The organism is Halomonas sp. A29 (genome assembly GCF_046723295.1).
Taxonomy (GTDB): domain Bacteria; phylum Pseudomonadota; class Gammaproteobacteria; order Pseudomonadales; family Halomonadaceae; genus Halomonas.
Window position 1 is genome coordinate 448,293 of the sequence record NZ_JAXQPR010000001.1, and the last position, 114,052, is coordinate 562,344.

Here is a 114,052-nt window from a genome sequence, read left to right on the forward strand (position 1 = left end):
CGGCCGGCCAGAAAGCCTCGCTGGCACTCGAGAAGACAACCACGTTCCCAGCGTCATCCAGAATCCGATAGGCCGTTTCGCGCTGCGGGCCTTCGTACAGCCAGGCGCGGTCGTCCATGCTCGAGTCGAAGCCGACAGGCCTGCCATTGCTGTCGAATTCGACGTTGTCCGCCAGCTTCTCCGCAGCGTCGGCCAGGTCCATCCGGGCCAGTAAATCGCTCTGGAGCAGCGCGACGGCAGCAATCGCGAGCAGCGTGATGCTGAGCACCATCCCTACCACGTAGGCCAATAGCACCTTCAGCCTCAGGCTATTCAGCGGCATCGGCTTGACGAAGCGCATAGCCCAACCCCCTGACGTTGACGATTCGCTGGCGCGAACCAATGGCGAGCAGCTTGCGGCGCAGACGGTGCAGGGCCACGTCCAGGGCATTCGGTGTGACCGCCTCACTCAGCCCCCAGGCCGCCGCTTCCAGCGCGCTGCGACGCACGACCTCTTTGGGCTTGTGCAAGAGCAGTTGCATGATGTGCCGCTCCGCCGGAGCGAGGGCGACGCTTTCGCCGCCGCAGCACAACGCGCCGCTTTCGGAACGCAGGGTCAGATCTCCATGGCAGGAGTCGAGCGAGCGGAACGCCACGGGGCGACGCAGCAGTGCCCGGACACGCGCCACCATCTCGTCCATGGCGAACGGCTTGGGCAGGTAGTCGTCGGCGCCGGCTTCGAGTCCCTGCACCCGGTCATGCAGCGCATCACGCGCCGTCAGCACCAGGCAAGGCATGCCGAGGCCGGCGCTGCGCAGCTTCTGCAACAGCGTGAGGCCATCCCCGTCCGGCAACCCCCGATCGAGAATCAAGGCCTGGTAGGGCATCTGCTGAATGGCCGCCCATGCGCTGTCGATGCGCTCGGTCACATCGACGGCAATGCCGGCGGCCACCAGCCCCTTGCGCATCAACTGGGCCAGTCGGTCGTGGTCCTCGACCAGGAGTATGCGGCTCATTCAACTGTCACCTGTAACTTCACGAATATTATCGAGGAGTTCGAGGAAATATGGGTTCCAGGTCAGGCGGGCATGGTATTTTTCTGCCGCAATCTGACCCCACGCTCCAAACCACAAGTTTTCGGTATCGTCGGGGAGGGCGATGCCGTCCTGGCCGTTTTCAAAGATGATATGGCTACCCTTTTCTCCGTAATAGAAATTTTCAGGCGCAAACAGCACATTCATATGGGAAAAGGTGCTGATGCGCCGGTGGGGAAGATTACTGGCAAGGACAGTGACGCGTGGATCATCAAGGTCTTGCGGGGGTTCACCGTACCAGACGAAGCGTGACTGTTGATTAGGGAAGCGGGTTTGAAAAGCATCGAGCGTCGCGTCGGGATCGAGAACACTGTCATGCTGGCTCATGGTGATCAGGACGGGTTTGTCAAAACGCGCGGCTTTGAGATTTTTTTGTACGGTGCTGACCGAACGGTAATAAAGCGCGGCCCCACGCGTAGGCAGGGACTGGTAAGTGACAATATTGTCCTCGTCATCGATATCGACCCAATTCCACAAACGGGAAATGATCGGGGCGAGAAACAGATAGTCGTTATCGGGATAAAAACCCGGTGAGAACAGCAGCAGCCCGGCGATGTACTCGTCCTTGAGCGCATGGGAGGTGACCAGATTGCTCCCGGTCGAGAAGCCGCCAAGCCAAAGTTCATCGACCTCGGCTGCCAGCAGGTTTGCGTGGTGGGCAACGGCTTTTTCCCAATCCTCGCTATCGGGCAGCATCAGATCGGCGGGGCGGGTGCCGTGGCCGGGAAGCAGTATGGAGCGAACCAGCCAACCGTCATCCGCCATGGCAGTGGCTATGTCGGAAAAGTACCACGGACTTGCGCCCAGTCCGTGAACGAAAAGGATGCCTCGCTTGGCCGGTTTATCGGGGCGAAGCTCGAACGGCGTGTTGAGCTCTATTTCCAGGTTGTGGTCGTCACTGAGAAATACACGGTTTTCGGCAATCCACGCGCGGGTGTCGCGCACATAGTGATCAAAACTGTCCTGATCATAGGGTGGCAGGCTGTCGGAAGGTTGGAAATGCGGGGAATCCGGCGGCATGGCACAGGATGTCAGAAACACCAATGTGGCAAGCAGTAAGCCAAGACGGGAAAGCATGAGAATGGCCCGACTCATCAGAAGCGGTAAATATAGCCAAGGAACACGCTATTGGTGGTCGAGCGATCCACCAGTGGGCTGTCCTTGATCTCATCCGCCAGGCTCGTGACTTCGGCTCCCAAGAGCACGGAGTGGTGTTTGTCGAACATGTAGACGCCACGCACCCCCGCCTCGATGTTGGTAGCGGACTCCCCAGCATAGGCGGGGCGATCGATACGCGCCTCGCTGTCGCGAACGCCGAAGTAGTAATCGACGGCTTTATCGTCCTGCCAGCTAGCCCCCGCATAGGGAGTGAGCAGCACGCGGTTGCCGAAGCGCCATGTTCTCTCCAGGCCGAGACTGACGACTTGGCCGTTACTGTTACCCGATGCGTCAGCCAGCCATTCGGCGCTGACATCGGCGAAGTCAGTGCTCCACTCCACCTTGCCGCCGGCCCAGAAGCCGCCCTTGCGCTTGTCCATACCGTTGAGAATCGGGGCGTCGTCCTCCTCGTAGCCGCTGCCGTCGTACTTGCCGACGATACCGAAGTTGAGCTGTTGAGAGTCGCTGATGTCGAGGCTCGGCAGCTTGAATTCGACTTGGGGGCCGAATAGATGAATGTACTGGTTCTCGAACAGCAGCAGCGGTACTGGCGAGTTGTCTCGGCCGATACCGGCGTAAGGCTCCTGCTCGCTTACTACGCCGAGACCCAGCCCCCAGGTCGTAGAGGACGACCTGGCATCGGTTGGCTCCTGGGCCATGGCCGTGACTGCGGTGCAGAGCCCAACGGCCAGCGCTGAAGCGGCCGCCATGCGTGAGACAGAAGTATGGGAGCTCGAGACTAACGGGGGTATTAGTGACATGAGCGTTTCTCGCGTGTTGTTAAAAGAAGCCCACTTTCGCAGCCGCGCACTTACGGAAAACTTACCGAAAACACTCGATCGCTCCGAACCATCAGTAAGAGTTCTGAAAGACGCATGGCCGGATAGTCCCGTCCCATGAGAGACGAGGACACCGCATGCTCCCATCCACCCATGACATTCCCGTTGCCTTCCTGCCCCTCCGGCGACTTGCGGCAGGCAGTGAGACGCTTCCAGGCCGTAAGCCGCGGTTGCTTGCGACCTGGCTTGTCATGACAGCGGCCTCGCTCCTCGCGGGCTGCGCGTCGATCATGCCCCAGGCTCTACCCGAAACCCTGCCCGGCAGCGCCGCGGCGCCCGTGGCCGAGCAGTGGCACGCTCCGTTGCCCCACGGCGGGCAGCTGACGGACCTGAGCCAATGGTGGGCCCAGTTCGACGATCCCCTGCTGCTGCATCTCATCGAGGCCGGGCAGCGAGTCAGCCCGACAGTGGCGCAGGCATCCGCACGCATCGCCGATGCCCAGGCCGCGCGCGTGTCGCAGAGCGCCGCCCTGATGCCCGCGCTGGATGCGAGCGTCAGCGCGAGCCGGGGACGATCGGACCTGGATGCGCCGGTCGGCACTTCATCTTCGGCAGGCTTGCAGGTCGGCTGGGAGCTGGACCTGTTCGGCGCAGGACGTGCCGGCGTCAACGCCGCGCAAGCCCGGCTCGAGTCCAGCCAGGCCGGTTGGCACGACGCCCGGGTCTCGATCGCAGCCGAAATCGCAACGACCTACGTCGAGCTACGCGCCTGCGAAGCCTTGGCCCAGCAGGTCGAAATCGATGCCCGATCGCGGGCGCAAACGGCACAGATCACCCGCCTGGTGGCGGATAAGGGCTTCCGGCCCCCGGCAGAGGCAGAGCTGGCGCATGCCAGTGCGGCGCAAGGCAACGTAACTCTGATCGAGCAGCGGACGCAATGCGAACTTCTGGTCAAGGCATTGAGTGCCCTTGCGGCCCAGGACGAAGCGGCGCTGCGCCGAGAACTGGCCACCACAACCGGCCGGCTGCCACGGCCGGCCGAACTCAGTGTCACGGCGATGCCGGCCGAGGTGCTGGCACAGCGCCCCGACATTCACGCGGCAGCGCGTGACGTAGTGGCGGCGAGCGCCGATTCGGATCAGGCGCGGGCGCAGCGCTGGCCTCGCATCACCTTGGCCGGAAACATCGGCACGACACGAATCGCCAGTGGGGGCATCAGCACCAATGGCAGCGTATGGAGTATCGGGCCGGTGACGGTAACGCTACCGCTGTTTGACGGCGGGACGCGACGCGCCAATGCACAAGCGGCACGCGTTCGCTACGAGGCCGCCACCACCGTCTATGCCGCGCGCCTGCGGGAAGCGATCCGCGATGTCGAGGACGCGCTGGTCATGCTGGACAGCACGGCCAAGCGCAGCGAGGACGCGGCCATCGCCGCCGATGGATTCGAACGCTCCTTCGAGGCCACCGAAGCCAGCTACCACGCCGGTATAGCCAGCCTGTTCGAGCTCGAGGACACGCGCCGCAGCATGGTTGCCGCGCAGAGCGCCGTGATCGAACTGCAGCGTGAGCGAATCACCGCCTGGATCCGGCTGTATCGCGCGCTAGGCGGTGGCTGGCCTGCAACCGAAGTGCATGCCGCACGCAGCGAAGCAGCGGTCCGATGAACGAATCAAGGAACACCACGATGAGCAAACCACGTTCATTCGCGGCCGTCGCGGTCGTTGCGATGGGCTTAACCGCAACGCTCGCCTGGGTCATGTATGACGCCAGGGTCGCGGAGGATGAAACCATAACGGTCGCGCAATCCGCACTGACCGTGGCAGTCACCACGCCTCGACCCACCATGCTGCCCACCATACTATCCGCAAACGGGGACATCATGGCCTGGCAGGAAGCCAGCATCGGCACCGAGGCAAACGGCCTGCGCCTGGCCAGCGTCGAGGTCAACGTGGGCGACGTCGTCCAGCGCGGCCAGGTGCTCGCGACGTTCGCGTCCGATACGGTGAACGCCGAACTCGCGCAGAGCCGCGCCGCCGTCGCCGAGGCCGAGGCGACGCTCGCCGAAGCCGCAGACAACGCACAGCGCGCCCGGGAGTTACAGGCGACAGGCGCGATGTCGGCACAGCAGATATTCCAGTACATCACGGCGGAGCGTACAGCGCAGGCCAGGCTGGAATCGACGCGGGCCGTCGAGAACACGCAGCAACTCCGCCTGGCCCAGACTCAGGTACTCGCCCCCGACGATGGCGTGATCTCGTCGCGCAGTGCCACGGTCGGCGCGGTGCTTCCCGCGGGTCAGGAACTGTTTCGCCTGATCCGGCTCGGTCGGCTGGAATGGCGGGCCGAGGTTGCCGCTTCCGATCTGGAGAGGCTGCAGCCCGGCCAGAGCGCCAGGGTCACCCTGCCGGGAGGTGGCGAGCTGGAGGGCCGCGTGCGCATGATCGCGCCGCTGGTGGATTCCGCCACCCGCAATGGCCTGGTCTATGTCGATCTACCGACAAGCGAAGCCGCCCGGGCGGGCATGTTTGCGCGCGGCGAGTTCGCGCTGGGAACACGCCAGGCCCTCACCCTGCCTCGATCCGCAGTGCAGATCCGCGACGGCTTCGGCTATGTGCACCGTGTCGATGAAGACGGCCGGGTGGCGGAATCGAAAGTCGCCCTGGGCCAGCACACGGGGGACCGGATCGAAATTCTCTCCGGGCTTGAGCCCGACACCCCGGTCGTTGCTTCGGGTGGGGCCTTCCTCGGCAACGGCGATCGCGTAGAGGTGGTCGAGGGGCTTGGCGAGGGAATTGCCGAGAGCATGGAAAGACTGGCGACATCGATATCGGCGAGGCAGCCATGACGCTCAATACCTCCTCCTGGGCGATTCGCAACCCCATCCCGGTCGCCCTGCTCTTCGTACTGTTGACCTCGTTGGGGCTGATGTCCTTCAAGGGCATGGTTATCCAGGACTTGCCGGATGTGGATATCCCCCGGGTGGTCGTCTCCGCCTCGCTGCCGGGGGCAACCCCCGCCCTGATGGAAACCGAAGTCGCCCGCAAGATCGAAAACGCCATTGCCACGGTGGACGGCGTCAAGCACATCACCACCACGCTGACCGATGGACACGCCGAGATCGGCATCGAGTTCCTGCTGGAAAAAACCATACAGGAGGCGGTCGATGACGTACGCGACGCCGTCTCTCGCATACGCTCGGACCTGCCCGCCGAGCTGCGAGACCCGATAATTCAGAATCGGGAGTTCTCTAACGATCCGCTTCTGCTCTACACGGTGACCTCATCCCAGTTGGACGAGGAGGCGCTGTCCTGGTTCGTGGATGACCGGGTCACCAGGGCGGTGTTGACCGTTGCCGGTGTGGGCTCGGTAAGGCGGATCGGCGGCGTCGATCGCGAAGTCCGCGTGGAGCTGCACCCGGATCGCCTGCTCGCATTGAACACGACGGCACTCGATATCTCGCGCCAGTTGCGCCAGGCACAGCTGGAAGCCCCCGGTGGACGCGCGAATATCGGCGGCGCCGAACAGGCCGTGCGCATCGTCGCCAACGTCGCCTCGGCGGCCGAACTGGCGGCGATGGAGTTGGCGCTCGGCGATGGCCGCCGCATCCGCCTCGACCAGGTCGCAAGCGTCACCGATACCGTGGCCGAGCGGCGTACGGCGGCGCTTCTCGATGGGGTGCCCGTCGTCGGCTTCGAGATGACGCGAGCCCGAGGCTACGGCGAGGTTGATGTGGCCGAAGGCGTGCAGTCCGCCATCGCGGCATTGCAGGCGCAATACCCCCATGTCGAGATCCACCAAGCCTTCGACTTCGTCGAGCCCGTACGGGAGAATTACCAGGGCTCCATACGCTTGCTGTACGAAGGCATGCTGCTGGCCGTGCTGGTGGTGTTTTTGTTCCTGCGCGACTGGCGCGCGACGCTGATCGCCGCCGTGACACTGCCGCTGTCGATCATTCCCACCTTCGGCCTCATGCACCTGATGGGCTTCTCGCTCAACGTCGTGACGCTGCTGGCACTCTCGCTGGTGATCGGGGTGCTGGTGGACGATGCCATCGTCGAGATCGAGAACATCGAACGGCACCTGCTGATGGGCAAGCCCCCTCGTCGGGCCGCTATGGATGCGGCAGCGGAAATTGGCCTGGCGGTGGTCGCCACCACCTTCACGCTGATTGCCGTTTTCCTGCCCACGGCCTTCATGAGCGGTACGGTGGGACGCTTCTTCTTCCAGTTCGGCTGGACGGCCTCGGTGGCGGTGCTGTTCTCGCTGATAGTGGCACGCCTTCTCACGCCGATGATGGCCGCTTACCTGCTGCGCAAACCCCGCCAAGCTCATCACCAGCCAAAGTGGATTGCCTACTATCTGGTCGGCGCCAGCTGGTGCCTGCGCCACCGCAAGACAACCCTCGTCGCGGCGGCAGCATGCTTCGCCGGCGGCCTATGGTTGGCATCGACCTTGCCGGGCGCCTTCATACCGCCCGACGACAATTCCCAGACCCAGGCGACACTCACCTTGCCGCCCGGAAGCACCCTGCCGGAAGCGATGCTGCTTGCCGAGCAAGCGCGCGCAAGGCTTGAGGAGAATCCCTATGTCACGCGTGTTTTCGCCGCCGTCGGGGGTACATCAAACAGCAGCGATGCCGAGGTGACCAGCCTGGTGCTGACCGTGGGCCTGGCGGACCGTGCCAGCCGCGCGGGCATCAAGCTGCAGGCGATCGAGCAGCAGCTGCGTGGTGCGCTCGCCACGCTTCCCGGTGTACGAACCCGCGTGGGAGCCGACGACTCGGGAGATACCTATGAGCTGGCGCTGGCCGGAGAGGACAGCCGGGTGCTCGCAGAGCATGCCCGGCAGGTCGAACGGGAGCTACGCGCCGTTCCCGGCCTCGGCGCCGTGAGTTCGACGGCCAGCCTGGTCAGGCCCGAACTCATCGTACGCCCCGATTTTGCCCGCGCCGCCGACCTTGGCGTATCGGCCCTGGCCATCGCCGACACGCTGCGCATCGCCACGGTGGGCGACAACGCCGAGGATCTGCCCAAGCTGAACCTCAGCGAGCGGCAGGTGCCGATGATGGTGCGCCTGGCGGATGTCGCCCGGCAGGACATCGCGACCCTCAGGCGTCTACCCGTCCCCGGTGCGAGGGGGATGGTGCCGCTCGAAAACGTGGCGACTCTCGAATGGAGCAGTGGGCCAGCGGAAATCACCCGCTACGACCGCCTGCGCAACGTCAATTTCGAGGTAGTGCTGCAGGGTCGGCCCCTGGGGGAGATAGAGCAGATCGTTCAGGCGCTGCCCAGCGTGCGCCAGCTACCGCCAGGCATTCACCAGGCGGCGGCGGGCGATGCAGAGGAAATGGCCGAAGTGGCAGCCGGTTTCGGTGTTGTCATGCTGACCGGCGTCCTGTGTATCTACATGGTGCTGGTGCTGCTGTTCGGGAGTTTCATGCAGCCAATCACCATCCTCGTGGCATTGGTGCTCTCCGTCCCGGGGGCTTTCCTGGCCCTGTTCCTCACCAATTCGGCCCTGTCGCTTCCCGCAATGATCGGCATGATCATGCTGATGGGCATTGCCACCAAGAACTCGATCCTGCTGATCGACTACATCATCATCGCGCGCCGGGATCACGGCCTGAGTCGCTGGGACGCGATCATCGATGCCTGCCGCAAGCGTGTCCGGCCGATCGTGATGACCACCCTCGCCATGGGAGCGGGTATGACACCGATTGCGCTCGGCTGGGCGGGCGACCCCAGCTTCCGGGCCCCCATGGCCTTCGTCGTGATCGGGGGCTTGATGACCTCCACGCTGCTGAGCCTGCTGGTCATCCCGGTGGTGTACAGCTGTGTGGACGACGCCGTGCAGTGGACCGCCAGGCGCTTCGGGCGGTCGACTCCTACGCCCGAGTCCCCCTATCCAGCGGATTAGAATAGCCGTGCAACCGTGGCCGCCCGGGATTTCTCACATGCTCCGGATATCCTGGGCGGGCAACAACAGCAGGAGCCCCAGGCAGAGTACGGCGGCTACTTGGAAAACGCCTGACATGTCCCAGTGCTTCGCACCTACCCCAGCGAGGGTGGGCGATATCAGTTGTCCAGCGGAAATGAGAAAGAAGGTCAAACCAAAACCTGCGGAAGGTGCCTCAGGAAAACAGCTGGCACTCCAGATACCGTATAGCGCGGTGATGAGAATAAACATGGCACCGAACACCACTGCCGATAGTGTGAGCACCAGCATGTCTCCACTCGCCATGGTAAGCATTGCGATCGAGACCGCAATGGCCAGCGACGCCCATTGCAACACCTTGGCCAGCCCGAAGCGAGTCACCAGCTCGCCGGCCAACCCACCCGCGACACCGGCGATACCGACCACCATCCAGAACATCACGCGCCCTGCATCAGACAGGCCATTCTCCCCCGCTATCAAATCAACGGAAAACGTCCAATAAACGGAAGTTACCAAGCCGAACAACAACGCGCCCAGCAGTAAATGGCGAACCGCCCTGTCTTTCAACTTGCGCCTCAGCAATACCCGCATGGGATCAGCGCGAGCATTATCCGCACATGCTTTGTCAGCACGTTCCTTATCATCGGCTTCGCTCGCATTGCCCGGCATTATCAGCAGGTTCCATAGCGTGGCAAACAGCGCGATAAAGGCAAAACACAACCAAGCCAACTGCCAACGAGGGCCCGCGATAAGTGCCAAGGGGCCAGATACCATCACCCCAAAGCTGGTACCCGTATTGATGATGGCATAGTAGCGACTCCGTTTTTCCGCACGACACAGCTGCTTGATCGCATCGGAAAGCGGTGGATAAGCCAGGCCTGGGCTACAGCCGGCAAGCGTGACACCCAGTGCCAACCACAGCGGATTATTCGCCAGGCCGATCAATGTCATGCCCAGCGTTGCCGTCGCTCCACCCAACAAGATCGGCAGGCGGACACTGAAGCGGCGCACCAGCAACGGACTGACGAGCGTTGCCAGCATATACCCCAGATAGGAAGCACTACCAATGGCACCCACAGTCGCCTGATCCAACGTGAAATCCTGCCTGATGGCAGGTACGAACAGGCCATAGGTATAGCGCGACAGTCCGTAAGTGGAAGCCACTATCAAGAGGCCGGCGCCGACCACATTGAAAGATGAGTTTCGCTTCAGCAGGATGGGTAGGCACCTATTCATAGGCCTAAGAAATTTCGCCACGTTCATGAGGGAGCATGTTGATGGAAGCCTTCAGCGCAGCCTCAATAGGCCAGTCCTGCATGAAATTCTGCGCTTGAACGATGGCGCCGTCGAAAAGCGAGTAGACCGCATCGACCAGCTCATCGTATCCGCCAGGTGTCATCGTATCCCGGTGCTGATCCAGAACATGGTTGGCAACAAACTGCCTGACTCGGTTCTTATGATCGCGCACGCAGGTCCTGACTGGGCTCTCCTCACTGCTGAACTCCCCGGCCATATTAATGAATCCGCAGCCACGGTAGCCTTCCTCGCAGATCTGGTCGTACCACATGGTGTACATGGCGGCGATACGTTTCTCGGCCGATTGGTGCTGGCCAACACGCTCCCCCAGCTGCTGCATCCAGTTCTCTTCGCGCTGCCTCAGCCAAGCAATGGCGAGGTCTTCCTTGCTCGGGAAATGGGCATAAAAACTGGCCTTGGCGACACCGGACTCGCTAATGATCTGGTTGATGCCCGTCGAGCAATAGCCCTGGCGGAAAAACAGCCGGCTGGCGGTCTCAATAATACGTTCGCGAGGCCGGGAAACCGGCGATGAATCCTTCGTCTTCATGAAGCGCCACCGAACAGACAAGTCTGTCTATCAAGGTGGCCACCATCCTCCGATGTGTCAAGGCCGGGCGCGTACTGGAATCAGCGCAAACCTCAAGCCGCAGACCTCTAGCCGTGCTCCGGGTTGCGATAGGCGCTTGGGGTGATACCAACTTGGCGGCGGAATACCTGCGAGAAGTGACCAGGGCTCGAATAGCCGACCTCCATCCCGATGTCGATGATGCTGCGGCCGGTGTCCAGCAGCAGCTGACGGGCTCGGTCCATGCGCAGCCGAATGAAGTATTGCAACGGTGGCAGCCCCGTCGCTCGCTTGAACAGCCGGCTGAAGTGGTACTCGCTCAAATGCGCTGCTTCAGCCAAGTCCGCGAGGGAAAAGGATTCGGCGAGGCGCTGCTCCATCAAGTCGATGACGCGACGCAATTTGTAGGCTTGCAGCGCGTTGCTGCGCCTGCCCAGGACCTCTGGGTCGCGGTAAGTGCGGACCAGATGAACGGTCAATGCCTGAGTCAGGCTGTGGACGAACAGTGAACTTGGCTCAGGCCTTTTGACCAGCTCCAGCCGCATCTGCTCGACCAGTATTCGCACCAGGTCGTCTCGTCCGCCGGAAACGTCGAGGAAGCGGATCGGGCCGGCCTGGCTACCCAGCAGGTTGCGGGCTGCATGATCGATCAGCGTATGAGTGAGATAGAGATGCATCACCTCGAAAGAGTCGCCCCTTCGGGTCTGCCAGCGCATCTCGTAAGGCAGCGCAGTGCTGGTCAGGAAAAAGTCCCCCTCCTGCACCTGCGTTGATTTCCACTCGCCGCCCAGCGCGCGCTCCTCGACCATAGCCGATCCGGACAGCACCATGACGAGCAGCGGTTCGGCCACGGCCGGAACCAATATGGGTTCAGCGATGCTGCGATGCGTGAATAGCTGCAGCACCACATCTTGCACCCCAAAGCGTTGCGGCAGGGCCAGGTGCTCGCTCGGCAAGCTTCGCAACATCGACTCGGCCGGGACTCGCAAGATGTCCTGAGGAGGAACGATAGACTCGTGCTCCTTCACGACGTTCGACCCATCAGCGCTGCTCCTCGGCGCAAAACCACGATAGCCGGCGCAAGCCTCCAAAAGCCGCTCCCGCCCTCCTGCGCGATAGTAAAACCGTCATTAACGACTGCACCCCGATGGGTGCTGGCCGGCGAAGGTTCGCGTGGCCCGTCTCTGGAGGTAAAACATGACTGACATCATAGACGCTGTTCCACAGGAAGTTGCAGGCAAGGTCGCCCTGGTAACGGGCGCTGCCAGCGGCATCGGTAAGGCCATTGCGTTGCTGCTGCATGCACGTGGCGCGAAGGTCGTCGCAGAAGACCTCAACCCTTCCGTCGAAGAGCTGGCCCGGCCGGGGCTGGTGCCCCTTGTGGCAGACATCACCCTGGACGGCGCCGCCGAACATGCGGTTGCCCTGGCGGTCGAGAAGTTCGGCAGGCTCGACATTCTGGTGAACAACGCAGGAATCATCATCAACAAGCTGGTGCAGGACATGACGCGGGAAGACTGGGAGCGCATTCAGGCCGTGAACGCGACTGCGGCGTTTCTGCATTGCCGCGAAGCCGTGAAAGCAATGAAGCCGAACAAGTCCGGCGCGATCGTCAATATCGCCTCTTATGCCTCTTACTTTGCCTTCCCGACCATTGCGGCATACACCGCATCGAAGGGGGCGCTGGCCCAGTTGACCCGCACGCTGGCGCTTGAAGTCATCGAGCACGGTATCCGTGTTAACGCCGTCGGGGTGGGCGATGTGGTTACCAATATCCTCAACGATGTCATGGAAGACGGCCCTGGCTTTCTGGCCCAACACGGTGAGGGCGCACCCATTGGTCGCGCGGCACAACCGGAAGAGATCGCTGAAGTGGTCGCTTTCCTGGCGTCGGAGCGCGCGAGCTTCATGGTCGGCTCTGTCGTGATGACCGACGGAGGCATGACCGTCACAGCGGGCTGAGGGAGGTGCCCCACCTCGTAGCCACTTGAGCCAACACATCATGGCGCGGTGGCGCCCCCCCCTGGATCAGCGAGGCGAACGTCTTTGCCGCGTCTGCCTCGCTGCAGTGGCCGCGTACCATCGCCGCCGTAAGTGCATCGCCCGCGCCGATCAGGCCGACGCAGCGTCATTCGAGCTCGGCATCGGCCAGCTCGCAGTATGGCTAACACCACGGCGAACAGTTAGGCGTAGCCCTGCTGCGATTTCCTTCGATACGTCGGTAATAAAAGGCAGACGCCCGTTTCAGGGCTTGCCGTCCGCGATCAATTCGCGGGTGCGTTTGAGCGTCGATAGCAAGGCGGCCTTGTAGCCCTTGTCGCTGTCGAACTGGGCCTGTTCGGCCTGCTCCTCAGTGCCGCCCGGCTCTTTACCACGCAGGCCGAGGTAGCAGTAAAAGCGAAGCTGGAGCGTCCCCGCCTCGTCCTCGAACAGTTCGTTGATGATCGCGCCTTCGCGGGGGCCCGTGGCTTGGAAGAAGGTGACCTTGCTTTCCGACTCCAGGGTGATGATCTCGCGCAGATCGGTGCCGGCGATGGTGGCCTCGCGCACGAAGTGCGTCGCGCTTTCCTCCACGACATCGCAGCGGGTGCAGAGGCCTTCGGGCAAGAACAGGCGGGCATCGCGGGCCTTAAGAACCAGGCCCTGCCACGCCTGCGCGCGGGTCAGAGTGGTTTCCCCTACCGGGTTCACGGGGAGGGTGGCGGTCGAATAGATCATGATGAGGTCCTTGTCAGGGTGAGTCGGCGTGACGCCGGCCTCAGGTTGAGGCCACGGCGTCGGTGGCGAATTCGCGATAGGAACGAAGCGGGCGACCCAGGAGCGTTGTCAGCCGTTCGACGTCGCCGGCTTCGGGGACCATACCCTCCGTGATGAAACGCTCGCTCATCAGGCGCATGTCGAAGGCCATCCAGCTTGGCATGAACTGCCGCAGGCTCTGCTCGAACGCGGCAGTGTCATCGCCTGGATAGGCGATCTTGCGACCCAGTACGTCGGTCCAGATCGCAGCGACGTCCGAGCCGGTCAGCGTGTCTGGGCCGACCAGGTTGATCCGCTCGAGCGGAAGCGGCACGGCCGACTGCTCGCGGCGCAGGAGCTCGATGGCCGCAACCTCGCCAATGTCGCGAGTGTCGACCATCGCCAGGCCCTTGCTGCCGATCGGCATCGGATAGATGCCGTATTCGGTCACCACGTCCTTGATGGTGAGGTCGTTGCCCATGAAGTAGGCGGGACGCAGGATCGTGGCGTTAAGATCCATCTGCTCGATCATGCGCTCCACGCCGTACTTGCCCGCAAAGTGCGGCACGTTCACGTAGCGGTCGCCGTGGATCACCGACAGGTAGACGATTCGCTTGATACCGGCCTCTTGAGCGATGTTGAGCGCGATCAGCGCCTGGGTGTACTCGTCGGGCACCACCGCGTTGAGCAGAAAGAGCGTCGAGACACCGGAGAAGGCATTGCGCAGCGAGTCCACGTCGAGCAGATCACCCTGGACGACGCCAACACTCGCCGGGAAGTTGGCCTTCGAAGTATCGCGAACGAGCGCGCGGACATCGGCACCGCGCTTGACGAGTTGTTCGACAACTTGGCGGCCGACAGTGCCGGTTGCGCCGGTAACGAGAATGGTCATGATGATTCCCTTGGGTTGCGGGTTGTTTACTGATACTGGTTTGGGCGTGAAAACGTCACGCGGCGTCGAAATGGTCGACAATTTTGTTCAGGCAGACCTTCATGTATCCCTTCCACTGGGTGCCTACGAAAAGCTTGAGTGGAATCGCCACCAGGCCGTTTCTTGCGTGAAACGTATAGGTCCACTTAGCCTGCGTTCCGCCTTCTACGGCCACGAACCACCATTGGCCGCATGCATGCGACATCAGGTGCTTCAGTGAAAAGCTCGGGTCGCTGACGCGGTACGCGAAAAAGGCTGGGCGGTCGTAATGCGTGAGGCCTTCGCGCACGGTACTGCCATCGAGAAGGTGCACGGTGCGTGTCGAGCCGGGCCGGTCCCAGGGACCAGAGACGTCCGAGGTCGACGCCACACCTGGCACGAGCCCGTAACCCGTGAGGATCTTTGGCAGCACGTCCTGTGCAGCAACGAAGTCGAAAACGTCTCCGATGTCGCCAGGGATAAAACGCTCCAGCGTGACTGCGATCCCCGGCCGTGCGGCGCGATGGATAGCAGCGTCGCCACTATCTCCATCCGAATGGTTACCGCGCGGCTCGTCGGCCAGGGAAGTCAGGACCAGTGTCTTAGCGCTTTTCATAAGAACTCCTTTGGTTCGGATTGCGTATGACCGAACAATAGAAGGTTTCATATTCAAAACAAAGACACTAAAATAGAGACGGTTCGTATCAAATTTGAGACGCTATGGATCTAAACGCCCTGAATGATTTCCAACTGGTGGCCGTTCACAGCGGCTTTGGAAGAGCCAGTCGCGCCAGCGGCAGGTCCAAGGCGACCCTGTCGCGCCGCGTCGCCGATCTCGAAGAAGCGCTAGGCGTTCGGCTCATCGAACGCGGTGAGCGCAGCCTGGAACTGACTGAAGCCGGACAATTGCTGCTGGCCAGAATCGAAGGGCCGATGCGCGAGGTTGCCGAAGCCGTAGCGGCGGCACGCGATGGCCTTGTGGCGCCCAGAGGCCGCCTGCGCATCGCGGCACCGCTGCTGTTCTCGCAAGTGGCGCTGGGACGGCTTGCCGCCGCATTCCAGGCGGTCCATCCCCAAGTTCAAATCGAAGTCGTGTCCGAGGACCGACTCGCCAACCTCATCGACGAGCACTTCGACGTCGCCATCCGCATCAATCCCCGTAAGGACAGCGTACTCGTCGGCAGGTGTTTCGCCCGGGACCGGTTGGTCCTCGTCGCTTCCCCCACTGTTCCAATGCCGAAGGGGGGTAGTGAGAAGCCGTTTCAAGTACCGGCCGTCGTGATGCCGACCTATCGCGACGGTGAGGTCTGGTCCGTCTGCGATAGCCAACTCATTGTCGAACCACAGCCCGTGCTACGGCTGTCCTCGCTCCTGACAATCCGCGATGCCGTTACCGCCGGCGCGGGGGTGGCCATGCTGCCGCAGTCCATCATCGGAAGCCTTCTTGAAAAAGGCGAACTGGTGTCCTGGGGCATGGCCGGCGACGAGGTCGAACTATGGGTTCTGCACACGTCTCGACGCTTGCAGAGCCCCAAAGTCCGGGCCTTTGTGGAGTTCATCTGCAACTATTACCCCAATGGATCCTTCGTCGTTCAGGCGTAATCGATGGGACGCGATCATCGATGCCCTAGACCTGGATGTGATCGGACAACGGCAGGCTGCGGACCCGTTGCTGGGTAGCGGCGAACAGCGCGTTGGCCAGTGCAGGCGCGAGCGGGGGAATGCCCGGCTCACCGACCCCACCCAGCGGCGAGCCGATCTCGACGATACTCACCGACACCGATGGCGCCTCCCCGATGCGCAGCAGCGGGTAGTCATGGAAATTCGACTGTTCGGCGCGGCCATCATTGATCGTCACCTTCTGCCTCAGTGCCATGCCGAGCGCATCGATGACAGAGCCCTGCATCTGCGCCTCCACCTGGTCCGGATTGATCGCACGTCCGCAGTCGATAGCCACATGGACTCGCTCCACATCGATGCCATCGTCGTCGACGCGAGCCTCGACCACTTGAGCGACGTAGGAGCCGTAGCTCTCGACCACCGCCAAGCCGCGTGCGATGCCCTCCGCCGCCGGCTCGTCCCATCGCGACATTTCAGCCACTCGGTCGAGAACGGCAAGCATCCTCTCCTGCCCTTCGCTGTGGCTTCGGCGAAACTCGAGCGGATCCCGACCCGCGGCCACCGCGCATTCGTCCATGAAGCTTTCGAAGAAGAAACCGTTGAAGGAGTGAGCGATAGAACGCCAGGGGCAGAGCGGGATCGGCAGATCGACCACCGCGTGGTCCACGACAAAGTTCGGAATGACATAGCGCATGTCCGACAGCCCGCCGAGCGAGAAAGGATCGAAGTTGGCGAGGTTGCCCGTCGCCTGTGCCCGCTGCTCCGGATCGATACCGTATTCGCGGCCCATCTGCGGCCCGGCGACGCGAATGCGCATGCCGGTGATGTTGCCGGCATCGTCCAGGACTGCCTGGAAGCGGCACCTCATCGTCTGGCGGTACTGGCCCTGCCTAACGTCGTCCTCGCGCGCCCAGAGCACCTTTACTGGCCGGCCGCCGACGGCGCGACTGGCCAGCGCTGCCTGGAGGGCGATCTCGCCATGGGTCTTGCGGCCGAAGCCGCCTCCCAGGTAGGTGGTATTGATGAAGAGCTGTTCGGCCTGTACCTGCAGCGCGTTCTCGAGCGTCATGCGGACGACGTCCTGGCCCTGGGTACCGATCCACAGCTCCGTTCGTTCCTCGGTGGATTCAGCGGTGCAGTTGATCGGCTCCATGCACGCATGGGCGAGCAGCGGCACCGAGTACTCGGCCTCGACGACCTGACCATCGGTCGACAGCGTTGCCTCGGCGTCGCCACGCAGCGTCGTGACCGGCACATCGGCTCGCTCCAGGCCGTCGCGAAACATTCCGTCTATCTCGTCCGTGGAGAGCGTATCCGCCGGCGTCGGAGTGAAGGTGATTTCCAGCGCGTCGGCTGCCCGCTTGGCCTGCCACCAGGAGTCGGCAACGACCACCGCGCCGCGCGGCACGCGAACCACTGCCACCACGCCCGGCATTTCCGAGACGCTGCCCTCGTCGATCGACTCCACCTCGGCGGAAAAGACCGGGGCGAGTCGCACGGCGCCATACAGCATGCCTTCGCGCTCGACGTCCACCGCGTACACCGCTTTTCCCGTTACCTTCAGCGGTGTATCGAGGCGCGGCACCCGGCGTCCGGTCAGCGTTCGCTCGTCGTCGGGGCGCAGTGTCGGCTCCTCCGGCACCGGTAACGACGAGGCGTCCTCCACCAGCTCACCGAAAGGGATTCTCTGGCCGCTGTTGGAATGCACGATGAAGCCGTTCTCGGCATGCAGCGCCGCGGGTGCTACATCGAGGCGCTCGGCCGCCGCCTGGGTCAGCATTTCCCGCGCCTGGGCGGCCGCGAGGCGCAACGGATCGTGCCAGTAACGGATGCCGAACGAGCCCACGGAGCGCATCTGGCCGGTGAACGTAACCCTGTAATCGGGCGTCGGCTGCTTCGGCATCTCGACGGCGATGCTCGACCAGTCGGCGCCAAGCTCCTCGGCGAGTATCTGGGCCTGCCCCGTATGGGTTCCCTGGCCCATTTCGCTGGTGGGCAGCACGAAGGTCACCTGACCACTCGTGTCGATGCGGATAAAGGCCTGCGATATGCGTGCATCCTCGCTCTGCTGCGCCCATGCCGGCAGCCGAAGGGGAACGACGAGGACGACGCCAGCCGCGGCAGCGCCTGCCAGGAAGGATCGACGGGTAAGGGAGAAATCTTGCGGTTTCATCGTTCTACCTGCGCCTCGGTAAGCGTAATGGAAATGGATCGATGGAAAACGGATCTCATCAGGCCTCGGAGGCACGGTGAATGGCCGCCCGGATGCGCAAATAGGTGCCGCAGCGGCACAGGTTGCCGCGCATCGCCTCATCGATCTCCTCGTCGGAAGGGCTCGGGTTTTGTGCCAGCAGCGCAGCCGCGCTCATGATCTGCCCCGACTGGCAGTAGCCGCACTGCGGTACGTCCAACTCCACCCAGGCCTGCTGGACGGGATGCGAGCCATCCTCGGACAGCCCCTCGATGGTCGTGACGGACCGGCCTTCGGCGCCAGCTAGCGGGAGAACACAGGAGCGCACCGGCTCACCATCGACATGCACCGTGCAGGCACCGCATTGCGCGACGCCGCAACCGAACTTGGTACCGGTGAGTTTCAGTTGCTCCCGAATCACCCAGAGCAATGGCGTAGACGGCTCGGCGGTGACCTCGACCTCGCGCCCGTTGAGCGTGAATGCAGTCATGAGTGCTTCTCCTTGGCCTGGCTTCTGGTTCGTGGCAGTACGCTTCGCCATTCACTTTTAACCGTTTAGCCAGACGAGAGCTTGCCACTCCCTACGCAAAACTTGCCGGATCCTGTCGGGTCAGTGTTATCTCATGAGAAAAGCTTGGGATATGTGCCGCTGCACGCTTACCGATAGCCTGTGGAGCATTAGTTGCTGGTAGGAGGCCATTTGCGATTGCGGATGTACTCAAGAAAGGCCCGCATGGCCGCACTGGTATGCCGCCGGCTCGGATAGTACAGATACCAACTCGGCAACTGCTTCTTCCAGTCGCCGAGCACTTCCACCACCCTGCCCTGTTCGAGATCATCGCGGACGTAATCCTCGAACAGATGAGCAATTCCCGATCCGGCAATCGCAGCCTGGCGCTCGTGATGCGCTGAACTCAGCGTCAGCCGGCCTTGCGGCGTGATTTCCACTTCGTCGCCATCCTTCTCGAATGTCCACGTCTCCATGGTGCCGCCGGGGAAGCGGCGGCGAATACAGTCATGTTGCAGGAGATCGCCTGGTGAGTCGGGCCGACCGCGCTCGCGAAGATAATCGGGCGAAGCCACGATGGCATATCTCAATTCGGGGCCCAGAGGCATGGCGATCATGTCTTGGGCGAGTTGATTCCCGAAGCGCACGCCAGCGTCGAAACCCTGCTCCACGATATCGATGATCGCCGCATCACTGACGATCTCGACGTTGACGTCGGGATAAATTTTCATGAATTCAAAGGCCAGCGGGCACAGCAGGTGATCGGCAGCCGGCCCCGGTGCATTGATCCGCACGGTGCCAGATGGGCGCTCTCGAAGCTGATTGAGATCGTCGATCGCCGTTCTGATGTCGTGAAGGGCGGGCCCAAGTCGCTCGAGAAGCCGCTCGCCTGCTTCAGTAGGCGCGACGCTGCGTGTGGTTCGATTCAGCAGCCGGATACCCAGCGCTTCCTCGAGCGCGCTGATCGACTGGCTGATGGCTGACGATGATACGCCCCTACCAAGCGCGGCGGCTCTAAAGCCACCGCAGCGCACGACATCCTCAAAGATCTCCAAGCTGTCCAGGCGTAGCGGTCGCATTGCAAAGTCCTGCTTAATAAGCTGATCCGTTTTCGTTAGCTTATCCGCACAGCCAATCTGCGTCATCCTGAGAAACATGTCGCAAGGCTTCGGTTTCGGATAATCGCAGCCTGGCCGACGCTGAAAACAAATACGGCTCCTGCAGCCGGATAAACGGACGGGTGCAAACATGAGCGGAATTACATTGAATCGTAGAAAGATCATTCTGACAGCGGCCTCGGCAGCGGCGGGACTGATCTTGCCGACCGGCGGCATCGCCCTTGCGCAGGCGGCTTCCGCTGCGTCGTCCGCGGCCCAAGATGTGAATGCGGGTGGGAATGTCGGCTATTACCGCTTAAACGTCGGCGACATCTCTGCCACCGTGCTGAGCGACGGGCTGATAGGCGGCCCTCCGCAGATCTACGCCAGCAACGCGCCGGAGGCAGAACTGGAGGAGGTGCTAAGGCAAGCCTTCTTGCCGACCGACCATATGACCCTGAATCTCAATACCCTGCTTATCGAAACGCATGGCCGACGAATCCTTCTCGAAGCCGGAGCCGGGCAGACCATGGGGCCGCTAGGCGGTCGCATCTTCGATAACTTGGCTGCCATCGGTTTACGCCCCGATGACATCGACATAGTGGTTATCTCACACACGCATCCAGATCATGTCGGCAACCTTCGAGCAGCCGATGGAAGCAAGGCATTTCCGCGCGCGACCGTCTTTGCGCCGCGTGCCGACTGGGACTTCTTCATCCGTAACGAGCCGGACCTCTCCTACATGCCGGTATCCGAGGATTTCCGTCGCCACTTCGCCGCCGCCATCCGCCAGAGCCTGGAGCCGGTCACCAACGATATTGAAGTGTACGAAGCCGGTACAGAAATCGTGCCCGGCTTGACCACGCTGCCGGCACTGGGCCACACCCCTGGTATGGCGAACTTCCTTGTCCATTCCGGGAGCGATCAGCTCCTGCTGACGGCCGACCTTGCCTATCACCCCATCGTCAATATCGATCACTCATGGCTGCCCGGGCCGGATCGTGACAAAGAAACGGCACTGGCCTCCCGCCGTCGCATCTTCGACATGGCGGCTGCAGACCGGCTCCCCGTTCTCGGCTTCCACTTTCCCTTCCCGGGCCTTGGCCGAATGCTCAAGACGGACACCGGCTATGCCTGGGTCCCAGCCAATTGGCAGTTTTGACTCGGTGCAACAACAGGCCCCGCAATAACACATCAAGGGGTACGCTATTATTTGGTTTTCTGGCTATGGCGCTCATGCCGGTGGCTGGTGCCCCTCATGCTACGTTCGAGCCTAAATACGGGAGGGAAACCTATGAACTCGCTCAAACAGGCTGTCCGGACTTATACCAGCCGCCACGCCAATAGCCGCGGTATGGCGCTGACGCCGGTGCCGGGATTACGCATGATGTGCCTCGAAGCGCCCACCGGCGACCTGCACACGGTTTACAAGCCGCTGGTATGCCTGGTGCTACAGGGGGCGAAGCACGTGATCGTGGGGAGGGAGGAGCGCGTTCTCTCTGCCGGTGAATCCGCGATGGTGAGTGCCGACATGCCGGTCGTCGGGAGGATCGTGCAAGCGAGCCGCAGCGCGCCCTACCTGGCGATCGCGGTCGAACTGGACATGGCGATCCTGCGCGAGCTCACTGCCCACCTCGGCAGCCCCCGCCCACGGCGCCCCTCCGAGATGCCTACGCTATTCGCCGTAGACACCGAAGCGGCGCTGCTTGATTGTGCTTCACGGCTGATGCAACTGCTGGATCGCCCCGAAGCGGTGCCGCTGCTGAGCCCGGGAATCATGCGGGAGCTGCACTATTGGCTGCTGTCGGGGCCTCACAGTACCGTTTTGCAGACACTGGCGGACCCAGACAGCCACGCGGGCCGCCTTGCCGCCGCCATTGCCATCCTCAGGGCCGAGTACCGCTCGCGCGTGCCGGTGGAGCGACTTGCTGCGGAAGCCGGCATGAGCCTCACCTCGTTTCACAAGCACTTCAAGCACATGACCTCACTGACGCCGGGGCAATACCAGAAGCGGCTGCGCCTGGTCGAAGCGCGCCGCCTGATGCTCGACGAAGGGTTCTCGGCAAGCAACGCCGCCTTCGAGGTGGGCTACGAGAGCGTATCCCAGTTCACGCGTGAATACGGTCGCCTGTTCCAGGCGCCGCCGAAGCGGGACGCTATGCGCTTGCAGGGCAAGTCGTCGATCCTCGTCGAAGAGGTTGCGAAGACTAAGCATTCAATGTCGCGCCCATTGCCTGCGAGCGTGGCCAACCAGGCATAAGGATTCATCTCTGCCGGTCGGCCACACGCTCTCGGATCATCCCCCTAGGCGTTCAGGGTGACGTGCTCGTGCCCAGTTGCTCGAGCAGCAGTTCCGCAGCCGGGGCCGAAGACGCCGGATTCTGGCCGGTGATCAGCAGATCGTCGCTGACGACATAAGGCGCCCAGTCATCGCCACGGGAGAAGTTGCCACCCTTGGCCTTGAGTTCGTCCTCGACCAGGAACGGCACCACGTCGGTGAGTTCGACCGCCGCCTCCTCGCTGTTAGTGAACCCGGTGACTTTCTTGCCTTCGACCAGCGGGCGGCCATCGGCCTTCTTGACGTGACGCAGTACGCCCGGCGCATGACAGACCAGCGCAACCGGCTTGCGCGCGGCGAGGAAGGATTCGATCAGCGCAATCGAATGCTTGTCCTCGGCCAAATCCCAGAGCGGGCCGTGGCCGCCCGGATAGAACACCGCATCGAAGTCGGCCTGGTTCACGCTGTCCAGACGTGCGGTGGCCGCCAGTTGCGCCATTGCCTGTGCATCGGCCTCGAAGCGGCGGGTATCCTCAGTCTGGGAGTCCGGCTCTTTGCTCTTCGGGTCGAGCGGCGGCTGGCCGCCCTTGGGCGAGGCCAATACGATCTCGGCGCCGAAATCCTTGAAGGCATAGTAGGGAGCGGCCAGCTCTTCGAGCCAGAAGCCGGTCTTGCGGCCGGTGTTGCCGAGTTGGTCGTGTGAGGTCAGAACCATCAGAACTTTCATGTTGTATCTCTCCATGTCGGGAACGGTAATTATTAGACCGGTCGTCTACAAAATAGACCTAAAAATGCACTTCCAGAGAAGTGAGCTGCCTCTTCCTTCCGGTCAGGGGGAAAGATGCAGGATCTGTCGAGTGGTCCGCATGGCCATCTCGAAGGGCTGGGCATTGCGCACGACCTTCACCATCACGCTGGCCCCTAGCCATAAATGGTAGAGGCTCTGTGCTGCCGCGTCAGGCGTGTCATCAATGGACAACGAGCCTTCCGCCACACCGACCTCGATAGCTCGCGCAAGGCGGTCGGTAATGCCGGCCGTCCCGCGTTTGAGCGCCAGGCGCATGGCTTCCGACAGGTCGGCGACTTCCGCGGCCAACTTCACCGTCAGGCACTTGCCCTGGCAGTCTAACAAGCACTGGGTATCCTGCCAGTTCTGCCAGTAGCTCATCAGGCGCTGGGCCATATTCAGGCCCGGCGCGCTCAACGTGGCGTCCAGTTCGGCCAGGTAGTCCTTGAAGTAGCTTTCGAGCAGGGCTTCCCCGAAGGCGTCCTTCGAGCCGAAGTAATGGTAGAACGACCCCTTCGGCACGCCGGAGGCGGTCAGAATCTCGTTGATGCCTACGGCGGAAAAGCCCTTGCTGGCCATAATTCGCTGGCCGTTGGCAAGAATGCTCTCGCGGACATCATTGGTTTCGGTGGTGGTCATAGTGTTCACGGGGACAAACATATCTCCGATTAGACCAGTCGTCTAGTACTTCTCGCTTTAGAGCAACCGCCTGTGTGATCGGCTACGATGACGGCCAGGCTAACGCTTTGGAGAGTGAATGATTGCCAAGAAAGAACGCGGCAAGATGGAGCGACGGCTGACCGCTGCGCTGACCCACGCCTGCGAGCAGGCCAAGCCCCTGCTGCCCGGCTTTTGCTGGCTCACCCACGAGGTCGATTACCAGCGCTTTCCCGAGAGCCTGGTGGTCACCTGGGTGTTCGACACCCACCCCAACCTGGCGAATGCCCTCAAGGGCGATGCCCGGCGCCAGATCGTCGACCTGACCGCCGAGGCACTGGCCGAGGCCGGCCTGAATATCGGCGACGCCTCGCGGCATCTCGATTTCGACAGCGAAGAAGCATGCCAGCGCGAGCACGGCGGCGACTGGCAGCGTCGGCTACGCACCAAGGCAACGAGGCATTGAATGGCGAAGAAGATCGAAAGCCCGTGTGTCTCGGTTTGCCAACTGTCAGGAGGCCTGTGTACCGGCTGCGGCCGCACGGTGGAAGAGATACGCCACTGGAAAGCCATGAAGCGGCCGGAGAAGATGAAAACGGTGAAGCGCGCCGAGGAGCGCTTGAAGAAGATTCCGCGCGATTGATGTGCGCTTGGCGGAAGCTTGCTTGCCTGGACCATGGCGGAGGCTTTACTGCTGGAACGGCAAACGAGCGACGAAGCCGGGCAGGCCCGAGGCTAGGCGCAATGCTGAGCATCGGCTTTTCTTATGCCGCAGGATGTTGACGGGCCATCCATGATTCGTGTTCCTTCCCCCATTTGGACATGGCCGTCACGGCATCATTGAGGCTGAGGCCATGAGCCGTGATCCGGTATTCCACATGCGGGGGCACTTCATCATAATCATGCCGACTTATCAGCCCATCGGCTTCCATCTGACGAAGTTGCTGGGTCAACACCTTCTCGCTGATACCAGGCAGCGACCGGCGTAGTTCAGCAAATCGGTGTGGGCCCAGGTGCAGCGTCCACAGTAACGAGGTTTTCCACTTCCCGCCAATGGCTTGTAACGCTGCGCCAAACCCGCACTCATCCGTATGCCCCTGCCTCACTTCAAGCCTCCCAACAATTTGATAGTTACCCCAAGGTACGTACTTACAGCCACCACTCGAATTTAATATTTTGGTGTCTGGCGCGCCAAACGAAAACACAAATCCTCGTAAGAGATCACAATAGCCTTGGAGAGATGCTGTGAAAGCAACCGTTTGTGTGATCGGCACAGGTCGCATGGGCTCGGCTGTTGCCCGTAGCCTTTTGAACAATGGATATCCGGTCTGGGTATGGAATCGTACACCGGATAAGTGCGCCCCCTTGGTCGCGCTTGGGGCCAAGACCGCTGCCGATGTGAAAGACGTCATCCAGTCAGTCGATGTCATCATCATCAACGTCCTCGACTACGCCGCGAGCGAGGCATTGCTGAAGCGGGACCATGTCGCCACAGCCTTGGCCGGTAAAATCGTGGTCCAACTCACCTCGGGCTCGCCAAGTCTCGCGCGAGAGGAGTCCAGTTGGGTAGAAGCCCAGGGCGCCGAGTATCTCGACGGCGCTATCATGGCAACGCCGGATTTCATCGGGCTGCCTGATACGGCGTTACTCTATTCAGGCTCCGAAGCGGCTTTCGCCACACATAAGGAACTTCTTCTCGCCCTAGGCGGCAAGAGCCAATACGTCGGGAAGATTCCGGGGCAAGCCTCTGCCTTGGATACGGCGCTGCTCACGCAAATGTGGGGCGGGCTGTTCGGCGTCTTGCAGGGCATGGCCGTGGCAGAAGCTGAAGACCTGGACTTGGCGCTATACCGTAACCAGTTCTCCGCATTCAAGCCGGTTGTCGATGCCGCCCTTTTCGACCTGATCGACAGGGTTGCGGCACGCCGCTTCGCGGGCGACGAGCAAACGCTGGCCTCCCTGGGCGCACACTACAGTGCGTTCCAGCACCTGCTGGAGGCATGTGATGAACGAACCCTTCACGCGGCGCTGCCTCGGGCCATGGACGCCCTCTTCCGCCAAGCGCTTGCCCTCAATGGCCCTGGGGCCGATTTCGCTTCGCTGATGCCCTTGTTTCGTCAAGGTGGCCCGTCTCCCCTATCCAAGGAAGAAACCCATGCTTAGTAAGGAGAAAAGGCGCAAGGCTAGTTGTTCGTGTCGGCAGATCGAGCTGGTCTTCGCTGGTGAACCGAAAGCCACCTACGCTTGCTCCTGCTTGGAGTGTCAGCGCGGCACCGGCTCTGCCTTTGCATACAGAGCGATCTATGCGGATACGGCTCTCATCGGCCAGAAAGGTGAAACGAGATCCTGGCGCCGGACCGGTGAATCGGGGAAGTGGCTGGAACAGCACTTCTGCGCCACCTGCGGCTCAGTTGTCTTCATGCGGGCGGAGGCACTCGGCGAAGCGCTTTCCGTATCGGTGGGCTGCTTCGAAGACCCGAGTTTTCCAGCCCCGCGGGTGGTCTACTGGCCCAATCGCAAGCATAAATGGCTACAGCTAAATGGTGTGCCAGACCATAGCCCTATCTGATCCAGGAGTGGCTGGCAGCGGAGTTGCCTACGTGAGAAACGCAGGACCGAGAATATCAGGCATCATGTTGGGGAAGACGAAGCGGTGGGAGTTTCCATAGCCAGACCATGGCGGCCCTCAGTGCAGCACCTACACTGATCGGGTAATGGCGCGAGCAGGCCCAAGGATCAGCTGCAAACAAAAATTCTATTCACCCTCACTGTCACGGGTAAATATTCTGCCTAAAATCGAAATTATGGCGTCTTAATCTTAATTTTCAGCAGGTAGCCGATTTTCTGGGAAGTACTGATAAACTCCGCGCATGACAGGCTCTGCCCCGCGGCGGAGCTTTCTATGTACAACGGCAGGAGTCCTTCATGGCCCGCAATATCATCGTTCTTGGTGCCGGCATGGTCGGCGTTTCAGTGGCCTGGCATCTGGTGCGTCGCGGTCATGACGTCACCCTGGTGGACCGCCGCGAGCCGGGGCTCGAGACCTCCTTCGGCAATGCCGGCATCATACAGCGCGAGGCGGTACGCCCCTATGCCTTCCCGCGTGATATCGCCACCCTGCTGCGAGTGGTGCCCAACCGCCAGGTGGACATCCGCTACCGCCCCACCGGCATGCTGAGCGCGGCGGGCCCGCTGTTGGACTACTGGCTGAACTCGAGCGGCAAGCGCTACGAGCGCATCGTAAACGAGTGGGCATCGCTGATCATGCGCTGCCAGGATGCCCACGCGCCGATGATCGAGGCCGCCGGCGCCGAGGCGCTGGTGCGCAAGGGCGGCTGGCTGGAGCTTTACCGCACTCAAAAGGAGTTGGAGGAGCGCCAGAAAGAAGCCCAGGAAAACCACGAGCGCTTCGGGGTCGAGTATGAAGTGCTGGACGCCGAGGCGCTCTACGCCAAGGAGCCGCATCTGGGCAAGGGGCTGATCGGGGCGATCCACTGGACGCAGCCCTGGATGGTATCGGACCCGGGCGGCCTGGTGCAGGCCTATGCCCGCAGCTTTGCCGAACAGGGTGGCCGGGTGATGCAGGCCAGCGTCGAGGACGTAACCCAGGGTGAGGGCGGCTGGCGAGTCAAGACCAGCGAGGGAGCCCTGGAGGCAGAGGAGGTGGTAGTGGCCCTGGGGCCCTGGGCCGGAGAACTGCTGAGGAGGCTGGGCATGAAAGTGCCGCTGTTCGTGAAGCGCGGCTACCACATGCACTACTCCGCCGAAGGGGAAGCCAAGCTCAACCACTGGGTGATGGACGCCGAAAAGGGGTTCCTGCTCGAACCCATGCGCGCCGGGATTCGACTGACCACCGGCGCCGAACTTGCCGACCTGGAATCGCCGCCCCAGTACAAGCAGCTGGCCGCCGCCGAGAAGGTAGCACGCAAGCTCTTCCCGCTGGGCAAGCGTCGCGACAGCCAGCCCTGGAAAGGCGCCCGCCCCTGCCTGCCCGACATGAAGCCGGTGATTGGCCCCGCCCCCGACAAGGAAGGGCTGTGGCTCGCCTTCGGCCACGGCCACCAGGGCTTTACCCTGGGCCCGGCCACCGGTGAGCTGCTTGCCCAGATGATGGATGGCGAAGAACCCGCGGTGGATATGGCACCGTTCCGGGTTGATCGCTTCTGACGGTGAGGTTACTACTCCACTACGAAAACGGGCGCCCTTGAGGCGCCCGCTTTAATATCCCGCCCAACCTCATAGTTACCGAGCGGTAATTTTTACCTTTAATAAAGCCTTATCCACCCTCATAGTTACCGCTCGGTAATTATACCATTGCGAATCGATAAACCCGCGCCTAGAATTACCGAACGGTAATCACACGCAGGTTCCCATGCCTACCAACGACTCCCCTGCCCCCTTGGCCACTCCCGTTCGCCACAGCGAAGACCTCGGCAAGCTGGTGCGCCAGCTACGCACCGAGCAAGGGCTATTGCAAATCGATCTGGCCGGCCTCGCCGGCACCGGTAACCGCTTCATTGTCGATCTCGAGCGCGGCAAGCCGACGCTGCAGCTCCAAAAGGTATTGGACGTGCTGGACCTGATGGGGCTCGAGGTCGTGGTGCAGCGCAAGGGTGGCACCAGGCATTCAGCCTAGGAGCGCCTCACTCCTACTCAATCGTCGCGGGGGGCTTGCTGCTGACGTCGTAGTCACGCGCGATACGCCGCGGATCTTGTTCATGATGCGGTTGGAGACGGTGTCCAGCAGCTCATACAGCAGGTGCGCCCAGCGTGCGGTCATGAAGTCGATGGTTTCCACGGCGCGTAGGGCGATGACCCATTCGTAGCGGCGGCCGTCGCCGACGGATTTGGGCGGCAGGGACACGGCGAAGGCCTGGCAGGCCGTGCGACGCTGGCCAGCCCCTTCGCTTGGCTGATAGTATCCATGGCGCCGTTAGGCCATTCCAGAGAGGCACGCACGCATGGGCGCTAAGAAGTCAGACCGCTAAGCCGCAACAACCTTGTTTCCTCGTTGTTGCGGCAGCCTGCTTGGCCCATCTCATCCATTACATGTAGGCCGCCGCCAAATACCTCGATTTGCGCGGAGATTTCATCGTGCCTGCTCAAAACCCTCGTCTGTGGACGTACAGCCTGCCGGCAGCCCTGCTGCTGCTGGCTCCCTTCAATATTCTCGCGTCCCTCGGCATGGACATTTACCTGCCGATCGTTCCCGCTATGCCGGGCATTCTCGCAACCACGCCCGAGGTGGTTCAGCTAACCCTCACTCTCTACATGATTATGCTTGGCGTGGGGCAGATCCTCTTCGGGCCACTTTCAGACCGCTTCGGCCGGCGCCCGATTCTGTTTGGTGGCGCACTGATCTTTGCTGCGGCTTCCTTCGCCCTCGCGGCCACGACCTCGGCCTGGCTTTTCGTTCTGCTACGGCTGGTGCAAGCAACCGGGGCGGCTGCCATGCTGGTAGCGGTCTTCGCCACGGTGCGCGACGTCTATGCCGAGAGGCCTGAAAGTGCGGTTATCTATAGCCTGCTGAACGCCATGCTCGCCTTCGTGCCCGCGCTTGGCCCTATTGCGGGAGCCTTGATCGCGAGCGCTCTCGGCTGGCGTGCCATCTTCCTGGCGCTCGGAATTCCGGCACTCATCATGCTCGCCTTCGTACTGCCCAAGTGGCATGAGACACGGAAAGTGAGGACACAAACCGGCAGAGCCGGCTTCGGAACGGTGCTGAGAAGTCCTTACTTCTGGACCTATACACTGGCCTTCGGCACGGCGATGGGTTCGTTCTTCGTGTTTTTTTCCACTGCTCCACGTGTCTTGATCGACAGGGCGGGCTTCTCCGAACTGGGCTTTAGCTTCGCCTTTGCCACGGTTGCCCTCGCCATGATCGCCACGACGCGTTTCGCCAAGGCCTTCGTTGCACGCTGGGGTATTCCAGGCAGCGCGTTGCGCGGCATGCTGACGCTGTTTCTCAGTGCCGGCTTGCTGGGGTTGGGCGAGATACTCCTGCCGCCATCATTTTGGTCCTTCGTCTTGCCAATGTGGCTAGCTGCAGTCGGTATCGTGCTCACTACTTCCGTTACTGCCAATGGTGCACTTCAGGAATTCAGTGAAGTGGCGGGCACCGCCGTCGCCCTGCACTTCTGCGTTCAGAGCCTCATCGTCGGTGTGATAGGAACGGGCGTCGTGATAGGGCTGGGTGGCGACACTGCCTGGCCCCTCACCGCCTATACGGCGGGTATGGCGGCGTTCACCTTGGCTTCACTCTTCTGGCTGAATAGTCGTAGCCAGCAGCGGTAGAAAAAAGCGCTGCTCAAAAAAACGATCCGGCCCAGTGGGGCCGGATCGCTCATGGCAGGACTGTGCGGGTCGTAAGGATTGACACAGGGATGGGGGCCCGCCTCCTGCCTGCCCGACATGAAGCCGGCAATCGGCCCGGCCCCCGATAAGGCGGGGCTGTGGCTCGCCTTCGGCCACGGCCATCAGGGCTTTACCCTGGGCCCGGCCACCGGCGAACTGCTCGCTCAGATGATGGATGGCGAAGAACCCGCGGTGATATGGCCCCGTTCCGCGTCGACCGCTTCTGAAACGCGACCTCGCTTGACCCACTAGCCCGATCGCAGTGCCTGCAGCACCAGCCGCCGCTCCAGGTGTTCGTTCCAGCTGGTTGGCCGATCCAGCTCGAGCCGGGCCAGCAGCGACTGTTCAGCGTCGTTGGCCCGGCCCGCGCCCAGTGCGCCGAGCAGCGCTTTCAGCTTGCCGCGCCGGGTGGCGGTGCGCGCCTTGAGCTGCTTGAGGGCCTTGCCCAGGGCCAGCTCGTCGTCGGTGAAGTCGGTGCCGAACGGAAAACGGGGAAAGACCTGCTCGCCCCCCATCCGCTCAAACTGCTGCGCCAATTGCTGCGGGGTATTGTCCTGCCAGTACGCGGGAATCTCGAAGTCGGCGGCCACTTTGCCGGCGTCCTTGGCCTGCGCCAGCAGCTCGGGCTGAAAACGCGCATCGGCAATGGCGATCAACGCCAGGTAAACCTGCTCATCAGTCCGACCGAGCAAATCGGCAATACCGTATTCGGTCACCACGATATCGCGCAGATGGCGGGGTATGGTGCAGTGGCCATAGCTGAACAGAATGTTGGACCGGGTTTCGCCGCCGCTCTCGCGGGTACTGCGCAAGGTAATGATCGAGCGCGCCCCACTCAACTCGTGGGCCATGGCGACAAAATTGTACTGCCCGCCCACCCCACTGATCACCCGGCCATCTTCCAGGCCATCGGAAACCACCGCCCCATCGAGCGTGCACAGCATGGCGGAGTTGATAAACCGCGCGTGCTGGCGCTGGGCCACCTTGAGCCGCTGATCTCCGAAGCGGTGATCGTAGAGATCATTGATGTAGTTGACGCTGGTCATATTGATGCGCGCGCGCTCGGCATCGGACAGCGCGTGCAGCTTGTCGTAGAAACGCCGTGGCCCCAGATAGAAGCCGCCGTGCATCGCTACCCCCTTGGCCGCGCTGGGGTGGTCGCTGCTCTCGGGGTCGATCTCGCCCCGGTTGATCGCTTCCTGAAACTTGGCGTCCGCAAAGACCCGGCGCTTGAGCACCCCGCCTTCCATCAGGTAGATAAACCCGTCCACCATCATCTCGCTGCAGCCATAAAGCCCCTGGCGGAAGGGCTGGGTGTCGCCCCACTGCTCGGCCACTGGAAACCGCTCGGCCACCTGCAGGTCCCGGTAAATCGCTAGCCAACGGGCATTGTCCTGCTGGCGCAACAGGGTGCTGTGCACCAGCGCCGCCCCCAGGGAGCCGATGCCGATTTGCAGCGTGCCGGCATCCTTCAGCAAACAGCTGGCGTAGAAGCCGATCAGGTGATCTGCCAACGAGATGGGCGTCTGGGGTGCGCTGAACAGCGGGTAGTCGGTACCCGGTTTTTCCAACAGCAGGTCAAACTCGCTACGCGCCACAGCCGCGTCATTGCCTAAGTACGGCAGGTGCCGATTGGTTTCCGCAACGCAAACGGTGGCATAGGGCTGCGCGCACAGCCGGGGCAACAGATCCAGGGTCAGGTCCGGGTTGCAGCTCAGGCTCACCGTTTCGCCCCGCTCATCGGGCGCTACCAACTGACCGATCACATTGATGCCCTGGGCCATTAAATCGCGCAGTGCGTGGGTGTAGTTGGTGCAGATATAGCGGCGCTGCTGGTCGGCATTGTCCTTCAGGTTGCCGGCCTGGAAAAAGAATTCCGACACCGTGACGTTGTCCGGCAGGCGGTTGGCCTGGGCATCCCGGGCATAGGCCAGCTCGGGGATATTGCCGTACAGGCGCTCGACAAAAGGCTCCAGGAAACGCCGCTCCAGGGAGGAGCCGCCCGCCGGTGTCAGCAAGGAGAGTGCGGTGACGATATGCAGCTTGATCGTCGGGTCGCGCTGGGCACGGGCATACAGGGCGTTCACGAAACGTAGGGGTTTGCCCAACCCCAGCGGCAGTGCCAACACGATGTTCTTGCCCACGCGATCGATGACCTGATCCACGCACGCCTCAGCGTCCTGATAACTCACCGGCTCGCCCATAGGCTGAACCCCATCCTTGGCTTCGTTACGCTTCAAGCTAGCACATGGTGACACGACTCCCCTTCCCACCGGGCTCGAGAGGCATCCGAGACCGAGGGTTATCTGGCATCATGAGGGAGAAGGTGAAGCTGAGGGAGTTACCTGAATGGACGACATAGCCGAACGGGCTGCGCTGTTCAGCAGGGCCGCACATCAAGCCGTTGGGCAACGACGCAAGTACAGCGGCGAGCCCTACTGGCACCACCCGGTGGCCGTCGCGGAGATCGTGTCGGCAGTCGAGACGGCGACACCGGAGATGATCGCCGCCGCCTTACTGCACGACGTGCTAGAGGATACCGGCGTTACGCCGATGGACATCGAGGAGTGCTTTGGCCAGCGGGTCGCCACCCTGGTGCAGGAGCTGACGGATCAATTCGTTGATCCGGAAATCGGCAACCGTGCCCACCGCAAGGCGCTGGAGCGTGACAGGCTGGCTCAGGTTTCCCCCGAGGCGCAGACCATCAAGTACGCCGACCTGATCGACAACACCGGAAGCATCGTCGCTCGAGACCGCGGCTTCGCCCGGGTCTATCTGGCCGAGAAGCGCCGACTCCTGGAAGTGATGGCAGGGGGAGACCAAGAACTAAGACGCAAGGCATGGAGCGTATTGATGGAAGGTGAGGTGAAGATTCTTGGAGCAGCATCGAGCGCTCGCACTTCAAATCGCTAGCTAGATCAGCTAGCGGGCATGACGCACCATCGCATAAGAAAGGAACGTTGTTGGAGGTCGCTTTAGCTCGCGAACGCGGCGTCCACCGAAACCGCGCTCAAGGGAATTCCGCTCCAGCTTCATGACAACGTCCGTTGAACAGGGCGGCCGCTATCGTTGCATTTTTCCTAAAGCCCTTTGGTAAAATTCATCCAGGCGCATTTCATCAGCGAATGATGCCAAGCTGACCTTGCTCACTATCAGCGATGTGGAATCATATTACTCAGAATCGCTCATTCGAGCAGCCGAGCATACTATTCAGGGAACCCTATGCAATCTCTTACCCGCAATATCGCAGTGATGACGCTGGCTTCGATCCAGCTTCTCGGCCCAGCCCAGGCTGACGCACAGAGTGAACCCTATCAATGGGCCGATCAGTTCGTGTCCAATTTCGAACAATACTGCTTCAGCACCGACGCTGACTACCAGAGCGCCGTGTCAATTGCGGATGAGCGAGGCTTGGAACCAATTCCCGACTACCGGCTACCGGACCACATGCCGACTACACCCCCCAAGGAGGGAAGAGGCTACCAACTGGCTCTCGACGAGGAGGCTGAGGTCGACATGATATTGCTGACCGTGGCTGGTACCGATGCATGCACCATCAGCTCTTCAGGTATTGATCAAGGTCAAGTAATTGCCCTTATGAAGGAAAACTATAATCTCATGGAAGTAGAGCGTGCTGACTATCCTAGAGAGATTACTACGGTTTACGTTCCAGAAGGCACGACGGGTGAAATCAGAGAAGGTGAAGAGAAGGGTGTCGTGAACATTGTCATAAACATAGACCCTTTTTTCGAGGCCATAACCGTAACTTACTTGCCACCAAGGTCACTGAGAGAGCTATGGTCACAGCTACCAACCTCGGATGAATAGCTTGTCGATGCCTTTCAGGTTAAGTTCATGCCATTGGTTGATGGATGGAAACCAACAGTAAAAAAGGGCCCACTTTAGGGCCCTTGCGCCAACTCTAACAGTTTAACACTTGCTAAAATCAGTCCGATGTTGGCTTTATAAAGGAGGGAATACCTGTTTGCTTAACCTCGGTAGCTGCTAGCTCCATAAACACATCCGCTTCGTCTTCTACCTGCTCCGCTGGATCGCGCCGGTGAAGCTTCGGCGGCGGTGCCACCCAAGCCCTGAGCCGCTGGCCAACCTGCTGATAGAAATGCGGTACGGCTTTCTCCAGCTCTTCGATGAATATCTTGTTCCCGGCGAATCGGTGGCCAAGGTCCGCCATATAGAAGATTTCGAAAGCGCTAGGCACAACATCGGTCGCGGGTGACTCCAAGGAGGTTGCGTCTTCCAGCACACGCGCTAGCGGCTCTTGGGTTTCTTCAGCGCGCCCTGGCCGCAGCGCCTTGACGAACATGTTCTCCGTTTCCGCACGAGTGAGCTGCTTCGCCAACCAGTTCACCCTAGCTGAGCTGCGCTTCTTATCCTGAGGGGCGACTAGTCGCATGGAACAGACGATGGTTCGCTTGGTGAGATCTGCGGTTACGTTGAGATCCGCGGCGGCATCGGGTACTTCAAGGCAGCAACAAAGCACCTTTTGCTTGGCAAGCAGCTCACAGTCCTCCTTGAGCCGTACTACCGGATCGGTGCGATGCGTTCTAGGGAGCTTCAGCTTCACTGCCCTGCCTAACTGGCGGCTCATCACCAGACACAGATCGCGCTGTTCCTGGTGCCAACTCGATACTGTGTTCTCCACTTCCTCAGTATTCTTGCCCAGCACTGCGCCGCTCTTGACCTTGCCGACGACCTCTTTCCATTCCCTATTCATGCTGTCGAAGCGCGTAATTCCACTGGAATCGTGGCTCAAGTAGCGCAGCACTTCCTCCAGCAGAAAGCGTTGGTCAGGTGAGGCTATCTCGCCAGACTCCAGCAAGAGTGTCGCCTGGGTAACAGCGTACATCCAGGACCAGTGGTACAGCTCGATGCCCTTCAGCATCGACTTGGGCACCTTCACTGGGTGATGGGAAGGCATGGCCACGAATTGGTTGGTGATAGTGATGACGGCATCGACCTTGTGCCGTTTGGCCTGCAGCAGGTATTGCTTCAGCTGCTCTTCCCCCACCTCCGCGTTGCCGATCTTGGCCTCAATCAGAGCCGTCCAAGTCTTGCGGCCCGAACTCAGCACGATCAGACCATCCGGCCGGTCATTCTTGGCAGCGTCCGGCTCAGCTTCCAACACAATCTCCGTCCAGGCCCCCAATGCCGCGCGGCTGCCCACCCGCACACCCAGAGACGCCAGCATCTGCTGACGAAACTCATGCACTCCCCTCAGGGCGGCCAGCAAGACTGAAGCAGCGCGCTGCTCACGACTGGTATCAGCAACGACGGGTATAAGCCGGGCCACATCAGCCCGGTTGACGAAATCGGGACGCTCCATGATCTATCTCCTGCGTATTGTCATTGTTCTTTGGCGCCGCTGCGGCACAGCGTCTCTCTAGGAACTAGCTGTCATACCATATCCTCAAGCAGCTCAGCTCTTAGTGTGCCATCCCTCCTCCTACATTCAGCGTAGCCGCACTCATCTAGATTCACCATTTGGGCTCAACGATCGAAGAGACACAGGACCTTAGCGCGGCCCATCGAACGCCTTCTTCAAAACGAAACAGCCGTGTCAGAACCGCAGCATGAAGGGAGCGACGTCCTAAGCCGTCTTCAAGAAAGGACTTCCCCAAAGCGACAAAGAAGGAGCCTAGGAAAACGGCAGAAATAATGCTTAACTATAAGAAGCCCACGGAGGCATGTGTCAGGCGAATACCATCACTGTACACACCATCACTGTATACGCAGAAGGTGTGTTCACCGGACGGCTACCACTATCACTGCACACACCTTTTAAGGCGTAATGCCATTTTAACCAACCAGGCGAAACTATCGCTTAAGATATTGCCTATCTCAGGCTAGCCATTCAGTATTTTTTGCATTTCATTTTGATAAAATTCGTAATGCGGATGACCATCATCAAAAGTATTTTGAAAAGCCAAGACCAAGCCACTAAAAAAACCATCCTTTGATATTTTCTTTTTTGTATACTGCCCAAGCTTGTAATTGGCGAACTTTAAGCATCCCGAGAATAAAAAATGCCCTCTCATATAATCAAAACTCTTTCTCCCAAGCTCTTTTATTCTATTTTCAACATCCTCAAGAATATCATCCAATTCTTCGGAAGCACCACATCCTCTCAAATGGGCCTTGATTTTTTTTGAACATGGACTGTGAGAATCTTGCGCCTCCATGAATCTTGAGCAATTATCACCCATAATTAAAATACCACAACCTTTTCGCTCTTTTGCAGCCTCATATATCACCATCAACTCAAAAACCTCATTAAATCCATCCAACCATTCCCAAAACTCTCCATCTCTAACTTGACGAGCACCTAAACGACCATAGGTTTTAAGGACACGCATAATAGAAGATTCATACAAAAGAGTATTCTCTATCGAGTGACCATAAGTGTATAACACAGAACCAAGAGCTTCCGCTCCTTTAAAGTCCGTATAATCTCTATCTCTAGCAGCCAATGAGTTTATCTCACCTAATGACATTTTCTCAATCAGCTTTTCAAGCTCAGGAAGCCCACTTACCGCTTTGACCTTAACTTTTTCCATTTCAAACTTTTCCAGCATGGACTCCCAAAAAACCACATCATCCTCACCTTCCACATACAAAATTTTTTCTGCGCCATAAAACTGGCTAAGCACATTCAAAGCATCATTAGAATAATTCAAATTAGCCACGAGCAACATCCTTCATATCTGACAAGTTGTTCCCGTACTTTGACGCTACTTCTGGCGAGTGAGTGGCTGCTATTATTTGAGCATGTGGATTAATACGTTTTACGGCCGGCAAGATTTTGCTTTGCCACTCAATATGAAGAGAAAGCTCAGGCTCATCAGTTAAGTAAACATATGGCTCGCCTCGCTGCAACAACGTTTCAATCAATAAAATTAACAGCTGTTTCTCACCGGATGAAAGTTTATCGACAGGTATCTCTTCTTCTCTATTATTAGTTACTGCTATCTCCCCTGACTCAAGAGAAAAAGTTTTCTCCGGCATAAATTCTTTCAATATTGCAACAAAAAGATTAATTTGACTATAAATTCCATTAATTTCTTCTTCTGCTTTCAGAGAAAGATCCATAATTCTCTGTGTTCTTATATATGCTTCCAGTGCAGCAAAATTTATCTCGGCTATCTCATTATCTTTTTCGCTATTGAATTTATCGACGGCCTCGTCGATATTTGATATATGGAAGACTATTTTCTTACGAATATCTGAATCCATAACGCCAAGCCTAGTGTAAGCGCTAGTTAGCTTTGTTCTCTCGGCAGTCTTGTCAAAATTCTTTGGAATTAAAAAACTTTCTTCTTTAGACCCCGAGTACAATATTGACGCAAGCACTTCTTTTTGGAGCTTAGATGATATGGATCTTGCTTTTTGAGACAACTCAAACTGGTAATGTGTTAGCTCAGACGTCAGTTGTCCTAAACGAAAATCTACCGGGGAAATTATCCTTTTCCCAGACTTATCTTTTATCTCAAAGTCTTCGCCCCCTCTTAACCTGTATACAGATAGTGACGAAAGAGAAACGAGCCGAGCAAGTTCAGCCTTTACTTCCATGGCCTCTTCATAAGCCCTTTTCCGATAGTGGCTAAAAATTCTCCTATCGTCGTTAGGAAAGGCTCTGATTCTATATTTTTTTTGTGATATCTGATACTCCATTACGCTAAAAGGAAGACCAATATCGTCTATTTTTCTTACTTTTATTGTCTTGCTTCTGTTCTCAAATCCAAGCTTGATAACCACATCGTTAAAATCATTTTCAACCAACCCATCAAGATCTACAGAAAGTGACGAATGCAAAATGTTCATAAATGTTGTCTTGCCCGTGCCATTCCGCCCTATTATTATATTCACATTATCATTAAATTTACAGGCTGCACGCATTCTACCCCAAAACCCTTTTATCTCGACCTCTCTAATTTTATACACAACTTAGCTCCAACACTACTGTGATGTTTTTTCAGTTTTGAACAATACTGATTACACTAGAAGAAATAACGCTACCGCCCCGGGATGACATCGTTTCCCTGCGACAGCCCTGTCTGCGTTGTACTACCTGTTCTATCGGCAGTCGTCTCTGCGACCTTAACCTGAGTTAACCCAACCTTGTAACGAATTGCAAAGAAAAAGGGCCTACCTTTTGGTAGACCCTTGATCCCGGTCAGCTTAGCCGTGTCAGGCGTTCTGCCTAGGCGTGCCTCACTCCCACTCAATCGTCGCGGGCGGCTTGCTGCTCACGTCGTACGTCACGCGGGAGACGCCGCGGATCTCGTTGATGATGCGGTTGGAGACTTTCTCCAGCAGCTCATACGGCAGGTGGGCCCAGCGTGCGGTCATGAAGTCGATGGTTTCCACGGCGCGCAGGGCGATGACCCACTCGTAGCGTCGGCCGTCGCCGACCACGCCGACGGATTTGACCGGCAGGAATACGGCGAAGGCCTGGCTGGTCTTGTGGTACCAGTCGGCGTTGTGCAGTTCCTCGATGAAGATGGCGTCGGCTTCGCGCAGGATGTCGGCATACTCCTTCTTCACTTCGCCGAGAATGCGCACGCCCAGGCCCGGCCCCGGGAAGGGGTGGCGGTACACCATGTCGTAGGGCAGGCCGAGTTCCAGGCCGAGCTTGCGCACTTCGTCCTTGAACAGTTCGCGCAGCGGTTCGACCAGCTGCAGCTTCATGGTCTCGGGCAGGCCGCCGACGTTGTGGTGCGACTTGATCACGTGGGCCTTGCCGGTCTTGCTGGCGGCGGATTCGATCACGTCGGGGTAGATGGTGCCCTGGGCCAGGAAGTCGACGCCCTCGATCTTGCTGGCTTCTTCATCGAACACGTCGATGAAGGTGTTGCCGATGATCTTGCGCTTGGCTTCCGGGTCGTTCTCGCCTTCCAGCTTGCCGAGGAACAGCTCTTCGGCGTCCACGCGGATCACCTTCACGCCCATATGGCGGGCGAAGGTTTCCATCACCTGGTCGCCTTCGTTCTTGCGCAGCAGGCCGTTGTCGACGAATACGCAGGTGAGCTGGTCGCCGATGGCCTTGTGCAGCAGCGCCGCGACTACCGAAGAATCCACGCCGCCGGAGAGGCCGAGCAGCACGTGGCGGTCGCCCACCTGGTCGCGCACGCGGGCGATCTGGTCTTCGATGATGCGCGCCGGGGTCCACAGCTTTTCGGAGCCGCACACACCGACGACGAAGTGCTCGAGAATACGCTGGCCTTGCAGGGTGTGAGTCACCTCGGGGTGGAACTGCACGGCGTAGAAGCGCTTCTCCGGCCAGCTCATGGCGGCGATGGGGCAGCTGGGGGTGGATGCGGTGACGGTGAAGGCTTCCGGCGCGCGGGCCACCTTGTCGCCGTGGCTCATCCACACGTCGAGCAGCGCCTTGCCGTCGTGGTCCACGTGGTCCTTGATGTCGCGGAACAGCTCGTCGTCGCCGTCGATCTTGACCTGGGCGTAGCCGAACTCCTGCTTGTCGGAGCCCTCCACGGCGCCGCCGAGCTGTGCCGCCATGGTCTGCATGCCGTAGCAGATGCCCAGTACCGGCAGGCCCATCTCGAACACGCACTCGGGCGCACGGGGCGAGCCGGAGGCAACGGTGGATTCCGGGCCGCCGGAAAGAATGATGCCGTTGGGCGCGTACTCGCGGATCTCTTCCTCGGTGATGTCGAAGGCGCGCACTTCGGAGTACACACCGATCTCGCGCACGCGGCGGGCGATCAGCTGGGTGTACTGGGAGCCGAAGTCGAGGATGAGGATCTTGTGGGCGTGAATGTCGGTCATCTGGGCGTCTCTACTGGCAACGTATGGCGGCGGGGCAACATAAATAAGAACGAGCGGCGTTGCTGGCTGAGCGTCAGGCTAGGCGAAAACGGCCGAAGCAGCGGAGTTGACGTGGTTGTCAATGAGCATGCTGAGGCCGTTTTCAACAACGCATGGCGCCAGATCAGCGGCGCCGCTAGCCCGCCCGGTAGTTGGGCGCTTCTTTCGTGATCTGCACGTCATGCACATGGGATTCGGCGAAGCCGGCGCCGGTGATCTGCACGAACTCCGGCTTGGTGCGCATCTCCTGGATGTTGCTGCAGCCGGTGTAGCCCATGGAGGCGCGCAGGCCGCCCATCAGCTGGTGGACGATGGCGCTCATCACACCCTTGTAGGGCACGCGGCCTTCAATGCCTTCCGGTACCAGCTTCTCGGCGCCGGCGTCCTTGTCCTGGAAGTAGCGGTCGGCGCTGCCCTGGCTCTGGGCCATGGCGCCCATGGAACCCATGCCGCGGTAGGCCTTGTAGGTACGGCCCTGGAACAGCTCGACCTCGCCCGGGGCTTCCTCGGTGCCGGCCAGCAGGCCACCCACCATGATCGCGCTGGCGCCGGCGGCAATGGCCTTGGCCAGGTCGCCGGAGTAGCGCACGCCGCCATCGGCGATCAGCGGGATGTCGAACTCCTTGAGCGCTTCGGCGACGTTGGAAACCGCAGTGATCTGCGGCACGCCGACGCCTGCCACCACTCGAGTGGTGCAGATGGAGCCGGGGCCGATGCCGACCTTGACGCCATCGGCCCCGGCTTCGGCCAGCGCACGAGCGGCAGCGGCGGTGGCGATGTTGCCACCCACCACCTGGATCTGCGGGAAGTGCTCCTTGACCCAGGCCACGCGGTCGATCACGCCCTTGGAGTGGCCATGGGCGGTATCGACGATGATCACGTCGACCCCGGCTTCCACCAGCGCGGCCACGCGGTCCGGCGTTTCCGGCCCGGTGCCCACCGCGGCGCCAACCAACAGGCGGCCGTCGGCATCCTTGGCGGCGTTGGGGAAGGTGCGCGCCTTCTCGATGTCCTTGAAGGTGACCAGGCCGCGCAGGTGGAAATCGTTATCCACCACCAGCATCTTCTCGACCCGGTGTTCCTGCATCTTGCTCTTGATCAGGTCGAGCTCGGTGCCCTCGGGCACGGTGACCAGGCGCTCGCGCGGGGTCATGATGTCGGAAACGCTATCGCCCTGGTTGGGCTGGAAGCGCATGTCGCGCTCGGTCACGATCCCCACCAGGGTCTCGCCCTCCACCACCGGGAAGCCGGAGAAACCGTACTCCTCGGCCATGGAGAGCAGGTCCTCGAGCTTGGCCTTGGGCCCGACGGTCACCGGGTCCTTGACGATCACGCTCTCGTGCTTCTTGACCTTGCGCACCTCGGCCGCCTGGGCGGAGATGGCCATGTTCTTGTGGATGATGCCGATGCCGCCTTCCTGGGCCATGGCGATGGCCAGGCGGGCTTCGGTCACGGTATCCATGGCGGCGGAAACGAGGGGGATGTTGAGGTAAAGGTCGCGGGTCAGGCGGGTCCGCAGGCTGACGTCCTTGGGCAGGACTTCCGAGTAGCCGGGTACGAGTAATACGTCGTCGAACGTAAGAGCTTCTTGGGCCATACGTAGCATAGTCGGCAACACCCAGTGCTGGTGGGGGAGTGGGGAAAAGTTAATCGACCATTATAGCGCCCGGGCCGAGGGGCGAGCAATGCGATGCCTTCTTCGGGTTGGGGTTCGGCTGCAAGGCCCGGCCTTCGTCTTGGCTATCCGCTTTTTTTGCGTGGCACCAGACCGGGCCAGGCCTGGATTCCACCAAATCCTAATTACTCTTCGAAACAGTCCGAAACCTACTTTGACTTACAGCGGCAGTTGAGTGAACTAGCTTGAAGAAGTGCACGACGGGTCCAATCACGGAAACGGTCGACTCACGGAAAGGAGTGACGAGATGAATTGGGACCAGATCGAAGGCAAATGGAAGGAAATGAAGGGTAAGGCACGCACCAGCTGGGGCAAGCTTACCGATGATGAATTGGATCAGGTCGGCGGCAAGAAGGATCAGCTGGTCGGTAAGATCCAACAGCGCTATGGCCTGGAGCGCGAGGAGGCGGAACGCCAGGTCGACGACTGGGCCAAAGGGCTTTGACACCCGGCCCAGCGCCAGCAAGGAAAATCCAAGGTCTAAGGACAGGTCAAGGAGAGTAAACATGCAGAAGCGTGCACTGACTATCGCAATCGCAACCATCGCCGGTAGCCTCGCCCTCGGTACACAAGCCGTAGCACAGGACGAGGCACAGGGCCTCTATTCCGCCAATGACATCATTGGTGCCAATGTCTACCACGCCAACGACCCCGACGAGGAAGTCGGTAGCGTCGAGAACATCCTGTTGGATGACCAGGGCCAGGTAAGCGCTCTGATCGTTAACGCCGGTGGCCTGTGGGGCATTGGTGGCGATGAAGTGGTCGTCGGCATCGAACATTTCAGCATGGAAACCGAGCGTGACGACGACGGCATCTTCGGTCAGGACGACGTGACCCATCGTATTCTGGTCGATGCTTCCGAGGATGAGCTCGAGAGCTTCCCCGAATATGACGAGCAGTGGTTCAACGACGAGCGTGAGCGCCGCGCCGGCGAGCATGATGGCGACGGTGTCTGGCAGACTACTGGCACCGGAGCCGCCTTCCGCGATGGTGAAGCCGACGGCGATACCGTGGGTGCCACCGATGGCGTCAACGACGGCGACGACGCCGAATACACCGACGACGACATCGAGGACGATTTCGACTAAGCGACAAGCTTGAAGTGTCCCTCCCATGATGTATTTGCGCCGGGCCTTGCCCGGCGCTTTTTTCGTTTCCGGCCTGCGCTCATTCGGCATGATAGAGTTGGGCTTTTAGGAATCGCCGTTTCATGTTCCCATCCCAGCCTTCCACCAGCGATACCGCCCTTTCCGTCAGCGAAGTGAACCGCCGTGCCCGGCTGCTGCTCGAGCAGGGCTTCGGTGAAGTGTGGGTCGAGGGAGAGCTTTCCGGCGTATCGCGGCCCTCTTCAGGGCATGTCTATTTCACGCTCAAGGATGCTTCTGCACAGCTGCGCTGTGCGCTGTTTCGCAATCGCGCCCGCTTCGTGGCCGCCCCCATGCGCGACGGCGACCGGGTACGAGTACGCGGACGGGTGTCGCTGTTCGAACCGCGCGGCGACTATCAGCTGATTGCCGAAGCGGTGCAGCCTGCCGGAGAAGGCGAGCTGCTGATCGCGCTGGAACGGCTCAAGCAGCGGCTCGCCGCCGAAGGTGTATTCGCCAACGCGCGGCCCCTGCCCTGCCCGCCCCGCCATCTGCTGGTGCTGACTTCACCCACCGGCGCGGCGATACGCGACGTGCTGGCGGTGCTCAAGGCGCGCTGGCCACTGGCCCAGGTCACGCTGATCGCCGTTCCCGTGCAGGGCCGTGAGGCTGCTCCGGCGCTGATCGCTGCGCTGGGGCTGCTCAACCGCCAGCAGGCGCTGGATCCGAGCCGCGACGTAGTGCTGATCACCCGCGGCGGCGGCAGCCTGGAAGACCTGTGGGCCTTCAACGACGAGCATCTGGCACGCGCCATCTTTCATTCGCGGCTGCCGGTAATGTCGGCGGTGGGCCATGAGGTCGATACCACCCTCTCGGATCTCGCCGCCGATCTGCGCGCGCCTACCCCCTCCGCTGCCGCCGAGATGCTGGTGCCGGATGGGCGCGACCTGCAGCGCCGCCTGGCCGGCCTGGAGCGCCAGCTCGCGCGCTGCGCCCAGGCGCGGCTGGAGCGCGAAGCCCAGCGGCTGGATCACTTGCGCGCCCGGCTGCGTCACCCCGGCGAGGTGCTGGCTCAGAAGCGCAGCACCCTTGGCGAGCTGGAAGCCAGGTTGCAACGCGCCATGCATACCCGGCTCACCACCGAGAAACAGCAGCTGGGATATGTAGAGCGAAGAATGAGCGCCTGCCACCCGCGGCGCGGGGTCGAGCAGGCCGGGGAAAGGCTGGCACGCGCCCGGGCAGGACTCGAACAGGCCATGCAGCGCGACGTATCACGCCAGCGCGAACGCCTGGCCGGCCTGGCACGGCAGCTACAGGCGGTAAGCCCGCTGGCGGTGCTGGGGCGTGGCTACGCCATTCTGCAGGACGACGAAGGCAAGGTGATACGGCGCGCGACCGACACCCAGCCCGGCCAGGCGCTGACCGCTCGCCTAGGCGAGGGAAGATTGAGCGTCGAGGTGAAGCGTCGCCTCAAATGAAAAGAGCGCCTATGACAGGCGCTCTGGAGGTAAGCCGGGCTGGCGTCACTCGGGCTTGAAGGTGCTCGGTTCCAGCTCGTGGCGGCTGAGCAGCTTGTAGAAGTCGGTGCGGTTGCGCCCGGCGATGCGCGCCGCCTGGGTCACGTTGCCCTCGGTGATCTTGAGCACCTTGACCAGGTAGCTGCGTTCGAAGCCGGCGCGGGCATCGTTGAAGGTCGGCAGCGCGCAGTCCTCCGCCGCCAGGGCCTGGGCCACCAGGGCCTCGGGGATCATCGGCGAGCGGGTCAGCGCCACGCACTGCTCCACCACGTTGACCAGCTGGCGTACGTTGCCGGGCCAGGCACTGGTGGCCAACAGGTTGAGCGCTTCCGGCGAGAACCCCTTGACGAACGGCTTGTGGCGCTCCGCGGCCTGGGCCACCAGATGGCGCGCCAGCAGCGGCACGTCCTCGGCGCGATCCTTCAGCGCCGGTAGCTTCAGATTGACCACGTTGAGGCGGTAGAAGAAATCCTCGCGGAACTCGCCCTGATGCATCGCCTGGCTGAGGTCTCGGTGGGTGGCGGAGAGGATGCGCACGTTGACCGGGAGCGACTGGGTCGAACCCAACTGACGGATCTGGCGCTCCTGCAGCGCGCGCAGCAGCTTGACCTGCAGCGGTAACGGCATGTCGCCGATCTCGTCGAGGAACAGGGTGCCACCCTCGGCAGCCTGGAACAGGCCCTTGTGGTCGCTGACGGCACCGGTGAAGGCACCCTTGGCGTGGCCGAACAGTTCGCTCTCGAGCAGTTGCTCGGGCAATGCGCCGCAGTTGATCGCCACGAACGGGTGATTGGCCCTCGGGCTGGCATCGTGAATGGCTCGGGCCAGCAACTCCTTGCCCGAACCGGAGGGGCCGGTGATCAGCACGCTGACATCCGACGCGGCCACCATGCGCGCCTGCTCCAGCACCCGCTCCATCTCGGGGCTGCGGGTAATGATGCTGGCCCGCCAGGCCTCGCTGTCACTGTTGCTGCCGGTGGGCATGTGAGTCAGCGCTTCGTCGATGGCGCTGAACAGCTCATCGCGGTCCACCGGCTTGGTGAGAAAGCTGAACACGCCCTGCTGGGTAGCATTGACGGCATCGGGAATGGAGCCGTGTGCGGTCAGGATGATCACCGGCAGCCCCGGCACCTCGCGCTGTATCGCCTGGAACAGCGCCATGCCATCCATTTCGTCCATGCGCAGGTCGGAAAGCACGATGTCGGGCCGCTCGGCTTCCAGCTTGCGCAGTGCTTCGGGGCCGCTCTCGGCCGTGGTTACCCGGTAGCCACGGCTTTCCAGGCGCATGCCGAGCAGACGCAACAAGCTGACGTCGTCGTCGACCAGCAAAACGTGGGCGTTGCCTGCCTTCGCACCCGACGTGCGAGCCGCCGGCCTGCGAGCCTCATTCTTGCGCGTGTCGGTCAATCGAGCCGCTTCCATCACGTCTATCTCCCTTTGGTTGCTCGATCGCCCCTCAGGGCGATTGCTGGCGCAGGTTCATGTTCTGCTCGATGGCCGTCAGCGCTTCGAGCTTTTCGGAGAGCTCGGCATTCGCGCGCTGCAACGACGTCAACTGAGCACGTGCATTCGTGCTCTGGTTGGCCAGCGAACGCCGACCTTCCAGTTCGTTGCGCCAATAGAGCAGCAACGGTTGCAGGTCGGCCGGTGCGGCATGCGTATGCGCCTGGTAGAGCTCCGCTGCCTGACGCCATTCCCGCTCACTGCCCCAGGAGAGCGCCACGGCGCGTGCCAGCTCGCGCTCGGCCTCGCTCCTGCCAGGGGCGGTTTCGATCTCATCCAGCGCCTGACGGCGCCACTCTCCATCTCCGCGCTGCGAAGCCAGGCCGAAGGCCACCCAACTGGGCAGCAGGCAGGCCTCGTTCTCGAACGTCGGATCCGCTGCGCGGCAGGCGACCGCCTGCGGGGCGTCTTCCGGTTCCGTGCCGAGCATGGCGTTCTCGGGCAGGTATTGGCAGCCGCTCAGCAGCAGGGCCAGCCCACCGGCATAAAAGGCCTTTCTTGCACAGCCAATGATTCTTACCGCCATCTCTCCTCGCTCCTTGCGTTGAGGCCCACTTGAAAGGGCTCTATATTATTATTTTCTTTAGTAAGAGGAATCGCCTGATAGGGCAGCGTCAGGCGGAAACATACATCGAATTCACGATCGTCGATCAGCGCCAGGCTGCCGCTCTGGATGCGCGCGCAGTCGGCCGCCACCGAGAGCCCGATTCCCGAGCCCTTGAGTGGCCCCTTGCGACGCGAACGCCCTTGGTAGAAAGGTTCGAACAGCCGCGTGCGGTCATGCTCGGCAATCGGCTCACCGCTGTTGGCCACGTCGAGAATCAGGTGGTCCCGCCCGGCATGCGCGCGAATTACCAGGTCGCCGCCATCTTCGCCGTAGGCAATGGCGTTGGAGACCAGGTTGTCGAGGATGCGCTCCATGGCGGTACGGTCCACCACCCACTCCAGCGGGCCATCGAAGGCGATTATCTGCATGCCCTTGTGCTCCAGCGCCAGCCGGTGCTTGGACAGGATGGTCTTCACCAGCGTGGCCAGGTCCAGCCACTCGAGGATGATGCGCTGGTTGTGCTGCAACAGATTATAGTCGAGCAGCTGTTCGATGAGCCGCTGCAGTTCACGGCCGCTGGCATCGATCAACGATAGAATCTCGCGCTGGCGAGGCGTCATCTCGCCGGCCACGCCGTCGGCCAGCAGTGCCGAGCCCTCGCGTACGCTGGCAAGCGGGGTCTTGAGCTCGTGCGACATGTGGCGCAGGAACTGCTGCTTCTGCGCCTCGAGATCGCTGAGCCGGGTCGACAGCCAGTCGAGCCGGTCGCCGAGCTGCACCAGTTCGGCGGGGCCCTGGATGGTGTCGCGGTCGTTGGTTTCCACGCCGCTGCCAATGCTGAGGATACGGCGCTCGAGCTGGCGCACCGGGCGAATGATCAGCCAGCTGAACAGCAGCATGAGCAGCAGGCTGGAAGACACCAGCGCCGTGGTCTGCAGCCATAACCGCGACTGCACGTCCTCCGCTCGCGCGCTGATCATTTCAATGCTGGCATCGATCTGGCGATTGGTGGCCCGGCGCATCGCCTCGGTATGCTCGGCGAAGGGGGCGAACAGCGCCAGCCATACCTCCAGCGCCTCGGCTTCCAGTTCCGGCAGCTGCGAAAGCAACAGCAACTGCTCTTCCAGGGCCACGACGTCCGGGTCGTTCGGCAGGAAACGGCGCTGCTGCGCCAGCAGCTCCTGGAATTCACCGTGACGCTCGGCATAGAGTTCGAGCAGGCTCTCCTGCTCCAGCACCGCATACTGGCGCGCGCTGCGCTCCATCTCGACGGCCAGGTTCCCCAGCACCCGCGCGCGCCGGCTCTCTTCCACCGCCTGGCGGGCACTGACATCCGCCAGGCGAGACAGTTCGGACAAGGCTTGACCGGCCTGGTACATCAGGATTCCCAACGGCAGCATCACTACCAGGAATGCCAGCAGCACGAGCTGCAGCAATGAGCGTGGACGCCAACGGCGCGAGACCCGTTTGGTCATGACCAATGTTCTATTCAGGAGAGGATATGAAACCACCATGGCACGTTCCTGAAGGATAACAGAGTTCTGCGCTCGGCTACTGCCCCGCCACCGGCCCTGCCGGAAAAAAAAAGGCCGGCAGATTGCCGGCCCAATACGCAGGGAACTGAAGGGGTTGAAAATATAGGCATCGGTCGCCTGGTCGAGCCATGTCCATACTTTCAGCGGACCCGAGGGTCCCGAAGCCCCACTACCGACTCTCATGCTACCAGGAGCCGTCGGTACGGGCAGGCGGCGAACCGCCTTGCTTCGTTCCTTGTCACCATCGCTACGTGAAACTCGTCAGCGCTGGTGCGAAATTCGATCCCCCGAAGGGGAGAGGCATCCTTGCCGGGGCATCCTTGCCCTTCTGGTACCATTCCTTGCCTGACTCGGCGGTACCCGTCTCATCGCAACCTAAGTTACACATCGCGGAGCGAACGTTTATCGTCGTGATGCCCGGGTCGCACAGGGCATGGGGGGGTGGTGTTTCCCGAGCCTCCCGACGATCCGAAGTGATTCGAGCCGTTTGAATCACTTCATCGTTGCTCACCCTGTACATTGCCAGTTGCGTGCCATGAATCCTTATAGCTGATAAAAAACAATAGCTTAAAACTGCACAATAGTTGGCACGCCGTCACCGGACGGCAAAATCGAGATAAAAAGCGAATTGCAGGGCCGCATTTCGTCACCGTTTGGAGACACCATTCCGAGCAAGCCCAGATAAATTCATTAAAAACAAAAGCTTATCTTGTTGCCCATTTGAGACAAGAATTCGAGTGGCGTTGCCCCAAAGCGACAGCCGCCGCCCGAAACGCAATTTCCAGGCGGCGGCAAGGCTTTGCACAGGGCCAGCGATCAGGCCTTGGCGAGAGCGAGCAGGTTTTTACGAAAGCGCCTTGACGAGGATTTTCGACTTGCGGGCGTGGTTGTAGGTGTCGCGCCTGAGCGTGGGCAACGACTCGATGTCGGAGGCGCGGAAGCCGTGCTCGACGAACCAGTGCGCAGTGTGGGTAGTGAGCACGAACAGCGCGCCGAGCCCGAGCCGCCGCGCGCGACGCTCGATGCCCGAAAGCAGCAGTGCGCCCCGCGCCCCGCCACGGTAATCGACGTGGATGGCCAGGCAGGCCAGCTCGCCCATCTCGGCTTCGGCGAAGCGGTGAAGCGCCGCGCAGCCGATGATCATGCCGTCGCGCTCGATCACCAGGTAGTCGTCGATCTCGTGCTCGAGGCGCTCGCGCGAGCGCGGCACCAGCATGCCGCGCCGCTCGAGCGGTTCCAGCAGCTCCAGCAGGCCGCCGATGTCACCGAGTTCGGCCGGGCGCAGCTGTTCGTAGCGGTGCCGGGTGATCATGGTGCCCACCCCGTCGCGGGTGAACAGCTCGCCCAGCAGGGCATCGTGGTCGTGCCACGAGAGCAGGTGCGTGCGGGCCACGCCGTGGCGTGCCGCGGCACAGGCTGCAGCGATATGGCGCGCCTGCTCGCTGCCCGGCTCGATCTGGTTCAGCAGCGGTTCGGCTTCGTCGGGGGTGAGCTGACGCTGCATGGCGCCGTTCTCGTCGTAGAGCCCGGCGGCTTCGCCCAGCAGGATCAGCTTGTCGGCGGCCAGCGCCATGGCCGCATGCTGGGCCACCTCGGCGGCATCCAGGTCGAATACCTCACCGGTACTGGAGAAGCCCAGTGGCGGCAGCAGCACCAGCGAGCCGCGGTCGAGCAGCCCCTGAACGGCCGAGACCCGCACCCGGCGCACCTCGCCGCTGTGGTCGTAGTCGACGCCCTGGCGCACACCCAGCGGCTTGGCCATCACCAGGTTGCCGGATACCGCGGTCAGCTCAACGCCGTGCAGCGGCGTGTTGGGCAGCCCCAGCGACAGCCGCGCCTCGAGCCACAGGCGCTGCTCGGCGGCCACCCGCTCGACACAGGCCATGATCGCTTCGTCGGCGACCCAGCGCCCTTCGTGGCGCTGCGGCTCGATTCCCGCCTCGGCGAGCGCCTGGTCCACCTGGGGCCGAATACCGAACACCACCACCAGCCGCACCCCAAGGGTATGCAGCAACGCCAGGTCCTGGATCAGTTGCTCGCCTCGGCCTCGCGCCATGGCCTCGCCCTCGATCAGGATCACGAAGGTTCGGCCCCGATGCGCATTGATATAGGGGGAGGAATTGCGGAACCAGTCGACGAAGGGGAAACGAGTGTCCAAGGCCGCTCTCCGGCAGCAGGTGGGAGAAAAGGTGTATCGACTTCGACTATATCAGAGCGACGAAAACGGCGGCACCACTTGGGTGCCGCCGCTACCGGTCTAGCCTGCCGCAGGCCCTGAAGGATGTCTCTTCAACCGAAGATCCATTTGAACATGAAGAAGAACATGATCGCCAGGCCTGCACCGGCCGGCAGGGTGATCAGCCAGGACATGACGATGGTGCCGATCACGCGCAGGTTGAGCGCCGCCATGCCACGGGCCAGGCCCACGCCGAGCACGGCCCCGACCAGGGTGTGGGTGGTGGAGATCGGCAGCCCGGTGCCCGAGGCCAGCACCACGGTGGTGGCGGCGGCCAGGGTGGCGGCGAAGCCGCGGCTGGGTGTCAGCTCGGTGATACCGGTGCCCACGGTGGCGATCACCTTGTGGCCGTAGGTGACCAGGCCGGCGACGATGCCGCCACCGCCGAGAATCAGCACCCACCAGGGCACCAGCGCCGCGGCATCGATCACGCCGTCGCTGCGCACCACGCTGATCACCGCCGCCAAGGGGCCGACGGCGTTGGCCACGTCGTTGGAGCCGTGGGCGAAGGCCATGGCGCAGGCGGTGAAGATCATCAGCACGCCGAATACACGCTCTACGCTGCCGTAGCCGAACTGGTCGCCGATGCGTCGTTCGCCCTTGACGCGGTTCTCCATGACGATGCCGATGCCCATCACGCCGATGCCCAGCAGCACCGAGAGCAGGAAGCTCTGGCCGAAGGTGAAGTCCAGTCCTACGTGGGTCAGGCCCTTGGTCAGGGTCACCATGGCAACGATGAAACCGACCAGGAAGATGTAGAACGGTACGGTGCGCTTGGCGGCGGCGAAGGGGTCCTTGGCTTCGAAGATCAGGTACTGCACCGACTTGAACAGCAGGAAGGAGATGGTGCCGGCCAGCAACGGCGAGACCACCCAGCTCGAGGCGATGGTACCGACCCGGTTCCAGGCTACCGCCTCCATGCCCAGGCCCACCGCGCCGAAACCGACGATGGCACCGACGATGGAGTGGGTGGTGGAGACCGGCCAGCCCTTGGCCGAGGCAATCATGAGCCAGATGCCCGCCGCCAACAGGGCGGAGAGCATGCCGTAGACGAGTAGCTGTGGGTTGGCTTGCAGCAGTACCGGGTCGACGATGCCACCGCGGATGGTGGCGGTGACTTCGCCACCGGCCAGCCAGGCGCCGAGGAATTCGAAGATCACGGCGATGATGATCGCCTGCTTGATGGTGATGGCCTTGGAGCCCACCGAGGTGCCCATGGCGTTGGCGACGTCGTTGGCGCCAACGCCCCAGGCCATGAAGAAGCCGAAGAGACAGGCCAGGATGATGAAGATTTCACCATGCTGCACAATGATCGACATAGGGGTGGTTCCTATGTGGCTGTCGGGTTATGGGCACATCGCCCCGGGATTGCCGGTCGCGGTGTCCTACCGGGCAGTGAGAATCTGCAGGCGGCTGCCGACACGTTCGGCGCGGTCGGAGAGTTCGCCGACCCAGTCGATGATCTTGTAGAGGAAGACCACGTCCACCGGCTTGAGCTGATCCTCGAGATCGAAGAGCAGGCGCCGGATGGCGATCTGCTGGTTGTCGGCCTGCTGCTCGAGGATGTGCAGCTCGCGAATCATGTTGAGCATCACGTCCGAAGCATGGCGGCCGAAGCCCGACTCGAGCAGGTCCTGGAGTTCCTCCAGGGCCTGCCGCGCCTGGGCCACGCAGGCTACGGCGGTCTGCATGTAGTCGCGCATGGGCGGCGCCAGCTCGGTGGGTACCTGCATGCGGCGGCCAAGCATGATGCCGGTGATGTCGCGTACCTTGTTGGCGATCTTGTCCTGCACGGTGATCAGATCGAGCAGGTCGGTGCGTGAAACGGGCAGGAACAGCGTGTTGGGCAGGTTGAGGCGAAGCTCGGTCTTGAGGTTGTCGGCCTCGTGTTCCAGTTGCGTGATGCCTTCGCGGATCTTGGCAGCCTCGTCCCAGTCGCAGACAAGCGATGCCTCGAAGAACGGCAGCAATTGGTCGGCACACTCGTTGGCCTTGGCGATATGGGCCAGTAGCGGCTGAAACGGCGAACGGCCGAACATCGCCGAAAAGGGGTTGGGTTTGACCATGGCATGGGGTGCGCTTGTGAAATGGCGGCGCCAGTATAAAGAATGGCACCCTGTCACGTCATGGAAATATTAGGCGACAGAGCGGGAACGGAATGAGCCACGAGATCGAGATGAAGCTGGCGCTGGGTGAGAAAGGGCCGGAAAGGCTGCTGCAACACCCCCTTCTGCGCGCCGGGGTGGACGGCGCCCAGCGCCTGGCCAACACCTACTATGACACGCCGGACGGCGTGCTGGAGGCCGCGCGCATGGCACTGCGCCTGCGCCGCTGCGACGACAGCTGGGTACAGACCCTGAAGACCAGCGGCGAAGGCAGCGGTGGCTACAGCCGGCGCCGTGAATGGGAGTGGCCGGTAGCAGGCGGCAGCCTCGACCGTGCCGGGCTTGCCGAGCTAGTGCCCTTCGCCGAGCTAGGCGCGGAGGTACTGGCGCGGCTGGAACCGCGCTTCAGTACCGACTTCGAGCGACGCCTGTGGCGTCTGGAACTGGCCGAAGCCACCATCGAGGTAGCGCTGGACCAGGGTGAAATTCGCGCCGCCGGCCGGCGCGTGCCGATCTGCGAACTGGAGCTCGAACTCAAGGATGGCGACCCGCAGGCACTATGGAGCCTGGCACTGGCCTTCGCCGAGACGGTGCCCCTGCGCCCCGCCGATGCCAGCAAGGCCGCCCGCGGCAGCGCCCTGCTCAACGCCCGCTGGGCACCGGCGGAAGGCAATGGAGCGAGCCAGCGCCTGCACCGCGCCATGCTGGCCCTGGATGCCCTGGCCGATAGCGGCGACGATACTTGGCGGGACGTGGCCAGAGAGGCCTTGAACGCACTGGCGGCCAGTGGCCATGGCGAGGCAGGCCGGCTTGCCGCCATGCTGGAGAACCGCGACTGGCTCAGCGTCGATTTCGGCCGTACGGCGCTGCAGCTGGCGCATCGTCTGGCATCGTGAGACGGCACGACAATCAAGGAAGACACGCCCATGAGCGAAGGCAAGACAGGAAGCAACCACATGACCGAGCCATTCCGGCCAGCCGGCAAAGGGCTGCGCACACGCCTGTTCCAGATCACCTTCGAGTCGGATACGCCGCTGGCCAAGGGCTTCGACATCGCGCTGATCGTGGCGATCCTGGCCAGCGTATTGGTGGTGATGCTCGACAGCGTTGCCGCCTGGCATGCTGCCTATGGGGAACTCTTCTATTGGCTGGAGTGGGGCTTCACCATCCTCTTCACCATCGAGCTGGGACTGCGCATCTACTGCTTGGAAAAACCGTGGCGCTATCTACGCAGCTTCTACGGCATCGTCGATATCCTGGCCGTACTGCCTACCTGGCTGATGCTGATCCTGCCCGGCACCCAGACGCTGGTGATCGTGCGCCTGCTGCGTGTGCTGCGTATTTTCCGCGTATTGCGCCTGATGCAATTCGTCGGCGAAAGCCGCCTGCTGCTGGATGCGCTGAAGCGTAGCATTCGCCAGATCTTCTTGTTCTTCTTTGCCATCTTCATGCTGGTGATCATTTTCGCCACGGTGATGTACATGATCGAATCACCTGAAGACGGCTTCACCAGCATTCCCATGTCGATCTACTGGGCCGTCGTCAGCCTGACCACGGTGGGCTATGGTGACATCGTGCCGATGACCTCGTTAGGCAAGTCGATTACGATCATGCTGATGCTGATCGGTTATTCGATCATCGCCGTGCCAACCGGGGTATTCTCGGCCGAGGTGATTCGCTCGATTCGCGCCGATCGCTATTCCGACCAGGCCTGCCCCGGCTGTGGCCACGATCAGCATGAGAAGCGTGCACGCTACTGCCTCAAGTGCGGCACCTGGCTCGACGAGGAAACCCGCGACCCCAACGCCCCCTGAGTCATCGCCTGGCCACATTCCATGCAGCGAAACGCTCGCCATGAAGCGAAGCGCCCGGCCTGAGGGCCGGGCGCGCATCGCAGCTTCGAAGACGCTTACTCAGTCACGAAGGGGGCGTCCCATGCCTCCAGCTCGGCCTTGCGCCAGGTACCGTAGGTGGCGTTGGGGAAGAGGATCCAGTCGTGGCCGAAACGCTCGGCGTTCGCCTCCACCTGGGCGTGCTGCTCGTCCAGCGGCACGCTGCTGACGAACGCCTCGGAGAAATCATGCAGGGTATCGCCGAGCTGCATGACCAGGGTGTAGTCGCCTTCCACCTTGGCACGACGCTCCTGCTTGGGCGGCCCCAGCAGCAACACGCTCTCTTCCGAGACCTGCGGCAGGCCGAGCCTTTCCAGGGTGGCCAGGGTATCGGCCTTGTTCTCCTGGTAGCGGTCGGAGACGTAGAAGATGGCCACCCCCTGGGCATCGGCATACTCGAGGAAGTCCAGCGCTCCCGGAATCATTCTCGGCGTGCCTTCGCGCTCCCAGTGCAGCCAGGTGTCCCAGGCGGTGTAGTCATGACACTTCTGCATGTCGCGCACGAGCAGAGCGGAATTGTCGATCAGGGTCTCATCCACGTCGCTGATGATCGCCAGGTTGGCATCGTCGCCGTGTCGCTCGATGGCCTGCTCGAGGCGCAGGGTGGCCAGGGCGAACCCTTGGCGCTGCAGAGCCGCGACCTCTGCAGACTGCTGCTGATAGCGCAGCCCCATGGCATAGGCCTCCTGGGAACAGAGTTCGGCCTCCTGCCGTTCGCCGGACTCGGCGTGGGAATGGGTGGTGAAAGCCGCAGCCGCCAGGCCGGTGAGTAGTACTGTCGTCAGACGGGGATGATTCACTGTTGAGGACTCCGCTCAATTATTAGTTGGAATTATCAGACTTACGGAGTCGATCATATTTTATATTGATTGAACATTCAAAATAACTACAGCCCCACGACACCAGAACGACGATGCCCGGCGCAGGCCGGGCATCGAACAGCAGCAGAGCGTATGTGGATCAGCTTCGAAACGGCGCCAGGTCGCCGCGCCCTTCGCGCACGATGGTCGGCGGCAGCTCGCGCAGGTCGACCACGCTGGTGGGCTCCAGGTGACAGGCGCCACCGTCGATGATCACATCCAGGTGGGCGTCGTAGCGATCGCGGATCTCCTCCGGGTCGGTCATCGGCAGCTCCTCGCCCACCGGGATCAGCGTCACGCTCATCAGCGGCTCACCCAGCGCTTCGAGCAGGGCGTGGGTAATGCGGTGGTCGGGCACGCGCACGCCGATGGAGCGCCGCTTGGGGTGCAACAGCAGGCGTGGCACCTCGGAGGTGGCATTGAGGATGAAGGTGTAAGCCCCCGGGGTATTGGCCTTGAGCAGGCGGAACACGCTGTTGTCGACCTTGGCATAGGTACCGATATCGGAGAGGTCTGAGCACACCAGGGTGAAGTTGTGCTTGTCATCCAGCGAGCGCAGCCACTTGATCTTCTCGATCGCCTTCTTGTCGCCCAGATGGCAGCCCAGGGCATAGCCGGAGTCGGTGGGATAGGCGATCACCCCGCCCTGGCGAACGATCTGTACTGCCTGGTCGATCAGGCGCTTCTGCGGGTTTTCCGGGTGGATCTGGAGATACTGGCTCATGGTCGTGTTCCCTGACGTTTCGATTTCTCGCTGCCCACTATAGCGCGCCGGGGTCGGCCGCGTCGCAGCCCGCCGCAACGAAGCCGGCAAGCCGCGGGTGGGTCCACACCGGCGGTACCGCGGTGCGTGGCGGCGGGCTCATGCTGCCCGGGGCCAGGTGGCCACCGGGAAAATGGAAGTCGCTGCCGAGCGAGGCATACAGCTCCCGCTCGGCCAGTTGGCGGGCCAGGTCGCGGGTGACGTCGGCATTCTGGAAGCCGCTGATCAGCTCGGCGGCCTGACCGCCGGCCGCAACGAAGTCATCCAGCAGCTGTCCCCGCTTGCGCCGGGTCAGCCCGTAGCGCAACGGATGTGCCAGCACCGCCACGCCGCCCGCCTCGACTATCCAGCCCACTACCTCGGCCAGGGCCGGCCAGTGCGCCTTGATATCGCCCGCCTTGCCGCTGCCCAGGTGCTTGCGAAACGCGGTGGCCACGTCGGGTACCACTCCCGCCGCCACCAACGCCCGGGCGAAATCGGGCCGCCCCAGGGGGCGATAGGGCCCGGCCTGCTCACGGGCCTTGGCCAGGGCGTCGTCGAGCCCGATCTTCTCCATGCGTTCGGCGATCACCGCGGCGCGCGCTTCACGTGCCCGGGCCTGCGCCTCGAGTCCTTCGCCGAGCACCCCACGGGCGCCCTGCGGCAACAGCCCCACCACATGGATGCCGACGCCCTGCCAGCGGGTCGAAAGCTCCGCCGCCGGCAGCAGGCATACGCCCAGGCGTTGCGCCGCCTCACTGGCCTCGGCCACGCCGGCCACGGTGTCGTGGTCGGTCAACGCCATCAGCGTCACGCCACGTTCGGCGCACAGGGCAACGACCTCGGCGGGTGCCAGGGTGCCATCCGAAGCGGTGGAGTGCATGTGCAGGTCGACCCCGAGGGGTCCGGGGTCGCCGGCAAAATGCTCGGGCAAGGGGGGCTGTGGCATGACGCAGGCAGGCAACTTTGTCAAAATGGTGGCCCAATGGTGCGCGCCCGACGACGGTCGGTCAACGCGCGGTTGGAGTCCGCGGTGATACCGCGCTTGCCCGAGGAACGTTGCGATGCTGTACGCAATCATCAGTGAAGACGTGAAGAACAGCCTGGAGCGCCGCCTGGCCGCCCGCCCCGACCACCTGGCGCGCCTGGAGAAGCTGCGCGACGAGGGTCGTCTGGTGATGGCCGGTCCGCATCCCGCCGTGGATGCCGAGAACCCCGGCGATGCCGGTTTCAGCGGCAGCCTGGTGGTCGCCGAGTTCGACAGTCTCGAGATCGCCCGGGCCTGGGCCGACGCCGATCCCTACATGATCGCCGGGGTCTACGCCAAGGTGACCGTCAAGCCGTTCAAGAAAGTGCTGCCCTGAGTTCCCCCTCCGGCCGTCCCCGGCGAGCCCGATTATCCACAGGAGTTTTGCTCACAGCTTCTGTGGATAACGTTGTTGAAACGCCGCGGATGGCTTGCTAGATGCGCCACGCCATGCCGCTGTGGAGCCATCGTTCATTTTTTGAGCAGTCGCGCCAGGTTCTGGAGATGCCCGTGTCCGTTTCCCCCCTTCCACCGCTGGCCGGCCTGGAGCCCGCCCGCCTCGACTGGCGCTGCGACGATACCGGCGAGAGCGCCCCGCTCTCGACACAGTTCGACGACGTCTACTTCTCGCGTCACGACGGCCGGGCGGAAACCGAACACGTCTTCGTGCAGGGCAACGACCTGCCGCGGCGCCTTGCCGACTGGCAAGCCCAGCGCCCCTTCGTGATCGGCGAGACCGGTTTCGGCACCGGGCTCAACATGCTCTGCGCCTGGGCCTGTTTCGATGCGCACGCCCCGGCTGGAGCGCGGCTGCACCTTGTCTCCACCGAACGTTATCCGCTGCGCCGGGAAGACCTGGCCCAGGCGCTTGCGGCCTGGCCGGACCTGACCAAGCGTGCCGAACGGCTGTTGGGCCAGTGGCCCGAGCCGGTGGCCGGCGTGCACCGGCTATGGCTCGACGAGCGGGTGACGCTGGATCTGCACTTCGGCGACGCCGCCGAGCGCCTCGCACTGCTCGAGGGCCGGGTGGATGCCTGGTTCCTGGATGGCTTTGCCCCAGCCAAGAACCCCGAGATGTGGCGCCCCGAGCTGTTCGCTGCCATGGCCGCCTGCTCGCGCCCAGGGGCAACCTTTGCCACCTTCACCTGTGCCGGCGTGGTCAAGCGTGGGTTGGCCGAGGCCGGGTTCGCCTGGCGCAAGGTACCTGGATTCGGGCGCAAGCGCGAAATGCTCGCCGGCGAGATCGCCTCGCCACCCGCCGACATCCGCCGCGCGCGCACTCCCTGGTTCAGCCCGCCGACGCCGCAACCGCCGCGCCACGTGGCGGTGATAGGCGCCGGAATCGCCGGTGCCAGCACCGCAGCAGCCTTGGCCCGGCGCGGCATCGCCGTCACCCTGATCGACCGCTTCGATCGCGCCGAGCTGGGTACCACGCACCTGCAGGGGGCGCTCTACGTCAAGCTGGCGGTAGAAACCAACCTGCAGAGCCGTGCCTACCTGGCCGGCCTGCTCCACAGCCGGCGCTGGCTGGCCCAGCTCGACCCGGAGCAGTCGCTGTGGCGCCCCAGCGGCGTACTGCAGCTGGCCCTGAGCGAGCAGGAGCAGGCGCGCCAGGCACGCTTCCTGGACAACCACCCGTTGCCTGAGAGCGTAGTGCGCGGGGTCGACGCCGAGGCGGCCAGCGCCGCCGCCGGCATTCGCCTCGAGGCGCCGGCGCTGGACTACCCCGGTGCCGCCTGGGTCAAGCCGCTGGAGCTGTGCGTGAAGCTCGCCGGCACCCCCGGCGTCAGCTTCCGCCGCGGCGAGGTAGCGTCGCTGGCCGCAAGCGAGGCCGGCTGGACCCTGGCCCTGGCCGATGGGGAGACCATCGCGGCCGATCAGGTGGTTATCGCGACCGCCAGCGAGGCCGCCCGGTTCTCCCAGACCCAGGCCCTGCCCGTGCAGCCGGTGCGCGGCCAGGTCAGCCAATTGAAGCTACCCGATGGCGCTCCTGCCTTGGGGCGGGTGGTATGCGCCGGCGGCTACGTACCGCCGGCAGCGGATGGCGTACTCAACTTCGGCGCCACCTATGGCCCGGGCGATACCGATATGGCCGAGCGTGAGGGCGACCACACCGCCAACCTGGCGGAACTCGAACGCGGCCTGCCTCACTTCGTGGCGGTGCTGCGCGAGGCCGGCGTCGACCTCTCGCCCGAGCGACTCACCGGCCGCGTAGGCGTACGCGCGGCCAGCCCCGACAAGACGCCCTACTGCGGCCCGGTGCCCGACGCCGGCGCCTGGCACGAGGACTATGCCGCCCTGGCCAAGGACGCCTCCCGGGTGCCGGACGTTCCCGGACGCCATCACCCAGGCCTGTGGATCAGCGCCGCCCACGGCTCCCGCGGCATGGCCAGCGCACCGCTGTGCGCCGAGCTGATCGCCTCGCGCATCTGCGACGAACCGCTGCCGCTGGAGTGGCCGCTGGTGGATCACCTGCATCCGGGGCGGCGTGTGATCCGCGACCTGATCAGGAACCGTTGACCGTTCTATTCGGCGAATAGAACCTGCTGCCGGTGGCCGACGAAGCGAGGCCCCGGCCGCCCCAGGTGATAGCCTTGGCCGAAGTCGATGCCGAGCGCCTTCACGGCCTCCAGCACGCCCTCGTCCTCGATGAACTCGGCCACCGTGCTCACGCCGAGACTCTGGGCCAGGGTGACGATGCTCTTGACGAAGGCCATGTACTTGTCGTCGACGAGCATGTTGCGGATGAACTCGCCCTCGATCTTGATCACGTCGATGGGGAACTGCTTTAGATAGCGGAACGAGGAGTAGCCCGAACCGAAGTCGTCGATGGCAAAGTTGAAGCCTTCGAGCTTGAGGTCGAGCACGAACTTCTCCAGCAGCTTGAGGTTGCTCACCGTTTCTCGCTCGGTCAGCTCGAAGACGATGCGCTCCGGTAGGACGTCGTAGTCGATCGCCAGTTTGTGGATGCGACCGATGAACTCACCGACGATCAGCGACTTGGGCGAGAGGTTGATGAACAGCATGCCTTCGTAGCCCTGCTCGCGAACCTGGGCGAAGGCCTTCTCGATCAGTTGATAGTCCATCCTGTGGATCACGCCGATGCTCTCGGCGATATCGATGAACTCGCCCGCCGGCACCAGGCGATCGTCAAGCTGGATACGCATCAACAGCTCGTGAACGTTGACCTTGCCGGTACGCACGTCGGCGATGGGTTGGAAGTAGGGCACGATGCGCTGTTCCTCCAGTGCGCTGAGTACCATCTGGTTCTTCTCACCCACCTCGCGGAACACTTCGGCCACCTCTTCCCGCTCCGGCAGCGCCACGCAGTTCTTACCCTTGCGCTTGGCCTTGTACATCATGTTGTCGGCCATCAGGAACAGGTCGTGCGGGTTGGCGGCATGGTTGGGGTAGCAGGCGATGCCAATCGAGGTGGTGGCCCGCACCGTACTGCCATCGGGCGCGGCGAGCACCTGGCTGGAAAGGTTGTCGGCGATGCGCAGCGCTACGGAGTAGGCCTGTTGCTCCTCGGTCTGGGGCAGGATCACGGTAAACTCGTCGCCGCCGTAGCGAGCCAGGAAATCGCCGGGGCGTATCGCTTGGCCCAGGGTATCGGCCACGGCCTGCAGGAAGTGGTCGCCGAAGGCATGGCCGTAGCGGTCGTTGACGGTCTTGAAGTTGTCCAGGTCGAGCATCAGCAGGCTGAAGTGATCCTGATGACGCGTGGCCCGACCCACCTCATAGGCCAGCATGTCCTTGAAGATTCGCTGGTTGTGCAGGCTGGTCAGGGGGTCGCGGGTGGCGTAGTACTCGAGATCCTGGGTGTACTTGTAGATTGCCTTGACCGAACCCACCAGGTTGAGCAGCGTCGACAGGATGCCATCGATGACGATGTGACGGATCGGGTCCTGGGCCAGGTCCGACTGTACGCCTATACCGACGATGCCGCCGATCTTCGGCGTCTCGAGCAGCAGCGACTTGGTCTGCAGACGAATGTCTTCGGGGGTGAGCTCCACCGCCACCTCGCCCTCGACGCCGGCCATCGCGACATGATGATGGATCTTGAGGATGCTGGCCCCGGGTGGCTCATCGTGCCGGCGCTCGAGCAGTTGGGTCAGCAACTGTTCGAAGGCCGCCTGGGTTTCGGGCGCCACCGCACGATACCAGAACACCTCCAGCTCATAGCCTTCGTCCTCCACCTGGAAGACCGTCACCAGCGTATGCGCCTGGATGATGGTGTTGATGTCAGCCAGCAGCTCCTTGATGAACTCGCGCCAGTCGCGCACCACTTCGGAGGTGATGATGAACTTGCTCAGCAGGCGAATCTCGAATTCGAGGATGTCCTTGTCCACCGCCACGTTCCTGAGCCTGGCGACCAGGGCGTTGACCTGCTGCAGGGCAGTATCGAGTTCATGAAAACGTACCCGGGTATCGCTGACGTCGAGCTTGCGAAAATCCGCGACGGAGTTGACCGCATCCAGACGCTCACGAAACTGCCTGAGAGTGGCCTGGATGTGCTCGGCGAACAGCTTCGACATGCCCAGTGCCAGTAGCAGGATCAGCAGGGCGGCAACGATGAACGTGGCCAGGTAATTGAGCCGCATCTCACGGCTGATCGGCGCCAGATCATGCTGGATGTCGATCACGCCGAGCACGTCGCCGGTGGTCGCGTTCTGGTGGCAGGCAAGGCATTCCGAGCGGGCTACCAGCGGCATGATCCTGCGCACCGTGCCATCCTCGCGCCAGACTCGCTCATTGCCCGAGGCCAGGGCGGAACGAATGACGATATCCATGGGCGGCTGGTCGACCACCCCGTAGCGCTCCGCAACCCGCTCGCCGCGATAGAGCGCGAAGCGATAGCCGGACGCTTCATGGGCACGCTCGGTCTCGGCGATGAAGGATTCCATCTGCTCCCGGTCCCAGCCCTGTCGCATCACCTGCAGCATGGCGTTGAAGCTCTGCCGGGCCAGGGTCTCGGAAGTCTGCTCCGCCTGGCGAGCGAGAATGTTCTCGTAGAGCAGCGACGACACCAAGGTGACGCCGATGAAGACCGTCAGCGAAGCGGAAAGGATTGCCACCAGCACGAAACCCTGCAGGGATTTCAGGCAAGCGAGAAGGGCACGGGCATGGGTCAGCATCACGAGACTCGGCATGACAACGGGAGGCGCCAGCCCCCATCCCTAGAGGAGCCGCCATCAGCGGAAGAACCAGAACGCCCATTCTTGCCGCATGAGAAAACCCAGCATCTGACTTGGATCAATTACCGGTTACATTCCTGCTCCGTCATGCCTGGACCTTGGTCTCAGTCTTGCTAGCCCTCCTCCTCGTCGTCGGCAAGGTCGCGACCGAAGGCGCGCCATTGGGCCAGCGTCATTACTTCGGTGGTCTCGGTCTGAAGATCATGGGCGATGAGCAACTCGCCACGCTCCAGCTGTTGCTTGAGCTGGCCGACCCAGCCATGCATGCCTTCACCGGTATCGGTGGTGTCGTAGCCCTGGCGGGTGACGAAGGCTTCGAGCAGGGCGTCCAGGGTCTCGCCCGGCAGCATGCGGTAGGGAACCTCGATGAAGCGCCCGCTCATGCGTCGCCCTCCTCGTCGCCCCGCCCGCCTTCTCCGCGCTCCCAAGCGGCCAGCCGCTCGAGGAAGGTGGTCTCGTCGAGCACTTCGACGCCCAGCTCCTGGGCCTTGGCCAGCTTGCTGCCGGCCGCCTCGCCGGCCACCACGGCGGCGGTCTTCTTCGACACGCTGCCGGCCACCTTGGCGCCCAGCGCCTGCAGGCGCTCCTTGCCTTCGTCGCGGGTCATGCTCTCGAGCGTACCGGTGAGCACCCAGGTCTGGCCGACCAGCGGCTGGGGGCGCTCGCCGACGCTCTCCTCGGCCCAGATCACGCCCTGCTCGCGCAGCGCTGTGATGGTCTCGCGGTTGTGATCCTGGCGGAAGAAGGTGTGCACGTGGGCGGCCACCACCGGGCCGACGTCCTCCACCGCTTCGAGTTCGGCCAGCTCGGCGTCCATCAGCGCATCCAGGGTGCCGAAGTGGCGCGCCAGGTTGGCGGCCGTGGCCTCGCCCACCTCGCGGATGCCCAGCGCGAAGATGAAACGCGGCAGGGTCGTCTGCTTGGCCTTCTCCAGCGCGGCTACCAGCTTCTCGGAGGACTTCTGCGCCATGCGCGGTAGCGACGCGAGCCGTTCGGCATCGAGCCGGAACAGATCGGCCGGTGTCTTTACCCAGTCGAGCTCGACCAGTTGGTCGATCAGCTTCTCGCCCAGGCCGTCGATGTCCATCGCCCGGCGCGAGGCGAAATACCTGAGCGCTTCCTTGCGCTGGGCGGGGCAATACAATCCGCCGGAACAGCGCGCCACCACTTCGCCTTCGAGACGCTCGACCTCCGAGTCGCATACCGGGCAGCGGCTGGGGAAGACGATCTCGCGGGCGTCGGCGGGGCGTAGCTCCTCCATCACCCGCACCACCTGGGGGATGACGTCCCCGGCCCGGCGAATCGCCACGGTGTCGCCGATCATCACACCGAGGCGCGCGATCTCGTCGGCGTTGTGCAGGCTGGCGTTGGAGACGGTGACACCGGCCACCAACACCGGTTCGAGCCGCGCTACCGGCGTGATCGCCCCGGTTCGGCCAACCTGGAACTCGACGTCGTTGAGCCGCGTGGTCTCCTCCTGGGCAGGAAACTTGAAGGCCGTGGCCCAGCGCGGCGCCCGGGCGACAAAGCCCAGCTCGCGCTGCAGGCGCAGGTCGTCGACCTTGATCACCACGCCGTCGATATCGTAGCCGAGGCTGTCACGCCGTTCGCCCAGCTGGCGACAGTAGGCAATGATGCCCTGGCTGCCCGTGACCACCCGGAGCTCGGCGCTGCTACGGAAGCCGAAGGCCTTGAGGTGTGCCATCAGCTCGCTGTGGCTGGCATCGCCCGGGTCCGGTTCGATGCGCGCCACCTGGTAGGCACTGAATTCCAGCGGGCGCGTGGCGGTAACGCTGGGGTCGAGCTGACGCAGGCTGCCCGCCGCGGCATTGCGCGGGTTGGCAAAGACCTTGCCGCCCTCCTCGCGGGCGCGCTCGTTCAGCCGCTCGAAGCCGTCGTGGCTCATGATCACCTCGCCGCGCACTTCCAGCAGTTCGGGCACGTCGCCACGCAGCTTGAGCGGGATCGAGCGCAGCGTACGCAGGTTGGAGGTGATGCCCTCGCCGGTGCGGCCGTCGCCGCGGGTCGCGCCGCTGATCAGCACACCCCGCTCATAGACCAGCGATACGGCGGCACCGTCGAGCTTGGGCTCGCAGCAGAAGCGGATCGCCTCGCCGTCGGTTTCCAGCCGGTCGGCCACGCGCTTGACGAAGGCTTCGACTTCCGCTTCGTTCAAGGCGTTGTCGAGCGACAGCATGGGCACCGCATGTTCGACCTCGGGGAAGCCGGCATCGGGCGGCGCCCCGACCCGCTGGGTCGGCGAATCGGGCGTCACCAGCTCGGGGTGGGCATGCTCCACTTCCTGCAGGCGACGCAGCTTGCGATCGTACTCGGCATCGGTGAGGCGCGGCTCGTCGAGTACGTAGTAGCGGTAGTTGGCGTCGTCGAGTTCGGCGCGCAGCTTGGCGACTTCATCCAGGGTTTTCTGTTCGGGCTGGCTCATGCGTCTGTATGTCTCGAAGAGGATCTCTACCGCCCTGAACACGACAACCCCGTGATCGCTCACGGGGTTGTCGACGGGTGCGGCATGGCACGCGGTCAGGCGTCAATTCACCTGGTAGCGATTGAGGCGATTGCGGCGCTCGAACTCCTGCACGCGCTGGCGGGCGAACTCCACGGTCTGCGCAGTCATCACGCTGTGGTTCTCGTCCTTCAGCTCGCCGCCCAGGTTGCGCACGATGACCATGGCGGTCTCGACCATCGCTTCGAAAGCGGCGGCGGTATCCCGCGCCCCGGGCAGCGGCATCAGCAGGGTGATGCCCGGCGTGTGGAAATCGTCCATCGCCTCGATCGGGAAAGTACCCGGCTTGAGTACGTTGACCATCGAGAATTGCAGCTCGCTCTCGGGATCCTCGGTCTCGAAGCGGTGGAAGATACCCATGTCGCTGCTGTAGCGCAGGCCGCAGGCCAGCATCAGGTTGAGCAGCGCTTCGCCGGAGAAACCCTCTGCTTCGCGCGACAGCACGCTGATGACGATGATCTCGTCGGCCTGACTCAGGGTGTCGCGAGCACGCTCGGCGCTGACGTTATGCCGCAGCGCCCGCGCCAGTGTCGGATGAGCGCGTACCACGTCGTCATCGTCGCTGATGGCTTCGGCCGCTGCGATGGTCGGCTCGGCATGGTCGGCGGCTGTCGGCTCGGCATACGCCGGGTAATCGACTTCTGCCGCCCGTTGACGCGGCGGCGCGAACAACGGATCGTCGTCGTCGGCTTGATCGATGGCCTCGGCTTCCAGGCGACGGCGCTCGGCTTCCCGCGCAGCCTGGGCCTCGGCGGCCTCCCGGCGGCGCTCGGCTTCGAGGGCGGCCTTTTCCGCGCGCAGCTGCTCACGGCGGGCCTTCTCCTCGCGCTTCTGCTCACGGCGCTTGGCCATGCGCTGCTGAATGGAAAGCCCGAAACGCTGGACCGACTCGCCCATGCGGCGTGAGCCGCTCTTGATCGAATCGCCCATGCCTTCGAGGTCGACCAGGCGGTAGCGCTCGTCTTCGTCGTGGTGGAGGTCGTGGTCGTCTGGATCGGCGGCCAGCGGCGCCGTCTCGGTAACCGGTTCCACATCGTCGTCCAGGGCGGAAAGGGTCGGCTCGTGGCGCTCTTCACGCGATTCCCGCTCCAGCGAGGCTGGGGCGGGATTCTCGGTGACATTCCCGGAAGTTTCGGCCTGGGCCACGGCAGCAGCCTTGGCCGGCTCTTCTACCTGGCGTGTGGCTTGCTGGTGTGCGACGGCTTCCTGGGATGCGATAGCAGGCGGGTCGACCACGGGCGGATCGACGGCCTGTCGTTCGTCACCGGCAATGGCAACTTCAGGCTCGACGCGTGCGGCGACGTTCTTGTCCCTTCCTTTATCCCTTTCGCTCACTTCATCCTTGGCTGGCTTGGCGGAGGCCGTTGCTTCCGGCATGGCTGAAGCCACCGCGCGCGTCGCCGCGGTGGCACCGGAGTCGGGACTCGCCGTCGACCAGGCATCGGCACTGGCGCCCTTGAGGCTGGCCAATACCCGCGAAGGCCCGGGATGCTCCTGACGTTCGAGCTTGGGCTTGGGCTTCACTTGTGCCGAGGTATAGCTGGCGGGCTTGACGACACGGGCGCCGCCGTTGGGCAGCTCCCAGTTGTCTTCGCCGTCGGCCACTGCCTCGACATTGCCTTGGTTATTGTTATCCCCTGCCTGGTCCAGGCGGGGCACTCGGCGCTGACGTTTCAGGCGTCGCACACCGTCGATAACGATGAGCGTCACCAGGGCCAGCCCCAGAATGATCAGCCATTCTCTAAGTTCCATGGGTCGTCTTGCCTATCACTAGGGCGCCATGCCGGATGGATGTTCGTCAACAGCATAGCGCGATTGCCAGAAAAAGGGCCACTTTTTTTGTTTGTCAAGCCCCGGCATTATCGCCCGAGAGTCAAATCGACCCTGCGCCTTTCCCTGTCAATTCGCTTTTCTAATCTGCGGTATGACCGTGATGTACCTTCTGATATCGCGTTTGCCGCTCGCTTGCAAGCTCTTTTCAGGCTTCGGCCAGTGCCGCCGCCTCTTCTACCCCGACAGCTACCAGTCGCGAGACCCCCGGTTCCTGCATGGTCACACCCATGAGTCTTTCGGCGGCTTCCATAGCGATCTTGTTATGAGTGATATAGATGAACTGAACCGACTCGGACATGTCCTTCACCAGTTTGGCATAGCGTCCGACATTGGCATCATCGAGTGGTGCATCGACTTCGTCGAGCATACAGAAAGGCGCCGGATTGAGTTGGAAGATGGCGAAGACGAGCGACAGAGCCGTCAATGCTTTTTCCCCACCGGAGAGAAGATGAATGGTGCTGTTCTTCTTGCCAGGAGGACGCGCCATGATGGCCACCCCAGTGTCGAGCAAATCCTCGCCGGTCAGCGTCAACCATGCGGTTCCACCGCCGAAGACTCGAGGAAAAAGTGACTGTAAACCCTGGTTGACTCGCTCGAAGGTGTCGCGAAAACGGGTACGTGTCTCCTGGTCGATGCGCCGGATCGCCCGCTCCAGCGTATCGAGTGCCTCGTTCAGCTCGGCCTGCTGGGCCTCGAGGTAGTCGCGCCGCTCGGCCTGCTGGTCGTACTCCTCGATGGCCGCCAGGTTGATCGCCCCCAGGCGGCAGATGCGCTCGCCGGCCTCCTCCAGGCGGGTCTGCCAGGCCGACTCAGTGGCATTGGGATCGAGGCTTTCTTCCAGCGCCGCGGCCTGATGGCCGAGTTCGGCAAGCTGCTCGTCCTGGGTCTCGGCCTTCAGCGCCAGCGCCTGCACCTGCATGCGCGCCTCCTGCAGGCGCTCGCGGATGCCCTCCAGGTTGCGCTCGTGGTTCTGCCGCGCCAGCTCGTCCTCGCGCAGCCGCTCCACCAGCTCGGCAGCACGCGCCTTGGCCTCGTTGAGTGAGCGCTCGTCACCCTCGCGGCGGTGCAGTAGCTCGTCGAGCTTCTCGCGCTGCTCTTCGTCGGGCTCGCGCAACTGCTCAAGGGTCTCGGTCAGCTCCTCGCAGCGCGCCAGCAGGCGCTCGCGGGCTTCAAAGCTGCGCCCCTGCTGCTCGGCCAGACCGGCACGCTCGGTGGCAAGCCGCTGGCGTTCCAGCGCCAACTGCTGAACCCGCTCGTTCAGTGGGCGCTGCCGGGTGCGCAGGGCAGCCAGGCGTTCGCGGGCTTCGCTGCGCTCCCGCTCCAGGCGCTCACGCTGCTCCGCGCCCTCCTCCAGCCGCGCCATGGCCAGCTGCCATAGCTCGCGCGCCTCCTCGATGGCCAGCCGCGTCTCCTCGCGGGTCTCGTCCAGGCCGGCCAGTTCCTCGGCCAGCTCCCCGGCACGCCCCTGCAGGTGCTCCAGCCGGCTGGCCAGGCCGCTGTCCTGCACCGCCAGTTGCTGCTGCTCGCCGGCCAGGCGTCGCTCCTCCTGACGGATCGCCTCGAGGTCGCGCTCGGCCTGCTCGGCGCGTTCGCGCTCGGCTTCGATGGCCTTGTCACGTGCCGCCAAGCGGGTCTCGATCTCGTCGAGTTCGGCCGCCACCTCCTCGAAGCGGCGCCGGCTGACCAGCAGCGCATCGGGTCCGGCGCCCTGGCCGCGATGGCGTACCCAGTCGCGCCCCAGCCACAGCCCTTGTGCGGTGATCAGGCTCTCGCCCGGGGCCAGGCCTTCACGCTCGGCCCAGGCCTGCTCGTCGCTCTCCACGCAGCGAATCGGTGCCAGCCAGGCCGCGGCAGCGCCGGCACCGCGCACCCGGGCGGCCAGGCTGTGAGGCTTGAATTCGGCCGAGGTATCGGGCGAGAGCGCGCCCATCTCGGCAGGTGGCTCGGCGCTCGCCGCACGGAAGGCCTGCGGTGCGGCCAGGCGCGCCTTGAGCCAGGGTGCCAGCACCCAGGAGACGCTGGCTTCCCAGCCGGGCTCGACCTCGAGCGATTCACCCAACCGCGGCAGCTCGCCCAGCTCATGGTTCGCCAAGTGCTCGGTCAGGGTGTCGTCTGGGTCGGTCAGGGCCGCCTGGATCAGTGCCTCCAGGGAGGCCAGTTCGCCCTGCAGGCTGCTGCGCCGGCTACGCTCGGATTCGCGCTCACGCTCCAGCTCGGCGGCGGCCTCGCGGGCCTCTTCACGGGTGGCCTGGAGCTGCTCGCGGCGCGCTTCGGTCTCTTCCTGGGCCAGGCCGAACTCCGCCAGCCGCTCCTTGAGTTCGTCGCGCCGGGCAGTCAGTTCGGCCAGGTCGGGCAGCTCCTGCTGCTGCTGGCGGCGGCGCTGGACATCGGCCTCGAGCCGCGCCAGGCGGCTCTCGAGCTCGCGCAGGCGGTCCTGGCTGCGCTCAGCTTCGCGGCTCGCCTCACGCCAGCCCTCGCTGAAAGCTTCGAAGGCCAGCTCGGCCTCCTCGGCACCGGGCTCGGCCTCCTCCAGCATCGCTTCCAGCTCGGCCAGCTGCTCGGCGAGCTCCTCCTGTTCGGGCACCAGGGTTTCGAGCCGTTCGTCGAGCCGCACCAGGCGTTCGCGGTCGTCCTCGCCCAGGCGGTCAAGTTCGGCCAGTTCGCGCTGGGCGCTCTCCAGGTCACGGGCCAGCTGCCCCTCGCGGCTACGGGCGTGCTCCAGGCTCTGCTCGAGCCGGGCGATGGCGCCGCTGGTCTCGAAGAAGCGCGCCTGGCATGCCTCCAGGGTCTCGGCCAGCTTGTCGTGGCCGGCGCGGGCCTCCTCGAGGCGGGTCTCGCACTGGCGCAAGCCGAGGATCTCGCGTTCGACGGCGGTCTCCAGCTCACGCACACGGTGCTCTTCCTCGCGCTGGCGGGCGCGCAGGGCGCGACCGCGCAGCAATGCCAGCTCGCCCTTGAGCCTATGCTCCTCGTCCTTGAGGGTCTGGTAGCGTCGTGCGGCCTCGGCCTGGCGGCGCAGCCGTTCGAGCTGCTTGTCGAGCTCGTCGCGGATGTCCTCGAGGCGCTCGAGGTTCTCGCGGGTGCGGCGCATGCGATTTTCCGTCTCGCGGCGGCGCTCCTTGTACTTGGAAATGCCGGCAGCCTCCTCGAGGGTGGCGCGCAGATCTTCCGGGCGCGCCTCGATCAGCCGCGAGATCATGCCCTGGCCAATGATGGCGTATGAACGCGGGCCGAGGCCGGTGCCGAGAAAGAGATCGGCGATGTCGCGGCGGCGGCACTTCTGGCCATTGAAGAAGTAGCTGGACTGTCCGTCGCGGGTGACCAGACGCTTGACCGCGATCTCGGCGTACTGGGCGTAGATTCCACCCATGGTGCCATCGCTGTTGTCGAAGCGCAGCTCGATGGCGGCCTGCCCCACCGGCTTGCGCGCGGTGGAGCCGTTGAAGATGACGTCGGTCATCGATTCGCCGCGCAGGGTCTTGGCCGAGGATTCGCCCATGACCCAGCGTACGGCGTCGATGATGTTCGACTTGCCGCAGCCGTTGGGACCGACGATGGCGGTCATGTTGCCATCGAAGGGCACCGTGACCGGGTCGACGAAGGATTTGAAACCGCTCAAGCGGATGGAGGTGAGTCGCATCCCGCTATTCTATGACACGGTCGATCACGACCTCCACGGGTTCTCCTTCAACGTCTCCCACCGCTACGCCTTCCAGGTCACCATACATGTCGCCGGTCTCGGGGGTGACACCGCCGCTCTTGGTCACGCGGACCAGCAGGCGCACCTCGCTGGCCTGGGACAAGCTGGCGGCGTCGGACATGGCGTGACGGTCGTCGAGCACCAGGGTCGCCGGCAGGTCGCCGAGAGTCACCCGGGCCACTGCCAGCGGCGGCAGCTCGCCTTCCATGTCGCGTGCCACGATGAACACGCGGGTGTCGTCGTCGAGCAGCCCCTGGAGCTCCTCTGCCAGGCTGATGCTGACCAGTACGCCAGGCCCCTGGGCGATCGCCTCTTCATCGTCAGCCACGCCGAGGCGTTGCTGGGCGATCTGGATGCCCTCGCGCAGCGCCCGTGAGGAGCCGGAGTCGGACATCCCGGCAATGGCTCGCCGCCAGTGGTCGATGGCCTGCTCGTAGTCGCCCCGGTCGAAGGCGTGAACGCCCAGCATGCCGAAGATGGTGGGTTCGCGGGAGTCGCGCTCGAGGGTTTCGTCGATCAGCGCCTGCACTTCGTCGGTGAGGGTGCGATCGGCCATGAAGAACTTGAGCTGGGCCTTCTGTGCCAACAGCGAGGGTACGCGCCCCTCGATGGCGATCAGGTTCTCCAACGCACTCAGCGCCGCCTCACCCTGGCCCGAATCGCGGTAGAGCGGATAGAGCGAGGCCCATACGTTGGGATTGCCCGGCTGGCGCTGGGACTGCTGTTCGAGGCGCTGCAGCAGTACCGGCAGCGACTCGCTCTGGCGGAAGTCGTTGAACAGGGCCAGGTCGCCCTCGGCACCCTGCTGCTGATACCAGAACACGGCGCTGACCACCACCGCCAAGGCCACGATGGGCACCACGATGCGGCCGGCGGCCGGCGGCTGCAGCGGTCGGCGGGTCTGTCCTTCGGTATCCTCGAGCAGGCTGCGATCGAGGTCGAGGCGATCGGTGGCAAAGCGCTCCTGATCGATGTCGCCGCGCTCCAGCGCCGCCTCCAGCGACGCCAGGCGACGCTGGTAGATCGCCACGTTCTGCTCGGTGGACTTGTCGTTGACCTCGAAGTCGCGCTGAGCGTCGTGCACCAGGCGCGCCCGACGCAGCGGGGCCACCAGCAACCACAGCGCGGGAAGCAGCAGGATGGCAAAGGCAAGCCATAACAGGGTCATTCGGACCTCCCGCGGTTGATCAATGCCTCGAGGCGGGCGCGTTCCTCGGCGCTCAGCTCACGGGCGGAGGCGTTGCGCCGCGCACGTACCACCAGCGCGACGAGCACGCCGCCGGCCAGCACCAACCCCGCCGGCAGCCCCCAGAGCATGAAGGTACGGCCTTCCAGGCGCGGGTTGTAGAGTACGTAATCGCCGAAGCGCTGCGCCATGAAATCGCGGATCTCCATATCGGAACGACCATCCTGAAGCAGCATGTAGACGCGGTCGCGCATGTCGCCGGAAACCGGCGCATTGGAGTCGTTGATGGCCTGGTTCTCGCAGGTCGGGCAGCGCAGCGAGGCCGTCAGGCTGCGATAGCGCTGCTCGAGCACCGGGTCGTCGAATTCACGCACCTCGATGGCGCCTGCCTGCACGGCGCCCGCCACCAGCATCATCAGGATGCCGACGAGGGCCAATCGAATCACTGCCATTTCTGCACCTCCGGCAGGATGTGTTCACGTACGTCACTGGCCGAGATATAGCCGGTGTGGTGGTACCGGATGATGCCTTCGCGGTCGACCAGGAAGGTTTCCGGGGCACCGTAGACACCCAGTTCGAAGGCCAGCTCACCGTCGGGGTCGAAGATGTTGACCTCGAAGGGGTTGCCGAAATCGCTCAGGAAGCCGAGCCCCTTCTCGCGGGTATCCTTGTAGCTGATGCCCACCATGCGGATGCCACGCTCGGCCAGGTCGAGCAGCTGCGGCATCTCGCGCTTGCACTCCGGGCACCACTCGCCCCAGACGTTGACCAGGGTGACTTCGCCATTGGTCAGCAGCGAACGGTCGACGCGGCGCTCGGGGTCTTCCAGGGTGGCCATGTCGAACTCCGGGAAATCGCGTGCCATCAGCGCCGAGTCACGATGGAAGGGGTTCAGCGAGAGCCCCTGGTAGAGAAACACCGACAGCACCAGGAAGCCGACCAGCGGCAGCAGCAACAACAGACGACGGGTCATGCAGTCGCCTCCTGCGGCTTGCTTTCCGTTGCGGCGGCCTCTTCCGGATCCGGCGCGGTGGCCATGCGCCGATAGCGTTTGTCGACCACGGCCAACACGCCTCCGGCAGCCATCAACAGGGCACCGAGCCACAGCCAGCGCACGAAGGGCTTGTACTGCACGCGCATGGCCCAGCTGTTGTCGCCCAGATCTTCGCCCATGGCGACGTAGAGGTCGCGGAACAGGCCGGGGCGCAATGCCACCTGGGTCATGGGCATACCACGGGCGATGTAGAGACGCTTCTCCGGGTTCATGGTGAAGCTGCGGCGGCTGCCGTCACGCTGCACCTCGATCACTGCTCGATCGGCCAGGAAATTGGCGCCACGACGGCTGGTCAGCTCAGTCATGGTGAAGCTGTAGCCTGCCACGCTGACGCTGTCGCCGACGCTCATGCGCACGTTGCGCTCGATGTTGTAGTTCGAGACCACGGCCACGCCGACGATGGTCACCGCCACGCCCAGGTGGCCGAGCTGCATGCCCCAGTAGGCCAGCGACAGTTTCTTGAGCCCTGCGCCCAGCGAGTTGGCGTTGCGGGTCTTGTCGTAGAGGTCGCGCAGCATCGGCAGCACGATCCATAGCGCGGCGATCAGGCCGATGGCCACCGGCGCACTCCAGCGCTCGGCGAAGACCAGCGGCAGTGTCATGCCCAGCACCAGCGCGACGGCGGCGGCAATCCACAGGCGCCTGATCAGCAGCTTGCTGCTGGTGTCCTTCCAGCGCGCCACCGGCCCCAGGCCCATGAAAACGCACATGATCAGTGTCAGCGGCACGAACAGGGCGTTGAAGTAGGGAGGGCCGACGCTGATCTTGCCCAGGTCGAGGGCATCGAGCAGCAGCGGATAGACGGTACCCATCAGCACGGTGACGGTCAGGATCACCAACATGATGTTGTTGACCAGCAGCAAGGCGTCGCGGGACAGCCAGCCGAAGCTCACCTTGTGGCTCACCCGCGGCGCACGCAGGGCGAAGACCAGCAGCGACAGGCCCACAGTGATGCCCAGCAACATCAGGATGAAGAAGCCGCGAGACGGATCGTTGGCGAAGGCGTGCACCGAGGTCAGCACGCCGGAACGCACCAGGAAGGTGCCCAGCAGCGACAGCGAAAAAGTGGTGATCGCCAGCAACAGGGTCCAGCTCTTGAACGAGCCGCGCTTCTCGGTCACCGCCAGCGAGTGCATCAGCGCGGTACCGGTCAGCCAGGGCAGCAGCGAGGCGTTTTCGACCGGATCCCAGAACCACCAGCCGCCCCAGCCCAACTCGTAGTAGGCCCACCAGCTGCCCAAGGCGATGCCCACGGTGAGGAAGGCCCAGGCCAGGTTGGTCCAGGGCCGCGCCCAGCGTGCCCAGGCGGCATCCAGGCGGCCGCCGATCAACGCAGCGATGGCGAAGGCGAAGACCACCGAGAAGCCCACGTAGCCCATGTAGAGCATCGGCGGGTGCAGGATCAGGCCGATGTCCTGCAGCAACGGGTTGAGGTCGGCGCCGTCCTGCGGCACGTTGGGCAGGATACGCTCGAAGGGATTGGAGGTGACCAGGATGAACAGCAGGAAGCCGACGCAGACCATGCCGAGCACGCTGATCACCCGGGAAACCATGTCCCGCGGCAGCTCGTGGGAGTAGCGCACGGCGAAATAGCCCCAGCCGGCGAGCATCAGGCTCCACAGCAGCACCGAGCCCTCATGGTTGCCCCACACGGCGCTGAACTTGTAGTACCAGGGCAGCATCGAGTTTGAGTTGTTGGCCACGTTGACGACGCTGAAGTCGTCCAGCAGATAGCTGGCAGTGAGCGCCGCATAGGCAATGGCGACGAACAGGAACTGTCCAGCCGCCATGGGCCGGGCATAGGCCATCCACAACGGCCGGCGCAGGGTGGCGCCGGCCAGTGGTACCACCGCCTGCACCGCGGCGAACAGCAGCGCGATGACAAGGGCGAAGTGGCCGATTTCGGGGATCATCTGAATCTGCATGTAAGCTCCGCTCAATACTGGCTCGCGCCTTCTTGTTCCTCGCGCGCTTCGACACGCTCGGCCACTCTGGCAGCCTTGGCCTGGAAGTCGGCGGGTGAGTAACCGGCTGCTTCCAGCGCGTCGGCAACCTCGGGCGGCATGTAGTTCTCGTCGTGGCGTGCCAATACCTGGTCGGCCTTGATCCAACCGTCGCGCTGCAGCTGGCCGACCACTACCACGCCCTGCCCTTCACGGAACAGGTCCGGCAGGATGCCACTGTAGTGGACGCGCACGTCCTCGACATAGTCGGTCACGGTAAATTCGACGTCGAGGCTGTCCGGATTGCGGGACACGCTGCCCTCCTTGACCATACCGCCGGCACGCAGCTGGCGCTCGAAGGGCGCGTCGCCGGCGACGATCTGGATCGGGCTGAAGAACAGGTTGATGTTGGCCCGCAGCGCATAGAGCGTCAGCCCCACGGCGATCGCCGCGAGGGACACCAGGCCAAGGACGATGAACAGCTTCTGTTTGCGTTTAGGCCTCATTGGCGCTTCCACCCCTGCTAGTTTGAATCGGTTGCGCCCCGGCGCTGGCTCCGGTCTGGCGGGCTTCGCGGCGCACGCGGCGCTGCAGTTGGCGCAGCACCTGGCGGCGCTCGGCGCGGGCATGCAACACGATGCCCAGCAGCAGTGCCAGGGTCAGGCCCCAGGCCGACCAGACGTAGGGAGCATGCCCGCCCATGGCGATAAAATCCTGAAAGGTATCGAAAGCCATCAGTTCGCCTCCTCGGCCAGCTCACGCACCCAGCGCTTGTTGGATTCGCGGCGCAGGATCTCGCTGCGCGTACGCATCAGGGTCAGGGCGATGAAGAAGCTGTAGAAACCGAGCACCATGATCAGCAGCGGCAGCCACATCTCCATCGGCATGGCGGCACGCCCGGTGATGGTGAAGGTGGCAGGCTGATGCAGGGTATACCACCAGTCCACCGAATACTTGATGATCGGGATATTGATCACGCCGACCATGGCCAGCACCGAGGCGGCGCGGGAGGCGCTGTCGCGGCTGGCAAAGGCGCCGCGCAGGGCGATCACGCCGAGATAGAGGAACAGCAGGATCAGCATCGAGGTGAGGCGTGCGTCCCACATCCACCAGGTGCCCCATGTGGGCACGCCCCACACCGCGCCGGAGAACAGCGCGACGAAGGTCATGGCGGCACCCAGCGGAGCCATGACGGTGGCTGCCATGTCGGCGATCTTGATCTTCCATACCATGAAGACCAGGCCCGTCACCGCCAGGGAAACGAAGATCGACTGGGCCAGGAAGGCCGCCGGCACGTGAATGTAGATGATACGGAAGCTGTTGCCCTGCTGGTAATCGGCCGGCGCGAAGGCCAGCCCCCAGATGGTGCCGGTAACGATGAGAATCAGCGCCGCTGCCCAGAACCAGGGCTGGAGCCTGGCGCTGATGGCGTAGAACCACTTGGGGGAACGCAACTTGTTAATGAAGGCCCACATGCCTCGTCAACCTCTCAACCGTTGATACTGATGCGCAGCGATGCCGCGATCGCCAGGGGCGCGAAGATCAGCGCCAGCGCCAGCAGCGCGCCGAGAATCGCCAGATGCGCCAGTACGCCATCGCCGAAGATGGCCGCCTGGACGGCCCCGGCGCCAAAGATGAGCACCGGGATGTAAAGGGGAAGCACCAGCAGCGACAGCAGCACGCCGCCCCGCGAGAGCCCCACCGTCAGCGCCGCTCCGATGGCACCAATCAGGCTGAGACTGGCACTGCCCAGTGCCAGTGAAATGGCCAACACCAGATAGCTGCCCGCCGGTAGCGCGAGCATGATCCCGAGCACGGGGGCCATCAGCGCCAGGGGCAGGCCGGTCAGCAACCAGTGCACGGCTACCTTGGCCAGGGCCAGCAACGCCAGTGGCTGGGGTGTCAGCAAGAGTTGTTCCAGCGAGCCGTCGTCGTAATCGGCCCGGAACAGGCTGTCCAGCGACAGCAGCGCCGCCAGCAGCGCCGCCACCCACAGCAGGCCGGGAGCGATGGCCGCCAGAAGCGCCGGATCGGGGGAAATGCCGATCGGGAACAGGGTAATGACGATGGCGAAGAACACCAGGGGGTTCAGCACCTCGCTGCGACGCCGCAGCAGCAATACCAGGTCTCGTTTCAGCGTTGCCCACACTGCGACAGCAAGGCCGCCGCGAGGTTCCTCGCGAACCACCGCAACCTCCTCGGTCAGTGCACCGTCAGATACCGGCATCGTCCCCTCCCCCGCCAAGGCGGACGCGACGCAGCTCGGCGCATGGCGTCAGTTCGTGGTGAGTGGTGACCAGCACGCATCCGCCACGGCGGGCATGTTCGACCAGACGACGCTCCAGCGCTGCGACGCCGTCGCGGTCGATCGCGGTAAAGGGCTCGTCCAGTACCCACAGCGGACGCGGCGTGAGCGTGAGACGCGCCAGCGCCACCCGTCGCTGCTGCCCGGCGGAGAGCTGCCCGGCCGGCACGTCTTCGAAGCCGACCAGGCCGACATCCTCCAGCGCCTTGAAGCGCGCCGCCTCGCCCCCGGGATGACCGGCCAGCGCTTGATACCAGGTGAGATTCTCCAGCGGCGTCAGTGCAGCTTTCACGCCTGGCGCATGCCCCATGTAGAGCAGGTTTGCCAGGAACGATTCGCGGGCCTCGCGCATCGGCTGTTCATTCCAGAACAGCTCGCCCTCGTAGTCGGCCAACTGGCCGGAGAGGATCTTCAGCAGAGTGGTCTTGCCACTGCCGTTGGGGCCCTCCACACGGACGATCTCGCCCGCTTGGATATCCAGGTTCAAACCCCGGAACAGCCAGCGGTCATCACGTTCGCAGGCCAGGCTTTGCGCTTGCAGACGCAGGCTCAACGGCACTCTCCAGGAAAGGGTAAATTCGACGGAAATGCTACACTGAATGGCTTTTAGCCGCTAGCAAACCGGGTGCGTCACGGCGCCACCCTTGCCTCAGGTCAAGGCAAAGATATATCAGCAATACTTGCCACTCGCCGACCGCTTGGTATGATGCAAGACACCTGTACATTTCAACAGGGTCGCAAAGAGGGGGAACGCCAATGCCAACGCCTTCCATGCAGTACCTGTACCGACGTCCGAATCTGCCCATCGCCGACTCCTGGGCCAGTGTCGACGCCACCGACCTCACCGAGGTTCCCTTGCTGGGGGACGTTTCGGCGGGCCTGCCCATCGAAGCCTGCCCCAGCGGCGGCAGCGTCCGCGCCCCCGCCTGCATGGTTCGTCGCAACACCTACGCCCTGCGCGTGCGCGGCGACTCGATGATCGACTGCAACATCTTCGACGGCGACGTGATCATCATCGAGCGCCAGGAGAGCGCCGAGAACGGCGAGACTGCCGTAGTGCTGATCAACCAGCAGGAAGTCACGCTGAAGAAGCTCTACATCGAGAAGAGCGGCGTTCGCCTGCAGCCGGCCAACGAGAATATGGCGCCCATCTACCTCAAGAACAGCGACATCGAGGTACTCGGCATGGTGATGGGCGTGGTGCGCCAGCAAGAGCGGCACGAGATGACCCACTGATGCGTTATCCGGTGCCCGACCTGCCACCCGACCGTTGGCGGGAGAGCGTCACCGAAGTGGAAAAGAGCCGCTTCATCGTCTGGCTCTGCCATGCGCCCGACGTGGCGGCCTTCGAGCGCCTGCTGGCCGAAGCTCGCCGCGCTCACCCCAATGCCAGCCACCACTGCAGCACCTACATCGCCGGCCCGCCTGGCGAGCAGAACGCCATCGGCTTCTCCGACGACGGCGAACCCGGTGGTACCGCGGGGCGTCCCATGTTCCAGGTGCTCGAGGGCGCCAGGCTGGGCCAGGTAGGTTGCGTGGTGACGCGCTACTTCGGCGGCACCAAGCTCGGCACCGGCGGCCTGGCTCGCGCCTACGCCCAGGCCGTGGCGCGGGGGCTCGAGGAATTGCCGCGCCGGGAAGTGGTCGAGCGCACCGCGCTCAGGCTCAAGGTCGACTTCGCTGGCGAAGCCGAAGCACGTGCCTGGCTGGAAAGCCACGATGTACCGGTCGATGCGGCCGACTACGCCAGCGATGGTGTCGCACTCACCGTGGGCTGGCCGAGCGATGCCGACGTAGACCTGACACCGCTTGAAGCTCGCCTGCGCGGTCGCCTAACTCTGCTCGACGCTCCCTGAAGGGCATTACAGGCACAGGCAAAGATGATTTCTCTCTCACCCTTCTTGGGTTGCTGACAGCCCAGCTTATCCACCCAAAATTGGTATACCGAGAACCTTGGGTTACAAACACCCCTGCCCGCCGCCTCCCTTGCCCCGAATTTTCCATGACAGACCCCAACAACCCCGATATTGCGGGCCTTTCTAGCCTCTTCTCCGCTTCTGCCGCAGCGTCCATCGGCAAGATTTGACTCAGATCAGAAAAAGCCTTGACAGGGTGAGCGGAGGGAAATTAGGCTGCATACATGGCTTTTGGTATACCATAAGCCATATGAGATAAGCCCGGCCCACGACCATCCCATGCCGGCCAACAACAAGAGCGCGACCTGTCGAATCAGGCAGCGCACGGCAACGACCAGGAGTCCTCCCCATGGCACAATTGATGAATCGCGATGAATTCCGTACCGCTCTGGAAGATGCCATCAAGGGCAAGAGCGCCAACAAGGCACCTTTCAGCGTAGCCTGGGCCAGCGGCAAGCTGTCCCGCGACCATCTCGCCCGCTGGGCCGAGAACCACTACCACTACGTAGGCCCGTTCGCCGACTACCTGGCGTACATCTACGCCAATACCCCGGAGACCTACACCGAGGCCAAGGACTTCCTGCTGCAGAACATGTACGAGGAAGAGCTGGGCGGCGACCGCCACACCGATCTGCTGATCCGCTTTGCCGAGGCCTGCGGCACCACCCGCGAGCGCGTCGAGAACCCCGACAACATGTCGCCCACCACTCGCGGCCTGCAGAGCTGGTGCTACGCCGTCGCCATGCGTGAGCACCCGGTCGTCGCGGTAGCGGCGCTGGTGGTCGGCCTGGAATCCCAGGTGCCGTCGATCTACCGCAAGCAGACCCCGACCCTGCGCGAGAAGTACGGCTTCACCGACGAGGAGGTCGAGTTCTTCGACCTGCACATCGTCTCCGATGAGATCCACGGTGAGCGTGGCTACCAGATCGTGCTGGAACACGCCGACACCGTAGAGCTGCAGCAGCGTTGCCTGAAGATCTGCGAGATCGGTGCCCAGATGCGCCTGCTCTATACCACCGCGCTGTACTACGACTACGTCGCCGGCGACCTGCCCATCACCGAGCTCGACATGGCCGCCTGAGCCCATCGCGTCACGTCATCTGCCTGTCCGAGGCCGGCAGATGACCCGACATGAACACGAGCAAATTCGTTCTCCATTTGACAGCCAGCGACGACAAAAGAGGTAAGCGTCTTGGATAGCGCAACCCAGTTTCTCAACTATATCGATGGCGAGTGGGTCGCGGGCACTTCGGGGGAGACCTTCGAGAACCGCAACCCCGCCGACCAGGACGACCTGCTAGGACGGTTCCAGGCGTCGACGGTGGAAGATGCTCGCCGTGCGATCTCAGCGGCCGACCGCGCCTTCGCCGCCTGGCGCGAGATCCCCATCTCTCAGCGCGCCAGGATCCTCAACCGTGCCGCCGACTACCTGATGGAGAACGTCGAGCAGTTCGCCGAGGAGCTGACCCGCGAAGAGGGCAAGCTGCTCGCCAACAGCCGCGACGAAGTGACCCGTTCGGCCCAGACCCTGCGCTTCTATGCCGTAGAAGGCCAGACCATCACCGGCGAAACCTTTCCTCAGGACGACGCCAAGATGATGGTCTACACCCAGCGCGAGCCGCTGGGCGTGGCGACCATCATCACGCCCTGGAATTTCCCGATCTCGATTCCGGCGCGCAAGATCGCCCCGGCGCTGATCACCGGCAATACCGTGGTATTCAAGCCTTCATCGGATGCTCCGCTGATCGGCTACCGCCTGGCCGAGGCCCTGCATCACGCCGGCGTGCCGGCCGGCGTGTTCAATTTCATCACCGGCGCCGCCTCGTCCATCGGCGAGGAGATCACCGCCAACCCCGTCGTCAAGGCGATCTCCTTCACCGGCTCCACCGCCGCCGGCGAGCGCATTCACCGCGCAGCGGCCATGGCCACCCGTACCCAGATGGAGCTCGGCGGCAAGAACCCGCTGATCGTGCTGGAAGACGCCGACATCGACACCGCGGTGGACCTGACCGTGAAGGGCGGTTTTTCACTGACCGGCCAGGCCTGCACCGGCACCAGCCGGGTGCTGATCGCACGCAGCCTGAAAGAAGAGTACCTCACGCGGCTGGTGGAGAAGGTCAAGACGCTGAAGATCGGCAACGGCATGAGCGAGGGTACCCAGATCGGCCCGCTGGCCACCCGCCAGCAGCTCGACACCGTGCTCGGCTACGTCGAGGCGGGCAAGCAGGAAGCCACCCACGTTCATGGCGGCGAACACCTCACCGAGGGCGACTACGCCAAGGGCTTCTACGTCACGCCGGCAATCTTCAGCGACGTTACCCAGCAGATGCGCATCGCCCGCGAGGAAATCTTCGGCCCGGTGGTCGCGGTGATCGACGTGGACGGCTACGAGGACGCCATCGCCAAGGCCAACGATACGCCCTACGGCCTCGCTGCCGCCCTGGTGACCAACGACATCGGCTATATCCAGCGCTTCCCGCTCGATATTCAGGCCGGCACGGTGAAGGTCAACCGCACCACCACCGGGAATCTGGTCAACGCCCCCTTCGGCGGACTGAAGCAGTCGAGCACTTCCACGTTCCGTGAATCGGGACGCGCCGGGCTGGATTTCTTCACCCAGACCAAGACCGTCTACCTCGGCCGCTGAGCGCGGCATTTACAACGACAACTCTGACGACAAGGTGACACCCATGAAACAGGTTTTCCGACTGGAACTGGAAGAAGCCAAGCTGATGGTGGAGGCCGCCAAGAAGCGCTCCGAGCAGATCGGCGTGCTGGAAACCATTTGCGTGGTGGATGACGGCGGCTACCCGCTGGCACTCGAGCGTATGAACGGCGCCCGCGTCACTGGCCCGCAGATCGCCTGGAACAAGGCCTTCACCGCTGCCGGCCACAAGCGCTCGACTCACCTGTTCAACACCGCTCCCAACGGCCCGGCACTGCCTGGCAACGAGGCCTTCGGCATCCAGTGGAGCTTCGAGGGCAAGTTCGCGGTATTCGTCGGCGGCTTTCCCATCGTCGTCGATGGAGAGGTGATCGGCGGTGTGGGCCTGAGCGGCGGCAACGGCGAACAGGACACCCAGGCCGGCCTGGCCGCCCTGCAGGCGCTCCAGGATCACCTGCGCGAGTCCGGCCATGAAGTGGTGGTCGAGGCCGACATCAAGAAGTAAGCCCGTCCGCCATCGGATACGTCGGCAAGCGGCCGTGCCCTTGCCGACCCCACGGACGACCGGCCAAGCACCGATATCCGGCCCGGCAACAACGACAAGACTCTGCCTTGCAACGGGTGCGCTCCAGGAGGCTGCCATGAGCTACCGTATTACTCTCTCCGACACGTCAGAAAGCTTCGAAGCCCAGGCGGGTGAGCCGCTGCTCGAGGCCGCCGAGCGGGCAGGCTTCCCGCTCGTTCACGACTGCCGCTTCGGTGGCTGCGGTGCCTGCCGTGTCAAGCTGGTGGAAGGCACGGTCGAATATGAGGAGTTCCCCTTCGGCCTGACCGAAGAGGAGGCCGAAGCGGGCTATGCCCTGGCCTGCCAGGCGTGTGCCCAGAGCGATCTGACCATCAGCGCCAAGCTGCTACCCGCAGGTTACATTGCGCCCGATTTCCATGTCGCCACCATCGAGCGGCTGGAGAAGCTCAGTCACGACGTCATCCATCTGGAGCTTCGCATCCCCACTGCCAGCGAGGTGGTCTTCCATCCGGGCCAGTATCTCAACGTGATGCTGGACGACGGCAGCCCACGCAGTTTCTCCATGGCATCGCCCCACCGCGGCGAGCTTTTCGACTTCCACATTCGCCGTGTGCCCGGCGGCCATTTCACCGGCCGCCTGGAAACCCACTACCAACCCGGCGACACCCTCGACGTGGAGCTGCCTCACGGCAACTTCCGCTACGACACCGCGAGTCCCCGCGACCTGCTGATGGTGGGCGGCGGCACCGGCCTGGCACCGCTCAAGAGCATCATCGAATCGCTAATGGAAGATCCTGCGCGCCCCAGCATCACCCTTTACTGGGGTGTGCGGCGTGCGGAAGACCTCTATCTGGATGACCAGCTCAAGCGGTGGGCGGAGACGCTGCCCAACTTTCATTACGTACCGGTGCTTTCGGAAGCCGACCCCGAGTGGGACGGACGTCGCGGTTTCGTCCACGAGGCCGTGTGCCAGGACTTCAACGATATGAGCGCTTTCGATGCCTACCTGTGCGGCCCGCCGCCGATGATCGCCGCCGCCAAGACGAGCTTTTCCCAGCGCGGTCTCGACATCGAGCGCATCTACGCCGACAGCTTCAACTTCACTCATGAGCTCGAAGGCAGCGTGGCCTGACGCATCACGGGACCCAGCGAGGTAATCGATATGCCGGACATCACTTTCATCACCAACGAAGGCAAGGTGGTCAGCGCGCCCGAGGACTCCAACCTGCTGCGCGTGTCGCTGCGCGAAAAGGGCGGCATCCCGTTCAAGTGCGGCGGTGGCCTGTGCGGCACCTGCAAGTGCCTGGTCGAGGAAGGACGCGAGAACACCGATGCCGTGAAGAAGAAGGAAGAGAAACTGCTCACCGCCGAGGAGCTCGCCCAGGGCTATCGACTCGCCTGCCAGACCTTCCTCAAGGGTGACGTCAAAGTCTCCTGGGAGGAGGCGCCCAGGAGCGGCGCAGCCGGCACGCGCCAGGTCAGACCCAAGGCGGAGGCATGAGACAAGCGATGACGGAAAGGCACACGATTCGAGTTGGACTCATCGGCTACGGTACGGCGGGCAAGGACGTCGCCGAGGCCATCCTCAGCGGGCAGGCGGGCGATACCCGCCTGGCCGGCGTACTGGTACGCGATGCCGGCAAGTATGCCGACGCCGCGCTGAAGAGCGGCCTGATCACCGACAGCGAAGAGGCCTTCTTTGCCTCTAGCCCCGACGTGGTAGTCGAGACGGCAGGACACGAAGCCGTGATTCGCTACGCCGAAAAGTCGCTGCAGCATGGCTGCGATTTCATGGTGGTATCGGTTGGCGCCTTCTGCGATCAGGCGCTCCATGACCGGGTCATGGCCAGCGCCAGCCGGCACGGCAGACGTGTGCTGGTACCCTCGGCAGCGATCGCCGGCCTCGACCGCATCGCCGCCGCCGCCCAGGGGCCTCTGGAGCGGGTGACGCTGACCACACGCAAGCCGGTCAAGGCCTGGCGCGGTACCTTCGCCGAAGAGGTGGTGGATCTCGATGCGGTCACGCAGCCGACGGTGATCTTCGAGGGCAACGCCCGTGAGTCGTCGCGGGTCTTTCCCGAGAGCGTCAACGTCTCGGCGGCGCTGAGCTTGGCGGGCGTGGGCTTCGAGGCCACCGAGGTCCGGGTGCTAGTCGACCCCACCATCGACAAGAACGTTCACGAAGTCTCGGCCAAAGGCCTGTTTGGTGAGGTGCGCATCGAAGTGCAGAACACCCCCTCGCCGAACAACCCCAAGACCGGCTTCATCGTCGCCATGAGCGTGGCTCAGGCGCTGAGGAACCTTTCATCGCCACTGGTCATCGGCTAGGCCGGCATTGCCGGCCACAACGAAGCCGGGCGCTCGCAATGCGGCGCCCGGCTCGTTTCGTCTCGGCTTCCTTCTTTCCCGCTCAGACCTGAGAGCGGCTCATGTAGGCCTTGCGCGACTTCTCGAGGTGGATACGGGTAAAGCTTTCGGCGAGATCCTCCTCGCCGCCGCGGATAGCCCCGAGGATGTCCTGGTGCTCACGCAGCGCCTCCTTGGTACGCCCCGGCAGGGCGCTACTGAGATTGGAGAAGGCACGCACGTAATCCTTGAGATCGACCAGCATCTCGTGAAGTTTGGGATTGCCTGAAGCCCTGCCGATAAGGTCATTGTACTTGACGTTGAGTTCCACCTCATCGCCGCCGCCATCTTGCAGGGCCTCGTCCATCTCGGCCATGAGCCGGTCGATCTCGGCAGCAATCTCGTCGCTGACCTTCTGGGCCGCAAGGCGAGCGGCCAACGACTCCAGCGAGGAAAGGATCATGAACACTTCGAGGATCTCGGACTGGGCGATCTCGTTGACCACCACGCCCTTGCGCGGCACCGTACGCACGAAGCGCTGGGTCTCCAGGCGGAACAACGCCTCACGGATGGGCGTGCGGCTGATGTTGAGCTTCTCGGCCAGCACCCTCTCGACCAGGCGATCACCCGCCTTGTACTCGCCTCGCAGGATGGCGTCCTTGAGATAGGCGTATACCTTGTCGCGGATCGGAGAGAGGTCTTCCTGGGTCCAGGTCTCGGCCATTCGAAGCTACCTTCGGCGTCATGAGCGGTGGATGAGAATAGGGCATTTTACCATATTCCGACCGCACGACGGTATCTGGTGCACGAGAGACCAACAGGAACCGAGCCCCGCGCCGAAGGGCACGGGGAGCGAAAAGCCGCCGCTGCGCTCAATGCAGCGGTGTTTTCTCCAGGCGGGTATCGATGCTGCCGAACGTCACCAGTTGCTCGAGTTCGGCCCGCGCCGCTTCGACCGTGTCGAAGCGTTCAAAAAACTTCAGCGGCACGCTGTTGGTCTTGCCACCCTCGCCGGTCTCGACGATGCTGACCCGGCCCTGGTCGCCGCTGACCTCGGCGATGGTGAAATCGGCCTTCTTCTTGCCGTAGAAGAAGTACTCGTAGGATTCGACGGGGGAGATACCCTGGCCCGGCCTGGCATCGTATTCGCCCAGCTTGCTTGTCAGGATGATGTACATGTCGGTGATCTCTCTTGTTGTGGTCATGGATCAGGTCGCGAGTTCCCGCTCGTCATGCGCCGTTCGAGCACGGGCAGGTTCGGCCAGTAGCGGCCGCAATGCCGCCGACAGCTCTTCCAGCGCCTCCTCGACGATGGCCTTGCCGATGGCCAGGCTTGCCTGGGTGGCATCACCGATACAGCCGTTGCGAGTCATTTCCTCGTAGTAGTAGAAGCCTTGGAGGGAATTGCCCGGACGCATGCCCTCCCAGCGACCGCCATCAACGATATCGCCTTTTTCGAGCCGTTCCGGGCGCACCAGGTGGGGGGCAAGATAGTAGGCCTCGGAGACCTCGCGCTCACAGCTGTGACCGAACAGAGTCGAGGAGATGTGTTCTTTCATGGCCTTCTTGGCGGAGGCCGTGGTCTTGGCGTAGTAGCACTCCACGCCCAGCTCCTGGGCGAAGCTGGCGCAGGCCAGGCCCAGCGTGGCCTGATTGCCGCCGTGACTGTTGAGGAACAGCACCTTGTCGATCCCATGGCGCTGCAGTGAGACGACCATGTCACGCAGTACGGCCAGCAGGGTTTCGGGCCGCAGGCTGATGGTGCCGGGAAAGTTCAGGTGATGGGGAGAAACCCCCATGTTGACCGTAGGTGTCACCAGCACCAGGGGATGGAGCACTTCGGCCAGGCGCTTGGCCATCTCGGTGGCCAGCACCGCATCGCAGCTCTCGTTCATGTGCGGCCCGTGCTGCTCGTGGGCACCGACCGGCACGATGGCCATCCTGACGTGCTTCAGCGCCTCTTCGACCTCGGGCCAGGTCATCTCCGTCAGTACGTAGCTTTTCATCCGGCTTTCTATCCGACTCTCCATCCCGCTCTCCTTCGGCGTCTGGCGGAACCTCGACGGCAGTCAGCGTTCTGTCATCAGGGCCAGTGGCTGCACTTGGTATACCAAATACCAACCCTAGCCGAATCCCTCCGCCCTGTAAAGCCCCCTGAACTCCCTCCCCCCGGACTATCGACGCTTCCAGACGACGACGCCTAGCGGCAGCTGCGCATGGCCACTTCGCTGGAGAGAGTGATGTGCTCCTCGATCAGCGCCCGGGCGCGGCGAGCGTCTCGGGCCAGTGCCAGATCCACCAATTCCTGGTGCTGGGAATCGAGCTGGTGACGCGACTCCTGGGCTTGCGGCGCCACTCGTCGATAGCGGTCGAACTGGTCGTGAAGCTGAGAGATGAAGCGTAACAGCCAGGCCGAGCCACAGGGTGCCACCAGAGCATTGTGGAAGCGCGAATGCAGCTGCTCCCACTCCACAACCGGCGTGTGGCCGGCGGCCTTCGCCAGCCGGTGGTTGGCTGCCAGCAGTTGGGATTCCCACTCCTCGTCGCCGTGCAGTATGGCCAGCTCGAGCGCCATGCCTTCGAGTTGACGGCGCATCTCGGTGATATCGGCAAGCTCTTCACGGGACAGCTCCAGCACGCGGAAGCCGCGCTGATTCTCCTGGCGCAACAGGCCATAGGCTGCCAAGCGGTTGAGCGCCTCGCGCAACGGACTCAAGCCCACCTCATAGGTGTCGCGCAGCAGAGCGATCGATAACCGCTCGCCAGCGCGGTAGCGGCCATTGAGCAGATCCTGGCGCAGCGTCTCGTAGATCCTGCTCGCGGCAGTAGCACTGCCCTGCTTGAGGGTTTCGGTCATGGCGTGACTCCCTTCATTTTTTTGGAATTTGGTATACCGATATTGACGAACCTGCTCCCTGCAATCTAACCTAGGCCAAATAATCGATTATTTCTAGAAAAAATACAAACCGGATTTGATCATATTGTTGTTTTTGAAGAAATAACCATCGATCTCAGACAAGGACCCTACTGACATGTCGGCATCACAACAGGGCAAGCTGTTCTTCTCCTTTCTCCGAATTGGCCTTCTGGGGTTCGGCGGCGGCCCTTCGATGATCCCTTTGGTACACCAGGAAGTGGTCAAGCGCCACGCCTGGATGAGCGATGAGGAGTTCGCCGACGTGCTGGCCATCGCCAACACCCTGCCGGGCCCCATTGCCACCAAGATGCCTGGCTATATCGGCTTTCGCGTCGGCGGCACGCTCGGCTGCATCAACGCCGTGCTCGCGGGGATCCTGCCGATGATCGTCGCCATGATCCTGATGCTGGGCCTGTTCAGCCGCTATCGCGACATTGGCTGGATCCATGGCATGGGTCAGGGCGTGGTACCGGTGGTGATGGTGATGATGGCTCAGCTCACCTGGGACTTCATCAACAAGTCGCGCCTGGCGCTGGGCTGGGCGGTGAGCCTGCTCATGGCCAGTGTCGCAGGCGGGCTGATCTACTGGCTCGGCCTCCACCCCGGTCTGGTGATAGGTGCCCTGTTGGTCGCGGCCATGCTGCCTCCCCTGACGAAGGACAAGAAGACCGAGGAGGCCGCCCGATGATCTACGCACAGCTCTTCCTCGCCTTCTTCATTCCCAACATCGTCGGCTACGGCGGTGGCCCCGCCATCATCCCGCTCATCGAGGCGGAGGTGGTGGGCCGCTACGGTTGGATGAGTGCCCAGGAGTTCGCCGAGGTGCTGGGCCTGGGCAATGCCCTGCCGAGCCCGATAGCCACCAAGATGGCCGGCTACGTCGGTTATGAAGTCGCGGGTGTCGCCGGCGCCGCGGTCGCCGTCATCGCTACCGTCGTGCCCTCTCTGCTGCTGATGCTGGGCGCCCTGGGGCTGCTCTATCGCCACCGCGACTCGCCTCGGGTCAAGCGCATGAGCCAGTGGGTGCGCCCCGTCATCGCCATCATGATGGCCGGCCTGGTTCTGAGCTTCCTCAACGAAGGCCTGGCTGGCGCCGGCCCTATCCACACCCTGATCATTGCGGCCGCCGCCGCCATCGCCCTGCTTCGCTTCAAGGCGCACCCTGCCCTCGTGGTTGCCGGTGCGCTGGTCTATGGCGGCTTGTTGCTGGGCTGACGCCCGGCCATCGATTCTTCATGGATAGCCATTCTCGACCACAGGAGACAGCCATGCGACGACATCCGACCTGAGCGTAGTTCATGCGCGAAAGACGACAGCACCGCTTTCGTGACATGCAAGGCAACACGACCGTGGCAAAGCAGCAACCGACAACTACAAGCGCGCGATGGGCCGCCCGACCAGCTCGGCGCCGCCATCGCAAAGCCTGACGACACGACAAGGTGCAACATGGAACAACTCGAACAGGTACAACTCACCGCATCACACTGGGTCTTCCTTCTGGTGATCCTGGCAATCTTCGTTTCCATCGGCTTCCGCAAGGGCGTCATCATCCCTTCCATTGCCGGCATCTTCATGCTGGGCCTGCTGGCCGATGCTCCTCACGAGGGCGGACTCAACCAACTGATCTTCGCCGTTCAGGTGGTCTTCCGAGCCCTGCTCAATGCTGGCACCGAACTCTTCGATATCATGCTGGTCATCGCGCTGATGGTCGCCATGCTCAAGTCGCTGCAGAGCCAGGGGGCCGACAGGCTGATGGTGGCACCGATGAAGAAGCTGATGATCGGCCCCTGGACGGCCTTCTTCGTGGTCGGCATCACCATGTACATCGCCGCCGCCTTCTTCTGGCCGACTCCGGCCGTGGCCCTGGTCGGCACCGTACTGATCCCCGTCGCCATGCAGGTGGGCCTGCCAGCCATCGGCGCCGCCATGGCGGTCAACCTGTTCGGCCACGGCATGGCGCTCTCCGCCGATCCGGTCATCCAGGGTGCAAGCCGCCTGACGGCAGGTGCCGCGGGTATCGAGACCACTACACTGGTGCCCTATACCCTGCTGTTCTCGCTGGTCGTAGGTGTCGTGGCGATCACCATCGCCTGCCTGCACCTGCGCCGCGACATGCGTTCCGGTGTGCTGGAAGCTCCCAAGAGCGACGAAGTCTTCTCTCCGCGCTCGGCGGGAGCCGCTGCCGTTCAGGCCGATACCGTAAAGGAGACGAGCGAGCCGGGAGCCGGACCCTACGCACGCCTCTTTGCCATCGCCGTGCCTGCCATCCTGCTCGGCATTGCCGGGTTGATGATCTATCGCGCCCTGTTCATGCCCGACCAGGCGATTCGCGGCGGCGGCGCCACGGCGCTGCTGGGCGGCACGGCTACCGTGCTGCTGGTGCTCTCGTCGTTCGCCTCCCACGGCCATCACGCCCTGGACGGCATCAGCAGCTATACCCGTGAGGGCTTCTTCTTCGCCATCAAGATCTTTGCCCCGATCATCCCGATTGCCGGGTTCTTCTTCCTCGGCCACCCCGGCCACTCCGTCGAGGTCATCGGCGCAGGCGCGGCCGGGTACCTGTTCGATATCGGCCACAACATCGGCCACTACATCGACGGCAACGTCTTCCTGCTGACCTTTGGCATGGCCTTCATCGGCTTGCTCTCGGGAATGGACGGGTCGGGCTTCTCCGGGCTGCCGCTGGTGGGTTCGCTGTCGGGTGCGCTGGGCACCGGCGCCGGTGTCGACGTCCATGTGCTGGCCGCCCTGGGCCAGGTCGCGGCCATTTTTGCCGGTGGCGGTACCTTGGCCGCCTGGGCCTTCGGGGTGGCGGCCGACGCCGGCATCGCCGGGGTAAGCCCAGCGGCGCTGGTGCGGCGCAACTTCGTACCGGTGATTTCCGGCATCGTCGTGGCCTCGCTGCTTGCCCTAATCCTGCTCCTCTAGCACCCACAGCTGGCGGCTGGAAGCGACAGCTCGGGGCCTCGCTGCCAGAGCATCGCGCTCCTCAACCACGATGTATTCCGAAGGGGTTGACGAGCCCATCTCCATGGCACATGGTACACCATATGCCACAAGAGAAATTTGCTGACGTGCCACGGGATTCCGTGGCACACCCCCGACGACGACAAACAGGTGAATGCCATGCCCCTGATCAAGATCCACAAGAATGGCGAGGTTTTCGAAGGCGAAGTCCAGCCCAACACCAACCTGGTGGTACGCGCCGGAATCCGCCAGTTTCCCTATCCTCACCTGAGCTACGGCTGCGGCATGGGCAAGTGCGCCAAGTGCATGTGCAAGGTCATCAAGGGCGGCGAAGCGCTACCCGAGCCCAACTGGAAGGAGAAGAAGATGCTCGGTACACGCCTCGAACAGGGCTACCGGCTCGCCTGCCAGCTGTGGATCGAGGAGGACATCGAGCTGGCGCAGGATGCGCCCGCCACCGCTGCCAGCAGCCAGAACCTCGCCGGCAGCGTCACTGCCTCCTGACACCTTGTCCAGGCAGCAGAACGCAAAGAGCCCGCCAGCGTTGGCTGACGGGCTCTTCGCCTGAGCTATCGGGGTCAGCCCAGGTACTTGATCATCACCCCCGCAGCCACCGCCGAGCCGATGACGCCGGCCACGTTGGGCCCCATGGCGTGCATCAGCAGGAAGTTGTGCGGATTGGCCTCGAGACCCACCTTGTTGGAGACCCGCGCGGCCATGGGCACCGCCGAGACGCCGGCCGAGCCGATCAGCGGATTGATCGGCATGCGGCTCACCAGGTTCATCAGCTTCGCCATCAGCACGCCGGCCGCGGTACCGATGGCAAAGGCCACCATGCCCAGTCCCATGATGCCCAGCGTTTCCAGCGCCAGGAAGCTTTCGGCCATCAGCTTCGACCCTACGGCGAGGCCGAGCACGATGGTGACGATGTTGATCAGGGCGTTCTGGGCGGTATCGGTCAGCCGCTCCACCACGCCGCACTCGCGCATCAGGTTACCGAAGCAGAACATGCCCAGCAGCGGTGCCGCATCAGGCAGGAACAGCGCGACCAGCATCAGCAACAGCAGCGGGAACACGATCTTCTCCAGCTTCGAGACCGGCCGCAGCTGGGTCATGGCGATCGCACGCTCCTTGCGCGTGGTGAGCAGCCGCATGATCGGCGGCTGGATCATCGGCACCAGCGCCATGTAGGCGTAGGCAGCCACGGCGATGGCCCCCAGCAGCTCCGGCGCCAGTACGCTCGAGACATAGATCGAGGTCGGGCCGTCGGCGCCACCGATGATGCCGATGGCGGCGGCCTGCTGCAGAGAGAAATCCATCCAGCCCAGCGACGACAGCCCCACCGCCCCGAACAGGGTGGCAAAGATGCCGAACTGCGCTGCGGCGCCAAGGAACAGGGTCCGCGGGTTGGCCAGCAACGGACCGAAATCGGTCATCGCTCCCACGCCCATGAAGATCAGCAGCGGGGCAATGCCCGAGGCCACGGCAACGGAGTAGAAGACATAGAGCAAACCATCACCGTAGCCAACGTTCATGGCCACATCACGCGCGGCGCGGATCTGATCCGGCGCGGCACCGTTGTCGACTATCGCCTTGAGCGTAGCCCGCCACGCCTCTTCACCGGCTAGTGGGTCGAGGGTAGCGCCGAGCGCCATTGCCATCTGCTGCAACACTGCCGGACGCGCCACCTCGATGGCCTGGTCAAGCGCCGAGATGGCCAGCCCCGCCTCGGGAATGTTGGCCAGTATCCCGCTGAAGCCGATCGGTACCAGCAGCAGTGGCTCGAACTTCTTGTGGATGGCGAGATAGAGCAGCACCAGCCCCACGGCAATCATGACCGCCTGGCCCAGCGTCAGATTGTAGAGACCGGAACCCTCCCACAGGGTCAATAGCTTTTCCATGGTATTGGCCCTTAGAGCACGATCAGGGTGTCGCCGACGGTGACGCTATCGCCCTCACCGACCTTGACCTCGGAAACGGTGCCGGCGCTGGCGGCGCGCACTTCGGTCTCCATCTTCATGGCCTCGAGGATGATGACCACGTCACCCTCCTTGACCGCATCGCCCGGACGCACGTTGACCTTGAAGATGTTGCCGGCCAGCGGTGCATTGATGGTCTCGCCGGAGGAGGCCGGCGCGCTCTCGACAGATTGGGTAGCCGGCTGTTCCGATACGGCACCGATCTCGCCGCCCCCGGCGACCTCGACCACGTACTGCTTGCCATTGACCTTGACGGTGTAGGTCTCGGGTCCGGCGGGCGCACTGGCGCGGGCCGGCAACTTGCCCTCTACTCCGCCCTTCTGGGAAGCGACCGGCAGGTTGGCACTGGCCACCTCCTGACCCGGCGCCTGGGGAACCGGCTCGAAGGCATCAGGGTTATCACGATTCTTGAGGAACTTGAGCCCGATCTGCGGGAACAGTGCATAGGTCAGCACGTCGTCGATCTCGCGCTCGCCCTCGGCCAGACGGATGCCGTCGGCCTTGGCCTTTTCCCGGAGCTCGGCGGCAAGACGCTCCATCTCGGGCTCGAGCAGGTCGGCAGGACGGCAGGTAATCGGCTCGCCACCCTCGAGCACGCGGCTCTGCAGCTCCTTGTTGAACGGTGCCGGCGCAGCCCCATACTCGCCCTTGAGCAGCCCCTGGACCTCCTTGGAGATAGACTTGTAGCGCTCGCCCATCATCACGTTCATCACTGCCTGGGTGCCGACGATCTGGGAGGTGGGCGTGACCAGCGGGATGAAGCCCAGATCCTCGCGCACGCGAGGAATCTCACTCAGCACGTCGTCGAGCTTGTCGCCGGCGCCCTGCTCCTTGAGCTGGCCTTCCATGTTGGTGAGCATGCCGCCCGGCACCTGGGCGACCAGGATGCGTGAGTCGATGCCCTTCAGCGAGCCCTCGAAGGCGGCGTACTTCTTGCGCACCTCGCGGAAGTAGCCGGCGATGTCCTCGAGCAGTTCGAGATCGAGATTGGTGTCGCGATCGGTGCCCTTGAGGATGGCCACTACCGATTCGGTGGGACTGTGGCCGTAGGTCATCGACATCGAGGAAATGGCCGTATCGACGTTGTCGATACCGGCCTCGACCGCCTTGAGAATGGCGGCAGTGGACATGCCGGTGGTAGCGTGGCACTGCATGTGGATCGGGATCGACAGCGCCTTCTTCAGTCGCGTGACCAGCTCGTAGGCATCATAGGGCGCAAGCAGGCCTGCCATGTCCTTGATCGCCAGCGAGTCGGCGCCCATGTCGGCGATGGTCTCGGCCAACTCCACCCAGCTATCCAGCGTGTGCACCGGGCTCACGGTGTAGGAGATGGTGCCTTGGGCGTGGCCGCCCACGTCACGTACGGCCTTGATGGCACGCTCCAGGTTACGCGGGTCGTTCATGGCATCGAAGACGCGGAACACGTCGACGCCGTTGCGCTTGGCACGTTCGACGAACCGGTCGACCACGTCGTCGGCATAGTGGCGGTAGCCGAGCAGGTTCTGGCCACGCAGCAGCATCTGCTGCGGAGTGTTGGGCATGGCCTCCTTCAACGCCCGTATCCGCTCCCACGGATCTTCACCGAGATAGCGGATACAGGCGTCGAAGGTGGCACCACCCCAGGATTCCAGCGACCAGAAGCCGACGCGATCGAGCTTTTCGGCGATCGGTAGCATGTCGTCTAACCGCATGCGGGTGGCGAACAGCGACTGGTGGGCGTCGCGCAGTACGACGTCGGTGATGCCCAGCGGGCGCTTGATCTCACTCATGAAGATGAACCCCGTAGGTGGCGTGTTATGTAGTAATATGAGCCTTCGCAGCGCACGGTCAGCGGCGGTGGCGGCTGCGATAGCGATGAACGGCGGTGCTGATGACGGCCATCAGTTCGGCGTCATTCGCCCGTTCAGGAGTCGTCGCGGCCGGAGTGATGGCCGGGGGAACGGGAGCGGGGGCCAGACGGCGAATCACCGCTGACATCGCGAGGGTAGCCAGCACGAGAATCGTAAGAAAAACAAAAACGAACCCCATGCCGACCCCCATCAGGGCCAGACCGTCGAGTAGCAACTGCACGTCCTGCATACGCTCTCTCCCCAATTCCGTACGCGACCTGTTGAGAAACGGTCGCAAAAATGCCGGCAAGCGTTTAAAAGTTGGCCATATAAACTGCCACACTCTGGATATATTGCAAGCGCGTCATGGTGGAAGACAAAGTTGTTGCTTTACTACAAGGACGGATCGGACTCGCCCCCATGGAGGGTGTGATCGACGCCCACACTCGCGACCTGCTGACCCGCCGGCCCGGCTTCGACTGGACAGTGACGGAATTCGTCCGTGTCGTCGATGCGCGCCTGCCTCCGCGGGTCTTCCTGCGCCACTGCCCCGAGCTCGACGGGAACGTGACGACACCCTCGCATGTACCGGTGGTGCTGCAGCTGCTCGGCAGCGACCCAGCGGCGCTGGCGGCCAATGCCGTACAGGCGAGAAAGCTCGGCGCCCGCGCCATCGATCTCAATTTCGGCTGCCCGGCCAAGCTGGTCAACCGCCATGACGGTGGTGCCTCACTGCTGCGCGACCCGCGCCGCGTGCACGCCGTGGTAGCGGCGGTACATCAAGCCGTAGGCAGCGAGATACCGGTCACGGCCAAGATCCGCCTCGGCTTCTCGCACCGACGCCTGGCGCTCGATTGCGCCAAGGCAGCGGAAGACGGCGGCGCAACCCAGCTCGTCGTCCACGCTCGGACCCGCGACGAGGGCTACCGCCCTCCGGCCCACTGGGAGTGGATCGGTCGCATCCGCCGCCACCTGCGCATCCCGGTCGTCGCCAATGGCGACATCTGGAGCCTCGAGGACTACTGGAAAGCGCGCACACTATCCGGCTGTCGCGACGTCATGCTCGGACGCGGCGCCCTCGCCGACCCATGGCTGGCACCGCGCATTCGCCACTGGCTGGAGACCGGTGAACAACTTCCCACTACGCCCTGGCAGGTACGCGCCTCCACCCTTGCCGAGTTTGCTGCATTGCAGCGTAGCACACTTCCCGACCGCGTTGTCACTTCCCTGGTCAAGCAATGGCTCAGCCACATGCGCCAGCGCGATGCCGAAGCAGACCTGCGCTTCCAGGCGGTAAAACGCATCAATGACCTGGACACCCTGCTGGCCGGGCTCGCCTGCGAGCGCGAAGAACGGGGCCACAGCAGATTCGAGCCAGCCTGAACGCCGACGACACGGCCGAGCGGAAGCGCAGCAAGGGGCAAGTAAGGGAGGGAGAATAAAAAAGGGTGCCCTTGCATCGCGAGGACACCCAAACGATCGCGCCACCGGCATCATCCTGCGCCAGCTCGGCTAGTCGATACGTACACCCCTGCCGACTCGCAGAGGCCAGAAGCAGAAGACCCGCCCTCGAAACGAGGACGGGTCGAAATCTGGCGCGCCCGGGAGGATTCGAACCTCCGACCACCTGATTCGTAGTCAGGTACTCTATCCAGCTGAGCTACGGGCGCTGATGCAAGAAACACGCTCTTGCTATTGATGTCTTGCTTCGAACCGCACGACGAAGATCCACATTCAAACCCGAGTACTTCAAGCTCGAAACTCACTTCACCATTCGTGGCGCGCCCGGGAGGATTCGAACCTCCGACCACCTGATTCGTAGTCAGGTACTCTATCCAGCTGAGCTACGGGCGCATCATCACACTTCGAACAAGAACAACGTGTCGCATGGCGGAGAGGGAGGGATTCGAACCCTCGATGGGGCTATAAACCCCATACTCCCTTAGCAGGGGAGCGCCTTCAGCCACTCGGCCACCTCTCCCTCAACGACACGGCGCATATCCTATCGTTTCCGCGCCCCTTTGTCCAGCGTATTCAGCTATTTGTTCTTCACACCGAAACGGCCGGTAGACGGCGATCCCTTACGAAGAGGAGCTATTGCCCCCTTCATCGTCGGACTTTTCACGCTGAATGCGCTGGTAGATCTCTTCGCGATGTACGGCGACATCCTTGGGTGCATTGACGCCAATACGGACCTGATTGCCCTTGACTCCAAGGACGGTCACGGTGATGTCATCACCGATCATCAGCGTTTCCCCGACACGGCGGGTCAGGATGAGCATGACTGATCTCCTTCTCAGACGACTAGCAACGGGATGCGCGTCGATCCCCGACGCTTAGTTGCTGCTTGCATTATGTAACAATGAACCACTGTGCACCACCACCAACCCCACCATGACATCATGGAAGCGTTGAAGGGAAGCCGGGCCGCTCATCGCAGCAGACTCCCCCCAGCGTAGAACAGGCCTCACCTTCTAGTCGTCCGGATCTTGTTAAATTTCTTGTTGCTTGCCTTATTCGCTTTCGATGTCGCTCTTGTCCAAGCCGAAAGCGGTATGCAGGGCACGCACGGCGAGTTCCATCTGTTTCTCGTCGATCACCACGGAAATCTTGATTTCCGAGGTGGAGACCATACGGATATTGATGTTCTCGTCAGCCAGCACGCGGAACATCTTGGCGGCCACGCCCGCATGGGAGCGCATGCCTACACCAACCAGTGAAACCTTGGCGATGTTGTCGTCGCCATTGATCTCGCCACCACCGAGGTCGGGAATCACCTGCTCCTCGAGGATCTTCAGGGTCTTCTTGTAGTCGCCCTTGGCAACGGTGAAGGTGAAGTCGGTATAGTCGCCGGCCGGTGCCACGTTCTGCACGATCATATCGACTTCGATGTTGGCATCGGCGATCGGGCCCAGGATGCGCGAGGCCACGCCCGGAACGTCCGGCGTGTGCAGCAGGGTCAGCTTGGCCTCATTGGCGGTGAAAGCGATGCCTGAGATCAGCGGTTCTTCCATGGAGTCCTCGTCTTGGTCGGATTCAGCAACGATCAGGGTGCCGGGGCCATCCTCGAAACTGGACAGCACGCGCAGCGGGACATTGTACTTGCCGGCGAACTCCACCGAGCGGATCTGCAGCACCTTGGAGCCGAGGCTCGCCAGCTCCAGCATCTCCTCGACGGTAATGCTGTCGAGCCGCTGTGCCTTGGAGCATACCCGCGGGTCGGTGGTGTAGACCCCATCGACGTCGGTGTAGATCTGGCACTCGTCGGCACCCAGCGCCGCAGCCAGCGCCACCCCTGTGGTATCGGAACCGCCGCGGCCAAGGGTGGTGATGTTACCCTCTTCGTCGACCCCCTGGAAACCGGCCACCACGACGACCTTGCCCTCGTCCAGGTCGTCGCGCATCTCGTCGGTCTCGATACGCTGGATTCGTGCCTTGGTGTGAGCGCTGTCGGTGAGGATACCGACCTGGGAGCCGGTATAGGAGGTTGCCGGCACGCCAAGCTTGTGCAGGGCCAGCGCCAGCAGTGAAATGGTCACCTGCTCACCGGTGGAGACCAGCATGTCCATCTCCCGCGGGGTGGGCTCGTCGTTGATCTCGTTGGCCATGCCGATCAGGCGATTGGTCTCGCCGCTCATGGCGGAAACCACGACCACGACCTGATGGCCATCGTCACGGAAGCCCTTGACCTTCTCGGCCACAGCCTTGATGCGCTCCACGGAGCCCACCGAGGTACCGCCGAATTTCTGTACGTATAGTGCCATCTACGGTTTTCCCTCGCTTGTCGAGCGGAGCACGCTCGGATGAGTGAAAGTCGTTCAAAGTCAAAGGGCCGGGACATCACGGTCACCGGCCCTGTACGCCTTACTGAAGCTGCTGTTCTACCCAGGCGGGAACGCTCTCCAGAGCCGCCGGCAGGGCCGCCACGTCGCTGCCCCCGGCCTGGGCCATATCGGCACGTCCACCGCCCTTGCCGCCCACCTGAGAGGCGACGTGATTGACCAGCTCACCGGCCCTGACCTTGCCGGTCAGATCGTCGGTAACGCCAGCGATCAGACTCACCTTGCCAGCCTCGCTGTCGGTCACGCCGAGCACCACGATACCCGAGCCCAGCTTGTTCTTGAGCTGGTCGAGCACACCGCGCAGCTCCTTGGCGGAGACGCCCTCGAGCCGCGTGGCCAGCACCTTGATGCCGCCCACCTCGCGCGCCTGGCTGAGCATGTCGCTGCCAGCGGCGCTGGCCAGCTTGGCCTTGAGCCGTTCGAGTTCCTTCTCCAGGCTGCGGTTGCGCTCAACCAGCGACTCGACGCGCTCCTCGACCTGCTCCGGCTTGGCCTTGAGGCGCTCGCCGATGCGGCCCAGGCGGGCTTCCTGCTCGCGGAAATAACCCAGCGCCCCTTCCCCGGTAATCGCCTCGATGCGGCGCACGCCCGCGGCGATACCCTGCTCGCTGATGATATGGAAGCAGCCGATGTCGCCACTGCGGGCCACGTGAGTGCCGCCACACAGCTCGATGGAGAAGTCATCGGCGCCGATGGTCAGCACCCGCACGCTGTCGGCGTACTTGGCCTCGAACAGCGCCGCAGCGCCCCTGGCCTTGGCCTGGTCGAGGGTCATCTGCTCGATGCGGGTCGGCGCATTGGCGAGTATCTGCTCGTTGACCAGCCGCTCCACCTCGGCGAGCTGCTCTGCTGTCATCGCCTCGAAATGGCTGAAGTCGAAGCGCAGCCGCTCAGGCGTGACCAGCGAGCCCTTCTGCTGCACGTGATCGCCAAGCACCATGCGCAGCGCCTTGTGCATCAGGTGGGTGGCGGAGTGGTTGCGGATGGTGGCGCCACGCAGTTTGGCATCGACCTGCGGATGCACCTCGCCACCTACGTCGAGACGCCCCTCCAGCAGCACGCCGTGGTGCAGGTGGTGTCCGCCCTGCTTCTGGGTATCGGTGACCAGGAAGCGGCCGCCCTCGAAGTGCAGATAGCCAGTGTCGCCCACCTGGCCACCGGACTCGCCGTAGAAAGGCGTGCGGTCGAGCACCACGATGCCGCGCTGCTCGGGTTCGAGCGCCGCCAGCGCATTGCCTTCGCGATCGACGATGGCGGTGACGGTGGCGTTGTCTTCGAGCCGGTCGTAGCCGGTGAAGGCCGTCTCGCCTTCGAGCTCCAGTGCCGCAGCGTAGTCGGCGCCGAACTGGCTGGCCGCTCGCGCCCGCTCGCGCTGGGCTTCGAGCGCACGTTTGAAGCCGACTTCATCGAGAGTCACACCGCGCTCGCGACAGACATCGGCGGTCAGGTCGTAGGGGAAGCCGTAGGTGTCGTAGAGCTTGAACACCGTCTCGCCGGGCAGCACTTCGCCTTCGAGTTCGCCCAAGGCCTCCTCGAGCAGACCCATGCCGTGTTCCAGGGTGCGGGCGAACTGCTCCTCCTCCTTGAGCAGAATGCGCTCGATCTGGTGGCGCGCCTCACGCAGCTCCGGGTAGGCATCACCCATCTCGACGTCGAGCGCGCCGACCAGCTTGTGGAAGAAGTTATCCTTGGCGCCCAGCTTGTGGCCGTGGCGGATGGCGCGGCGGATGATCCGCCGCAGCACGTAGCCGCGCCCCTCGTTGGAGGGCAGCACGCCATCGGCGATGAGAAAGGCACAGGAGCGGATATGGTCGGCGATCACCCGCAGCGAAGGGTGGCGCGTGTCGGCATGGCCGGTACGCTGTGCCGCCGCCTGGAGCAGGTTCTGGAACAGGTCGATCTCGTAGTTGGAGTGAACGCCCTGCAGCACCGCCGCCACGCGCTCCAGCCCCATGCCGGTATCGATCGAGGGCTTGGGCAGTGGGTTTAGGTTGCCGGCCGCATCGCGATCGAACTGCATGAACACCAGGTTCCAGATCTCGATATAGCGGTCGCCGTCCTCCTCGGGGCTGCCGGGAGGCCCGCCCCATACCTCGGGACCGTGATCGTAGAAGATCTCCGAACAGGGCCCGCAGGGTCCGGTATCGCCCATCTGCCAGAAGTTGTCTTTCGCACCGATACGCGCGATACGCTCGCGCGGCACGCCGATTTCATCGGCCCAAATGCCGTAGGCCTCGTCATCTTCGGTAAACACCGTGACCCACAGCTTCTCGGCCGGCAGGCCCAGGCGCTCGGTGAGGAAGGTCCAAGCAAGGCGGATGGCGTCGCGCTTGAAGTAATCACCGAAGCTGAAGTTGCCCAGCATCTCGAAGAAAGTATGGTGGCGGGCGGTATAGCCGACGTTGTCCAGGTCGTTGTGCTTGCCGCCGGCGCGCACGCAGCGCTGGGACGAGGTCGCGCGTACGTAGGGGCGCGGGTCCTGGCCGAGGAAGACGTCCTTGAACGGCACCATGCCGGCATTGGTGAACAGCAGCGTCGGGTCGTTGCCCGGCACCAGGGAGCTCGACGGCACGATGGTGTGGCCGTGCTCTTCGAAGTAACTCAGAAAGGCCTGTCTGATGTCTGCGCTTTTCATGGCATATCCGTGGCGATGAGCGGGGTCACCCGACGGGCAGGCGCGCTCGGCAGCGTTTTGCATGGCCGAATTCGCACGCCTTGGCGTGTCAGGAGCGCCACCAAGGGCGTTCGCAAAGGGAGGCATTATAGCGCAGTTGTCAAGCGACTAAAGGGGAGGCGCTCACGCTCGACGTCATTCGACTGCGTCGAGACGCTCCAAGGCATGACGGATCTGTTCGAAACCGAAGCCGCGGGAGGCCAGGAAGCGCTCGCGTCGGGCGCGCTCGCGGGGGGATTCGCCGGGATGGGTGAAGCGCCGGGACAGCGCCTCGGCAGCCAGCTCGAACCAGTCGACCTCGCCTTCCTGCTCGGCCCCGGCCAGGGTCGTGGCGATCAGGGTGCGCTCGATGCCGCGCCGTTCAAGCTCGGCGCGCACCTTGAGCGGCCCCTGGCCGCGCGCTACGCGCGAGCGCAGGAAGCTCTCGGCAAAGCGCACGTCGGACTGCAACCCTTCGACAGTCAGTTCATCGAGGCAGGCGTCGACCGCCTCGGCGGGATGCCCCCGGAGAGAGAGCCGCTGCTCCAGCTCGGCGCGGGAATACTCGCGCCGTGCCAGCAGGCGGATGGCGTCGTCCCGCGGGGACGACGCACGCTCGGTGCCGGACGGTGCAGGCATGGCTTAGAGCAGGTCGTCCTCGCGCTCGGCCTCGGCGGCGACCGGCTCTTCGACCTCTTCCTTCGGGGTCGGGGCCGCGAGCAGCTGGGCACGAATCTGGCTCTCGATCTCCTCCATCACCGCCGGGTTGTCCTCGAGGAACTGGGCGGCGTTGGCCTTGCCCTGGCCGATCTTGTTGCCCTTGTAGCTGTACCAGGCACCCGCCTTGTCGACCAGGTTGCACTGCACGCCCAGGTCGATTACCTCCCCGGCATGGTAGATACCCTTGCCGTAGAGGATCTGGAACTCGGCCTGGCGGAACGGCGGCGCCACCTTGTTCTTCACCACCTTGACGCGGGTCTCGTTGCCGGTCACCTCGTCACCCTGCTTCACCGAGCCGGTACGCCGGATGTCCAGGCGCACGCTGGCGTAGAACTTGAGTGCGTTGCCACCGGTGGTGGTCTCGGGGCTGCCGAACATCACGCCGATCTTCATGCGGATCTGGTTGATGAACACCACCAGGCAGTTGGCGTTCTTGATGTGGCCGGTGATCTTGCGCAGCGCCTGGGACATCAGGCGTGCCTGCAGGCCGACATGGGAATCGCCCATCTCGCCTTCGATCTCGGCCCGCGGGGTGAGTGCCGCCACCGAGTCGATGATGATCACGTCGACACCGCCGGAGCGTACCAGCATGTCGCAGATTTCCAGCGCCTGCTCGCCGGTGTCCGGCTGCGAGACCAGCAGGTCATCGAGGTTGACGCCGAGCTTCTCGGCGTAGCTCGGGTCGAGCGCATGCTCGGCGTCGATGAAGGCGCAGGTCTTGCCCTGTTTCTGGGCCTCGGCGATCACCGACAGGGTCAGGGTGGTCTTGCCCGAGGACTCCGGCCCGAAGATCTCCACCACCCGGCCGAAGGGCAGGCCGCCGATACCGAGCGCGATGTCGAGCCCCAGCGAACCGGTGGAGACCGACGGCATCACCACCCGCGGCGCATCGCCCAGGCGCATCACGGTACCCTTGCCGAACTGGCGCTCGATCTGGGAAAGGGCGGCATTCAATGCCTTGGAACGATTTTCATCCTGTGCCATGAGGCTCTCCTCGCAGAACACGCTGACGCTTGCAGGTGCAAAATGGATGGCGGGCTGCCGATGGGGAGCTCGCCTGGACACTGTATGGTTGGACAGTAGTATGACGAAAAATTCGCCGCGCGACTAGCCACCCGACGAATACGAGCGCCTAGCCGGCTTCGAGATAGCGAATCAGCCCGACGATGGCCTCGCGTACCGCCCGTTCGCGCACCGCACGACGGTCTCCGGGAAACTGGAAACGCTCGGCCTGCTGGCTCGCTTCGCTGCCCCAGGCCAGCCACACGGTGCCCACCGGTTTCTCCGGCGTCCCACCATCGGGCCCGGCCACGCCACTGATCGCCACGCCGAGATTGGCCCCGCTGTCGCGGCAGGCGCCCGCCACCATGGCCTCCACCACCGCCTGACTGACGGCGCCGTGCTGGGCGATCAACGCCTCGGGAACGCCAAGCAGGCGCGCCTTGGCGGCATTGGAGTAGGTGACGTAGCCGGTCTCGAAGTAGTCCGAGCTGCCGGCTACCGAGGTGATTGCACTGGCCACCCCGCCGCCGGTACACGACTCGGCGGCAGTGACGTTCACGCCGCGCTCGCGGCAGCGCCGCCCGAGACGTTCGGCGAGCGTGGCGAGGTCGAGGTTGGCCAGGCTGGAAGCGCTATGAGGCATGGTATCGCTCCTTGTTCGAGAGGACCGGCGACAGGCGCCGGCCGCTTGTCCTGCAACTGCCTGCTACCATAGCGCATCCTTCCCCTCGGTACAGGCAGGGTGATAAACGACCCGCGCTTCAATCGCAGCCAACGGAAGAGCGCAGCCCGGGGAGGCGCGTTCCAACATGTCGACCACGGGCAGCGCGTGGTAACCTTGCCCTCTCCTATGCCCCGCACAACCGACGAGCCAGCCGAGAAAGCATGAACGACGCGGTCAAGACAGACGTGCCGAGCCATACCCCGATGATGGCCCAGTACCTCAGGATCAAGCGCGAGCACCCCGATGTGCTGCTGTTCTATCGCATGGGCGATTTCTACGAACTGTTCTTCGACGACGCCAAGCGTGCCGCCGCCCTGCTCGACATTACCCTGACCCAGCGCGGCCAGTCCGCGGGCAAGCCGATCCCCATGGCCGGCGTGCCCTACCACAGCGCCGAGGGGTACCTGGCGCGCCTGGTGAAGGCCGGCGAGTCGGTGGCAATCTGCGAGCAGTTCGGCGACCCCGCGACCAGCAAGGGGCCGGTGGAGCGCAAGGTGGTGCGCATCGTCACGCCCGGCACGCTCTACGACGAGGCGCTGCTCGACGCCCGCCGCGACAACCTGCTGGTGGCCGTGTATCCGGCCGAAAACTGCTGGGGCATCGCCTGGCTGGAACTCTCCAGCGGGCGTTTCAGCGTGCTCGAAGTGGAGGGCGAAGGCGACATGCTCGCCGAGCTCCAGCGCCTCGACCCCGCCGAACTGCTGGTGCCGGACAGCCTCTCGTTGCCGCCCAGCCTGGAGGGACGCCAGGGACTGCGTCGGCAGAGCGACTGGCTGTTCGATCTCGACAGTGCCACTCGCCTGCTGTGCGATCAGTTCCAGGTGCAGGACCTGCGCGGCTTCGGCTGTGCCCATCTGCAGGCCGCGCTCACCGCCGCCGGGGTGCTGGTGGAGTACGCCCGCGACACCCAGCGTTCGCGCCTGCCCCATGTCACCGCGCTGGGCGTGGAGAACCGCGACGATGCCGTGGTGATCGATGCCGCCAGTCGCCGCAACCTCGAGATCGACACCAACCTCGGCGGTAGCGGCGACAACACGCTGGCCAGCGTACTCGATACCACCGCCACCGCCATGGGCTCGCGGCTGCTCAAGCGTTGGCTCAACCGCCCCCTGCGCGACCGCGCCCAGGTCCAGGGGCGCCAGGCGGCGGTCGCCCTGCTGCTGGAGCGAGAGGGCTTCGTCGCTCTTCGCGAGCTGCTCAAGGCGATCGGCGACGTGGAGCGAATTCTCGCCCGGGTGGCGCTCTACAGCGCCCGCCCGCGCGACCTCGCCCGCCTGCGCGATGCCCTGCTGGTACTGCCTGACTTGCAGGGTGAACTTCAGGCCTACAGTGAAGGCACCGCGCTGGACGAGCTGGCCCACCACATCCGACCCTACCCGGCGCTTGCCGACATGCTCTCGCGCGGGCTGGTCGATAACCCGCCGGTGGTGATTCGCGATGGCGGTGTGATCCGCGAGGCCTTCGATGCCGAACTCGACGACTACCGCGGGCTGGCCGAGCATGCCGGCGACTACCTGGTCCAGCTCGAGGCCCGCGAGCGCGAGCGTACCGGCCTGGCCGGCCTCAAGGTAGGCTACAACCGGGTTCACGGCTACTACATCGAGATACCCCGCGCCCAGGCCCGTGAGGTGCCGGTCGACTACGTGCGCCGCCAGACGCTGAAGAACGCCGAGCGCTTCATCATTCCCGAACTCAAGGAGTTCGAAGACAAGGCACTGTCGGCCAAGTCCCGCGCGCTGGCTCGTGAGAAGCTGCTCTATGACGGCCTGCTCGACTCGCTCAACGCCGAACTCACCCCACTGCAGGGCACCGGTCGCGCGCTGGCCGCGCTGGACGTGCTGGCGGCCTTCGCCGAGCGTGCCCAGGCGCTCGGCTTCTCGCGCCCGCGTCTCGCCGAAGCGCCGGGCATCGAGATACGCGGCGGCCGCCACCCGGTGGTGGAACACGTCAGCGACACGCCTTTCGTGCCCAACGACCTGGTGCTCGACGAACACCGCCGCATGCTGGTCATCACCGGCCCCAACATGGGCGGCAAGTCGACTTACATGCGCCAGGCGGCGCTGATCACCCTGCTCGCCCATACCGGCAGTTTCGTCCCCGCCGACGAGGCCTGCATCGGCCCGGTGGACCGCATCTTCACCCGCATCGGCTCGTCGGACGACTTGGCCGGTGGGCGCTCCACCTTCATGGTCGAAATGACCGAGACCGCCAGCATTCTGCACAACGCCACCGACCACAGCCTGGTGCTGATGGACGAAATCGGTCGTGGCACCAGCACCTTCGACGGGCTATCGCTGGCCTGGGCCAGCGCCGAGCACCTGACCCGCTCGCGCGCCTTTACCCTGTTCGCCACCCACTACTTCGAGATGACCGCACTGGCCGACCAGGCCGAGGGCGTGGCCAACGTGCATCTTACCGCGGCCGAGCATCGCGATGGCATCGTGTTCATGCATCGTGTGGAAGAGGGCCCTGCCAGCCAGAGTTACGGCCTGCAGGTGGCCCAGCTGGCCGGCGTGCCGCAATCCGTCATCGCGCGAGCGCGGGACAAACTGGCGCAGCTCGAGCAGCAGGAAGTCGACCAGAGCAGCCGCAGCGGCGGCATTCCTCGAGCCGACGATGCCAAGCCGATGCAGAGCGATCTGTTCGCCACCGCCCCCCACCCGCTGCTTGATGCGCTGGTCAGCCTCGACCCGGATGGATTGACGCCGCGCCAGGCGCTGGAATTGATCTATGCCTGGCGTGAGCAACTCTAGTGAGCATGCGGCTTGCTCAGGCCTGTGGCCATGACTAGAATGAAGCGTCCAATTATTTCATCCTTATAAAAAGTTAGTTTTTTATAACTTTCAGGATTAAGACTGATACCGAACATCACCAACCGGGAAGGGCACGACCCGGCTGCGAGGAGGGAGACAGGCATGACCTTTGTCGTCACCGAAAACTGCATCAAGTGCAAGTACACCGACTGCGTCGAGGTCTGCCCGGTGGATTGCTTCTACGAGGGCCCCAACTTCCTGGTGATCCACCCGGACGAGTGCATCGACTGCGCCCTGTGCGAGCCGGAGTGCCCTGCCGAAGCGATCTTCTCCGAGGACGAGCTACCGGAAGGCCAGGAGGAGTTCATCGCTCTCAATGCGGAACTCTCGGAAGTGTGGCCCAATATCGCCGAGAAGAAGGACCCGCCGGCCGACGCCGAAGAGTGGGACGGCAAGCCCGGCAAGCTGCAGTATCTGGAGCGCTGACCCCCGGCTCCTCCCGCCTTGCCTGCGCCGAGTGCTCGAGTATTCGGCGCAGGCAAAAAAAAAGGCGACCCTAAGGTCGCCCGGCTCCCAGCATTTCCCTGGGCGGTTCCTTCCGCCCTCTCTCCTGTGGCAACGTCCATGCCCGGAGGCGACTTCCTGTCACACCGGGCGTGCCACGCAAAATAGCATCCCGTTGCGTCCTGCTGGAGAGCCTCCCGCTCTGCCTTGTCCCATGCGCATTCTGGCATTTTCGCCAAAGGACGCAAGCTGGCCTCAAGCAACTTCACGGCCTTTTCAAGGTTGACAGGAATTTCAATAAAATCTTTAAAAACATCAAGATAGCAGAAGGCCGACACCTTGAGTATCGGCCTTCCTTCACTCGAACAAGCTTAGATCGTCGCCTCTCTGTAGGCAATTTCCTACAAAAATGTCAGCGATATCGTCGGCTCGGCAGCCAGAACCATGCTTTTACTGCCCCTTGATCGCCGCGCGGCCCGGGTAGGAGACGCGATCGCCGAGCTGCTGTTCGATCACCAGCAGACGATTGTACTTGGCCACCCGGTCGGAACGGCACAGCGAGCCGGTCTTGATCTGGCCAGCCGAGGTGCCCACGGCCAGGTCGGCAATGGTGGTGTCCTCGGTCTCGCCACTGCGATGAGAGATCACCGCGGTGAAACCGGCATCCTGGGCCATCTTGATAGCATCCAGGGTTTCGGAGAGCGAGCCGATCTGGTTGAACTTGATCAGGATGGAGTTGCCGATCCGCTCGTCGATGCCACGCTTGAGGATCCGCGTGTTGGTGACGAACAGGTCGTCACCGACCAGTTGCACCTTGTCGCCGAGCTTCTCGGTCAGCGCTTTCCAACCGTCCCAGTCGGATTCGTCCATGCCATCCTCGATGGAGACGATCGGGTACTGGTCGCACAGTTCAGCCAGGTAATCGACGAAGCCATGGGCATCGAAGGACTTGCCCTCGCCGGAGAGGCTGTACTGGCCGTCCCTGTAGAATTCGGAGGAGGCGCAGTCCAGCGCCAGGGTCACGTCGCGACCGAGCTCGTAGCCGGCATCGGCAACCGCCTGCTTGATCACCGCCAGCGCCTCGGCGTTGGATTCAAGGTTGGGGGCGAAGCCACCCTCATCGCCTACGGCAGTCGCCAGCCCGCGCGCGGAAAGCACCTTCTTCAGGGCGTGGAAGATCTCGGCGCCGACACGCAGGGCCTCGCGGAAGTTCGCCGCGCCCACTGGCTGAACCATGAACTCCTGGATGTCGACATTATTGTCGGCATGCTCACCGCCGTTGAGGATGTTCATCATCGGCACCGGCATGCTGTACTGCCCCGGCTGGCCGTAGAGCTCGGCAATGTGCGCGTAGAGCGGCACGCCCTTGGCGTTGGCTGCCGCCTTGGCTGCCGCCAATGACACGGCGAGGATGGCATTGGCGCCGAACTTGGCCTTGTTGTCGGTACCGTCGAGTTCGATCATGGCATTGTCGAGGCCACGCTGGTCGCGGGCATCCATGCCGACGAGACGCTCGCGGATGGTGCCGTTGACGGCCTCCACCGCCTTCAGCACGCCCTTGCCCAGGTAGCGCGACTTGTCGCCGTCGCGCAGTTCCAGGGCCTCGCGCGAGCCGGTGGAGGCACCACTCGGGGCGCAGGCTACGCCCACGGCGCCGCTCTCCAGGCGTACTTCGGCCTGAACGGTGGGGTTGCCGCGGGAATCGAGCACCTCGAGGGCGTGGATTTCGACAATCTTGGTCATCTCTGTCGTCCTTTCATTCAGTCAGCGTTGATTGAGTCGATGGGGTACCGCTTTATTGATCGGTTTATTCGATGGACAGGGTCGCAAAGCCCTTTACCAGTTCGTCGAGTGCCTTCACCTGAGCCAGGAAGGGCTCGAGCTGATCCAGCGGCAGCGCGCAGGGACCGTCGCACAGGGCGTTGTCCGGGTCCGGGTGGGCTTCGAGGAACAGCCCCGCCAGCCCCACGGCAACCCCCGCCCGCGCCAGCTCGGCCACCTGCTGGCGCCGTCCGCCAGCGCTGTCGGCACGCCCCCCCGGGCGTTGCAGGGCATGGGTGACGTCGAAGAAGACCGGGCAGCCGGTCTGCTTCATGTCGCCGAAGCCGAGCATGTCGACCACGAGGTTATTGTATCCGAAGCTCGACCCGCGCTCGCAAAGCAGCAGGCGGTCGTTGCCGGCCTCCTCGCACTTGCGAATGATGTGGCGCATCTCGTGGGGCGCCAGGAACTGCGGCTTCTTGATGTTGATCACCGCACCGGTCCTGGCCATGGCCACCACCAGGTCGGTCTGGCGCGCCAGGAAGGCCGGCAGTTGGATGATGTCGGCCACCTCGGCCACTGGCTCGGCCTGCCACGGCTCGTGGACATCGGTGATGATCGGCACGCCGAAGCGCGACTTCACCTCGGCGAGGATCTCGATCCCCTTCTCCAGGCCTGGGCCACGAAAGGAGTGGATGGAGCTGCGGTTGGCCTTGTCGAAGCTGGCCTTGAACACGTAGGGCATGCCCAGCCGGCCGGTCGCTTCGACGTAGGCCTCGGCCACCTCGAGGGCGAGCTCGCGGGACTCCAGCACGTTCATGCCACCGAGCAGCATGAGCGGCAAAGAATTGCCGGCGGTAAGGCCGGCAACGGAGACATGACGTTCGGGGGTGGATGGGGTCATGACAGCCATGGGCCTCACTCCTGATGCGAAGTCAGTGCGCGGGTGCGCGCCGCCTTGTGCTCCAACGCCGCGTTGACGAAACCGGTGAACAGCGGATGGCCGTCGCGCGGTGTGGAGGTGAATTCGGGATGGAACTGGCAGGCCACGAACCACGGATGGTCGGGCAGTTCGATCATCTCCACCAGGGAGTTATCGACGCTCTTGCCGGAAACCACCAGGCCGGCCTTCTCCAGCGCCTCGACGAACTGGTTGTTGACCTCGAAGCGGTGGCGGTGACGCTCGACGATCTCGTCGTTGCCGTAGGCCTCGCGTGCTCGGGTACCGGGCTCAAGGTGGCAGACCTGGCCACCCAGGCGCATGGTGCCGCCTAGATCCGAAGCCTCGTCGCGCAGCTCGATCTTGCCCTCGGGGTTGATCCACTCGGTGATCAGGCCCACCACCGGGTGCTGGGTGTCGTGGGTGAACTCGGTGGAGTTGGCATCCGTCCAGCCGGCAATGTTGCGGGCGAACTCGATCACCGCCACCTGCATACCGAGACAGATCCCCAGGTAGGGAATGTCGTTCTCGCGAGCATAGCGGGCAGTCTCGATCTTGCCTTCCACACCACGCTCGCCGAACCCCCCGGGCACCAGGATCGCATCCTTGCCCGCCAGGCGCTCGGTGCCGTGACGCTCGATATCTTCGGAGTCGATATAGTCGACGTTGACCTTCACCCGGGTCTGGATACCGGCGTGGATCAAGGCCTCGTTGAGCGACTTGTAGGCGTCGAGCAGCTCCATGTACTTGCCGACCATGGCGATGTTGATCGACTTGAGCGGGTTGAGCTTGGCGTCGAGCACATGAACCCACTCGGTCAGGTCGGCCGGCGCGGCCTCGAGGCGCAGCTTGTCGCAGACGATCTCATCGAGGCCGTGCTCATGCAGCATCAGCGGAATGCGATAGATGGTGTCGGCGTCCTGCAGCGGAATGACCGCGCGCTCCTCGACGTTGGTGAACAGCGCGATCTTGCGCCGCTCAGTCTCCTCGAGCTCCACTTCGCTGCGGCAGATCAGGATGTCGGGCTGGATACCGATGGAGCGCAGCTCCTTGACGCTGTGCTGGGTCGGCTTGGTCTTGGTCTCGCCGGCGGTCTTGATGTAGGGCACCAGCGTCAAGTGCATGAAAATTGCCCGGCTGGCGCCAAGCTCACTTCGGATCTGGCGGATCGACTCGAGGAACGGCAGCGACTCGATGTCACCCACGGTACCGCCGATTTCCACCAGGGTCACGTCGAAGCCCTCACCACCGGCATAGACACGGCGCTTGATCTCGTCGGTGATGTGTGGAATCACCTGCACGGTGCCACCCAGGTAGTCGCCGCGCCGCTCGCGGCGCAGCACGTGCTCGTAGACGCGGCCAGTGGTGAAGTTGTTACCTTGGGTCATCTTGGTGCGGATGAAGCGCTCGTAGTGGCCCAGATCGAGGTCGGTCTCGGCGCCATCTTCGGTGACGAACACCTCGCCGTGCTGGAACGGGCTCATGGTGCCCGGATCCACGTTGATGTAGGGATCGAGCTTGAGCATGGTGACCTTGAGGCCGCGCGCCTCGAGTATCGCCGCCAGCGAGGCCGACGCGATGCCCTTGCCGAGAGAGGACACAACGCCGCCGGTCACGAAGATATATCGTGTCATGGAGAACCTGTCGAAACGTGATCATGAGGCACGACAGAAAGCCGCGCCAGGATGGGACGACAGCGTAGCAGATTACGACCAATGGCTCAATTTTGCCGCCGAGCTGATGCCCTGGTCACAACCACCACTGCGCGGTGCCGCCACCCAGCGGGTCACACAAAGGACGTGAGACCCGGGCGATGCGCGCCACTGCTGCGTCGTGCTCGGCTGGGTCAGCCCTCAGCAAGTCGAGCTCATGCTGATCCTCCGGGTAGGCCGCCAGCAGCAGGAAGTCGTCGCTCGACTCCAGATGACAGTGACCGGTACCCGCCGGCAACACCAACGCGTCGCCGGTGTGCAGATCCAGATCGCTGCCACCCTCGCCACCCAGGCGCAGCCGCCCCCAGCCCGAGAGAACGCCGAAGGCTTCATGAGCGATGGAGTGGTAGTGGTGATAGTCGTAGACGCCGCCGCGCCAGCTCGGCCGCCAGCCGTAGGCGCTGAACAGCCGCTCGAAGCGCTCGGCGATGGCTTCGCGGCCGAGTACGGGATTCACGCCTCGCGAGCGAAAGGCCAGCGTCGCCAGCCGGCTGTTGGGTATGCGCCCGTCGTCGGCAAAGCTCAGTCGCTCCGGGACAACCGGCCCGCCCTGCGCATCGGCAAGCCCCAGATCCATTCGCGTTTCGTCCATGTTCGCACCTCGCCGGAATGTACCTGCTCAAAGCCTAGAACCTGCCGAGGGTCTGGAAAAGGACAGCGCAGGATAAAAACGCCCCGGCACATTGGCCGGGGCGAATCGTTGGAGCGAAGCGCTGGGCAGCGCTTAGACGCCGAGGTAGTCGAGAATGCCCTCGCCGGCCTGACGCCCTTCGAACACGGCGGTGACCACCAGGTCGGAGCCGCGGACCATGTCACCACCGGCGAAGATCTTCTCGTTGGTGGTCTGAAAGGCATAGGTACCCTTTTCCGGGGCCACCACACGGTCGCGTTCGTCGAGCTCGATACCGAAGCGGTCGAACCAGGGCGCCGGGCTCGGCTGGAAGCCGAAGGCGATGACCACGGCGTCGGCAGGCAGGATCTCCTCGGAGCCCGGCACCACCTCGGGACGCTGGCGGCCGTTCTCGTCGGGCTCACCAAGGCGAGTACGCACGACCTTGACGCCTTCGACCCTGCCTTCCCCTACCACCGCCACCGGCTGGCGATTGAACAGGAACTCGACACCTTCCTCGCGGGCGTTGGCCACCTCACGCTTGGAACCAGGCATGTTCTCCTCGTCGCGACGATAGGCGCAGGTCACCGTGGCGGCGCCCTGGCGGATCGCCGTACGGTTGCAGTCCATGGCGGTATCACCACCGCCCAGCACCACAACCTTCTTGCCCTCCAGCGAGACGAAGTCGGCCGGATCCTTTTCGAAGCCGAGGCAGTGGTTGACGTTGGCGATCAGATAGTCGAGCGCCTTGTGCACGCCGGGCAGGTCCTCACCGGGGAAGCCGCCGGTCATGTACTTGTAGGTGCCCATGCCGAGGAATACCGCGTCGTACTCTGCGAGCAATGTGTCGAAATCGATGTCCTTGCCCACCTCGACGTTGAGACGGAACTCGATACCCATCTCCTCGAACACCGCGCGCCGACGCTCCATCACCGTCTTGTCGAGCTTGAACTCGGGGATGCCAAAGGTCAGCAGGCCACCGATCTCGGGATACTTGTCGAACACCACCGGCTTGACGCCGTTGCGCACCAGGATGTCGGCGCAGCCGAGTCCAGCCGGGCCGGCACCGATGATGGCAACCTTCTTGTCGGTCCAGGTGACCTGGGACATGTCGGGGCGCCAGCCCATGGCGAAGGCGGTGTCGGTGATGTACTTCTCCACCGATCCGATGGTCACAGCGCCGAAGCCATCATTGAGCGTGCAGGCTCCCTCGCACAGGCGGTCCTGCGGGCACACCCGGCCGCACACTTCGGGCAGCGAGTTGGTCTTGTGCGACAGCTCGGCGGCCTCGAGGATATTGCCCTCGGCCACCAGCTGTAGCCAGTTGGGAATGTAGTTGTGCACCGGGCACTTCCACTCACAGTACGGGTTGCCGCAATGCAGGCAGCGGTGTGACTGGCTGGCCGCCTCCTGGGGCTTGAACGGCTCGTAGATCTCGCCGAATTCGCGTGAGCGGGTACGGGCATCCTTTTTCTGCGGATCCTGACGCCCCACGTCGATGAACTGAAAGTCATTTCTGGTCAAACGGTTGGCCATATTCGTATCTCCTGGATGCCGGCTTACTCGGGACGTCTGCGCGATTCGTCGAGCAGGCTGTTCAGGCTCGCCGCCTTGGGCTTGACCAGCCAGAAGTGACGCACGAAGTCGCTGAAGTCGTCGAGGATCTCTCGTCCGCGGGCCGATTCGGTCTCGGCCACGAACTCCTCGATGATCTCCCGCAGGTGACGCCGGTAGGCCTCCATGGCCTCGGTATTGACCCGGTGGATCTCCACCAGCTCATGATTGTAACGATCGACGAAGGAGCGGTCCTCGTCGAGTACGTAGGCGAAGCCGCCTGTCATGCCGGCACCGAAGTTGACGCCGGTTTCGCCGAGCACACAGATCAAGCCGCCGGTCATGTATTCGCAGCAGTGGTCGCCGGCCCCTTCGATCACCGCATGGGCACCGGAATTGCGCACGCCGAAGCGCTCGCCGGCGGTGCCGGCGGCGAACAGCCTGCCACCGGTGGCGCCATACATGCAGGTGTTGCCGATGATCGCCGTCTTGTGGCTCTCGAAGCGGCTGCCACGAGGCGGCACGATCACCACCTTGCCGCCGTTCATGCCCTTGCCGACGTAGTCGTTGGCATCGCCTTCCAGATAGAGGTTGAGACCGCGGGCGTTCCACACGCCGAAGCTCTGCCCGGCCACGCCGGTGAAGCGCAGCGTGATCGGGGCATCCTCGAGCCCGACCTCGCCGTAGTGCTTGGCCACCGCACCCGAGGAGAGTGCCGGTACCGAGCGGTCGCAGTTGGTGATAGTGAACGCGAACTCGCCGCCGCTCTTGTTGGCGATGGCCTGCTCGATGGTTGCCAGTACTTCCTGGTTCTTGGCACCCGGGTCATGCGGCACGTTGCGGCTCACCTGGCAGAACTGCGGTGCATCGGCCGGCACGAAGTCGTTGGCCAGCAGCGGGGTGAGGTCGAGCTTGCGCAGGGAGGCAGTGTCGCCCTCCAACACCTCGAGCAGGTCGGTGCGGCCGATCAGGTCGGTCAGCTTGCGCACGCCCATCGCCGCCAGCAGCTCGCGAACCTCTTCCGCGATGAAGCGGAAGTAGTTCTTGACCATGTCCACGGTGCCGCGGAAATGCTCGTCGCGCAGGTACTGATGTTGGGTGGCAACGCCGGTGGCGCAGTTGTTGAGGTGACAGATGCGCAGGTACTTGCAGCCCAGCGCTACCATCGGCGCCGTGCCGAAGCCGAAGCTTTCGGCGCCGAGGATCGCCGCCTTGATCACATCGAGGCCGGTCTTCAGGCCGCCGTCGGTCTGCAAGCGAATCTTGTCGCGCAGGCCGTTGATACGCAGCGCCTGGTGCACCTCGGGCAGGCCCAGCTCCCAAGGGGAGCCGGCGTGCTTGATCGAGGTCAGCGGGCTCGCCGCAGTGCCGCCGTCGTAGCCGGACACGGTGATCAGATCGGCGTAGGCCTTGGCCACGCCGGTGGCGATGGTGCCGATGCCGGGCTCGGAAACCAGCTTCACCGACACCTGCGCCTCGGGGTTGACCTGCTTGAGATCGAAGATCAGCTGCGCCAGATCCTCGATGGAGTAGATGTCGTGGTGCGGCGGCGGCGAGATCAGCGTCACGCCGGGCACCGAGTAGCGCAGCCGCGCGATCAGGTCGTTGACCTTGCCGCCGGGCAGTTGACCGCCCTCGCCGGGCTTGGCCCCCTGGGCCACCTTGATCTGCAGCACCTCGGCGTTGACCAGATAGGCAGGGGTGACGCCGAAGCGACCCGAGGCGATCTGTTTGATCTTGGAGCTACGGATGGTGCCGTAGCGCGCCGGGTCCTCGCCACCCTCACCGGAGTTGGAACGTCCGCCGGCCTCGTTCATGGCCTGTGCAAGCGCCTCGTGAGCCTCTGGCGACAGCGCCCCCAGCGACATACCGGCGC

At 63.2% G+C, this 114,052-nt stretch carries 101 protein-coding genes, 3 tRNA genes and 3 pseudogenes (2 of these 107 only partly in view); 39 read left to right on the plus strand and 68 right to left on the minus strand.

Features of this window, described 5'->3' with window-relative positions:
* The 4 genes in view from SPH52_RS02210 to SPH52_RS02225 are tightly spaced (at most 17 nt apart) and all read right to left on the minus strand, a layout consistent with a single transcriptional unit that may run on beyond the window.
* Positions 1-340 carry the 5' end (the start) of a sensor histidine kinase gene (locus tag SPH52_RS02210; protein ID WP_411793367.1) on the minus strand. 1,022 nt of this gene lie to the left of the window's left edge, so only the first 340 of its 1,362 coding nucleotides appear in the window; the start codon lies at positions 338-340; its stop codon lies off the left edge, out of view.
* A complete protein-coding gene (locus tag SPH52_RS02215) occupies positions 309-995 on the minus strand; it encodes a response regulator transcription factor (protein WP_411793368.1) in 687 nt (228 codons plus the stop codon). Before SPH52_RS02215 ends, SPH52_RS02210 begins: the two co-directional genes overlap by 32 nt.
* Positions 996-2,150: an alpha/beta hydrolase gene (locus tag SPH52_RS02220; RefSeq protein WP_411793369.1), complete on the minus strand. Its 1,155-nt coding sequence runs from the start codon at positions 2,148-2,150 to the stop codon at positions 996-998.
* 17 nt (positions 2,151-2,167) lie between these two features.
* The gene (locus tag SPH52_RS02225) at positions 2,168-2,941 is read right to left on the minus strand and encodes a MipA/OmpV family protein (protein ID WP_411793370.1); all 774 of its coding nucleotides are present in this window, start codon (positions 2,939-2,941) and stop codon (positions 2,168-2,170) included.
* A 206-nt stretch (positions 2,942-3,147) separates the two neighbouring features.
* Here SPH52_RS02225 and SPH52_RS02230 point away from each other — a divergent pair, with 206 nt between their 5' ends.
* From SPH52_RS02230 to SPH52_RS02240, 3 genes are read left to right on the plus strand one after another with little or no spacing between them, the layout of a single operon-like run.
* Positions 3,148-4,677 (plus strand): efflux transporter outer membrane subunit, encoded by a 1,530-nt coding sequence (locus SPH52_RS02230; protein ID WP_411793371.1) that lies wholly within the window; start codon positions 3,148-3,150, stop codon positions 4,675-4,677.
* A 20-nt stretch (positions 4,678-4,697) separates the two neighbouring features.
* Entirely contained in the window at positions 4,698-5,858 is a 1,161-nt protein-coding gene (locus SPH52_RS02235; protein WP_411793372.1) for an efflux RND transporter periplasmic adaptor subunit, read from the plus strand.
* A complete protein-coding gene (locus tag SPH52_RS02240) occupies positions 5,855-8,929 on the plus strand; it encodes an efflux RND transporter permease subunit (protein WP_411793373.1) in 3,075 nt (1,024 codons plus the stop codon). The genes SPH52_RS02235 and SPH52_RS02240 overlap by 4 nt, the downstream gene beginning before the upstream one ends.
* A gap of 33 nt (positions 8,930-8,962) precedes the next feature.
* On the opposite strand, the gene SPH52_RS02245 is transcribed toward SPH52_RS02240, so the two are convergent.
* The 3 genes from SPH52_RS02245 to SPH52_RS02255 form a co-directional block, all read right to left on the minus strand.
* Complete coding sequence (locus SPH52_RS02245; protein WP_411793374.1) at positions 8,963-10,210, minus strand: MFS transporter; 1,248 nt, start codon at positions 10,208-10,210, stop codon at positions 8,963-8,965.
* Entirely contained in the window at positions 10,188-10,793 is a 606-nt protein-coding gene (locus SPH52_RS02250) for a TetR/AcrR family transcriptional regulator (RefSeq protein WP_411793375.1), read from the minus strand. Before SPH52_RS02250 ends, SPH52_RS02245 begins: the two co-directional genes overlap by 23 nt.
* 107 nt (positions 10,794-10,900) lie before the next feature.
* A complete protein-coding gene (locus SPH52_RS02255; RefSeq protein WP_411793376.1) occupies positions 10,901-11,839 on the minus strand; it encodes a helix-turn-helix domain-containing protein in 939 nt (312 codons plus the stop codon).
* 169 nt (positions 11,840-12,008) lie between these two features.
* On the opposite strand from SPH52_RS02255, the gene SPH52_RS02260 reads away from it, so the two are divergent.
* Positions 12,009-12,773 (plus strand): SDR family NAD(P)-dependent oxidoreductase, encoded by a 765-nt coding sequence (locus SPH52_RS02260; RefSeq protein ID WP_411793377.1) that lies wholly within the window; start codon positions 12,009-12,011, stop codon positions 12,771-12,773.
* Between the two features lie 282 nt (positions 12,774-13,055).
* On the opposite strand, the gene SPH52_RS02265 is transcribed toward SPH52_RS02260, so the two are convergent.
* From SPH52_RS02265 to SPH52_RS02275, 3 genes are read right to left on the minus strand one after another with little or no spacing between them, the layout of a single operon-like run.
* The gene (locus tag SPH52_RS02265; RefSeq protein ID WP_411793378.1) at positions 13,056-13,529 is read right to left on the minus strand and encodes an SRPBCC family protein; all 474 of its coding nucleotides are present in this window, start codon (positions 13,527-13,529) and stop codon (positions 13,056-13,058) included.
* 40 nt (positions 13,530-13,569) lie between these two features.
* A complete protein-coding gene (locus SPH52_RS02270; RefSeq protein WP_411793379.1) occupies positions 13,570-14,439 on the minus strand; it encodes an SDR family oxidoreductase in 870 nt (289 codons plus the stop codon).
* Positions 14,440-14,494: 55 nt separating this feature from the next.
* On the minus strand, positions 14,495-15,073 hold the full coding sequence (locus tag SPH52_RS02275) for an SRPBCC family protein (RefSeq protein WP_411793380.1): 579 nt from the start codon (positions 15,071-15,073) through the stop codon (positions 14,495-14,497).
* A 104-nt stretch (positions 15,074-15,177) separates the two neighbouring features.
* Between SPH52_RS02275 and SPH52_RS02280 the strand changes: the two genes are divergently transcribed.
* A complete protein-coding gene (locus tag SPH52_RS02280; RefSeq protein WP_411793381.1) occupies positions 15,178-16,059 on the plus strand; it encodes a LysR family transcriptional regulator in 882 nt (293 codons plus the stop codon).
* A 25-nt stretch (positions 16,060-16,084) separates the two neighbouring features.
* Here the strand turns inward: SPH52_RS02280 and SPH52_RS02285 are convergent, their stop codons facing one another.
* The 3 genes from SPH52_RS02285 to SPH52_RS02295 form a co-directional block, all read right to left on the minus strand.
* Complete coding sequence (locus SPH52_RS02285; RefSeq protein ID WP_411793382.1) at positions 16,085-18,250, minus strand: molybdopterin cofactor-binding domain-containing protein; 2,166 nt, start codon at positions 18,248-18,250, stop codon at positions 16,085-16,087.
* Between the two features lie 58 nt (positions 18,251-18,308).
* Positions 18,309-18,758, minus strand: a complete 450-nt coding sequence (locus SPH52_RS02290) for a (2Fe-2S)-binding protein (protein WP_411793383.1) — start codon at positions 18,756-18,758, stop codon at positions 18,309-18,311.
* A 188-nt stretch (positions 18,759-18,946) separates the two neighbouring features.
* The gene (locus tag SPH52_RS02295; RefSeq protein WP_411793384.1) at positions 18,947-19,855 is read right to left on the minus strand and encodes a LysR family transcriptional regulator; all 909 of its coding nucleotides are present in this window, start codon (positions 19,853-19,855) and stop codon (positions 18,947-18,949) included.
* A 169-nt stretch (positions 19,856-20,024) separates the two neighbouring features.
* Here SPH52_RS02295 and SPH52_RS02300 point away from each other — a divergent pair, with 169 nt between their 5' ends.
* Both SPH52_RS02300 and SPH52_RS02305 read left to right on the plus strand, forming a co-directional pair.
* Positions 20,025-21,035, plus strand: a complete 1,011-nt coding sequence (locus SPH52_RS02300; protein WP_411793385.1) for an MBL fold metallo-hydrolase — start codon at positions 20,025-20,027, stop codon at positions 21,033-21,035.
* A gap of 132 nt (positions 21,036-21,167) precedes the next feature.
* Positions 21,168-22,133, plus strand: a complete 966-nt coding sequence (locus tag SPH52_RS02305) for an AraC family transcriptional regulator N-terminal domain-containing protein (protein ID WP_411793386.1) — start codon at positions 21,168-21,170, stop codon at positions 22,131-22,133.
* A 52-nt stretch (positions 22,134-22,185) separates the two neighbouring features.
* On the opposite strand, the gene SPH52_RS02310 is transcribed toward SPH52_RS02305, so the two are convergent.
* A complete protein-coding gene (locus SPH52_RS02310; protein WP_411793387.1) occupies positions 22,186-22,878 on the minus strand; it encodes a type 1 glutamine amidotransferase domain-containing protein in 693 nt (230 codons plus the stop codon).
* Positions 22,879-22,980: 102 nt separating this feature from the next.
* On the minus strand, positions 22,981-23,577 hold the full coding sequence (locus tag SPH52_RS02315; protein ID WP_411793388.1) for a TetR/AcrR family transcriptional regulator: 597 nt from the start codon (positions 23,575-23,577) through the stop codon (positions 22,981-22,983).
* A 118-nt stretch (positions 23,578-23,695) separates the two neighbouring features.
* Between SPH52_RS02315 and SPH52_RS02320 the strand changes: the two genes are divergently transcribed.
* The gene (locus SPH52_RS02320) at positions 23,696-24,061 is read left to right on the plus strand and encodes a hypothetical protein (RefSeq protein WP_411793389.1); all 366 of its coding nucleotides are present in this window, start codon (positions 23,696-23,698) and stop codon (positions 24,059-24,061) included.
* Positions 24,062-24,238: a DUF1289 domain-containing protein gene (locus SPH52_RS02325; RefSeq protein WP_411793390.1), complete on the plus strand. Its 177-nt coding sequence runs from the start codon at positions 24,062-24,064 to the stop codon at positions 24,236-24,238.
* A 121-nt stretch (positions 24,239-24,359) separates the two neighbouring features.
* On the opposite strand, the gene SPH52_RS02330 is transcribed toward SPH52_RS02325, so the two are convergent.
* Positions 24,360-24,878, minus strand: a complete 519-nt coding sequence (locus SPH52_RS02330; RefSeq protein WP_411793391.1) for a winged helix-turn-helix transcriptional regulator — start codon at positions 24,876-24,878, stop codon at positions 24,360-24,362.
* Here SPH52_RS02330 and SPH52_RS02335 point away from each other — a divergent pair.
* The 4 genes from SPH52_RS02335 (at position 24,841) to SPH52_RS02350 (ending at position 28,231) form a co-directional block, all read left to right on the plus strand.
* A complete protein-coding gene (locus SPH52_RS02335; protein WP_411793392.1) occupies positions 24,841-25,758 on the plus strand; it encodes an NAD(P)-dependent oxidoreductase in 918 nt (305 codons plus the stop codon). The two genes, SPH52_RS02330 and SPH52_RS02335, sit on opposite strands and share 38 nt — an antisense overlap.
* Complete coding sequence (locus SPH52_RS02340) at positions 25,751-26,164, plus strand: GFA family protein (RefSeq protein ID WP_411793393.1); 414 nt, start codon at positions 25,751-25,753, stop codon at positions 26,162-26,164. Before SPH52_RS02335 ends, SPH52_RS02340 begins: the two co-directional genes overlap by 8 nt.
* 356 nt (positions 26,165-26,520) lie before the next feature.
* Positions 26,521-27,762 (plus strand): NAD(P)/FAD-dependent oxidoreductase, encoded by a 1,242-nt coding sequence (locus tag SPH52_RS02345; protein WP_411793394.1) that lies wholly within the window; start codon positions 26,521-26,523, stop codon positions 27,760-27,762.
* 205 nt (positions 27,763-27,967) lie between these two features.
* Entirely contained in the window at positions 27,968-28,231 is a 264-nt protein-coding gene (locus tag SPH52_RS02350; protein WP_411793395.1) for a helix-turn-helix transcriptional regulator, read from the plus strand.
* 13 nt (positions 28,232-28,244) lie between these two features.
* Here SPH52_RS02350 and SPH52_RS02355 read toward each other — a convergent pair.
* Positions 28,245-28,474: pseudogene (locus tag SPH52_RS02355) on the minus strand (GMP synthase (glutamine-hydrolyzing)); the annotation flags it as partial.
* A gap of 236 nt (positions 28,475-28,710) precedes the next feature.
* On the opposite strand from SPH52_RS02355, the pseudogene cml reads away from it, so the two are divergent.
* Both cml and SPH52_RS02365 read left to right on the plus strand, forming a co-directional pair.
* Positions 28,711-29,906, plus strand: a pseudogene (gene cml, locus SPH52_RS02360) (CmlA/FloR family chloramphenicol efflux MFS transporter); the annotation flags it as partial.
* 76 nt (positions 29,907-29,982) lie between these two features.
* A pseudogene (locus tag SPH52_RS02365) lies at positions 29,983-30,176 on the plus strand (NAD(P)/FAD-dependent oxidoreductase); the annotation flags it as partial.
* Positions 30,177-30,197: 21 nt separating this feature from the next.
* On the opposite strand, the gene SPH52_RS02370 reads toward SPH52_RS02365, so the two are convergent.
* On the minus strand, positions 30,198-32,189 hold the full coding sequence (locus SPH52_RS02370; RefSeq protein WP_411793396.1) for an acetyl-CoA hydrolase/transferase C-terminal domain-containing protein: 1,992 nt from the start codon (positions 32,187-32,189) through the stop codon (positions 30,198-30,200).
* Between the two features lie 109 nt (positions 32,190-32,298).
* On the opposite strand from SPH52_RS02370, the gene SPH52_RS02375 reads away from it, so the two are divergent.
* Together SPH52_RS02375 and SPH52_RS02380 are read left to right on the plus strand one after the other, a co-directional pair.
* Positions 32,299-32,862, plus strand: coding sequence for an HD domain-containing protein (locus SPH52_RS02375; protein WP_411793397.1), 564 nt, complete (start codon positions 32,299-32,301; stop codon positions 32,860-32,862).
* A gap of 309 nt (positions 32,863-33,171) precedes the next feature.
* A complete protein-coding gene (locus tag SPH52_RS02380; RefSeq protein ID WP_411793398.1) occupies positions 33,172-33,777 on the plus strand; it encodes a hypothetical protein in 606 nt (201 codons plus the stop codon).
* Positions 33,778-33,895: 118 nt separating this feature from the next.
* Here SPH52_RS02380 and SPH52_RS02385 read toward each other — a convergent pair whose 3' ends face one another.
* The 5 genes from SPH52_RS02385 to guaB form a co-directional block, all read right to left on the minus strand.
* Positions 33,896-35,293, minus strand: coding sequence for a hypothetical protein (locus SPH52_RS02385; protein WP_411793399.1), 1,398 nt, complete (start codon positions 35,291-35,293; stop codon positions 33,896-33,898).
* A gap of 520 nt (positions 35,294-35,813) precedes the next feature.
* Positions 35,814-36,653, minus strand: coding sequence for a DUF4435 domain-containing protein (locus SPH52_RS02390; RefSeq protein WP_411793400.1), 840 nt, complete (start codon positions 36,651-36,653; stop codon positions 35,814-35,816).
* On the minus strand, positions 36,646-37,908 hold the full coding sequence (locus tag SPH52_RS02395) for an AAA family ATPase (RefSeq protein ID WP_411793401.1): 1,263 nt from the start codon (positions 37,906-37,908) through the stop codon (positions 36,646-36,648). The genes SPH52_RS02390 and SPH52_RS02395 overlap by 8 nt, the downstream gene beginning before the upstream one ends.
* Before the next feature lie 270 nt (positions 37,909-38,178).
* Positions 38,179-39,753: a glutamine-hydrolyzing GMP synthase gene (gene guaA / locus SPH52_RS02400; protein WP_411793402.1), complete on the minus strand. Its 1,575-nt coding sequence runs from the start codon at positions 39,751-39,753 to the stop codon at positions 38,179-38,181.
* A gap of 175 nt (positions 39,754-39,928) precedes the next feature.
* Positions 39,929-41,398, minus strand: coding sequence for an IMP dehydrogenase (gene guaB, locus SPH52_RS02405; protein ID WP_411793403.1), 1,470 nt, complete (start codon positions 41,396-41,398; stop codon positions 39,929-39,931).
* Positions 41,399-41,714: 316 nt separating this feature from the next.
* On the opposite strand from guaB, the gene SPH52_RS02410 reads away from it, so the two are divergent.
* From SPH52_RS02410 to xseA, 3 genes are all read left to right on the plus strand, one after another.
* Positions 41,715-41,912 carry a CsbD family protein gene (locus tag SPH52_RS02410; protein WP_411793404.1) on the plus strand — a complete coding sequence of 66 codons (198 nt, stop codon included), beginning with the start codon at positions 41,715-41,717 and terminating at the stop codon, positions 41,910-41,912.
* 61 nt (positions 41,913-41,973) lie between these two features.
* Complete coding sequence (locus SPH52_RS02415) at positions 41,974-42,555, plus strand: PRC-barrel domain-containing protein (RefSeq protein ID WP_411793405.1); 582 nt, start codon at positions 41,974-41,976, stop codon at positions 42,553-42,555.
* Positions 42,556-42,677: 122 nt separating this feature from the next.
* Positions 42,678-44,030, plus strand: a complete 1,353-nt coding sequence (gene xseA, locus SPH52_RS02420) for an exodeoxyribonuclease VII large subunit (protein WP_411793406.1) — start codon at positions 42,678-42,680, stop codon at positions 44,028-44,030.
* Positions 44,031-44,075: 45 nt separating this feature from the next.
* On the opposite strand, the gene glrR is transcribed toward xseA, so the two are convergent.
* From glrR to SPH52_RS02450, 6 genes are all read right to left on the minus strand, one after another.
* Complete coding sequence (gene glrR, locus SPH52_RS02425) at positions 44,076-45,491, minus strand: two-component system response regulator GlrR (RefSeq protein ID WP_411793597.1); 1,416 nt, start codon at positions 45,489-45,491, stop codon at positions 44,076-44,078.
* Between the two features lie 34 nt (positions 45,492-45,525).
* On the minus strand, positions 45,526-46,098 hold the full coding sequence (locus tag SPH52_RS02430) for a hypothetical protein (RefSeq protein WP_411793407.1): 573 nt from the start codon (positions 46,096-46,098) through the stop codon (positions 45,526-45,528).
* Positions 46,089-47,594 (minus strand): sensor histidine kinase, encoded by a 1,506-nt coding sequence (locus SPH52_RS02435; RefSeq protein ID WP_411793408.1) that lies wholly within the window; start codon positions 47,592-47,594, stop codon positions 46,089-46,091. The genes SPH52_RS02430 and SPH52_RS02435 overlap by 10 nt, the downstream gene beginning before the upstream one ends.
* A gap of 904 nt (positions 47,595-48,498) precedes the next feature.
* Entirely contained in the window at positions 48,499-49,812 is a 1,314-nt protein-coding gene (argA, locus tag SPH52_RS02440) for an amino-acid N-acetyltransferase (protein ID WP_411793409.1), read from the minus strand.
* Positions 49,813-49,943: 131 nt separating this feature from the next.
* Positions 49,944-51,209: an inorganic phosphate transporter gene (locus SPH52_RS02445; RefSeq protein ID WP_411793410.1), complete on the minus strand. Its 1,266-nt coding sequence runs from the start codon at positions 51,207-51,209 to the stop codon at positions 49,944-49,946.
* Between the two features lie 66 nt (positions 51,210-51,275).
* Complete coding sequence (locus SPH52_RS02450) at positions 51,276-51,956, minus strand: TIGR00153 family protein (RefSeq protein ID WP_411793411.1); 681 nt, start codon at positions 51,954-51,956, stop codon at positions 51,276-51,278.
* Positions 51,957-52,048: 92 nt separating this feature from the next.
* Between SPH52_RS02450 and SPH52_RS02455 the strand changes: the two genes are divergently transcribed.
* On the plus strand, positions 52,049-52,891 hold the full coding sequence (locus SPH52_RS02455; RefSeq protein ID WP_411793412.1) for a CYTH domain-containing protein: 843 nt from the start codon (positions 52,049-52,051) through the stop codon (positions 52,889-52,891).
* Positions 52,892-52,951: 60 nt separating this feature from the next.
* Entirely contained in the window at positions 52,952-53,809 is an 858-nt protein-coding gene (locus SPH52_RS02460) for an ion transporter (RefSeq protein ID WP_411793413.1), read from the plus strand.
* A gap of 95 nt (positions 53,810-53,904) precedes the next feature.
* On the opposite strand, the gene SPH52_RS02465 is transcribed toward SPH52_RS02460, so the two are convergent.
* The 3 genes from SPH52_RS02465 to SPH52_RS02475 form a co-directional block, all read right to left on the minus strand.
* Complete coding sequence (locus SPH52_RS02465) at positions 53,905-54,648, minus strand: 5'-nucleotidase, lipoprotein e(P4) family (protein WP_411793598.1); 744 nt, start codon at positions 54,646-54,648, stop codon at positions 53,905-53,907.
* A 199-nt stretch (positions 54,649-54,847) separates the two neighbouring features.
* A complete protein-coding gene (locus SPH52_RS02470; RefSeq protein WP_411793414.1) occupies positions 54,848-55,471 on the minus strand; it encodes an L-threonylcarbamoyladenylate synthase in 624 nt (207 codons plus the stop codon).
* A gap of 37 nt (positions 55,472-55,508) precedes the next feature.
* The gene (locus SPH52_RS02475; RefSeq protein WP_411793415.1) at positions 55,509-56,438 is read right to left on the minus strand and encodes a PHP domain-containing protein; all 930 of its coding nucleotides are present in this window, start codon (positions 56,436-56,438) and stop codon (positions 55,509-55,511) included.
* Positions 56,439-56,553: 115 nt separating this feature from the next.
* Here SPH52_RS02475 and SPH52_RS02480 point away from each other — a divergent pair, with 115 nt between their 5' ends.
* Together SPH52_RS02480 and mnmC are read left to right on the plus strand one after the other, a co-directional pair.
* A complete protein-coding gene (locus SPH52_RS02480; RefSeq protein ID WP_411793416.1) occupies positions 56,554-56,853 on the plus strand; it encodes a YciI family protein in 300 nt (99 codons plus the stop codon).
* Positions 56,854-57,020: 167 nt separating this feature from the next.
* Positions 57,021-59,036: a bifunctional tRNA (5-methylaminomethyl-2-thiouridine)(34)-methyltransferase MnmD/FAD-dependent 5-carboxymethylaminomethyl-2-thiouridine(34) oxidoreductase MnmC gene (mnmC, locus tag SPH52_RS02485; protein ID WP_411793417.1), complete on the plus strand. Its 2,016-nt coding sequence runs from the start codon at positions 57,021-57,023 to the stop codon at positions 59,034-59,036.
* A gap of 5 nt (positions 59,037-59,041) precedes the next feature.
* On the opposite strand, the gene SPH52_RS02490 is transcribed toward mnmC, so the two are convergent.
* The 14 genes from SPH52_RS02490 to ccmA form a co-directional block, all read right to left on the minus strand.
* The gene (locus SPH52_RS02490) at positions 59,042-61,669 is read right to left on the minus strand and encodes a putative bifunctional diguanylate cyclase/phosphodiesterase (protein ID WP_411793418.1); all 2,628 of its coding nucleotides are present in this window, start codon (positions 61,667-61,669) and stop codon (positions 59,042-59,044) included.
* Positions 61,670-61,827: 158 nt separating this feature from the next.
* Positions 61,828-62,097, minus strand: a complete 270-nt coding sequence (locus SPH52_RS02495) for a YheU family protein (RefSeq protein WP_411793419.1) — start codon at positions 62,095-62,097, stop codon at positions 61,828-61,830.
* Positions 62,094-64,157, minus strand: coding sequence for an NAD-dependent DNA ligase LigA (gene ligA, locus SPH52_RS02500; protein ID WP_411793420.1), 2,064 nt, complete (start codon positions 64,155-64,157; stop codon positions 62,094-62,096). Before ligA ends, SPH52_RS02495 begins: the two co-directional genes overlap by 4 nt.
* 102 nt (positions 64,158-64,259) lie before the next feature.
* Positions 64,260-65,987: a cell division protein ZipA gene (zipA, locus tag SPH52_RS02505; RefSeq protein WP_411793421.1), complete on the minus strand. Its 1,728-nt coding sequence runs from the start codon at positions 65,985-65,987 to the stop codon at positions 64,260-64,262.
* Between the two features lie 226 nt (positions 65,988-66,213).
* Positions 66,214-69,708: a chromosome segregation protein SMC gene (gene smc / locus SPH52_RS02510; protein ID WP_411793422.1), complete on the minus strand. Its 3,495-nt coding sequence runs from the start codon at positions 69,706-69,708 to the stop codon at positions 66,214-66,216.
* A gap of 4 nt (positions 69,709-69,712) precedes the next feature.
* Positions 69,713-70,936: a c-type cytochrome biogenesis protein CcmI gene (gene ccmI / locus SPH52_RS02515; RefSeq protein ID WP_411793423.1), complete on the minus strand. Its 1,224-nt coding sequence runs from the start codon at positions 70,934-70,936 to the stop codon at positions 69,713-69,715.
* On the minus strand, positions 70,933-71,406 hold the full coding sequence (locus tag SPH52_RS02520) for a cytochrome c-type biogenesis protein (protein WP_411793424.1): 474 nt from the start codon (positions 71,404-71,406) through the stop codon (positions 70,933-70,935). Before SPH52_RS02520 ends, ccmI begins: the two co-directional genes overlap by 4 nt.
* Positions 71,397-71,927 (minus strand): DsbE family thiol:disulfide interchange protein, encoded by a 531-nt coding sequence (locus tag SPH52_RS02525; protein WP_411793425.1) that lies wholly within the window; start codon positions 71,925-71,927, stop codon positions 71,397-71,399. Before SPH52_RS02525 ends, SPH52_RS02520 begins: the two co-directional genes overlap by 10 nt.
* Complete coding sequence (locus tag SPH52_RS02530) at positions 71,924-73,933, minus strand: heme lyase CcmF/NrfE family subunit (protein WP_411793426.1); 2,010 nt, start codon at positions 73,931-73,933, stop codon at positions 71,924-71,926. Before SPH52_RS02530 ends, SPH52_RS02525 begins: the two co-directional genes overlap by 4 nt.
* 11 nt (positions 73,934-73,944) lie before the next feature.
* Positions 73,945-74,457, minus strand: a complete 513-nt coding sequence (ccmE, locus tag SPH52_RS02535) for a cytochrome c maturation protein CcmE (RefSeq protein ID WP_411793427.1) — start codon at positions 74,455-74,457, stop codon at positions 73,945-73,947.
* The gene (gene ccmD / locus SPH52_RS02540) at positions 74,447-74,686 is read right to left on the minus strand and encodes a heme exporter protein CcmD (RefSeq protein WP_411793428.1); all 240 of its coding nucleotides are present in this window, start codon (positions 74,684-74,686) and stop codon (positions 74,447-74,449) included. The genes ccmE and ccmD overlap by 11 nt, the downstream gene beginning before the upstream one ends.
* Positions 74,686-75,426 carry a heme ABC transporter permease gene (locus SPH52_RS02545; RefSeq protein ID WP_411793429.1) on the minus strand — a complete coding sequence of 247 codons (741 nt, stop codon included), beginning with the start codon at positions 75,424-75,426 and terminating at the stop codon, positions 74,686-74,688. Before SPH52_RS02545 ends, ccmD begins: the two co-directional genes overlap by 1 nt.
* Positions 75,427-75,440: 14 nt before the next feature.
* Positions 75,441-76,178, minus strand: a complete 738-nt coding sequence (ccmB, locus tag SPH52_RS02550) for a heme exporter protein CcmB (protein ID WP_411793430.1) — start codon at positions 76,176-76,178, stop codon at positions 75,441-75,443.
* A complete protein-coding gene (gene ccmA, locus SPH52_RS02555) occupies positions 76,165-76,809 on the minus strand; it encodes a cytochrome c biogenesis heme-transporting ATPase CcmA (RefSeq protein WP_411793431.1) in 645 nt (214 codons plus the stop codon). The genes ccmB and ccmA overlap by 14 nt, the downstream gene beginning before the upstream one ends.
* A 203-nt stretch (positions 76,810-77,012) precedes the next feature.
* Between ccmA and SPH52_RS02560 the strand changes: the two genes are divergently transcribed.
* From SPH52_RS02560 to nadX, 8 genes are all read left to right on the plus strand, one after another.
* Positions 77,013-77,492, plus strand: coding sequence for a LexA family protein (locus SPH52_RS02560; RefSeq protein WP_411793432.1), 480 nt, complete (start codon positions 77,013-77,015; stop codon positions 77,490-77,492).
* On the plus strand, positions 77,492-78,112 hold the full coding sequence (locus SPH52_RS02565) for an IMPACT family protein (RefSeq protein ID WP_411793433.1): 621 nt from the start codon (positions 77,492-77,494) through the stop codon (positions 78,110-78,112). The genes SPH52_RS02560 and SPH52_RS02565 overlap by 1 nt, the downstream gene beginning before the upstream one ends.
* Positions 78,113-78,521: 409 nt before the next feature.
* The gene (locus SPH52_RS02570; protein ID WP_411793434.1) at positions 78,522-79,253 is read left to right on the plus strand and encodes a TenA family transcriptional regulator; all 732 of its coding nucleotides are present in this window, start codon (positions 78,522-78,524) and stop codon (positions 79,251-79,253) included.
* 111 nt (positions 79,254-79,364) lie between these two features.
* Positions 79,365-80,819, plus strand: a complete 1,455-nt coding sequence (locus SPH52_RS02575; RefSeq protein ID WP_411793435.1) for an aldehyde dehydrogenase family protein — start codon at positions 79,365-79,367, stop codon at positions 80,817-80,819.
* A 43-nt stretch (positions 80,820-80,862) separates the two neighbouring features.
* Positions 80,863-81,342 (plus strand): GlcG/HbpS family heme-binding protein, encoded by a 480-nt coding sequence (locus tag SPH52_RS02580; protein WP_411793436.1) that lies wholly within the window; start codon positions 80,863-80,865, stop codon positions 81,340-81,342.
* Positions 81,343-81,478: 136 nt separating this feature from the next.
* Positions 81,479-82,495 (plus strand): 2Fe-2S iron-sulfur cluster-binding protein, encoded by a 1,017-nt coding sequence (locus tag SPH52_RS02585; protein ID WP_411793437.1) that lies wholly within the window; start codon positions 81,479-81,481, stop codon positions 82,493-82,495.
* A gap of 30 nt (positions 82,496-82,525) precedes the next feature.
* Positions 82,526-82,864 (plus strand): 2Fe-2S iron-sulfur cluster-binding protein, encoded by a 339-nt coding sequence (locus SPH52_RS02590; protein ID WP_411793438.1) that lies wholly within the window; start codon positions 82,526-82,528, stop codon positions 82,862-82,864.
* A gap of 8 nt (positions 82,865-82,872) precedes the next feature.
* Entirely contained in the window at positions 82,873-83,691 is an 819-nt protein-coding gene (gene nadX / locus SPH52_RS02595; protein ID WP_411793439.1) for an aspartate dehydrogenase, read from the plus strand.
* 82 nt (positions 83,692-83,773) lie between these two features.
* On the opposite strand, the gene SPH52_RS02600 is transcribed toward nadX, so the two are convergent.
* The 4 genes from SPH52_RS02600 to SPH52_RS02615 form a co-directional block, all read right to left on the minus strand.
* Positions 83,774-84,433: a GntR family transcriptional regulator gene (locus tag SPH52_RS02600; RefSeq protein WP_411793440.1), complete on the minus strand. Its 660-nt coding sequence runs from the start codon at positions 84,431-84,433 to the stop codon at positions 83,774-83,776.
* A 148-nt stretch (positions 84,434-84,581) separates the two neighbouring features.
* Positions 84,582-84,914, minus strand: coding sequence for a hypothetical protein (locus SPH52_RS02605; protein ID WP_411793441.1), 333 nt, complete (start codon positions 84,912-84,914; stop codon positions 84,582-84,584).
* A gap of 3 nt (positions 84,915-84,917) precedes the next feature.
* Positions 84,918-85,715, minus strand: a complete 798-nt coding sequence (locus SPH52_RS02610; protein WP_411793442.1) for a creatininase family protein — start codon at positions 85,713-85,715, stop codon at positions 84,918-84,920.
* 194 nt (positions 85,716-85,909) lie between these two features.
* Positions 85,910-86,566: a GntR family transcriptional regulator gene (locus SPH52_RS02615; protein WP_411793443.1), complete on the minus strand. Its 657-nt coding sequence runs from the start codon at positions 86,564-86,566 to the stop codon at positions 85,910-85,912.
* Positions 86,567-86,741: 175 nt separating this feature from the next.
* On the opposite strand from SPH52_RS02615, the gene SPH52_RS02620 reads away from it, so the two are divergent.
* The 4 genes from SPH52_RS02620 (at position 86,742) to SPH52_RS02635 (ending at position 90,097) form a co-directional block, all read left to right on the plus strand.
* Positions 86,742-87,314 carry a chromate transporter gene (locus SPH52_RS02620; RefSeq protein WP_411793444.1) on the plus strand — a complete coding sequence of 191 codons (573 nt, stop codon included), beginning with the start codon at positions 86,742-86,744 and terminating at the stop codon, positions 87,312-87,314.
* On the plus strand, positions 87,311-87,841 hold the full coding sequence (locus tag SPH52_RS02625; protein WP_411793445.1) for a chromate transporter: 531 nt from the start codon (positions 87,311-87,313) through the stop codon (positions 87,839-87,841). Before SPH52_RS02620 ends, SPH52_RS02625 begins: the two co-directional genes overlap by 4 nt.
* Before the next feature lie 231 nt (positions 87,842-88,072).
* Positions 88,073-89,554, plus strand: a complete 1,482-nt coding sequence (locus SPH52_RS02630) for a hypothetical protein (protein ID WP_411793446.1) — start codon at positions 88,073-88,075, stop codon at positions 89,552-89,554.
* A gap of 198 nt (positions 89,555-89,752) precedes the next feature.
* Positions 89,753-90,097, plus strand: coding sequence for a 2Fe-2S iron-sulfur cluster-binding protein (locus SPH52_RS02635; RefSeq protein ID WP_411793447.1), 345 nt, complete (start codon positions 89,753-89,755; stop codon positions 90,095-90,097).
* A 74-nt stretch (positions 90,098-90,171) separates the two neighbouring features.
* Here the strand turns inward: SPH52_RS02635 and SPH52_RS02640 are convergent, their stop codons facing one another.
* Genes SPH52_RS02640 through SPH52_RS02650 form a run of 3 tightly spaced genes read right to left on the minus strand, consistent with a single transcriptional unit; the run spans position 90,172 to position 93,651 of the window.
* A complete protein-coding gene (locus tag SPH52_RS02640) occupies positions 90,172-91,494 on the minus strand; it encodes a sodium ion-translocating decarboxylase subunit beta (RefSeq protein WP_411793448.1) in 1,323 nt (440 codons plus the stop codon).
* Positions 91,495-91,505: 11 nt separating this feature from the next.
* Positions 91,506-93,341, minus strand: a complete 1,836-nt coding sequence (gene oadA / locus SPH52_RS02645; RefSeq protein ID WP_411793449.1) for a sodium-extruding oxaloacetate decarboxylase subunit alpha — start codon at positions 93,339-93,341, stop codon at positions 91,506-91,508.
* 58 nt (positions 93,342-93,399) lie between these two features.
* Positions 93,400-93,651, minus strand: a complete 252-nt coding sequence (locus SPH52_RS02650) for an OadG family protein (RefSeq protein WP_411793450.1) — start codon at positions 93,649-93,651, stop codon at positions 93,400-93,402.
* Between the two features lie 170 nt (positions 93,652-93,821).
* Between SPH52_RS02650 and SPH52_RS02655 the strand changes: the two genes are divergently transcribed.
* The gene (locus SPH52_RS02655) at positions 93,822-94,784 is read left to right on the plus strand and encodes a tRNA dihydrouridine synthase (RefSeq protein WP_411793451.1); all 963 of its coding nucleotides are present in this window, start codon (positions 93,822-93,824) and stop codon (positions 94,782-94,784) included.
* A gap of 210 nt (positions 94,785-94,994) precedes the next feature.
* Here the strand turns inward: SPH52_RS02655 and SPH52_RS02660 are convergent.
* The 9 genes from SPH52_RS02660 to SPH52_RS02700 form a co-directional block, all read right to left on the minus strand.
* A tRNA-Arg gene (locus tag SPH52_RS02660) sits at positions 94,995-95,071 on the minus strand.
* Between the two features lie 107 nt (positions 95,072-95,178).
* Positions 95,179-95,255, minus strand: a tRNA-Arg gene (locus SPH52_RS02665).
* A gap of 34 nt (positions 95,256-95,289) precedes the next feature.
* Positions 95,290-95,382 (minus strand) — tRNA-Ser (locus SPH52_RS02670).
* A 100-nt stretch (positions 95,383-95,482) separates the two neighbouring features.
* A complete protein-coding gene (csrA, locus tag SPH52_RS02675) occupies positions 95,483-95,683 on the minus strand; it encodes a carbon storage regulator CsrA (RefSeq protein WP_411793452.1) in 201 nt (66 codons plus the stop codon).
* A 231-nt stretch (positions 95,684-95,914) separates the two neighbouring features.
* Positions 95,915-97,165 carry an aspartate kinase gene (locus SPH52_RS02680; RefSeq protein WP_411793453.1) on the minus strand — a complete coding sequence of 417 codons (1,251 nt, stop codon included), beginning with the start codon at positions 97,163-97,165 and terminating at the stop codon, positions 95,915-95,917.
* 100 nt (positions 97,166-97,265) lie between these two features.
* Positions 97,266-99,878 (minus strand): alanine--tRNA ligase, encoded by a 2,613-nt coding sequence (gene alaS / locus SPH52_RS02685; protein ID WP_411793454.1) that lies wholly within the window; start codon positions 99,876-99,878, stop codon positions 97,266-97,268.
* 174 nt (positions 99,879-100,052) lie between these two features.
* Positions 100,053-100,535, minus strand: a complete 483-nt coding sequence (locus SPH52_RS02690) for a regulatory protein RecX (protein ID WP_411793455.1) — start codon at positions 100,533-100,535, stop codon at positions 100,053-100,055.
* A gap of 3 nt (positions 100,536-100,538) precedes the next feature.
* Positions 100,539-101,600 (minus strand): recombinase RecA, encoded by a 1,062-nt coding sequence (gene recA, locus SPH52_RS02695; RefSeq protein ID WP_411793456.1) that lies wholly within the window; start codon positions 101,598-101,600, stop codon positions 100,539-100,541.
* 148 nt (positions 101,601-101,748) lie between these two features.
* On the minus strand, positions 101,749-102,261 hold the full coding sequence (locus SPH52_RS02700; protein ID WP_411793457.1) for a CinA family protein: 513 nt from the start codon (positions 102,259-102,261) through the stop codon (positions 101,749-101,751).
* 242 nt (positions 102,262-102,503) lie between these two features.
* Between SPH52_RS02700 and mutS the strand changes: the two genes are divergently transcribed.
* Both mutS and fdxA read left to right on the plus strand, forming a co-directional pair.
* Entirely contained in the window at positions 102,504-105,095 is a 2,592-nt protein-coding gene (mutS, locus tag SPH52_RS02705) for a DNA mismatch repair protein MutS (protein WP_411793458.1), read from the plus strand.
* A 162-nt stretch (positions 105,096-105,257) separates the two neighbouring features.
* Positions 105,258-105,581 carry a ferredoxin FdxA gene (gene fdxA / locus SPH52_RS02710; protein WP_010630102.1) on the plus strand — a complete coding sequence of 108 codons (324 nt, stop codon included), beginning with the start codon at positions 105,258-105,260 and terminating at the stop codon, positions 105,579-105,581.
* Between the two features lie 468 nt (positions 105,582-106,049).
* Here fdxA and eno read toward each other — a convergent pair whose 3' ends face one another.
* The 6 genes from eno to gltB all read right to left on the minus strand — a co-directional run.
* Positions 106,050-107,342, minus strand: coding sequence for a phosphopyruvate hydratase (eno, locus tag SPH52_RS02715; protein WP_411793459.1), 1,293 nt, complete (start codon positions 107,340-107,342; stop codon positions 106,050-106,052).
* A 64-nt stretch (positions 107,343-107,406) separates the two neighbouring features.
* Positions 107,407-108,264 carry a 3-deoxy-8-phosphooctulonate synthase gene (gene kdsA, locus SPH52_RS02720; protein ID WP_411793599.1) on the minus strand — a complete coding sequence of 286 codons (858 nt, stop codon included), beginning with the start codon at positions 108,262-108,264 and terminating at the stop codon, positions 107,407-107,409.
* Positions 108,265-108,278: 14 nt separating this feature from the next.
* Positions 108,279-109,934, minus strand: coding sequence for a CTP synthase (locus tag SPH52_RS02725; protein ID WP_411793460.1), 1,656 nt, complete (start codon positions 109,932-109,934; stop codon positions 108,279-108,281).
* 115 nt (positions 109,935-110,049) lie between these two features.
* The gene (locus tag SPH52_RS02730) at positions 110,050-110,604 is read right to left on the minus strand and encodes a cupin domain-containing protein (RefSeq protein WP_411793461.1); all 555 of its coding nucleotides are present in this window, start codon (positions 110,602-110,604) and stop codon (positions 110,050-110,052) included.
* A 132-nt stretch (positions 110,605-110,736) separates the two neighbouring features.
* On the minus strand, positions 110,737-112,158 hold the full coding sequence (locus tag SPH52_RS02735) for an FAD-dependent oxidoreductase (protein WP_411793462.1): 1,422 nt from the start codon (positions 112,156-112,158) through the stop codon (positions 110,737-110,739).
* Between the two features lie 23 nt (positions 112,159-112,181).
* Positions 112,182-114,052 carry the final stretch of a glutamate synthase large subunit gene (gene gltB / locus SPH52_RS02740; RefSeq protein WP_411793463.1) on the minus strand. The gene runs 2,581 nt beyond the window's last position, so the window shows 1,871 of its 4,452 coding nt (coding positions 2,582-4,452); the start codon falls outside the window, past its right edge; its stop codon occupies positions 112,182-112,184.

Bases quoted from the DNA above. Each gene is read 5' to 3' on its own strand.
- SPH52_RS02215 (WP_411793368.1), bottom strand. From the start codon at position 995: ATGAGCCGCATACTCCTGGTCGAGGACCACGACCGACTGGCCCAGTTG.
- SPH52_RS02220 (WP_411793369.1), bottom strand. From the start codon at position 2,150: ATGCTTTCCCGTCTTGGCTTACTGCTTGCCACATTGGTGTTTCTGACA.
- SPH52_RS02225 (WP_411793370.1), bottom strand. From the start codon at position 2,941: ATGGCGGCCGCTTCAGCGCTGGCCGTTGGGCTCTGCACCGCAGTCACG.
- SPH52_RS02230 (WP_411793371.1), top strand. From the start codon at position 3,148: ATGCTCCCATCCACCCATGACATTCCCGTTGCCTTCCTGCCCCTCCGG.
- SPH52_RS02235 (WP_411793372.1), top strand. From the start codon at position 4,698: ATGAGCAAACCACGTTCATTCGCGGCCGTCGCGGTCGTTGCGATGGGC.
- SPH52_RS02240 (WP_411793373.1), top strand. From the start codon at position 5,855: ATGACGCTCAATACCTCCTCCTGGGCGATTCGCAACCCCATCCCGGTC.
- SPH52_RS02245 (WP_411793374.1), bottom strand. From the start codon at position 10,210: ATGAACGTGGCGAAATTTCTTAGGCCTATGAATAGGTGCCTACCCATC.
- SPH52_RS02250 (WP_411793375.1), bottom strand. From the start codon at position 10,793: ATGAAGACGAAGGATTCATCGCCGGTTTCCCGGCCTCGCGAACGTATT.
- SPH52_RS02260 (WP_411793377.1), top strand. From the start codon at position 12,009: ATGACTGACATCATAGACGCTGTTCCACAGGAAGTTGCAGGCAAGGTC.
- SPH52_RS02265 (WP_411793378.1), bottom strand. From the start codon at position 13,529: ATGATCTATTCGACCGCCACCCTCCCCGTGAACCCGGTAGGGGAAACC.
- SPH52_RS02270 (WP_411793379.1), bottom strand. From the start codon at position 14,439: ATGACCATTCTCGTTACCGGCGCAACCGGCACTGTCGGCCGCCAAGTT.
- SPH52_RS02275 (WP_411793380.1), bottom strand. From the start codon at position 15,073: ATGAAAAGCGCTAAGACACTGGTCCTGACTTCCCTGGCCGACGAGCCG.
- SPH52_RS02280 (WP_411793381.1), top strand. From the start codon at position 15,178: ATGGATCTAAACGCCCTGAATGATTTCCAACTGGTGGCCGTTCACAGC.
- SPH52_RS02285 (WP_411793382.1), bottom strand. From the start codon at position 18,250: ATGAAACCGCAAGATTTCTCCCTTACCCGTCGATCCTTCCTGGCAGGC.
- SPH52_RS02290 (WP_411793383.1), bottom strand. From the start codon at position 18,758: ATGACTGCATTCACGCTCAACGGGCGCGAGGTCGAGGTCACCGCCGAG.
- SPH52_RS02295 (WP_411793384.1), bottom strand. From the start codon at position 19,855: ATGCGACCGCTACGCCTGGACAGCTTGGAGATCTTTGAGGATGTCGTG.
- SPH52_RS02300 (WP_411793385.1), top strand. From the start codon at position 20,025: ATGAGCGGAATTACATTGAATCGTAGAAAGATCATTCTGACAGCGGCC.
- SPH52_RS02305 (WP_411793386.1), top strand. From the start codon at position 21,168: ATGAACTCGCTCAAACAGGCTGTCCGGACTTATACCAGCCGCCACGCC.
- SPH52_RS02310 (WP_411793387.1), bottom strand. From the start codon at position 22,878: ATGAAAGTTCTGATGGTTCTGACCTCACACGACCAACTCGGCAACACC.
- SPH52_RS02315 (WP_411793388.1), bottom strand. From the start codon at position 23,577: ATGACCACCACCGAAACCAATGATGTCCGCGAGAGCATTCTTGCCAAC.
- SPH52_RS02320 (WP_411793389.1), top strand. From the start codon at position 23,696: ATGATTGCCAAGAAAGAACGCGGCAAGATGGAGCGACGGCTGACCGCT.
- SPH52_RS02325 (WP_411793390.1), top strand. From the start codon at position 24,062: ATGGCGAAGAAGATCGAAAGCCCGTGTGTCTCGGTTTGCCAACTGTCA.
- SPH52_RS02330 (WP_411793391.1), bottom strand. From the start codon at position 24,878: ATGCGACCTGTGCCGATCACACAAACGGTTGCTTTCACAGCATCTCTC.
- SPH52_RS02340 (WP_411793393.1), top strand. From the start codon at position 25,751: ATGCTTAGTAAGGAGAAAAGGCGCAAGGCTAGTTGTTCGTGTCGGCAG.
- SPH52_RS02345 (WP_411793394.1), top strand. From the start codon at position 26,521: ATGGCCCGCAATATCATCGTTCTTGGTGCCGGCATGGTCGGCGTTTCA.
- SPH52_RS02350 (WP_411793395.1), top strand. From the start codon at position 27,968: ATGCCTACCAACGACTCCCCTGCCCCCTTGGCCACTCCCGTTCGCCAC.
- SPH52_RS02375 (WP_411793397.1), top strand. From the start codon at position 32,299: ATGGACGACATAGCCGAACGGGCTGCGCTGTTCAGCAGGGCCGCACAT.
- SPH52_RS02380 (WP_411793398.1), top strand. From the start codon at position 33,172: ATGCAATCTCTTACCCGCAATATCGCAGTGATGACGCTGGCTTCGATC.
- SPH52_RS02385 (WP_411793399.1), bottom strand. From the start codon at position 35,293: ATGGAGCGTCCCGATTTCGTCAACCGGGCTGATGTGGCCCGGCTTATA.
- guaA (WP_411793402.1), bottom strand. From the start codon at position 39,753: ATGACCGACATTCACGCCCACAAGATCCTCATCCTCGACTTCGGCTCC.
- guaB (WP_411793403.1), bottom strand. From the start codon at position 41,398: ATGCTACGTATGGCCCAAGAAGCTCTTACGTTCGACGACGTATTACTC.
- SPH52_RS02410 (WP_411793404.1), top strand. From the start codon at position 41,715: ATGAATTGGGACCAGATCGAAGGCAAATGGAAGGAAATGAAGGGTAAG.
- SPH52_RS02415 (WP_411793405.1), top strand. From the start codon at position 41,974: ATGCAGAAGCGTGCACTGACTATCGCAATCGCAACCATCGCCGGTAGC.
- xseA (WP_411793406.1), top strand. From the start codon at position 42,678: ATGTTCCCATCCCAGCCTTCCACCAGCGATACCGCCCTTTCCGTCAGC.
- glrR (WP_411793597.1), bottom strand. From the start codon at position 45,491: ATGGAAGCGGCTCGATTGACCGACACGCGCAAGAATGAGGCTCGCAGG.
- SPH52_RS02430 (WP_411793407.1), bottom strand. From the start codon at position 46,098: ATGGCGGTAAGAATCATTGGCTGTGCAAGAAAGGCCTTTTATGCCGGT.
- SPH52_RS02435 (WP_411793408.1), bottom strand. From the start codon at position 47,594: ATGACCAAACGGGTCTCGCGCCGTTGGCGTCCACGCTCATTGCTGCAG.
- SPH52_RS02445 (WP_411793410.1), bottom strand. From the start codon at position 51,209: ATGTCGATCATTGTGCAGCATGGTGAAATCTTCATCATCCTGGCCTGT.
- SPH52_RS02450 (WP_411793411.1), bottom strand. From the start codon at position 51,956: ATGGTCAAACCCAACCCCTTTTCGGCGATGTTCGGCCGTTCGCCGTTT.
- SPH52_RS02455 (WP_411793412.1), top strand. From the start codon at position 52,049: ATGAGCCACGAGATCGAGATGAAGCTGGCGCTGGGTGAGAAAGGGCCG.
- SPH52_RS02460 (WP_411793413.1), top strand. From the start codon at position 52,952: ATGACCGAGCCATTCCGGCCAGCCGGCAAAGGGCTGCGCACACGCCTG.
- SPH52_RS02470 (WP_411793414.1), bottom strand. From the start codon at position 55,471: ATGAGCCAGTATCTCCAGATCCACCCGGAAAACCCGCAGAAGCGCCTG.
- SPH52_RS02475 (WP_411793415.1), bottom strand. From the start codon at position 56,438: ATGCCACAGCCCCCCTTGCCCGAGCATTTTGCCGGCGACCCCGGACCC.
- SPH52_RS02480 (WP_411793416.1), top strand. From the start codon at position 56,554: ATGCTGTACGCAATCATCAGTGAAGACGTGAAGAACAGCCTGGAGCGC.
- mnmC (WP_411793417.1), top strand. From the start codon at position 57,021: ATGCCCGTGTCCGTTTCCCCCCTTCCACCGCTGGCCGGCCTGGAGCCC.
- SPH52_RS02490 (WP_411793418.1), bottom strand. From the start codon at position 61,669: ATGCCGAGTCTCGTGATGCTGACCCATGCCCGTGCCCTTCTCGCTTGC.
- SPH52_RS02495 (WP_411793419.1), bottom strand. From the start codon at position 62,097: ATGAGCGGGCGCTTCATCGAGGTTCCCTACCGCATGCTGCCGGGCGAG.
- ligA (WP_411793420.1), bottom strand. From the start codon at position 64,157: ATGAGCCAGCCCGAACAGAAAACCCTGGATGAAGTCGCCAAGCTGCGC.
- zipA (WP_411793421.1), bottom strand. From the start codon at position 65,987: ATGGAACTTAGAGAATGGCTGATCATTCTGGGGCTGGCCCTGGTGACG.
- smc (WP_411793422.1), bottom strand. From the start codon at position 69,708: ATGCGACTCACCTCCATCCGCTTGAGCGGTTTCAAATCCTTCGTCGAC.
- ccmI (WP_411793423.1), bottom strand. From the start codon at position 70,936: ATGACCCTGTTATGGCTTGCCTTTGCCATCCTGCTGCTTCCCGCGCTG.
- SPH52_RS02520 (WP_411793424.1), bottom strand. From the start codon at position 71,406: ATGGCAGTGATTCGATTGGCCCTCGTCGGCATCCTGATGATGCTGGTG.
- SPH52_RS02525 (WP_411793425.1), bottom strand. From the start codon at position 71,927: ATGACCCGTCGTCTGTTGTTGCTGCTGCCGCTGGTCGGCTTCCTGGTG.
- SPH52_RS02530 (WP_411793426.1), bottom strand. From the start codon at position 73,933: ATGCAGATTCAGATGATCCCCGAAATCGGCCACTTCGCCCTTGTCATC.
- ccmE (WP_411793427.1), bottom strand. From the start codon at position 74,457: ATGAGGCCTAAACGCAAACAGAAGCTGTTCATCGTCCTTGGCCTGGTG.
- ccmD (WP_411793428.1), bottom strand. From the start codon at position 74,686: ATGGCTTTCGATACCTTTCAGGATTTTATCGCCATGGGCGGGCATGCT.
- SPH52_RS02545 (WP_411793429.1), bottom strand. From the start codon at position 75,426: ATGTGGGCCTTCATTAACAAGTTGCGTTCCCCCAAGTGGTTCTACGCC.
- ccmB (WP_411793430.1), bottom strand. From the start codon at position 76,178: ATGCCGGTATCTGACGGTGCACTGACCGAGGAGGTTGCGGTGGTTCGC.
- SPH52_RS02560 (WP_411793432.1), top strand. From the start codon at position 77,013: ATGCCAACGCCTTCCATGCAGTACCTGTACCGACGTCCGAATCTGCCC.
- SPH52_RS02565 (WP_411793433.1), top strand. From the start codon at position 77,492: ATGCGTTATCCGGTGCCCGACCTGCCACCCGACCGTTGGCGGGAGAGC.
- SPH52_RS02570 (WP_411793434.1), top strand. From the start codon at position 78,522: ATGGCACAATTGATGAATCGCGATGAATTCCGTACCGCTCTGGAAGAT.
- SPH52_RS02580 (WP_411793436.1), top strand. From the start codon at position 80,863: ATGAAACAGGTTTTCCGACTGGAACTGGAAGAAGCCAAGCTGATGGTG.
- SPH52_RS02585 (WP_411793437.1), top strand. From the start codon at position 81,479: ATGAGCTACCGTATTACTCTCTCCGACACGTCAGAAAGCTTCGAAGCC.
- SPH52_RS02590 (WP_411793438.1), top strand. From the start codon at position 82,526: ATGCCGGACATCACTTTCATCACCAACGAAGGCAAGGTGGTCAGCGCG.
- nadX (WP_411793439.1), top strand. From the start codon at position 82,873: ATGACGGAAAGGCACACGATTCGAGTTGGACTCATCGGCTACGGTACG.
- SPH52_RS02600 (WP_411793440.1), bottom strand. From the start codon at position 84,433: ATGGCCGAGACCTGGACCCAGGAAGACCTCTCTCCGATCCGCGACAAG.
- SPH52_RS02605 (WP_411793441.1), bottom strand. From the start codon at position 84,914: ATGACCACAACAAGAGAGATCACCGACATGTACATCATCCTGACAAGC.
- SPH52_RS02610 (WP_411793442.1), bottom strand. From the start codon at position 85,715: ATGAAAAGCTACGTACTGACGGAGATGACCTGGCCCGAGGTCGAAGAG.
- SPH52_RS02615 (WP_411793443.1), bottom strand. From the start codon at position 86,566: ATGACCGAAACCCTCAAGCAGGGCAGTGCTACTGCCGCGAGCAGGATC.
- SPH52_RS02620 (WP_411793444.1), top strand. From the start codon at position 86,742: ATGTCGGCATCACAACAGGGCAAGCTGTTCTTCTCCTTTCTCCGAATT.
- SPH52_RS02625 (WP_411793445.1), top strand. From the start codon at position 87,311: ATGATCTACGCACAGCTCTTCCTCGCCTTCTTCATTCCCAACATCGTC.
- SPH52_RS02630 (WP_411793446.1), top strand. From the start codon at position 88,073: ATGGAACAACTCGAACAGGTACAACTCACCGCATCACACTGGGTCTTC.
- SPH52_RS02635 (WP_411793447.1), top strand. From the start codon at position 89,753: ATGCCCCTGATCAAGATCCACAAGAATGGCGAGGTTTTCGAAGGCGAA.
- SPH52_RS02640 (WP_411793448.1), bottom strand. From the start codon at position 91,494: ATGGAAAAGCTATTGACCCTGTGGGAGGGTTCCGGTCTCTACAATCTG.
- oadA (WP_411793449.1), bottom strand. From the start codon at position 93,341: ATGAGTGAGATCAAGCGCCCGCTGGGCATCACCGACGTCGTACTGCGC.
- SPH52_RS02650 (WP_411793450.1), bottom strand. From the start codon at position 93,651: ATGCAGGACGTGCAGTTGCTACTCGACGGTCTGGCCCTGATGGGGGTC.
- SPH52_RS02655 (WP_411793451.1), top strand. From the start codon at position 93,822: ATGGAGGGTGTGATCGACGCCCACACTCGCGACCTGCTGACCCGCCGG.
- csrA (WP_411793452.1), bottom strand. From the start codon at position 95,683: ATGCTCATCCTGACCCGCCGTGTCGGGGAAACGCTGATGATCGGTGAT.
- SPH52_RS02680 (WP_411793453.1), bottom strand. From the start codon at position 97,165: ATGGCACTATACGTACAGAAATTCGGCGGTACCTCGGTGGGCTCCGTG.
- alaS (WP_411793454.1), bottom strand. From the start codon at position 99,878: ATGAAAAGCGCAGACATCAGACAGGCCTTTCTGAGTTACTTCGAAGAG.
- SPH52_RS02690 (WP_411793455.1), bottom strand. From the start codon at position 100,535: ATGCCTGCACCGTCCGGCACCGAGCGTGCGTCGTCCCCGCGGGACGAC.
- recA (WP_411793456.1), bottom strand. From the start codon at position 101,600: ATGGCACAGGATGAAAATCGTTCCAAGGCATTGAATGCCGCCCTTTCC.
- SPH52_RS02700 (WP_411793457.1), bottom strand. From the start codon at position 102,261: ATGCCTCATAGCGCTTCCAGCCTGGCCAACCTCGACCTCGCCACGCTC.
- mutS (WP_411793458.1), top strand. From the start codon at position 102,504: ATGAACGACGCGGTCAAGACAGACGTGCCGAGCCATACCCCGATGATG.
- fdxA (WP_010630102.1), top strand. From the start codon at position 105,258: ATGACCTTTGTCGTCACCGAAAACTGCATCAAGTGCAAGTACACCGAC.
- eno (WP_411793459.1), bottom strand. From the start codon at position 107,342: ATGACCAAGATTGTCGAAATCCACGCCCTCGAGGTGCTCGATTCCCGC.
- kdsA (WP_411793599.1), bottom strand. From the start codon at position 108,264: ATGACCCCATCCACCCCCGAACGTCATGTCTCCGTTGCCGGCCTTACC.
- SPH52_RS02725 (WP_411793460.1), bottom strand. From the start codon at position 109,934: ATGACACGATATATCTTCGTGACCGGCGGCGTTGTGTCCTCTCTCGGC.
- SPH52_RS02730 (WP_411793461.1), bottom strand. From the start codon at position 110,604: ATGGACGAAACGCGAATGGATCTGGGGCTTGCCGATGCGCAGGGCGGG.
- SPH52_RS02735 (WP_411793462.1), bottom strand. From the start codon at position 112,158: ATGGCCAACCGTTTGACCAGAAATGACTTTCAGTTCATCGACGTGGGG.